The 115,343-nt window shown below is 60.3% G+C and carries 93 protein-coding genes, 1 tRNA gene, 1 pseudogene and 2 riboswitches (2 of these 97 cut by a window edge); of the genes and pseudogenes, 46 read left to right on the top strand and 49 right to left on the bottom strand.

Annotation, left to right across the window (positions count from 1 at the left end; all coding sequences use genetic code 11):
- Together ACM6IQ_RS21705 and ACM6IQ_RS21700 are read right to left on the bottom strand one after the other, a co-directional pair.
- Positions 1 to 196, bottom strand: partial view of a (2Fe-2S)-binding protein gene (locus ACM6IQ_RS21705; RefSeq protein ID WP_017339248.1) — the beginning only. It extends 269 nt beyond the left edge of the window; only the first 196 of its 465 coding nucleotides appear in the window; it begins with the start codon at positions 194 to 196; the stop codon falls past the left edge of the window.
- Positions 193 to 1,467: a c-type cytochrome gene (locus ACM6IQ_RS21700; protein ID WP_414879804.1), complete on the bottom strand. Its 1,275-nt coding sequence runs from the start codon at positions 1,465 to 1,467 to the stop codon at positions 193 to 195. Before ACM6IQ_RS21700 ends, ACM6IQ_RS21705 begins: the two co-directional genes overlap by 4 nt.
- Positions 1,468 to 1,707: 240 nt before the next feature.
- On the opposite strand from ACM6IQ_RS21700, the gene ACM6IQ_RS21695 reads away from it, so the two are divergent.
- The 5 genes from ACM6IQ_RS21695 to ACM6IQ_RS21675 all read left to right on the top strand — a co-directional run bounded on the left by ACM6IQ_RS21695 (position 1,708) and on the right by ACM6IQ_RS21675 (position 6,731).
- Positions 1,708 to 2,625 carry a LysR family transcriptional regulator gene (locus tag ACM6IQ_RS21695; protein WP_414879803.1) on the top strand — a complete coding sequence of 306 codons (918 nt, stop codon included), beginning with the start codon at positions 1,708 to 1,710 and terminating at the stop codon, positions 2,623 to 2,625.
- Positions 2,626 to 2,737: 112 nt separating this feature from the next.
- Positions 2,738 to 3,382 (top strand): DsbA family oxidoreductase, encoded by a 645-nt coding sequence (locus ACM6IQ_RS21690; RefSeq protein ID WP_414879802.1) that lies wholly within the window; start codon positions 2,738 to 2,740, stop codon positions 3,380 to 3,382.
- Between the two features lie 39 nt (positions 3,383 to 3,421).
- Positions 3,422 to 4,534, top strand: coding sequence for an alkene reductase (locus ACM6IQ_RS21685; RefSeq protein ID WP_414879801.1), 1,113 nt, complete (start codon positions 3,422 to 3,424; stop codon positions 4,532 to 4,534).
- Positions 4,535 to 4,572: 38 nt separating this feature from the next.
- Entirely contained in the window at positions 4,573 to 5,709 is a 1,137-nt protein-coding gene (locus tag ACM6IQ_RS21680; protein ID WP_414879800.1) for an FAD binding domain-containing protein, read from the top strand.
- Positions 5,710 to 5,831: 122 nt separating this feature from the next.
- On the top strand, positions 5,832 to 6,731 hold the full coding sequence (locus tag ACM6IQ_RS21675) for a LysR family transcriptional regulator (protein ID WP_017339242.1): 900 nt from the start codon (positions 5,832 to 5,834) through the stop codon (positions 6,729 to 6,731).
- A 30-nt stretch (positions 6,732 to 6,761) separates the two neighbouring features.
- Here the strand turns inward: ACM6IQ_RS21675 and ACM6IQ_RS21670 are convergent, their stop codons facing one another.
- Positions 6,762 to 8,189 (bottom strand): aldehyde dehydrogenase family protein, encoded by a 1,428-nt coding sequence (locus ACM6IQ_RS21670; protein ID WP_414879799.1) that lies wholly within the window; start codon positions 8,187 to 8,189, stop codon positions 6,762 to 6,764.
- 109 nt (positions 8,190 to 8,298) lie between these two features.
- Here ACM6IQ_RS21670 and ACM6IQ_RS21665 point away from each other — a divergent pair, with 109 nt between their 5' ends.
- Entirely contained in the window at positions 8,299 to 9,201 is a 903-nt protein-coding gene (locus ACM6IQ_RS21665) for a LysR family transcriptional regulator (protein ID WP_414879798.1), read from the top strand.
- A gap of 180 nt (positions 9,202 to 9,381) precedes the next feature.
- Here ACM6IQ_RS21665 and ACM6IQ_RS21660 read toward each other — a convergent pair.
- Positions 9,382 to 9,807: pseudogene (locus tag ACM6IQ_RS21660) on the bottom strand (ABC transporter substrate-binding protein); the annotation flags it as partial.
- 169 nt (positions 9,808 to 9,976) lie between these two features.
- On the opposite strand from ACM6IQ_RS21660, the gene ACM6IQ_RS21655 reads away from it, so the two are divergent.
- Complete coding sequence (locus ACM6IQ_RS21655) at positions 9,977 to 12,103, top strand: TonB-dependent siderophore receptor (RefSeq protein ID WP_414879797.1); 2,127 nt, start codon at positions 9,977 to 9,979, stop codon at positions 12,101 to 12,103.
- 272 nt (positions 12,104 to 12,375) lie between these two features.
- Here the strand turns inward: ACM6IQ_RS21655 and ACM6IQ_RS21650 are convergent.
- Positions 12,376 to 12,463, bottom strand: a tRNA-Ser gene (locus ACM6IQ_RS21650).
- Positions 12,464 to 12,586: 123 nt separating this feature from the next.
- Between ACM6IQ_RS21650 and ACM6IQ_RS21645 the strand changes: the two genes are divergently transcribed.
- Positions 12,587 to 13,258, top strand: coding sequence for a Bax inhibitor-1/YccA family protein (locus tag ACM6IQ_RS21645; protein WP_017339210.1), 672 nt, complete (start codon positions 12,587 to 12,589; stop codon positions 13,256 to 13,258).
- A 65-nt stretch (positions 13,259 to 13,323) separates the two neighbouring features.
- Here ACM6IQ_RS21645 and ACM6IQ_RS21640 read toward each other — a convergent pair whose 3' ends face one another.
- A complete protein-coding gene (locus ACM6IQ_RS21640) occupies positions 13,324 to 13,761 on the bottom strand; it encodes an Lrp/AsnC family transcriptional regulator (RefSeq protein ID WP_414879796.1) in 438 nt (145 codons plus the stop codon).
- 135 nt (positions 13,762 to 13,896) lie between these two features.
- Here ACM6IQ_RS21640 and ACM6IQ_RS21635 point away from each other — a divergent pair, with 135 nt between their 5' ends.
- Positions 13,897 to 14,787, top strand: coding sequence for a DMT family transporter (locus ACM6IQ_RS21635; protein WP_414879795.1), 891 nt, complete (start codon positions 13,897 to 13,899; stop codon positions 14,785 to 14,787).
- A gap of 3 nt (positions 14,788 to 14,790) precedes the next feature.
- Here the strand turns inward: ACM6IQ_RS21635 and ACM6IQ_RS21630 are convergent, their stop codons facing one another.
- The 4 genes from ACM6IQ_RS21630 to ACM6IQ_RS21615 all read right to left on the bottom strand — a co-directional run bounded on the left by ACM6IQ_RS21630 (position 14,791) and on the right by ACM6IQ_RS21615 (position 21,018).
- Positions 14,791 to 16,026, bottom strand: coding sequence for a hypothetical protein (locus tag ACM6IQ_RS21630; RefSeq protein ID WP_414879794.1), 1,236 nt, complete (start codon positions 16,024 to 16,026; stop codon positions 14,791 to 14,793).
- A gap of 91 nt (positions 16,027 to 16,117) precedes the next feature.
- Complete coding sequence (locus ACM6IQ_RS21625; RefSeq protein ID WP_414879793.1) at positions 16,118 to 18,121, bottom strand: hypothetical protein; 2,004 nt, start codon at positions 18,119 to 18,121, stop codon at positions 16,118 to 16,120.
- A gap of 183 nt (positions 18,122 to 18,304) precedes the next feature.
- A complete protein-coding gene (locus tag ACM6IQ_RS21620; RefSeq protein WP_031318975.1) occupies positions 18,305 to 19,348 on the bottom strand; it encodes an FUSC family protein in 1,044 nt (347 codons plus the stop codon).
- A gap of 44 nt (positions 19,349 to 19,392) precedes the next feature.
- Positions 19,393 to 21,018 (bottom strand): NADP-dependent glyceraldehyde-3-phosphate dehydrogenase, encoded by a 1,626-nt coding sequence (locus ACM6IQ_RS21615; RefSeq protein WP_017339205.1) that lies wholly within the window; start codon positions 21,016 to 21,018, stop codon positions 19,393 to 19,395.
- Positions 21,019 to 21,204: 186 nt separating this feature from the next.
- On the opposite strand from ACM6IQ_RS21615, the gene ACM6IQ_RS21610 reads away from it, so the two are divergent.
- From ACM6IQ_RS21610 to ACM6IQ_RS21585, 6 genes are all read left to right on the top strand, one after another.
- Positions 21,205 to 22,092, top strand: coding sequence for a Dyp-type peroxidase (locus ACM6IQ_RS21610; RefSeq protein WP_414879792.1), 888 nt, complete (start codon positions 21,205 to 21,207; stop codon positions 22,090 to 22,092).
- A 16-nt stretch (positions 22,093 to 22,108) separates the two neighbouring features.
- The gene (locus tag ACM6IQ_RS21605; RefSeq protein WP_414879791.1) at positions 22,109 to 23,077 is read left to right on the top strand and encodes a Gfo/Idh/MocA family protein; all 969 of its coding nucleotides are present in this window, start codon (positions 22,109 to 22,111) and stop codon (positions 23,075 to 23,077) included.
- Between the two features lie 77 nt (positions 23,078 to 23,154).
- Entirely contained in the window at positions 23,155 to 23,772 is a 618-nt protein-coding gene (gene lexA / locus ACM6IQ_RS21600; RefSeq protein ID WP_414879790.1) for a transcriptional repressor LexA, read from the top strand.
- On the top strand, positions 23,772 to 24,389 hold the full coding sequence (imuA, locus tag ACM6IQ_RS21595; protein ID WP_414879789.1) for a translesion DNA synthesis-associated protein ImuA: 618 nt from the start codon (positions 23,772 to 23,774) through the stop codon (positions 24,387 to 24,389). The genes lexA and imuA overlap by 1 nt, the downstream gene beginning before the upstream one ends.
- Before the next feature lie 7 nt (positions 24,390 to 24,396).
- On the top strand, positions 24,397 to 25,812 hold the full coding sequence (locus tag ACM6IQ_RS21590) for a Y-family DNA polymerase (protein ID WP_414879788.1): 1,416 nt from the start codon (positions 24,397 to 24,399) through the stop codon (positions 25,810 to 25,812).
- Positions 25,788 to 28,886: an error-prone DNA polymerase gene (locus ACM6IQ_RS21585; protein ID WP_414879787.1), complete on the top strand. Its 3,099-nt coding sequence runs from the start codon at positions 25,788 to 25,790 to the stop codon at positions 28,884 to 28,886. Before ACM6IQ_RS21590 ends, ACM6IQ_RS21585 begins: the two co-directional genes overlap by 25 nt.
- Positions 28,887 to 29,111: 225 nt before the next feature.
- Here the strand turns inward: ACM6IQ_RS21585 and ACM6IQ_RS21580 are convergent, their stop codons facing one another.
- The 7 genes from ACM6IQ_RS21580 to ACM6IQ_RS21550 form a co-directional block, all read right to left on the bottom strand.
- A complete protein-coding gene (locus tag ACM6IQ_RS21580; RefSeq protein ID WP_414879786.1) occupies positions 29,112 to 29,774 on the bottom strand; it encodes a flavin reductase family protein in 663 nt (220 codons plus the stop codon).
- Between the two features lie 12 nt (positions 29,775 to 29,786).
- On the bottom strand, positions 29,787 to 31,274 hold the full coding sequence (locus ACM6IQ_RS21575; RefSeq protein WP_414879785.1) for an amidohydrolase family protein: 1,488 nt from the start codon (positions 31,272 to 31,274) through the stop codon (positions 29,787 to 29,789).
- Positions 31,271 to 32,467, bottom strand: coding sequence for an amidohydrolase family protein (locus tag ACM6IQ_RS21570; protein ID WP_414879784.1), 1,197 nt, complete (start codon positions 32,465 to 32,467; stop codon positions 31,271 to 31,273). Before ACM6IQ_RS21570 ends, ACM6IQ_RS21575 begins: the two co-directional genes overlap by 4 nt.
- A 132-nt stretch (positions 32,468 to 32,599) precedes the next feature.
- A complete protein-coding gene (locus ACM6IQ_RS21565; RefSeq protein ID WP_414879783.1) occupies positions 32,600 to 33,652 on the bottom strand; it encodes an extracellular solute-binding protein in 1,053 nt (350 codons plus the stop codon).
- Between the two features lie 17 nt (positions 33,653 to 33,669).
- Entirely contained in the window at positions 33,670 to 34,458 is a 789-nt protein-coding gene (locus tag ACM6IQ_RS21560) for an ABC transporter permease (RefSeq protein ID WP_017339194.1), read from the bottom strand.
- Positions 34,455 to 35,372, bottom strand: coding sequence for an ABC transporter permease (locus tag ACM6IQ_RS21555; RefSeq protein ID WP_017339193.1), 918 nt, complete (start codon positions 35,370 to 35,372; stop codon positions 34,455 to 34,457). Before ACM6IQ_RS21555 ends, ACM6IQ_RS21560 begins: the two co-directional genes overlap by 4 nt.
- A gap of 1 nt (position 35,373) precedes the next feature.
- The gene (locus tag ACM6IQ_RS21550; protein ID WP_414879782.1) at positions 35,374 to 36,459 is read right to left on the bottom strand and encodes an ABC transporter ATP-binding protein; all 1,086 of its coding nucleotides are present in this window, start codon (positions 36,457 to 36,459) and stop codon (positions 35,374 to 35,376) included.
- 141 nt (positions 36,460 to 36,600) lie between these two features.
- Between ACM6IQ_RS21550 and ACM6IQ_RS21545 the strand changes: the two genes are divergently transcribed.
- The 3 genes from ACM6IQ_RS21545 to uvrA all read left to right on the top strand — a co-directional run bounded on the left by ACM6IQ_RS21545 (position 36,601) and on the right by uvrA (position 42,326).
- Positions 36,601 to 37,290: a GntR family transcriptional regulator gene (locus ACM6IQ_RS21545; protein ID WP_010460977.1), complete on the top strand. Its 690-nt coding sequence runs from the start codon at positions 36,601 to 36,603 to the stop codon at positions 37,288 to 37,290.
- A gap of 142 nt (positions 37,291 to 37,432) precedes the next feature.
- Positions 37,433 to 39,544 carry an ATP-binding protein gene (locus ACM6IQ_RS21540; protein ID WP_414879781.1) on the top strand — a complete coding sequence of 704 codons (2,112 nt, stop codon included), beginning with the start codon at positions 37,433 to 37,435 and terminating at the stop codon, positions 39,542 to 39,544.
- 145 nt (positions 39,545 to 39,689) lie between these two features.
- Positions 39,690 to 42,326 (top strand): excinuclease ABC subunit UvrA, encoded by a 2,637-nt coding sequence (gene uvrA / locus ACM6IQ_RS21535; RefSeq protein ID WP_414879780.1) that lies wholly within the window; start codon positions 39,690 to 39,692, stop codon positions 42,324 to 42,326.
- An 81-nt stretch (positions 42,327 to 42,407) separates the two neighbouring features.
- Here the strand turns inward: uvrA and ACM6IQ_RS21530 are convergent, their stop codons facing one another.
- From ACM6IQ_RS21530 to ACM6IQ_RS21505, 6 genes are read right to left on the bottom strand one after another with little or no spacing between them, the layout of a single operon-like run.
- The gene (locus ACM6IQ_RS21530) at positions 42,408 to 44,351 is read right to left on the bottom strand and encodes a response regulator (RefSeq protein WP_414879779.1); all 1,944 of its coding nucleotides are present in this window, start codon (positions 44,349 to 44,351) and stop codon (positions 42,408 to 42,410) included.
- Positions 44,341 to 45,216 carry a sensor histidine kinase gene (locus ACM6IQ_RS21525; protein ID WP_414879778.1) on the bottom strand — a complete coding sequence of 292 codons (876 nt, stop codon included), beginning with the start codon at positions 45,214 to 45,216 and terminating at the stop codon, positions 44,341 to 44,343. The genes ACM6IQ_RS21530 and ACM6IQ_RS21525 overlap by 11 nt, the downstream gene beginning before the upstream one ends.
- On the bottom strand, positions 45,209 to 46,219 hold the full coding sequence (locus ACM6IQ_RS21520) for an ATP-binding protein (protein WP_414879868.1): 1,011 nt from the start codon (positions 46,217 to 46,219) through the stop codon (positions 45,209 to 45,211). The genes ACM6IQ_RS21525 and ACM6IQ_RS21520 overlap by 8 nt, the downstream gene beginning before the upstream one ends.
- On the bottom strand, positions 46,216 to 46,620 hold the full coding sequence (locus ACM6IQ_RS21515; protein WP_253428672.1) for an anti-sigma regulatory factor: 405 nt from the start codon (positions 46,618 to 46,620) through the stop codon (positions 46,216 to 46,218). Before ACM6IQ_RS21515 ends, ACM6IQ_RS21520 begins: the two co-directional genes overlap by 4 nt.
- Positions 46,617 to 46,979 (bottom strand): STAS domain-containing protein, encoded by a 363-nt coding sequence (locus tag ACM6IQ_RS21510; protein WP_253428671.1) that lies wholly within the window; start codon positions 46,977 to 46,979, stop codon positions 46,617 to 46,619. Before ACM6IQ_RS21510 ends, ACM6IQ_RS21515 begins: the two co-directional genes overlap by 4 nt.
- Positions 46,980 to 46,983: 4 nt before the next feature.
- Positions 46,984 to 47,835, bottom strand: coding sequence for an STAS domain-containing protein (locus tag ACM6IQ_RS21505; RefSeq protein ID WP_414879777.1), 852 nt, complete (start codon positions 47,833 to 47,835; stop codon positions 46,984 to 46,986).
- Positions 47,836 to 48,036: 201 nt separating this feature from the next.
- Between ACM6IQ_RS21505 and ACM6IQ_RS21500 the strand changes: the two genes are divergently transcribed.
- Positions 48,037 to 48,225 carry a hypothetical protein gene (locus ACM6IQ_RS21500; RefSeq protein WP_017339189.1) on the top strand — a complete coding sequence of 63 codons (189 nt, stop codon included), beginning with the start codon at positions 48,037 to 48,039 and terminating at the stop codon, positions 48,223 to 48,225.
- 69 nt (positions 48,226 to 48,294) lie between these two features.
- Here the strand turns inward: ACM6IQ_RS21500 and ACM6IQ_RS21495 are convergent, their stop codons facing one another.
- Complete coding sequence (locus tag ACM6IQ_RS21495) at positions 48,295 to 48,816, bottom strand: DUF4142 domain-containing protein (protein WP_414879776.1); 522 nt, start codon at positions 48,814 to 48,816, stop codon at positions 48,295 to 48,297.
- Between the two features lie 216 nt (positions 48,817 to 49,032).
- On the opposite strand from ACM6IQ_RS21495, the gene ACM6IQ_RS21490 reads away from it, so the two are divergent.
- Positions 49,033 to 49,275: a DUF465 domain-containing protein gene (locus ACM6IQ_RS21490; RefSeq protein WP_017339187.1), complete on the top strand. Its 243-nt coding sequence runs from the start codon at positions 49,033 to 49,035 to the stop codon at positions 49,273 to 49,275.
- Positions 49,276 to 49,384: 109 nt separating this feature from the next.
- On the top strand, positions 49,385 to 49,627 hold the full coding sequence (locus tag ACM6IQ_RS21485) for a hypothetical protein (protein ID WP_414879775.1): 243 nt from the start codon (positions 49,385 to 49,387) through the stop codon (positions 49,625 to 49,627).
- A 50-nt stretch (positions 49,628 to 49,677) separates the two neighbouring features.
- On the opposite strand, the gene ACM6IQ_RS21480 is transcribed toward ACM6IQ_RS21485, so the two are convergent.
- The 6 genes from ACM6IQ_RS21480 to ACM6IQ_RS21455 form a co-directional block, all read right to left on the bottom strand.
- Positions 49,678 to 50,766, bottom strand: coding sequence for an SMP-30/gluconolactonase/LRE family protein (locus ACM6IQ_RS21480; protein WP_017339185.1), 1,089 nt, complete (start codon positions 50,764 to 50,766; stop codon positions 49,678 to 49,680).
- Positions 50,763 to 51,908, bottom strand: coding sequence for a sterol desaturase/SRPBCC family protein (locus ACM6IQ_RS21475; RefSeq protein ID WP_052909696.1), 1,146 nt, complete (start codon positions 51,906 to 51,908; stop codon positions 50,763 to 50,765). The genes ACM6IQ_RS21480 and ACM6IQ_RS21475 overlap by 4 nt, the downstream gene beginning before the upstream one ends.
- 106 nt (positions 51,909 to 52,014) lie before the next feature.
- The gene (locus tag ACM6IQ_RS21470) at positions 52,015 to 52,878 is read right to left on the bottom strand and encodes a LysR family transcriptional regulator (RefSeq protein ID WP_017339183.1); all 864 of its coding nucleotides are present in this window, start codon (positions 52,876 to 52,878) and stop codon (positions 52,015 to 52,017) included.
- Positions 52,879 to 53,048: 170 nt separating this feature from the next.
- Positions 53,049 to 54,896 (bottom strand): amidohydrolase, encoded by a 1,848-nt coding sequence (locus ACM6IQ_RS21465; RefSeq protein WP_414879867.1) that lies wholly within the window; start codon positions 54,894 to 54,896, stop codon positions 53,049 to 53,051.
- 293 nt (positions 54,897 to 55,189) lie between these two features.
- The gene (locus ACM6IQ_RS21460) at positions 55,190 to 55,504 is read right to left on the bottom strand and encodes an SCP2 sterol-binding domain-containing protein (protein ID WP_414879774.1); all 315 of its coding nucleotides are present in this window, start codon (positions 55,502 to 55,504) and stop codon (positions 55,190 to 55,192) included.
- A gap of 64 nt (positions 55,505 to 55,568) precedes the next feature.
- Positions 55,569 to 56,279 carry a histidine phosphatase family protein gene (locus ACM6IQ_RS21455; protein ID WP_017339180.1) on the bottom strand — a complete coding sequence of 237 codons (711 nt, stop codon included), beginning with the start codon at positions 56,277 to 56,279 and terminating at the stop codon, positions 55,569 to 55,571.
- 202 nt (positions 56,280 to 56,481) lie between these two features.
- On the opposite strand from ACM6IQ_RS21455, the gene sohB reads away from it, so the two are divergent.
- From sohB to ACM6IQ_RS21440, 3 genes are all read left to right on the top strand, one after another.
- Positions 56,482 to 57,504 (top strand): protease SohB, encoded by a 1,023-nt coding sequence (gene sohB, locus ACM6IQ_RS21450; protein WP_017339179.1) that lies wholly within the window; start codon positions 56,482 to 56,484, stop codon positions 57,502 to 57,504.
- 133 nt (positions 57,505 to 57,637) lie between these two features.
- A complete protein-coding gene (locus ACM6IQ_RS21445; protein WP_414879773.1) occupies positions 57,638 to 58,027 on the top strand; it encodes a hypothetical protein in 390 nt (129 codons plus the stop codon).
- Positions 58,024 to 61,839, top strand: coding sequence for a dermonecrotic toxin domain-containing protein (locus ACM6IQ_RS21440; RefSeq protein ID WP_414879772.1), 3,816 nt, complete (start codon positions 58,024 to 58,026; stop codon positions 61,837 to 61,839). Before ACM6IQ_RS21445 ends, ACM6IQ_RS21440 begins: the two co-directional genes overlap by 4 nt.
- 54 nt (positions 61,840 to 61,893) lie before the next feature.
- On the opposite strand, the gene ACM6IQ_RS21435 is transcribed toward ACM6IQ_RS21440, so the two are convergent.
- Both ACM6IQ_RS21435 and ACM6IQ_RS21430 read right to left on the bottom strand, forming a co-directional pair.
- Positions 61,894 to 62,388, bottom strand: coding sequence for a DUF934 domain-containing protein (locus tag ACM6IQ_RS21435; protein ID WP_017339176.1), 495 nt, complete (start codon positions 62,386 to 62,388; stop codon positions 61,894 to 61,896).
- Positions 62,372 to 64,030 carry a nitrite/sulfite reductase gene (locus tag ACM6IQ_RS21430; protein ID WP_414879771.1) on the bottom strand — a complete coding sequence of 553 codons (1,659 nt, stop codon included), beginning with the start codon at positions 64,028 to 64,030 and terminating at the stop codon, positions 62,372 to 62,374. Before ACM6IQ_RS21430 ends, ACM6IQ_RS21435 begins: the two co-directional genes overlap by 17 nt.
- Positions 64,031 to 64,554: 524 nt before the next feature.
- Here ACM6IQ_RS21430 and ACM6IQ_RS21425 point away from each other — a divergent pair.
- Complete coding sequence (locus ACM6IQ_RS21425) at positions 64,555 to 65,628, top strand: ABC transporter substrate-binding protein (RefSeq protein ID WP_414879770.1); 1,074 nt, start codon at positions 64,555 to 64,557, stop codon at positions 65,626 to 65,628.
- On the opposite strand, the gene ACM6IQ_RS21420 is transcribed toward ACM6IQ_RS21425, so the two are convergent.
- Positions 65,625 to 65,843, bottom strand: coding sequence for a DUF2970 domain-containing protein (locus ACM6IQ_RS21420; protein WP_017339173.1), 219 nt, complete (start codon positions 65,841 to 65,843; stop codon positions 65,625 to 65,627). The two genes, ACM6IQ_RS21425 and ACM6IQ_RS21420, sit on opposite strands and share 4 nt — an antisense overlap.
- 114 nt (positions 65,844 to 65,957) lie before the next feature.
- A complete protein-coding gene (metH, locus tag ACM6IQ_RS21415; protein WP_414879769.1) occupies positions 65,958 to 69,668 on the bottom strand; it encodes a methionine synthase in 3,711 nt (1,236 codons plus the stop codon).
- Positions 69,669 to 69,824: 156 nt separating this feature from the next.
- Between metH and ACM6IQ_RS21410 the strand changes: the two genes are divergently transcribed.
- The 3 genes from ACM6IQ_RS21410 (at position 69,825) to nfuA (ending at position 73,893) form a co-directional block, all read left to right on the top strand.
- Positions 69,825 to 72,122 carry a fatty acid cis/trans isomerase gene (locus tag ACM6IQ_RS21410; protein ID WP_414879768.1) on the top strand — a complete coding sequence of 766 codons (2,298 nt, stop codon included), beginning with the start codon at positions 69,825 to 69,827 and terminating at the stop codon, positions 72,120 to 72,122.
- Between the two features lie 94 nt (positions 72,123 to 72,216).
- Positions 72,217 to 73,251: an acyltransferase family protein gene (locus ACM6IQ_RS21405; protein ID WP_414879767.1), complete on the top strand. Its 1,035-nt coding sequence runs from the start codon at positions 72,217 to 72,219 to the stop codon at positions 73,249 to 73,251.
- 57 nt (positions 73,252 to 73,308) lie between these two features.
- The gene (nfuA, locus tag ACM6IQ_RS21400; RefSeq protein ID WP_017339169.1) at positions 73,309 to 73,893 is read left to right on the top strand and encodes a Fe-S biogenesis protein NfuA; all 585 of its coding nucleotides are present in this window, start codon (positions 73,309 to 73,311) and stop codon (positions 73,891 to 73,893) included.
- Between the two features lie 201 nt (positions 73,894 to 74,094).
- On the opposite strand, the gene cobM is transcribed toward nfuA, so the two are convergent.
- The 4 genes from cobM to ACM6IQ_RS21380 form a co-directional block, all read right to left on the bottom strand.
- The gene (gene cobM, locus ACM6IQ_RS21395) at positions 74,095 to 74,841 is read right to left on the bottom strand and encodes a precorrin-4 C(11)-methyltransferase (RefSeq protein WP_017339168.1); all 747 of its coding nucleotides are present in this window, start codon (positions 74,839 to 74,841) and stop codon (positions 74,095 to 74,097) included.
- A gap of 83 nt (positions 74,842 to 74,924) precedes the next feature.
- Positions 74,925 to 75,338: a cobalamin biosynthesis protein gene (locus ACM6IQ_RS21390; protein WP_017339167.1), complete on the bottom strand. Its 414-nt coding sequence runs from the start codon at positions 75,336 to 75,338 to the stop codon at positions 74,925 to 74,927.
- Complete coding sequence (locus ACM6IQ_RS21385; RefSeq protein ID WP_017339166.1) at positions 75,335 to 76,039, bottom strand: CbtA family protein; 705 nt, start codon at positions 76,037 to 76,039, stop codon at positions 75,335 to 75,337. The genes ACM6IQ_RS21390 and ACM6IQ_RS21385 overlap by 4 nt, the downstream gene beginning before the upstream one ends.
- A gap of 11 nt (positions 76,040 to 76,050) precedes the next feature.
- Complete coding sequence (locus ACM6IQ_RS21380; protein ID WP_414879766.1) at positions 76,051 to 76,254, bottom strand: CbtB domain-containing protein; 204 nt, start codon at positions 76,252 to 76,254, stop codon at positions 76,051 to 76,053.
- Between the two features lie 119 nt (positions 76,255 to 76,373).
- Positions 76,374 to 76,602, bottom strand: a riboswitch (cobalamin riboswitch).
- 241 nt (positions 76,603 to 76,843) lie between these two features.
- Positions 76,844 to 77,057, top strand: a riboswitch (cobalamin riboswitch).
- 101 nt (positions 77,058 to 77,158) lie between these two features.
- Between ACM6IQ_RS21380 and cobW the strand changes: the two genes are divergently transcribed.
- From cobW to ACM6IQ_RS21355, 5 genes are all read left to right on the top strand, one after another.
- Entirely contained in the window at positions 77,159 to 78,220 is a 1,062-nt protein-coding gene (cobW, locus tag ACM6IQ_RS21375; protein WP_414879765.1) for a cobalamin biosynthesis protein CobW, read from the top strand.
- Positions 78,221 to 78,223: 3 nt separating this feature from the next.
- Positions 78,224 to 82,117 carry a cobaltochelatase subunit CobN gene (cobN, locus tag ACM6IQ_RS21370; protein ID WP_414879764.1) on the top strand — a complete coding sequence of 1,298 codons (3,894 nt, stop codon included), beginning with the start codon at positions 78,224 to 78,226 and terminating at the stop codon, positions 82,115 to 82,117.
- A gap of 180 nt (positions 82,118 to 82,297) precedes the next feature.
- The gene (locus tag ACM6IQ_RS21365; RefSeq protein ID WP_017339162.1) at positions 82,298 to 83,299 is read left to right on the top strand and encodes an ATP-binding protein; all 1,002 of its coding nucleotides are present in this window, start codon (positions 82,298 to 82,300) and stop codon (positions 83,297 to 83,299) included.
- Complete coding sequence (locus ACM6IQ_RS21360; RefSeq protein ID WP_017339161.1) at positions 83,224 to 83,964, top strand: vWA domain-containing protein; 741 nt, start codon at positions 83,224 to 83,226, stop codon at positions 83,962 to 83,964. Before ACM6IQ_RS21365 ends, ACM6IQ_RS21360 begins: the two co-directional genes overlap by 76 nt.
- Positions 83,965 to 84,116: 152 nt before the next feature.
- Positions 84,117 to 85,763, top strand: a complete 1,647-nt coding sequence (locus tag ACM6IQ_RS21355; RefSeq protein ID WP_017339160.1) for a phospholipase D-like domain-containing protein — start codon at positions 84,117 to 84,119, stop codon at positions 85,761 to 85,763.
- 81 nt (positions 85,764 to 85,844) lie between these two features.
- On the opposite strand, the gene ACM6IQ_RS21350 is transcribed toward ACM6IQ_RS21355, so the two are convergent.
- Positions 85,845 to 87,068, bottom strand: coding sequence for an NADH:flavin oxidoreductase/NADH oxidase family protein (locus ACM6IQ_RS21350; protein ID WP_414879763.1), 1,224 nt, complete (start codon positions 87,066 to 87,068; stop codon positions 85,845 to 85,847).
- A gap of 77 nt (positions 87,069 to 87,145) precedes the next feature.
- On the opposite strand from ACM6IQ_RS21350, the gene ACM6IQ_RS21345 reads away from it, so the two are divergent.
- On the top strand, positions 87,146 to 87,556 hold the full coding sequence (locus ACM6IQ_RS21345) for a MerR family transcriptional regulator (RefSeq protein WP_414879762.1): 411 nt from the start codon (positions 87,146 to 87,148) through the stop codon (positions 87,554 to 87,556).
- Here the strand turns inward: ACM6IQ_RS21345 and ACM6IQ_RS21340 are convergent.
- Positions 87,540 to 89,081, bottom strand: a complete 1,542-nt coding sequence (locus tag ACM6IQ_RS21340; RefSeq protein ID WP_414879761.1) for an MFS transporter — start codon at positions 89,079 to 89,081, stop codon at positions 87,540 to 87,542. The two genes, ACM6IQ_RS21345 and ACM6IQ_RS21340, sit on opposite strands and share 17 nt — an antisense overlap.
- Before the next feature lie 165 nt (positions 89,082 to 89,246).
- Here ACM6IQ_RS21340 and ACM6IQ_RS21335 point away from each other — a divergent pair, with 165 nt between their 5' ends.
- Both ACM6IQ_RS21335 and ACM6IQ_RS21330 read left to right on the top strand, forming a co-directional pair.
- Complete coding sequence (locus ACM6IQ_RS21335; RefSeq protein WP_017339156.1) at positions 89,247 to 90,113, top strand: LysR family transcriptional regulator; 867 nt, start codon at positions 89,247 to 89,249, stop codon at positions 90,111 to 90,113.
- A gap of 315 nt (positions 90,114 to 90,428) precedes the next feature.
- Positions 90,429 to 91,988, top strand: a complete 1,560-nt coding sequence (locus ACM6IQ_RS21330) for a TerC family protein (RefSeq protein ID WP_414879760.1) — start codon at positions 90,429 to 90,431, stop codon at positions 91,986 to 91,988.
- A gap of 43 nt (positions 91,989 to 92,031) precedes the next feature.
- Here ACM6IQ_RS21330 and ACM6IQ_RS21325 read toward each other — a convergent pair whose 3' ends face one another.
- From ACM6IQ_RS21325 to wecB, 4 genes are read right to left on the bottom strand one after another with little or no spacing between them, the layout of a single operon-like run.
- Positions 92,032 to 92,904: a DUF4434 family protein gene (locus ACM6IQ_RS21325; protein WP_414879759.1), complete on the bottom strand. Its 873-nt coding sequence runs from the start codon at positions 92,902 to 92,904 to the stop codon at positions 92,032 to 92,034.
- Positions 92,904 to 96,071 carry an NfrA family protein gene (locus ACM6IQ_RS21320; RefSeq protein WP_414879758.1) on the bottom strand — a complete coding sequence of 1,056 codons (3,168 nt, stop codon included), beginning with the start codon at positions 96,069 to 96,071 and terminating at the stop codon, positions 92,904 to 92,906. The genes ACM6IQ_RS21325 and ACM6IQ_RS21320 overlap by 1 nt, the downstream gene beginning before the upstream one ends.
- Complete coding sequence (gene nrfB / locus ACM6IQ_RS21315) at positions 96,068 to 98,242, bottom strand: cyclic di-3',5'-guanylate-activated glycosyltransferase NrfB (protein ID WP_414879757.1); 2,175 nt, start codon at positions 98,240 to 98,242, stop codon at positions 96,068 to 96,070. Before nrfB ends, ACM6IQ_RS21320 begins: the two co-directional genes overlap by 4 nt.
- Positions 98,239 to 99,393 carry a non-hydrolyzing UDP-N-acetylglucosamine 2-epimerase gene (wecB, locus tag ACM6IQ_RS21310; protein WP_414879756.1) on the bottom strand — a complete coding sequence of 385 codons (1,155 nt, stop codon included), beginning with the start codon at positions 99,391 to 99,393 and terminating at the stop codon, positions 98,239 to 98,241. The genes nrfB and wecB overlap by 4 nt, the downstream gene beginning before the upstream one ends.
- 621 nt (positions 99,394 to 100,014) lie before the next feature.
- Between wecB and ACM6IQ_RS21305 the strand changes: the two genes are divergently transcribed.
- The 9 genes from ACM6IQ_RS21305 (at position 100,015) to ACM6IQ_RS21265 (ending at position 107,752) form a co-directional block, all read left to right on the top strand.
- On the top strand, positions 100,015 to 100,809 hold the full coding sequence (locus ACM6IQ_RS21305; protein ID WP_414879755.1) for a hypothetical protein: 795 nt from the start codon (positions 100,015 to 100,017) through the stop codon (positions 100,807 to 100,809).
- 277 nt (positions 100,810 to 101,086) lie between these two features.
- Positions 101,087 to 101,935, top strand: a complete 849-nt coding sequence (locus ACM6IQ_RS21300; RefSeq protein ID WP_017339154.1) for a transporter substrate-binding domain-containing protein — start codon at positions 101,087 to 101,089, stop codon at positions 101,933 to 101,935.
- A 52-nt stretch (positions 101,936 to 101,987) separates the two neighbouring features.
- On the top strand, positions 101,988 to 102,650 hold the full coding sequence (locus tag ACM6IQ_RS21295) for an amino acid ABC transporter permease (protein ID WP_017339153.1): 663 nt from the start codon (positions 101,988 to 101,990) through the stop codon (positions 102,648 to 102,650).
- Positions 102,651 to 102,658: 8 nt separating this feature from the next.
- Positions 102,659 to 103,321 carry an amino acid ABC transporter permease gene (locus tag ACM6IQ_RS21290; RefSeq protein WP_017339152.1) on the top strand — a complete coding sequence of 221 codons (663 nt, stop codon included), beginning with the start codon at positions 102,659 to 102,661 and terminating at the stop codon, positions 103,319 to 103,321.
- Positions 103,318 to 104,115 carry an amino acid ABC transporter ATP-binding protein gene (locus tag ACM6IQ_RS21285; protein ID WP_017339151.1) on the top strand — a complete coding sequence of 266 codons (798 nt, stop codon included), beginning with the start codon at positions 103,318 to 103,320 and terminating at the stop codon, positions 104,113 to 104,115. The genes ACM6IQ_RS21290 and ACM6IQ_RS21285 overlap by 4 nt, the downstream gene beginning before the upstream one ends.
- A 26-nt stretch (positions 104,116 to 104,141) precedes the next feature.
- The gene (locus ACM6IQ_RS21280) at positions 104,142 to 104,531 is read left to right on the top strand and encodes a RidA family protein (RefSeq protein WP_414879754.1); all 390 of its coding nucleotides are present in this window, start codon (positions 104,142 to 104,144) and stop codon (positions 104,529 to 104,531) included.
- Positions 104,532 to 104,665: 134 nt separating this feature from the next.
- Positions 104,666 to 105,430 (top strand): IclR family transcriptional regulator, encoded by a 765-nt coding sequence (locus ACM6IQ_RS21275; RefSeq protein ID WP_017339149.1) that lies wholly within the window; start codon positions 104,666 to 104,668, stop codon positions 105,428 to 105,430.
- 39 nt (positions 105,431 to 105,469) lie between these two features.
- On the top strand, positions 105,470 to 106,687 hold the full coding sequence (locus ACM6IQ_RS21270) for an amino acid deaminase (protein WP_414879753.1): 1,218 nt from the start codon (positions 105,470 to 105,472) through the stop codon (positions 106,685 to 106,687).
- Positions 106,688 to 106,816: 129 nt separating this feature from the next.
- Positions 106,817 to 107,752 (top strand): sugar kinase, encoded by a 936-nt coding sequence (locus ACM6IQ_RS21265; protein WP_414879752.1) that lies wholly within the window; start codon positions 106,817 to 106,819, stop codon positions 107,750 to 107,752.
- 163 nt (positions 107,753 to 107,915) lie between these two features.
- On the opposite strand, the gene ACM6IQ_RS21260 is transcribed toward ACM6IQ_RS21265, so the two are convergent.
- Together ACM6IQ_RS21260 and ACM6IQ_RS21255 are read right to left on the bottom strand one after the other, a co-directional pair.
- The gene (locus tag ACM6IQ_RS21260) at positions 107,916 to 108,191 is read right to left on the bottom strand and encodes a peptidylprolyl isomerase (RefSeq protein ID WP_007898282.1); all 276 of its coding nucleotides are present in this window, start codon (positions 108,189 to 108,191) and stop codon (positions 107,916 to 107,918) included.
- 100 nt (positions 108,192 to 108,291) lie between these two features.
- Complete coding sequence (locus ACM6IQ_RS21255; RefSeq protein ID WP_414879751.1) at positions 108,292 to 110,826, bottom strand: PAS domain-containing protein; 2,535 nt, start codon at positions 110,824 to 110,826, stop codon at positions 108,292 to 108,294.
- 118 nt (positions 110,827 to 110,944) lie between these two features.
- Here ACM6IQ_RS21255 and ACM6IQ_RS21250 point away from each other — a divergent pair, with 118 nt between their 5' ends.
- Positions 110,945 to 112,054 (top strand): PilT/PilU family type 4a pilus ATPase, encoded by a 1,110-nt coding sequence (locus ACM6IQ_RS21250; RefSeq protein ID WP_414879866.1) that lies wholly within the window; start codon positions 110,945 to 110,947, stop codon positions 112,052 to 112,054.
- Positions 112,055 to 112,082: 28 nt separating this feature from the next.
- On the opposite strand, the gene ACM6IQ_RS21245 is transcribed toward ACM6IQ_RS21250, so the two are convergent.
- The 3 genes from ACM6IQ_RS21245 to ACM6IQ_RS21235 form a co-directional block, all read right to left on the bottom strand.
- Positions 112,083 to 114,038 (bottom strand): acetoacetate--CoA ligase, encoded by a 1,956-nt coding sequence (locus ACM6IQ_RS21245; RefSeq protein WP_414879750.1) that lies wholly within the window; start codon positions 114,036 to 114,038, stop codon positions 112,083 to 112,085.
- Between the two features lie 162 nt (positions 114,039 to 114,200).
- Positions 114,201 to 114,974, bottom strand: a complete 774-nt coding sequence (locus tag ACM6IQ_RS21240) for a 3-hydroxybutyrate dehydrogenase (RefSeq protein WP_414879749.1) — start codon at positions 114,972 to 114,974, stop codon at positions 114,201 to 114,203.
- A gap of 7 nt (positions 114,975 to 114,981) precedes the next feature.
- Positions 114,982 to 115,343 carry the 3' end of a GntP family permease gene (locus ACM6IQ_RS21235; RefSeq protein WP_414879748.1) on the bottom strand. 1,030 nt of this gene lie beyond the right edge of the window, so the window shows 362 of its 1,392 coding nt (coding positions 1,031–1,392); the start codon falls outside the window, past its right edge — the gene reads right to left on this strand; its stop codon occupies positions 114,982 to 114,984.

Genomic DNA, 115,343 nt, shown 5'->3' with positions numbered 1-115,343 from the left:
CCAGCGCACCGCACGGTGTCAGGCATGAAAAAACCGGTTTGTCGTTCACCAAGACCGTGCATGCGCCGCATTGACCCAAGCCGCAGCCGTATTTAGCGCCATTGAGCCCCACCTGGTTGCGCAAGGCATACAGCAGCGGCATGTCTTCCGGGATGTCCAGTTCATGAGTCTTGCCGTTGATGTCGAGTGTGATCACGGTTGCTGCTCCTGTGCCCGAATGCTCTTGATAGTGTTCTCCAAGTCCTTCCAGGGCCTGGTCGCGCAGCTCTCGTTGCGCAGATACCGGGCAATTGCAGCCACGTCGGCATCGTCCAGGCTATGGGCGAAGGCCGGCATGTAGTGGCTCGCAGCGGCGGTGGACATCGGAATGCCTTGCAGGATGGTCTGGATCAAATTGCGTGGCGATTCGGCCGTCACTGCCGAAGTGCTGGCCAGAGCAGGTCTTGATTCAATGACACGCATCGGTGCGGCACTGCCGTGGCAGCTTGCACAGGCACCTTCGAACAACGAGGCGCCGGCAAGTGCGACGGCATCGGGCTTGGGCTCAGAGATGCAAGGCGGCAATGGCGCCTCCGAAGAGGTCTTTTTCAGGTCGAGAATGTACTGCGCAATGGCATGGGCATCTTCTGCTGGCATCTGCGCGATGCTCAGGCTGACCGGTAACATCGGGCCTGCCGCTGCGCCATGTCCTTCGGCGACCTTGCCCGTCAGGTAGGCGACCAACTGGTCTTCATTCCAGGGATGTTCCGCCGTGGCCATTCCGCGCAGGGCAGGGGCCGTCCAGCCATCAACGACACCACCGTTGAACAGCTCGCTGCTTTTCTCCCCGCCAATCAGATTCAGCGGCGAATGGCAGGACGAGCAGTGCCCGGCGCCTTCGACCAGATAGCGTCCACGGTTCCAGAGCGCTGAGCGGTCTGGCAGTGGTTGCAGCGGCTCACCATGCAGGAACAACAGGTTCCAGAAAGACACCAGCGGACGGAAGTTCATGGGGAAAATCATGTGGTTTTCAGGGGCGGTGTATTTCACCGGATCCACGCTCATCAGGAAGGCGTAGGCATCCGCGATATCGGCGTCGCTCATCTTTCGGTAATGCACATAGGGAAAGGCCGGATAGAGAAAATGGCCGTCGCGCGCGATGCCTTCGCGCATGGCCCGCTCAAAGGCGTCCAGCGACCACTCGCCGATACCGGTTTCCCGGTCCGGGGTGATGTTGGTGGTGAAGAGTGTTCCGAAGGGCGTTATCAGCGGCAAACCGCCCGCCATGTAAGCACCCCCTGGTCGCGTGTGGCAGACCGCGCAGTCTCCCGCTTCGACAACGCGTCGGCCCCTGTCCACGGATTCGCGGCCTGCACTCTGATGCTGACTGGCGACGGGAATTTCCGGCCTCCACATCATCCAGAAGGCGAACCCTGTCCCCACGATGCTGATTGCCAGAATGGCACCGATGATCGTCTTGCGCTTCATCGCCTTACCTCGCCTGAGTTAACGACAGATTTTTCAATCCGCCGCTTGCGATTGGCCTACGGCGACTTCTGAAGGGTGAGCTTAGAGAGGGCGGTTGTGATGGAGTACCCCACCAAGGCGCAACGCTACATTGCGCCAGGCGCAACGACGGCAGAATTAACAACAGTTAACTCGCGCAGTCCCAGTCGATGTCCAAAGATAGGTCCTCAAGGAGCGTACCGATGACATTGAAGGAGGTTCATGGACAAGCTGCTCGCGCTGAAAATGTTCGTCCAGTCGGTCGACTCCAAGGGCTTTTCGTCTGCCGCCAGACAACTCAATCTGGCCACCTCTTCAGTGACCCGCATGATCGACAGGCTTGAGGATGACCTCGGTGCCGTGCTGCTTAATCGTACTACCCGGCAAGTCACGTTGACTGATGTCGGTGGTGCTTATTACCTGAAAACCCGGGATATCCTGAACGCCATGGCGGACGCTGACGAGTCGGTGTCGGATCGGGGAGAAGTCCCGGCAGGCGAGTTGCGTATTTCAGTGCCCGTGGCGTTTGGACACCGCCTCATCGCCCCCCACATCTGCACGCTTTTAGAGCGTTTCCCTATGCTCATCCTGGACATGACACTGTCCGACGATATCGTCGATTTGCTCGCCGAACGCATCGATCTATCGATCCGGTTGGGGTCGCCAGCGGCAATGGAAGCGGTGGTCAGTCGCCGCATCGGCAGCTTTCGACGCCGGGTCGTTGCCAGCGCGGAGTACCTGAATGCGCGAGGATTTCCCGACCAGCCCATGGGCCTTATGCAACACGACTGCATGTGCTTCAGCTATGGCACGTCGCAACAGGTCTGGACATTTGCCGATAAGGGTCAAGAGACCCGTGTCCCCGTCGATGGGCAATTCAAGAGCAACAATGCCGAGATCTTGCGTGAAGTCGTGCTGGCCGGCAGCGGGGTGGCGCTGTTGCCGGATTGGCTGGTCGACAATGACATTGACAGCGGTCGCCTGACCGCCTTGTTTGACGCATTTGTCGTCAATCCGAACAGTTCGAGTTCGGCGATCTCCGCTCTGTACCTGCCCAATCATCGCGGATCGAAACGTATCAATACGTTCATTGATTTCCTGACCGAATTTCTCGGTTCAGACAGCCTTCCCGTGGGGTGATTTCCCCACCTTTGCGTTTTGCGAAACGCTGCGTTGTGCAGCCGATGGATTCTCTGACGGGGTCCGGGCACCTACCTTGGGGGTGTGAAAACATTCAACCATGGAGACCCTCATGAGTGTGCACCCATCCACTATTCACGTGACTTACGACTTCATCTGCCCTTGGTGCTGGATCGGTGAAGAGCATCTGGAACGCGCACTGGCCGCTTCGAATTTTTCAACGGATCGCCAGGTTGTTTTCCTGCCTTATCAGTTGAACCCGGACATGCCTGTTCAGGGCATGGATCGTAAAACCTATCGCTCTGGCAAATTCGGTAGCTGGGCGCGTAGCCAGGCCATGGATGCTCAGGTTACCCACGCTGGCAGGGCTGTCGGTCTTGAATTCGATTATGAGCAAATCGAAAAAACCCCCAATACCCTGGCGGGCCATCGCCTGGTATGGCGAGAACAACAGGCGGGCCGAGACGCTTCTTTGCTGGTCAAAGCCATTTTCAAGGCGTACTTCGGCGAAGGGCGGGACATCGGCGACCTCAATGTGCTCGCGGACATCGCTGCCGAAGCAGGGCTGGACCGCGAAGCAGTTGTCGACTTTCTCAACACCGATGAAGGCACTGCTGAAGTGTTGAAACTTGAAGCCATGACCAGGGCATCCGGTGTGCGCTCGGTTCCGAGTATTCAGATCGCAGGCGACAGGATCAGTGGCGCTCAGCCCATCGAAGTAATGATCCAGATACTGAGACGAAACCGGGCGGCTTGAGCCGTTTTTTTTCAATCCATAGCCATTCAGGAATTCATCATGACCCATCACTTGTTCAGCCCCATCAAACTCGGCCAACTCTCCCTCGATCACCGCGTCGCCATGGCGCCGCTGACGCGCTCCCGGGCGGGCCAGCCTGGCAACGTACCGACCTCGATGAACGTCGAGTACTACCGTCAGCGGGCCAGCGCGGCGTTGATCATTACCGAGGCTACCCAGATTTCGCAGCAGGGCCAGGGGTACGCCTGGACGCCCGGCATTCATAGCGCCGAGCAGATTCAGGGCTGGAAAGCGGTCAGCGAAGCCGTGCATGCAGAAGGCGGTCGCATTTTCCTGCAGCTCTGGCATGTAGGGAGGGTGTCACACCCGGTGTTTCAACCCAACGGCGGCTTGCCTGTGGCACCGACCGCGCAGCCGGTGCCGGGCAAGACGTTCATCCTGAATGAAAAGGGCGAGGGGGTTTGGGGTGATGTACCGATTCCCCAGGAACTTGATATTCCGGGCATCGAAGCGATCGTTGCCGATTACCGCAAGGCGGCTCGCAATGCGCTTCTGGCCGGTATGGACGGTGTGGAAATCCATGCAGGTAACGGCTACTTGCTCGATCAATTCATCAACAGCGCCAGCAATCAGCGCAGTGATCGCTACGGTGGAAGCATCGAAAACCGTGCGCGGCTTTTGCTTGAAGTGGTGGAGGCCGTGACCGAAGAAGTCGGTGCCGAACGCGTCGCCGTTCGCCTGACACCGATGGGGCGCTTCATGGGGATGGACGATGACACCCCGGAACAGACCTTCGGCTACATTGCCTCCCGACTCAACCACTGGAATCTCGCCTACCTGCACCTGGTGGAACCGATGATGGTCGGCACCGTGCTCGACGAAAGTAACGATCCACGCTGGGACGCCATCATCAAACAGCTACGCACTGACTTCCACGGCGTACTGATGCTGGCGGGTGGTTACACCGGCGAAACGGCCGAACAGGCCATCGCACAGGGGCGTGCCGACCTGATCGCTTTTGGTCGCCCGTTCATTGCCAACCCCGACTTGCCGGCGCGCCTGCGTGGCCGTAACGAACTCAACCTGGCGGACGGCAGCAGTTTTTTTGGCGGCGACGCCAAGGGCTACATCGACTATCCGGTGTTGGCATAACGCAACGTGGGAATCACCAGGCTACGAGGAGAAAGGTAATGAAGAGTGCAGACGTTCCGAAGGCCCTGGTCATTGGTGGTTCCCTGGGAGGGCTGTTCGCCGCCATGGCGTTGCGTGCGATTGGCTGGCACGTCGATATTTTCGAGCGTTCCCCCGCGGCGATGGACAGCCGTGGCGGAGGCATTGTCCTGCAAGCGGATGTCTTGCAGCATTTTCGCTATTCGGACATCAAACATACCCATGCGCTCGGGGTCCGGTCCCATGATCGCCTGTATCTGGATCGGGCCGGCACCGTCGTGCACAAGGAGTCGATGCCGCAAACCCAGACGTCCTGGAACACGCTGTACAACGCATTGTTCTCTGCGTTCCCTGCCGAGCACTATCACCGGGGTAAAACGCTGGTTGATCTGGTTCAAAACGAGCAACGTGTGACCGCGATGTTTGAAGATGGCAGCAGTGCCGAGGGCGACGTGTTGATCGGCGCCGATGGGGCAGGGTCGACCGTGCGAAGTCTGGTGTTGCCGGAGGCTGGGTATACCTATTCAGGCTATGTGGTCTGGCGTGGATTAGTCGATGAAGACGGACTTCCAGACTTCGCCAAGGCACAAATCTACGAGGACTTTGTGTTTCAGCAGGACCCCGAATCGTTGATGCTGGAATACATGGTGCCGGGCCTGAACGGCTCGGTTGATCCCGGCGAGCGACGGTTCAACTGGCTCTGGTATTTGAAGGCTGCGCAGGGCGCAGAATTAGACGCTGTGCTCACCGATAACAAGGGCCATCGGCGTAGCCACTCCATTCCTCCGGGCGCCTTGGCAACGGAGCAGGAGGCTTACATCAGGAAAATGGGTGAGCAGCAGGCGAATCCGGCGTTTCGTGAACTGATTCGCCAGACCAAGGATATTTTCGTGCAGGCGATCCTTGATCTCAACGTCCCTCGAATGGTGTTTGGCCGCGTGCTGTTGACGGGTGACGCTGCTTTTGTGCCGCGCCCTCACACGGCCGGAAGCACGGCCAAGGCGGCCCGCAATGCACTGGCCCTGGCTCAAGCGATCGACGACATAGGCGACATCGACAGAGCCCTTCTGGCCTGGCAGCAACTGCAACTGGCAGAAGGCAAACGCATGGGGGACTGGGGTGTGAGCATGGGCAACCGGATCATGGGCATCAGCTGACCCGGATTGGGCATTGAGCATTTCGCTGCAGTGAGTCCCGGGGTTGAGCACAGCCATGCAAGACACCCCGGGCCGGGTCATGCATAGTCATCACTATTACTTTTCGATCCTGGACTTCGCTTATGGACAAGTTGCTGGCGCTGAAAATGTTTGTCGAAACGGTCCGCTGTGGTGGTTACTCGGCAGCCGCGCGCAAGCTCGGCATCTCCACTTCGTCAGTGACGCGGCAGGTCGCGGGGCTGGAAAGTGAGTTGGGCGCCAGCCTGCTCAACCGCACCACGCGCAACACGAGTGTCACGGTGGCGGGGCAGAGCTATTTCGACAAGGCAGTGGCGATCCTCGAAGCCATCGATGAAGCCGACGCCGTCGTTGCCGACCGTGGCAGCGAAGCCCAAGGGCGTTTACGGGCCAGCGTTCCAGTGGAATTCGGCCGGCGTATCATCGCTCCCCATTTGAGCCGGCTGCTCGATCGCCATCCGGGCCTGGAGATCAGCCTCTCGCTGAGTGACGAGGTCAGTGACCTGCTCAGCGAGCAGATCGATGTGTCGGTGCGTCTCGGTTCATCGGTCGTCAGTGATGACATCGTCAGCAAGAAGGTGGGTGATTTCCAGCGTTGGGTGGTGGCGAGTCCCGACTACCTGATGCGCACCGGACTGCCCCATCACCCTCGTGATTTGCTGGAGCATCAATGCTTGCGGTTTGATTACCGCATGGGTCACCACAATTGGACATTCCAGGGCGATGAAGAAATCATCCGCTTGAATGTGCAGGGAAGACTGCAAAGCAACAATGCCGACATCCTGCGGGAGGCCGCCTTGGCGGGTGGCGGGGTGACGCTGTTGGCCGATTGGCTGGTGCGTGACGATGTTGGCGCCGGTCGGCTGACTCGCGTGCTGGAGCAGTATGAAGTCAACCCAGGGAGTGCGAGCACCTGCATCAACGCGCTGTATCTGCCCAACCATCGCGGCTCCAGTCGCATCAATGTGTTCATTGAATTTCTGCAGGAAATACTCGCCCCCTGATCACGTTGTCATTGGCGTCAAATCAGCGATTTATGGGGCGGTAAACGTGACCAATGTCTTGGGCTCCAGATACGCGCTCATCCCCCACCGGCCCATTTCCCGCCCAAGGCCTGAATGCTTGAAACCACCGAAGGGGGCACGCGGTTCGTGGGCCAGGGTGTTGATGAGCACACGTCCCGAATCGATCTGAAGGGCGATATTCACACAGCGTTCGTGGCTCTTTCCCAGCACCAGGGCGCTCAGCCCATAGTCCGTATCGTTAGCAATGCTGATCGCATCGGCGTCATCCTCGTAGGGGATGATCGTTAGCACGGGGCCGAAGATTTCCTCACGAGCGATGCGCATCCGGTTGTTGGCATCAGTGAAGATCGTCGGCTTCACGAACCATCCGGCGTGCAAGCCTTCCGGGCGACCTTCGCCACCCGCCAGCAACCGCGCGCCTTCTTCCTGGCCGCTACGGATGTAGCGCTGCACCCGTTCCCATTGTTTCTGGCTCACCATTGGGCCAATGTCGGTGTCGGCGTTGCGTGGATCACCCGACTGGATCTGTGAGACGCACGCCTTCGCAACCCTCTCGAACTCTGCCAACCGTCGGCGCGGCACAAGGATGCGAGTGCCCGCGATGCAAGCCTGGCCGCTGTTGAGAAATCCGGCTTGCAGCACCATTGGCATGACCGCCTGGAAATCCGCATCGTCAAGCACCACGGTGGGCGACTTGCCGCCCAGTTCGAGCGTCACGCGCTTCATGGTGTCGGCGCCGGTTCTTACCAGATGCTGACCGACAGCGGACGAACCCGTGAACGAGAGCTTGGCGACGTCGGGATGCCGGGCGATTTCCTCGCCAACCACATCGCCCCGCCCGTTGACGATATTGAATACACCCGGTGGCAGCCCCGCTTCGTGCAACGCCCTGATCACGACCTGAGTCTGCAACGCGCTCATCTCGCTGGGCTTGATGACGGTGGTGCAGCCTGCCGCCAGCGCGGTGGCCAGCTTGTTGCAGATGAAGCCCGCATTGCTGTTCCAGGGCGTGATCAGACCCGTAACGCCCACGGGCGTCAGAATGACCTTGGCCATGCCGACCTGTTCTTCGAAATCGAACGCCTTCAGTGCATCGATCGCTTGCGCAATCACATCCATCGGGTAAGTCGCCATCCAGCGCCCGCGAACCGCAGGCGCGCCGTATTCCACGAGGATGGCTTCCAGCAGTTCTTCCTCCCTTGCCGCCATGGCCCGGTGCATGCGTTCCAGTGCCGCAATGCGCTCCTCCCGACGGGTGCGAGACCAGGCCGGAAATGCGGCCTTGGCGGCTGCGATCGCACGTTGTGCGTCCAGTGCATCGCCCAACCGAACCTGACCGATGACTTGCTCGGTGCTCGGGTTATGGAGGTCGAACCATTCCTGACCGTGCGGTATGACGAACTCGCCGTTGATGTAGATGTGTTCAATGCGCTGCATGGCGATTCCTCGTTCAAATGAGCCTTTGTGCAGCGAAGTCTATGAGGGGCTTATTGTTCCGATAAGCTATCCTTTTGCTTATGTAGCATCCGTATTTTCAGGACAATCCATGCACAGAACAGGAATGACCGAGCTGGAAGTGGTTCTGGCCGTTGCGCGCCGCAGCAGTTTTCGAGGCGCGGCACAGGAATTGGGCATGTCCACCACCGCCGTGAGCAGCGCAGTGGCCGGCCTGGAAGCGCGCCTGAAAGTGCGCCTGTTCAATCGCTCCACGCGCAGCGTTGCCCTCACCGACATCGGGCGACGCTATGTGGAGCGCATTGCCCCTGCATTGGCGCAGATCAAAAGTGCCGGCGAAGAGGCCAGCGTCGGCCCCGACGAACCCAGCGGCACACTGCGCATCAATGCACCGTATGGCGCGGCCTACCTGCTGCTGGATCCGCTGCTCAAGCAGTACGCTCAGCGCTATCCCGAGGTGCGCATCGACATCGTCAGTGAGTCAAGCATGGTCGACATCGTCGCCGGGGGCTTCGACGCCGGGATTCGCCTGGCAGAGTCCGTACCGCAAGACATGATTGCTGTGGCGCTGTCAGGTGACATGCGAATGCTCGTGGTGGCTGCGCCTGAGTATCTTGAACACCATGGCGTGCCCGAGCATCCCCGAGACCTACTCACCCACCACAGCATCGGCATGCGCATGGCCCACGGAGGTCTCTACCATTGGGAGCTGGAGCGCGACGGCCAGAAGTTGCAGATGGAGCTGCCGGTGCGCCTTGTGTTCAATGAGTTGCTGGCCATCAAACAGGCCGTGTTGTTGGGCCTTGGCATCGGTTTCATTTCCGAGGGGTTCATCCGGGAAGAACTTGCAAGCGGGGCCCTGGTGCCGGTGCTGATGCCGTGGTGCCCGTCGTTTGGCGGGTTGAGGCTCTACTACTCGGGCCATCGCTTCGTGCCGGCGCGATTGCGCGCACTGATTGATCTGGTGCACGAGTTGCGGCCCAATCCGGTTTGATTCGGGCGACGAGTGCACACTCGAATCCTGAGGATCGCTTCGCGCCAGGTGCTCTTGGCACGAGCCGTATGCGGTAGTTGCTCACGTCTGGATCTGTGCGGTGGGGGCAGATAACGGCCATCCCTACCGCGCGCAAACTCGTGTATGGCGGTCAGTGATCGGATCGAAGACGTCAAAGAGCGCGTCCCCTTTGTTTACCCGTGCCCCCAATGGTTTCAGGAGCGAGACAACCTCTGCGTCGGGGCCTACCAATGCGAAGCCCTGGCCTGCGTCGGTTTTGATAAAGCTTTCATCGATATTGACGATGTCGGCAAGGGTGGCATCCAGGCGTCCGGACGCCAGGTCCTGGAACGCTTCACCTTGGGAGCCTTGGCGCACGACTTCAATACCCGCTGCGGCAAATTTGTCACTGGCATAGCGATCGTAGGTAAAAGCGCGCTGAACGCCTACCCGCTTGCTTTTGAGGTCAACCAGTGGATTGTTAATGACGGTGCCGGCCTTCATCGCCAGTTTGCCGGGGGTGTGATAGTACTTTTTGCTGAAATCGACTGATTTAAGCTGGTCGGGCGTGATCGACATGGAGGAGAGGATCGCGTCGATCTTTTGTTTCAACCTGGTCCTTCCCTTGTCTCAAGGAAGTGATGACTTTATCGATGCTGTTCTCTGTATGTTAATGGGAATAAGTTTTATTTGCGAATGGTTTTGTATAGCATGCGCGGGAGTTTTTGGCGGTTTCACTCCCTGTATTGGCCTATTCGTAAAGGTTTCTCTCTCCATGCGTCGAACCCTGTTTTCCATTTGTGTATTGCAAGCGTTGTCGTCTTCCTCATGGGCTGAACAAACGGATGTAGCTCCCTCAACGCTTGAGCTGGACGCAACCGATGTTATCGGTACCGCGAATTACGAAAGGGCGGACGGCCCGGTGCAGGGTTATCGGGCGACGCGCTCGGCCAGCGCCACGCGTACCGACACGTCGATCCATGAAACCCCGCAATCGATCAGTGTGGTCTCGAAGGATGCAGTCGAGGATCTGGGCGCCACCCGTTTGCAGGACGCTCTGGACTACGCCGGGGGCGTGGGGCGGGCGAACAATTTCGGTGGGCAGGGCCTGACCACGTTTACCGTTCGTGGCTTCACCACCGGCGAGTTTTACCGCAACGGTTTTCCGATCAACCGCGGCTACCCGAACATGCCGGATGCCAACACCATCGAGCGACTCGAAGTGCTGCGCGGCCCGGCCACCATGCTCTACGGTCGGGGTGATCCTGGCGGCACCTTCAATGTGGTTTCCAAACAGCCGTTGCCCGAGCGCACCGTCACCCTGGGCAGTCAACTCAACGATCAGGGCATGAAGCGCGGCACGCTGGACGCTTCCGGCCCGCTCGACGAAGAGGGGCGCCTGGCCTATCGACTGAACGTAGTGGGCGAGGGCGGCGACACCTTCCGCGATCACGTCGAAAACGAGCGCTACGGTATCACTCCTGTGCTGACGTGGCAGGCAACCGACGCGACCAAGCTCATTTTCGAAGGTGATTTCATGCGTAACAACGCGCCTCTGGATCGAGGCGTTACCCGCTACGCCAAACAGATTGGCACCGCCTCCCGCGACAGCTTTTTCGGCGAAAAAGACGCTGGCAAACTGCACAACGACAACAACATGGCGCAACTGCGTTTCGAACACATGCTCAACGACGACTGGACGCTGGGGGGCGGTTTCCAGTGGCTCGATGGTTCGCTCAAGGGCAACGCGGTCGAGGCCAACGGCATTGCCGCTGACGGCCGCACGTTAGGGCGCAACTTCAACTATCGCAAGCTGGAGTGGACCGACAAGGACACCCAACTCAATCTGACCGGCCATTTCGATACCGCTGGTTTGCAGCACACGTTGCTCACCGGTATCGAGTATGAGGATTATGACTACAAGTCGATCATTCAACGCTCCAGCGGAGCTATCGGTGCCTACCCGATCGACATCTTCGATCCGGTGTATGGCCAGCCACGTCCGGCACTCACCCGCACGCCGACTCACGACAAGGAAAACCTCAAGACGTATGCCGCGTTCGTGCAGGATCAAGTGGCATTGACCGACAAATTGAAGGTGCTGGCCGGGGCGCGTTTCGAACGCTTCGAACATGACTACGAAACCTACGTGCCCGGCGGCAAGAGTTGGCAGGCCAGTGACAACGCGGTGACCCCGCGCATCGGCGTGACCTACGACCTGACCGAGACATTGGCGGTCTATGCCGACACTGCGCGCTCTTTCAAACCCAACACCGGCGCAAGCCGCGAGGGCGGCGGGTTTGCGCCGGAGAAGGGCAAGTCTTACGAAATGGGTATCAAGTGGGAAGCACTGGATCAGCAGTTGAGTGTCGATGCGGCGATCTATCAGATCGAGAAACGCAACGTTTTGACCACCGACCCTGTTGATTCGACCTTCAGCGTTGCGGCTGGCGAGGTGCGCAGCCGTGGTTTCGACGTCAACGTTGCCGGCAACCTCACGCCCGAATGGCGCATGATCGGCGGCTACGCCTATGTCGATGCCGAAGTGACCAAAGATAACGTGCTGCGCTCTGGCACGCGCTTGCTGAACATCCCGAAAAACAGCTTCAGTCTGCTCAATATGTATGAGTTCCAGGACGGCACCCTCAAGGGGCTGGGCTTGGGTACCGGGCTCAAGTACGTCGACGAGCGCGCCGGGCAAACCGCCAACACCGCGTTTTCGATGAGCAGCTATACCGTTGTCGATTTGCTCAGCTTCTACAAGATCAATGACAAGGTGCGGCTCAATCTTGACGTGAAAAACCTGTTCGATCGTGACTATGAAGAAGGCGCATTCGGTAACGTCTATGCCTATCCGGGGGCACCGCGAACAGTACAAGTTGGCATTTCCTACACCTTGTAGCGTGCAGTGCTGGTGCACGCCGAGCCTTCCGCGATAACGCGGGAGGTGAGGCAACGTGCGCCAGCGCTAGAGTTCGTTCCGCCCGCATAGACGACAATTGCAGGTTAAGGCGTTTTAGGCCGTGCGCAAATTTGGAGTTGGATTCAATGGCCGCTTGAGCAAGGTTGCGCAAACTGACGAAAAGATGCGAATGATCCAGAGTGGGAGGAGCAAAATTCCCAAATGCCAGAAACGACAAAGCCCTGAATAATCAGGGCTTTGTCGTATAAAGATGGCGGAGGCGATGGGATTCGAACTCATGGACCTGTTACAGTCGACGGTTTTCAAGACCGTTGCCTTAAACCACTCGGCCACACCTCCGTTTGCGTTGCGGGCGCCATAATACCTGAATGAAACACACTGTCAAACTCTCTGCATGGCTTGTTACAGAGCGTCTGTTATGATCTTTGCGACTGAACGTTTCAAACCAACAGGAGTGTCGCCATGCGCGAACAGGATTACGCAGTTAATAACAGCGTGCAGGCTGAGCAGCTAGAGGTTAGCCGCGTCCTGCGCAACACTTACGGCTTACTCGCACTCACCCTCGCATTCAGCGGCGTGATGGCGTTTGTCGCCCAGCAGATGCGCGTCGGCTACCCGAATATCTTCGTGGTGCTGATCGGTTTCTACGGCCTTTTCTTCCTTACCAACAAACTCCGTGATTCGGCGTGGGGCCTGGTGTCGGCGTTTGCCCTGACCGGTTTCATGGGTTTCCTGCTAGGCCCGATCCTCAACCGTTACCTGGGTATGCAGGGCGGCGCGGAAGTGGTGAGCTCGGCGTTCGCGATGACGGCGCTGGTGTTCGGCGGTCTGTCGGCTTACGTGCTGATCACTCGCAAGGACATGAGCTTCCTCGGTGGTTTCATCACCGCCGGTTTCTTCGTGTTGCTGGGTGCAACGCTGGCGAGCCTGTTCTTCCAGATCAGCGGGCTGCAACTGGCGATCAGCGCAGGTTTCGTGCTGTTCTCGTCGGTCTGCATTCTGTTCCAGACCAGCGCCATCATTCATGGCGGCGAGCGTAACTACATCATGGCGACCATCAGCCTGTATGTATCGATCTACAACCTGTTCATCAGCTTGTTGCAGATCTTCGGCATCATGAGCCGCGACGATTAATCGCAAGGCGTGAAATAAAAAACCCGCGAAAGCGGGTTTTTTTTGTCTGCGATTTGAGGAAAGGCTCACGCCATCGGCGGCAACCGTCGCTTGACCGGGGTCTTCTTGACGATCGCGGTGTTGGTTTCGGCGTGGGTATTGAGGCGGTCGAGCAGGGTGTCCAGCTGCTCCATCGAGCGCACATGCAGGCGGGCGATGAAGCAGTCGTCGCCGGTCACCTTGTCGCACTCAGTGAATTCGGGGATGGCCTGGATCTGCCTCTCCACCTCCTGCAACTGGCCCGGCAGCGGGCGGATACGCACGATGGCCTGGAGTTGATAGCCAAAGAATTTGGGATCAATCTCGACGGTGTAACCCTTGAGCACGCCGCGTTCTTCGAGGCGGCGCAAACGCTCGGCGACGCTGGGCGAGGACAGGCCGCTGAGGTTCGCCAGGGCCTTGAGCGAACGCCGCGAGTCTTCCATCAACGCCGTGATCAGCACTTGGTCGATATCATCAGTCATGGCGCAACCTCTGTAAGGCAATTAATCGATACCGCCTTGATAAAAAAGGCAGACACCGAGTTTAGCCTGCTTTTTGCGCTGGAGAAGCCCCCCAGCGGATTGGCATACTTTGGGCTCAAACACAGGAGTCTGATGATGGACAAAACAATTCGTCACGGGTCATTCGAAATGACCGCCGCCATGCTGATTTCCGGGACCATCGGCTGGTTTGTGCTGGTGTCCGGGCAGCCGGTGCTGGACGTGGTGTTCTGGCGTTGTGTGTTCGGCGCCGGCACGTTATTGCTGATCTGCGCGGCATTCGGCTTCCTGCGCCCCGGCATTCTTACCCGCACCACCTTCCTGCTGGCCGTGCTCAGCGGCGTGGCAATTGTCGGTAACTGGGTGCTTTTGTTCGCCTCTTACTCCCGCGCCTCGATTGCCATCGGCACAGCGGTCTATAACGTTCAGCCATTCATGCTGGTCGGATTGGCCGCGCTGTTCCTCAACGAAAAAATCACCCTGCAAAAACTGTTCTGGCTGGGCATTTCGTTTTTGGGGATGCTGGCGATTGTCAGTGCGCATGGTGAACAGGGCGAGGGCGGCAATGATTACCTGATGGGCATCGCGCTGGCGCTGGGCGCTGCTTTCCTTTATGCGATTGCCGCGTTGATCATCAAACGCCTGACCGGCACACCACCGCACCTGATTGCGCTGATTCAGGTCAGCACCGGCGTGTTGTTGCTCGCACCGTTCGCGCATTTTTCCGCGTTGCCCCAAGCACCGAGTGCCTGGGCCAGCCTGGTGACACTCGGCATTGTTCACACCGGCGTGATGTATGTGTTGCTGTACGGCGCAATCCAGAAGTTGCCGACGGCACTGACCGGCGCGTTGTCGTTCATCTACCCGATTGCGGCGATTTTCGTCGACTGGTTTGCCTTCGGCCATCGCCTGGAAACGCTGCAGTGGATCGGTGTCGCCGCCATTTTGCTGGCCGCTGCGGGTATGCAGCAAGGCTGGAGCCTGAAGTTGCGACGCGTGGCCGCATAGTCATCAGTGTCGAGTGAGCACATCCGCGAAAATACGGTTGATGGTATCCATGCTCTCAGCCGTTACGCGGTAACTTTCATAGTAAGCGCGGGCCCCTAGTCTTTCAAAAACTTCGGACTTTCCACTGTTGGCAATGAATATGCCACTGGCTTCCAACCACCCAGGCGTATTCTGAATACTCTCTGGAGTCATGTTCCATTGTATTGAACAATCTTTTTTGAAAATAAGAAAAGCATCAACTCTTTCGCCCTCCAGCTTTCTGAAAAGCGGCGTAGTGCTGATGTGTTGACTATCCAGGAGTTCTTGGCAAAGGTGTTGTAATTTTTTGCTGGCGTCTATCCAGTCAGGCTCACTAAGATCAAATGTGCTCCACACGGATGGTAGATACCAGTCCATGATCTTCGCCTCTGAAATGTCACTACTTCGCGGCGTATGTGCAAATATGGGAAGGATGACGTCATCGGGAATGTACTGAAAATGCGCTGTTGTTCTATCGGAACTGCTCTCCAGCGAGTTCTGTACTATGAAATCACCTGGGCTACCCCTCTGAGCTAAATAACTAACCATCTCGGTGAAGTAGTGTGCATTATTTTGTAATTTGCCATCATCCCGTAAATGGGACTCATGTAAGTAAGTGGATGCGTTGTACTGTTGTAGTTGTAGAATAGGCTCTTTATTGAAGAATACTTCGCTGTCGTCCCTTGATTTGCACTGCAACAAGTTGAGTCTGTGTGCGTCTTCATTGTTACGATGAACCCTGAAATCAGGCGTGATTATTTTTTGATTAATGAAGTATGGATTGGTCGGTTCCTGTTCAATAAAAGGCGACCCATTTAACGTAATGGATGACGGCTTCGGCTCTACTGAGTATGTATAAAAACGGGAAATCGTAATCTGGTCTGAATGCAGTTTGGTCTGGCGTTCCGTCTTTTGAGTGTCATCAATTCCCAAGCTATCCAGCAGCTGCTGTCTGGGCGCTTGAAGTACTTTCTCTGCGAAAGCCAGTGCCGTTGTTTTACCGAGCAGTTCGATCATGTAAGGTGAAAAAAGATCTGTTTCACTGACCTGAGCGGAGGGGTGGGTCATTTTTTCAATTCCACCACCAGTCCCGCGCACGTCTGCAATATTAATAAACGAACCTTTGTCTTTGCTGTTAGTCAATTGAGCGGTATTCGGCTCTTTGTCTGCAGTGATGGGGTTGAATGTGCAGACCGAAACTTTAGAGTTGCAGTTTATCATCGGGGATCTCTCGGTATGCAATTTCAGCTACTTAATACCACCATGGCTGATTGCTTTTGATGCTTATATTGATAGCGGTGGCGGACTGGTCTTAGCGTGGGATACTGTCATTGAGAAGGCGGTGGGTAACAAAGTGCTGCAATATTTTACATTGCGCATCTTTTACCCTGTTCATTTGGTCAGCGTTCATTTTGATATTGTTTGCGAGCAGTGACTGAGCCGCTTTGTCGAGGTCGTCAATCATGTAATAAATAAAAAGAGAAAGTGTCTGGTGCGTTTCAGGGAGTGACGCTCTTGATGGCAGTTGGTTTGTGTATTCTTTTGCTAGTTCTGCTCGACTTTCAAATAATTGCAAGAGCTGTTTGTCGTGTGGGCGTTCCTTAAGTATTGCAGAGTGATCCCTGTAAAGCTCATGGATGTTTTTCGCAATGTCGATGATTTCATCCATTCGAAGCAGGTAGCTTGGGTGGATATTAAACTGCACCTGCTCCAGATCTCGACGCAAAGGCGCGCAGAAGCCTTCGTTGGTTCTCTCTCGAATCTGGGTACGGGCTGGAAAAGCTCTGTTTTCCGAACAGTCGGGTTTTAACTCGGCATTCTGGTCGAAGTTCATTAGCATCGGGACCATTTGGAAGATGGTTTTTTTCAGGTCGTCGCTGCCTCCTGTCAGGCGAGGAATTTGTTCAATGACTTCTGGGAGATTGTCGTAAGTGTCCATTTGCTTTTTGAATACAGCTTCGTTTACCACGACCGTGCCAGCAGGGCTGAATTTTGCAACTGTTATACTTTCTATGGACTTGATTCGGTTTGCTTTGATGAGTTCATGCAGTTGATTGTTAACAGCCTGCTTTTCAAGAGTTATGTATTCGATGAATTTTTCAGGGTCGCTGTTCTTAAAACCACCCAATACGAAAGTTTGCAAGGGCGTAAGCGTCGTGGCATGGTCTAATTCTTGTGAGGAAAGAAAAGGTTGGCAACGGCCAATACCATGAAATGTCATTAATTCGGCACTTCTGTGCTCGCCTTGATCCAGCCCCTCTTTATTACTGGCTGAACGATGATGCGCGATCATTTCGGTCCGGATTCCGGTCTCGATTGGAGTGTTATTATGTGGATTCTTGATGACTACATAACGTGCGTCCGAAACATGGCTGATTTCATTTTCCAGTATTTCCATTGTTGGAAATTTTGTCGCTGCTTCAGTGTCGGTAAAACGAATGAATTGGCTGGTGTTGTAAGGGAAGGCTGCGAGGCATTGCTCTTGGTTCGCTTTTAACGTGTCTGTTATACGAGTAGTGATCAGCTTGAACTCGGCAGCATAGTTACTGTTGTCGAAGTGAAACATCCATTCCCTATATTTGCCATCGTCTTTGCTGGCGGGATTGTCCATGAAACGAAAATTTGCAACAGCAGGTATGTCGCCGAGTTGGTACGCCGCTTTAAAAATCTGTAACGGTGTCAATTTTGCATTGAGGCAACGGATGTCAGTAATTTTGGATTTTATGTTCTGGGCAGAGAAGTCAACTTTTGAGTAATCCTCTTTTATGATGGCATGTTCTTCCATTACTTCATCATAGAGTGTCTTGAAGTCTCCGTAAGTTTGTAAATCAATTTCGCATGCCGATAGCCCGAATATCTCCCATTCGCTCAGGATCGATTTGAATGCCTCTTGCAGGTCTTCGTCTATTAATGATAGGAGATTGCAGCGGAGAATGTTGGTTTGTTCCGCATTAGATACCTGCTTGTAGTCCGTTTTTTCTGCATGGCTCAAACCCTCGATAGGGCGAAAGCGATTCGGAATTGTGCTGGTGGTACTGAACTGCCCCAGAATCGTGGTAGCGATATCAGGTTCTTTTAAAAAATGTGCAGGCTGGCAGTCAGTTATTTTGTTGATGAAGGCTGTGGTTCGATTTTTTAGCTCGGATGCGAAAGCTGGATCAAGGATTACTATCGACTCTGTTACATTGGAAGCTTGAAGTAATTGGCCGGCTATTTTTTCATGTTCGGGCTGATTGTTTTCGTGTTTGGCGTTTGCATTCGCCAACGTAAATGAAGAGGAGGGGGCGTGAGGGCGGAATATGCTATTGCTTGGCAAACTAATTCCTTTTAGTTGAATAATTTAAACCTTCCATAAGCATCAGTTATTCTAATGGTGGGGATTGTTCTGACTATCAAAAAAAGCTTATTGCGTGCAGCGAGGTGTAGTTAATGGCGTCGTCGAACCTTTCTCCGCGACAGCCTGCATTTCGTCAGGCCATCACGACGCTCTACAACACCTTCAAATATTCCAGCGCGGCGCAGTCTTGGCCAGACGCTGGCGCATCTCGCCAATGTTGCTGGCCAGTTGCCGGATCAACAACCGGTAGCCGTCCAGCGGGTTATAGACCGGTTCGTCAAGGCTTGAATCCGCCGGCAGTTCGGCGGGTCGACTGAGCCGTTGCGACGCGCCGGACTTCAACGCCCGCGCCATCCCCACCAGTTGCACCCGAATCAGCCGATGTTCCGCTTTCAGCGCCGATTGCAGATTCGCCATTGCGGCGGGGTCATTGGTATCCGGTCGAGTGTTACTGAGGATTTCCAGAGTGCTGACGCACATCCGCAAATGTCGCTGAATCGCATCGAGCTCGGTCATGGATATCTTCACTTCCTTGGAGACCGACGGCATCAGCGAACGCAGTTGCACCATCACCGCATTCAATCGATTCATCAACTTCACGTGCTCGTCATCGGTGACGGGCTGGCCATTGATGATCCGCCCGTAAACCGTCGCGCAATCGCGCAGGGCATCGGCCAGGTTGTAACGCCAGGAATAAACCGCGTACAGCGGCAGGGCGAAGGAAAATGCCAGCGCCAGGGCAATGCCGATCAGGATATCCACCCCGCGCCACAGCCCGTCGGTCACCGGGTTATCGCCATGCCCTGCGACGATAAACACGGTGATCGCCGACAGCAGCGCCGTGTAGCCCCCCTTGCCAATGGCGTGGTACGAGAAGAATCCGCAGACCACCGACATCGCAAAATAGGTCAGCCACGGCATCCCGAGCCAGACCTGTTGCGCCACCAACACAAGGCCGACGCCTGCGCCGATCAAGGTGCCGATGGCGCGCTCGGCGGCTTTTTTGCCGATGTTGCCGTGGTGCTGCAAACCGCCGATCACCACCAGCATCGTCACCGACGCCCACTCTCCGTGGGGCAGGTGGATGCCGGTGGTCAGCAGGATCGTCGCCAGCAACCCCAGCGATACGCGCACTGCGTGAATCAGCCTGGCGTGGCGATAGCGCCGGTACGGGTCCAGTAACGGACGCAGTACCCGGCGCAACAGGGGTGGCAGTCTTTGGGTTCTGAAGGTGCTCAGGCTCGTTGTCCTTAGAAGATGTAATCGGTGGTCAGGAAACTCGAACTGCGGCCGCTGATGATCTCGCTGATCAAGTCTTTGTTGGACTCCTGAAACTTGGTCGCGACCAGCGTGCGAATCGAAAACACCCGCAGCGCATCATGTACCGACAACGTCCCTTCGGCGGAATTCTTGCGGCCGTTGAATGGGTAGGTGTCCGGGCCGCGCTGGCACTGGGCGTTGAGGTTGATCCGCCCGACCTGGTTGGCGAAGGTGTCCACCAGCCGGCCGACCGCCACCGGGTTGGTGCCGAAGATACTCAGTTGCTGGCCGAAGTCCGACTCCAGGACGTAATCGATGACCGTATCCAGATGCCGGTAAGGCACGATCGGCACCACCGGGCCGAACTGTTCTTCCTGATAGACACGCATCTGCGGCGTCACCGGGAACAACACTGCCGGATAGAAGAAGGAGGCGCGGGCTTCACTGCCATTGGGGTTGACCACGCGAGCGCCTTTGCTCACGGCATCCGCAACCAGCGCGTGCAGATAGTCGACCTTGCCCGACTCCGGCAGCGGCGTCAGGGCCACGCCGCTTTCCCACGGCATGCCCGGTTTGAGGCTCGCGAGTTTGGCATTGAATTTGTCGATGAACGCTTCGACCACGTCTTCGTGGACGAAGAGGATTTTCAGCGCGGTGCAACGCTGGCCATTGAAGGACAAGGACCCGGTGACTGCTTCGTTCACCGCGTTGTCCAGATCCACCTCGGGCAAGACGATGCCGGGGTTCTTCGCATCCAGGCCCAGCGCAGCACGCAAACGATGCGGTTTCGGGTGGAGTTTTTTCAGGTCGCTGGCCGCTTTGTTGGTACCGATAAACGCAAAGATGTCGATCTTGCCGCTGGCCATCAGCGCACTGACCGTTTCGCGGCCGCTGCCGTAGATCACGTTGATCACCCCGGCGGGGAAGCTGTCGCGGAACGCCTCCAGCAGCGGGCGAATCAGCAGCACGCCAAGCTTGGCCGGCTTGAACACCACGGTGTTGCCCATGATCAGCGCCGGAATCAGCGTGGTGAAGGTTTCGTTCAGCGGATAGTTGTAAGGCCCCATGCACAGCGCCACGCCCAGCGGAACGCGGCGGATCTGGCCGAGTGTGTCCTGTTCCAGTTCGAAACGGCTGGAGCGGCGGTCGAGTTCCTTGAGGGCGTTGATGGTGTCGACGATGTAGTCGCAGGTGCGGTCGAACTCTTTTTCCGAATCCTTGAGGTTCTTGCCGATCTCCCACATCAACAACTTGACCACCGCGTCGCGCTGTTCGCGCATACGACCGAGGAAGGTTTCGACGTGCTGGATGCGTTCGGCCACGCGCATGGTCGGCCACAGGCCCTGGCCCCGGTCATAGGCGCGGACGGCGGCGTCGAGGGCGGTCAGTGCGGTGTCGGCATCGAGCAGCGGTGTGCTGCCGAGGATGACCTGTTCGTCGCCATTTTCACCGGTCAGGTATACCGGGCTGCGGACTTGGGCGAGGGGGCCTGACCAGGTTTTCAGTTCGCCGTCGACCAGGTATTCACGTTGCTCGGTCTGGCCGTCGAGGCGGTATTTTTCGGGGATGTCGCTGGAGTCGGGAAACAGGTTGCCGAGGATGTGTGCTGTGGTCATGTCGCTACTCCATGTGATGTAAGCCATGCGCTGGCGGCTTGCAGTTCAGAATTCACTTCAAGGGTTATACGCCTTATTGACCCGACTTTTTAAGTCCGGATTTCACGAACCAGCGATCTTTTGACCTGAGAACACACAACGGCGAACGCTGCGGGTAAACTTCGCGCTCTTTCTTAAGGAGTTCATATGAGTTACTACCAGCCGGGCATTCTCGCCACCCCAGTACCGCCTCAAGCCCGTCATATGTTCTTCGCGCTGGAATCCGTCGATGCACTGCTGGCCGCGCTCGACAAGCTGGCACAGCTGGTGGACGGGAAATCGGCAGTGGTCGGTTTCGGTGAATCCCTGGTCAAGGCGCTGCACGGGCAGATCGGAGGGCTGCGGCCGTTTCCGGCGCTGACCGGCGTCGGCGTCGACAATCCGTCGACCCAACACGCGTTGTGGTGCTGGTTGCATGGCGTCGACCGTGGCGAATTGCTCAATCGCAGCAATGCCATCGAAGCCGCGCTGGCGCCTGCCCTGCGTCTGGTGCAGATGAACGAAACCTTCCGCCACATGACCGGCCACGACCTGACCGGTTACGAAGACGGCACCGAAAACCCGCACGATGAAGCCGCCGTGGCTGCTGCGCTGGTCGGTGAAGGCGCTGACGGTCTGGTCGGTGGCAGCTTCGCCGCGATCCAGCAATGGCAGCATGACCTCAAAGGCTTCCACGCCATGCCGTCCGATGAGAAGGACAACATCATGGGCCGTCGCTTGAGCGACAACGAAGAAATCGATGACGCGCCGATCTCCGCCCACGTCAAACGCACCGCCCAGGAAAGCTTCGCCCCCGAAGCGTTCGTGGTGCGCCGTTCGATGCCGTGGATCGAAGGGGATCGTGCCGGCCTGATGTTCCTGGCGTTCGGTTTTTCCCTCGATGCCTTCGAAGCGCAACTGCGGCGCATGAGCGGTCTGGAAGACGGCATCACCGACGGTTTGTACCGCATCAGCCGGCCGATTACCGGCGGTTACTACTGGTGCCCGCCGCTCAAGGACGGTCATCTGGACCTGCGCGCACTGCGCATCGGGTAACGATCAAGGAGTGAATATGAACGTGGTGCGCTGGGGCATGATCGGGTGTGGCAGCGTCGCCGAACGCAAGAGTGGGCCGGCCTTCTACAAGGCACCCGGCTCGGCGTTGGTGGCGGTGATGGGGCGGCGACTGGACGCGGTGAGCGATTATGCCGCGCGCCACGGCATCGCCCGGGTCTACACCGACGCTGAAGCGCTGATCAACGATCCCGAGGTGGACGCGGTGTACATCGCCACGCCACCCGACAGTCACCACGCCTATGCCCTGATGGTGGCTGTTGCCGGCAAACATTGCTGCGTCGAGAAACCGATGTCGCTGAATGCCGGGCAGAGCCGTGAAATGCAGAAGGTGTTCGCCGAGGCCGGGCTGCATCTTTTCGTGTCCTACTACCGACGTTCGCTGCCGCGCTTCCAGCAAGTGCGGCAATGGCTGGAGGAGGGGCGGATCGGTGAGGTCCGGCACTTGACCTGGACGCTCACCAAGGCGCCATCGCCTGCTGATCTCGGCGGCGCGGACAACTGGCGCACCAACCCGACGATAGCCGGTGGCGGCTACTTCGCCGACCTCGCCAGTCATGGCTTCGATCTGTTCCAGTACCTGCTCGGCGACATCGTCGAAGTCGCCGGGTTTACCGCGCGGCAGGCTGGATTGTATGCCGCTGAAGACGCCGTCAGCGCCAGTTGGCGGTTTGCGTCGGGGGCGATGGGCATGGGTTGCTGGAACTTTGTCGCGGACCGTCGTGAGGATCGGGTCGAGGTGATTGGCAGCAAGGGGCGGATCAGCTTTTCGGTCTTTGATGAGCACCCGGTGGTACTCGAAGCCGAGGAATCCCTCCGCCTGGACATCGACAATCATCAGCACATCCAGTGGCATCACGTGCTGGGCATGAATGCGCACATTCGTGGCGAAGCGCAGCATCCCGCGGTAGCCGAACAGGCTCTGAAAACCGACTGGGTGATGGACCAGATTCTAACGCGCGGCTAAAAAACCCAAAGATCGCAGCCTCGTTTCACTCGATAGCTCCTACAGGCCCTTGCCAGGAAAAAGCCAAAAGAGTACAAATGTACTCCATGACGACTTTAACTCCCCGCCGTACCGCCATCCTGACCTTTATCCGTGATCGAATCGCGGAGCACGGCCAGTCCCCGAGCCTCGCTGAAATCAGCGAGGCCTTTGGTTTCGCCTCTCGCAGCGTGGCGCGCAAGCATGTGCTGGCGCTGACCGAAGCCGGTTTCATCGAGGTCAACCCGCATCAGGCCCGGGGCATTCGCTTGCTCGGGCAAGCGGCGCGGCCCGAGTTGCTGGACATTCCGGTTCTCGGCCGGGTGGCGGCGGGTGCGCCGATCGGTACCGATGCCGAGGTGCACAGTCGGTTGTTGCTTGATCCATCGATTTTTTCGCGGGTGCCGGACTACATGCTGCGGGTCAAGGGCGACTCGATGATCGAGGACGGTATTCTCGACGGCGATCTGGTGGGCGTGCACCGCAATCCCGAGGCCTTTAACGGTCAGATCGTCGTGGCACGGCTCGATGGCGAAGTGACCATCAAGCGTTTCGAGCGGGTCGGCGATTCTGTTCGCCTGTTGCCCCGCAACCCGGCCTACAAGCCGATCATCGTTCATCCCGATCAGGACCTCGCCATCGAAGGGGTGTTCTGCGGTCTGGTGAGGCAAGGGTGATGGGGGCCGTCGTCGCGCTGGACACGTTGTTCAATGGCGGCCAGGTCTGGAAAGGCCGGCCTGCGCCCCCGAGCGTCAGCCCGCAACCCACCGGGCATGCGGCGCTGGATGCGGCGTTGCCCACGGGTGGCTGGCCGGAAGCGGCGCTGACCGAAATCCTCCTGGCCGGGCAGGGCGTTGGCGAATTGCAACTGGTGTGGCCGGCGCTGGCACGGTTGTCGGCGGCGGGCGAGCGCATCGTGCTGGTGGCGCCGCCGTACGTGCCGTATCCGCAAGCGTGGGAGAACGCCGGGGTCGATCTGCGCCAGTTGTCGATCATCCAGGCCAGCGAGCGCGATGCGCTGTGGGCGGCGGAACAATGCCTGCGTTCGGGCAGTTGCGGCGTGGTGCTGTGCTGGCCGCACAAGGCTGATGACCGGGCGTTGCGGCGCTTGCAGGTGGCGGCGGAAACCGGTTCCACCCTGGCATTCGCCTACCGCTCGCTCAATGAAGCCATCAACCCTTCACCTGCGGCCCTGCGCATCGCCATCGATGCCAGGCCTGCGCAATTGCGCGTGCTCAAGTGCCGGGGCGGGCTGGCCCGTTCGGCGCCGATTGCCTTCCCCGTGGGGCATTGAGGTTGCCATGCGCTGGGTGTGCATTCTTTTTCCGCAATTGGCGCTGGACGCGGTACTGCGTCAGCGCGCCGACCCCGATGAGCCACTGGCGCTGCTGACCGGCCCGGCGCAACGTCGGGTGTTGCAGGCGGTCAACGTTTCGGCGCGGGCGCTGGGCTTGCGACCCGGTCAGTCGATGACCGCCGCCCAGGCGTTGAGCAAAGGCTTTGTCACGGCGGAATACGACGCTGCCGAGATCGAACACTGGCAGCAGTTTCTCGCCGCGTGGGCCTACCGCTTCAGTTCCCAGGTCAGCGTGCATTATCCGCGAGCGGTGGTGTTTGAAATCGAGTCCAGCCTGGGGCTGTTCGGGGACTGGCCGCAACTCGAAGCACGATTGCGCGCCGAACTCGGCGAGCTGGGGTTTCGGCACCGGATCGTTGCGGCCCCCAACCCGGTGGCGGCGCGGATTCTGGCCAATGCCTATGACAGTCTGGTGGTGCCCGACGACCAGGCCTTGCAGCATCATCTGGGGCAATTGCCCGTCGACCGGATCGGGCTGGAGACCAGCGTCGCCACGGCATTGTCGCGCATGGGGTTGCGCACCTTGAGCCAGGTGCAGGCGTTGCCCCGGCACAGTCTGGCCCGGCGTTTCGAGTCTCAGGTGCTCAAACACCTCGATGCCCTGTCTGGCACGCGGCGACTGGCCCTGGCGTTCTACCTGCCACCGGACCGTTTCGATGTGCGCATCGAACTCAATTTTGACGTGCAGTCCCATCAGGCGCTGCTGTTTCCGTTGCGCCGGTTGACCGGCGATCTGTCGGCGTTCCTGTGCGGTCGCGACAGCGGCGTGCAACGTTTCGACCTGCACCTGGAACACGCCGGGTTACCTGACAGCGTGATCAAGGTCGGTCTGCTCAGCGCCGAGCGCGATCCGGCAATGCTCTTCGAATTGGCCCGAGGGCGCCTGGAACAGGTTCAGGTCGAGGCGCCGGTGCGCGGTTTTCGCCTGCGCGCCGAAGACTTGCCGGCCTTCGTTCCCCAGTATCAGGAACTGTTCGACGATCGTCCGCAGCAGTCCTTGCCCTGGGAGCAACTGCGCGAACGCTTGCGCGCGCGGTTGGGGGATGACGCGGTGCAGGGCTTGCGGTTCCAGGCCGATCACCGGCCGGAGTGTGCGTGGCAGGCCAGTGCCGACAGCCAGCGTTGCGGGGGGATGTCGGGCGTGCAGCGTCCGGGTTGGTTGTTGAATGAACCACAGGCGGTGCACGAGGGTTCGACGCGTATCCTCATGGGCCCGGAGCGTATTGAGTCCGGTTGGTGGGACGGCGGCGACGTGCGCCGCGATTACTACCTGATCGAAACCCGTTCCGGCCAGCAGGGCTGGGCCTATCGCGCAGTCGGTGAGGACGGCCCGTTGTGGTTGCAGGGCTGGTTCGCATGAGCATCGGCTATGCCGAGTTGCACTGCCTGTCGAACTTCAGTTTCCAGCGCGGTGCTTCCAGCGCCCTTGAACTCTTTCAGCGGGCAAAAAAACAGGGCTATCAGGCGCTGGCGATCACCGATGAATGTACCCTGGCGGGCATTGTCCGCGCCTGGCAAGCGGCCAGATCCGTGGAACTGCCGCTGATCATCGGCAGCGAAGTGCGTATCGAGAACGGTCCGAAACTGGTGCTGCTGGTGGAGAACCTCGAGGGCTACCAGAACCTGTGCCGGCTGATAACCCGAGCGCGGCGGCGCACGCAGAAAGGTCAGTACCAGGTGCTGCGGGAGGATTTCAGCGAGCCATTGCCGGGACTGCTGGTGTTGTGGGTGCCGGATGCGGTCGATGATTTTCAAAGCGGCCATTGGCTGAAACAGACGTTCGCCGAGCGCCTGTGGCTGGCGGTCCAGCTGCATCGCGGCCAGGACGATAGCCGACGGCTGAACGAGCTGTTGATGCTGGCGCGGGAACTGCGCATCCCGGCAGTGGCCAGCGGCGATGTGCACATGCACTCCCGTGGCCGACGCGCCTTGCAGGACACCATGACCGCCATCCGTTATCACGTGCCGGTGGCCGAAGCCGGGTTGCGCCTGCACCCCAATGGCGAGCGGCATCTGCGCAGCCTCGATGCCTTGCAGTCGATCTACCCGCAAGCGTTGCTCGATGAAACGGTGACCATTGCCCGACGTTGCACCTTTGATCTTGGCCAGTTGCGTTATCAGTATCCGCGCGAACTGGTGCCGGAAGGTCACAGCGCCGCGTCCTGGCTGCGCGAGTTGACCGAATGCGGCATTCGCGAGCGCTGGCCCGAAGGCGCGAGCGAGAAGGTGCGCGGGCTGATCGACAAGGAGCTGGGGCTGATCGCCGAGCTGGGTTACGAAAGCTATTTCCTGACTGTGCAGGACATTGTCGCCTTCGCCCGACGCGAGAAAATTCTCTGTCAGGGGCGAGGTTCTGCGGCCAACTCGGCGGTGTGTTTCGCCCTGGGCATCACCGAGATCGACCCGGAGCGCATGAACATGCTGTTTGAGCGCTTTCTCTCGAAGGAGCGCAACGAGCCGCCGGATATTGATGTGGATTTCGAGCACGAACGCCGCGAAGAAGTCTTGCAGTACGTGTTCCAGCGTTATGGCCGGACCCGTGCGGCGCTGACCGCGGTGGTCAGCACCTATCACGCGGCCGGCGCGGTACGCGATGTGGCCAAGGCGTTGGGTTTGCCGCCGGACCAGATCAATGCCCTGGCCGATTGCTGCGGCCACTGGAGTGATGAAACGCCACCCGTGGAGCGCCTGCTTGAAGGGGGCTTCGACCCCGACAGCCCGGTGCTGCGCCGGGTGTTGGGCTTGACGCAACAGCTGATCGGTTTCCCCCGGCACCTGTCCCAGCACCCCGGCGGCTTCGTCATTTCCGAGCAGCCGCTGGACAGCCTCGTGCCGGTGGAAAACGCGGCGATGGCCGAGCGCACTATCATCCAGTGGGACAAGGATGATCTTGATGCGGTCGGGCTGCTCAAAGTGGATATTCTGGCCTTGGGCATGCTCAGCGCGATTCGTCGTTGTTTCGACCTGCTGCGCCGTCATCGCAACCTGGACTTGAGCCTGGCGACGGTGCCCTCCGAAGACCCGCAAACCTACGACATGATCAGCCGTGCCGACACCATCGGCGTGTTCCAGATCGAATCCCGGGCACAAATGTCGATGCTGCCCAGGCTCAAGCCCCGCAAGTTTTATGACCTGGTGATCGAGGTGGCGATCGTTCGCCCGGGACCTATTCAGGGCGGGATGGTGCATCCGTACCTGCGGCGGCGAAACAAGGAAGAGCTCGAAAGCTACCCCTCCGAAGAGTTGAGGGAAGTGTTGAAACGTACTCTCGGTGTGCCGTTGTTTCAGGAGCAGGTCATGCAGATTGCAATTGTCGCCGCCAGCTACAGTCCCGGCGAAGCGGATCAGTTGCGCCGCTCCATGGCGGCCTGGAAACGTCACGGTGGTCTCGAACCGCACAAGGATCGCCTTGCTGCAGGCATGAAGAAAAAAGGCTACACGCCAGAATTCGCCGCGCAGATTTTCGAGCAGATCAAAGGTTTTGGCAGCTATGGATTTCCCGAGTCCCACGCCGCCAGTTTTGCCTTGCTGACCTATGCCAGTTGCTGGTTGAAATGCCACGAACCGGCAGCCTTCGCCTGCGCGCTGATCAACAGCTGGCCCATGGGTTTCTATAGCCCGGACCAGATTCTGCAGGACGCTCGCCGGCATCATTTGCAGATTCGCCCGGTGGACGTGCGCGCCAGCGACTGGGATTGCAGCCTCGAACCGATTATCGGCGCGCAGCCGGCGATTCGCATGGGGCTGCGGATGATCAAGGGTTTTCGCGAAGACGAGGCGCGGCGAATCGAAATCGCGAGGTCGAAGGGGGCGTTTATCGACATCGCCGACCTTGGCGAACGGGCGCGGCTCGATGCCCGTGCGCAGGAGCAACTGGCCGATGCCGGCGCGTTGCGAGGGCTGGCCGGTGATCGGCATCGGGCGCGCTGGGAGGTGGCGGGGGTGCAGAAACAATTGGGTTTGTTCGCCGGTTTGCCGAGCCAGGAAGAGGACGCGGTGGTGTTGCCCAAACCCACGGTCGGCGAAGACCTGCTGGCGGATTACAACAGCCTCGGCACCACCCTCGGCCCGCATCCGTTGGCCCTGTTGCGCGGCGAATTGAAAGCCCGGCGTTGCCGCAGTTCGAGGGAGCTGCTGGAGGTCGAGCATGGCCGACCGGTCAGCGTCGCCGGGCTGGTGACCGGTCGCCAGCGTCCGGGCACCGCCAGTGGCGTGACCTTCGTCACCCTTGAAGACGAGTTCGGCAACGTCAACGTGGTGGTCTGGCGTGACCTGGCTGATCGGCAACGGCAGGTGTTGGTCGGATCGCAGTTGCTCAAGGTCGATGGGCGCTGGGAGAAGGAAGGCGAGGTGCGGCATTTGATTGCCGGGCGTTTGAGTGATTTGAGCCCGCTACTCGACGGCATCCATGTGCGCAGCCGGGATTTCCACTGACCTGTGGCGAGGGGGAGCTTTTGTGTGAGGGGATTTTGTGGCAAGTGAGCTTTTTTGTGGCGAGGGGATTTATCCCCGTTCGGCTGCGCAGCAGACGTAAACCCGGTGAGCGCGGTTAATCTGAAACTATTGCGGTAGCTGGTTTTAGGGCTGCTTCGCAGCCCAACGGGGATAAATCCCCTCGCCACAAAAGCTCCGTCGCCACAGGTTTTGTGTGGCGGCTGCTTACTTGGAAACAGGCCAAAACCGCTCGCCACCCCCCGGTGCATCCGTCCACGCCTGCAACGAGCGGGTCGGCAAGTCGAAATAATCCCGGGTACGCGCATACCCATGCCCACCCATCCGCCCGATCGCATCGAGTCCCAGTTGATCGATGTACAGGGTTTTCGGGTCAATCAGTTCGTCTCGCACATGGGCCATCAGCACTTCGCCGAAGATGATCTCCCGAGACTGCCCGATGGACAGCGCCATCATTCGTCGGCACTCCAGTGCCACGGGCGCCTCGCCGATGCGAGGGCATTTCACGGTGGTTCCGGGAATGGCCGTGAGGCCGGCGGCGGTCAGTTCGTCGAAGCCGGGGGCAAAGGGCACGGCGCAGACGTTCATGGCTTCCACCAGCGCATCGCTGACGATGTTGACGGTGAATTCCTGATTGAGCTGGATATTGCGGGTGGTGTCCTTGGGGCTCTGGTCGCCGTAGTTTTCCACGCCCAGTGCGAGGATCGGCGGGTCGGCCGACAGCGCATTGAAGAAACTGAACGGTGCGGCGTTGATTCGTCCTTCGCCATCAATCGTGGTGACCAGGGCGATAGGGCGAGGCACCACGCTGCCGATCAGAATCTTGTATTTGTCCCGCGCACTCAGGGTGCTGAAGTCGAAGCTTTGCATGGGCAGAAATCTCTAGAGAAGGGGATCCATTGCGCTCAGCGGCGCGTGTGCGCTGTAGTCGTCGGCGAACGGGATGGCCGGTTTGAACAGGGTTTTCCAGTCCGGTTGGCCAAACGCCCGATCGCTGTGGCTGCGCATCAGTGTTTCGAATTGTCGTTGGGCCTGGCGTTGCAGGTCGGGGTAGTCGACGCCTTGAACCTGACCGTCCTGCATCACGCAGCGGCCATCAATGAAGCTGGCGATGCAGTCGTCACCGCGCCCGGCCAGCACCAGGTTTTTCAGCGGATCGAACAGCGGCCCCAAATGCAGGCCGCGAAGACTGAACACCGTGATGTCGGCCTTGCACCCCGGCGCCAGTCGGCCGAGATCATCACGCCCCAGCGCCTTGGCCCCGCCGAGGGTGGCGGCGTTGTACATATCCAGCGTGCTGGTCAGCGAACCACCGCCCTCCATCAAACGAGCGATGTTCAACCCCTGACGCATGTTCTCCAGCACATCCGCCGGCCAGGTGTCAGTGCCCAGCGCAAAGTTGATGCCCTTGGCCCGATAGCGCCCGAACGAGTTCAGTGCCTCGCCGTCCCGGGCAAACACCACCGGGCAATGCACCAGGCTCGCGCCGCCATGCACCACCCGTTGCAGGTCTTCATCACCGTGGGTGTAGATGCCGTGGGGCAGCAGGCTGCGCGGCGTCAGCAGACCCAACTGCTCCAGCCACGCCAGCGGCGAAACACCGCGCAACTGCTCAACCATCGCCACTTCGCCAAGGCCCTGACAGCAATGCAAACGCATCGGCGCTTTCAGCTCATGGCTCAGCGCGGCGGTGCGATGCAGCAGCGCCGGGGTGCAGGTCTGGACGCGATCCGGCAGCAGCGCGCCACGAATCAGACCATCATGTGAACTGTCAAAATCCTCGAAAAACCGCACCGCCGCGTCGAGCCCGGCCATGCCCCGTGCTTCATCCCAGTGATGCCCAAGGCTTCCATCGGCGCGCCAGTAACTCATGCCGCTCATGTAGCAGGGGCCAAGGTAAGTCCGCAGTCCAAGCTCGGCTGCCACACCGGCCACCGCAGCAAATTCGTCGTAGGTCTCGGCCCACTCGCGGTAGTACATCGAGGTGATCGGCATGGCGGTGGTGATGCCATTCCGGATCAACTGCGTGAAGGCGTAGCGGTACTTGAAGACTTCTTCATCCGCGGTGTAACTCTCCCGTGGACCGGCGGCCAGATAGTCTTCGGACCACATCCGGCCCATGTCGCGCTCATCGCCGTTGTCCAGCGTCAGCACCGTGGAATCGAGGTCGCCGAGTGCATCCAGGTCGATGAAACCGGGGCCGATCAGCGCGTTGCCGTAATCGATCCACTGATCCACCGGCCCCGGGTAATCACGCCCGACAAACACAATCCGCGAGCCTTCGAACACCACTTCGCCGTCGCGCCACAGCACATGCTGCGTGCCGTCGAAACCGACCACGCAGCTGCTTTTCAGGCCAATGCGCTTCACAAACGGCTTTCCAGCAGTCGGCCGCCGGAGGCAATCAGCTCGCCGCGCCGGTAAACCTGGCGCACGGGCCGCGAAACCACCGCTTCACCCAGCGTCTGCACCGGCATCAGCAGGAAGTCCGCCGGTTGACCGGTCTCCACGCCAAAATCTTCACAGCCCAGCGCCAGCGCGCCATTCACGGTCGCCGCTGCAAACGCCGCCGCGAGTTCCTCGTCCTTGTTCAGGTCGAAACGAAACGCCAGCAGCATCGCCCGTTCCAGCATGTCGCCGTTGCCCATGGGTGACCAGGCGTCACGAATACCGTCCGAACCCAGGCACACATTCACCCCGGCCTCGCGCAATGCCAGGAACGGTGGCACCGCGCAATCGGCGGGTGCCGAACTCATCAACGAAATCCCCAGCGCCGCCAGTCGTTCGGCCACCGGTTTGACCTGGCTCCACGGCAGCATTCCGAGGCAATACGCATGGCTGATCATTACCCGTCCATGACGCCCGTAATGCTCGGTGTAATCGGCGATCAGCGCGATTTGCCAAAGCCCCAGTTCACCTTTGTCGTGCAGGTGAATGTCGACACCACGGTCGAATTCGCTGGCCAGTTTGAACACGAAATCGAGCTGGGCGACGGGGTCGTTGTCGATGCCGCAGGGGTCGAGGCCACCGACGTTTTCCACGCCCAGGGCCATGGCTTCGCGCATCAGTCCGGCGGTGCCGGGACGGCTGATCAGACCGGTTTGCGGGAACACCACCAGTTGCAGGTCAATCAGGTCGCGGTAGCGTTCGCGCAGTTGTTGCATGGCTTCGACATGGCGCAAACCGAAGTCCGGGTCGATGTCGACGTGGCAACGCATGATCAGGGAGCCGCGAGCGATGCAGTTTTCCAGCAGGGCGCCGGCGCGTTCGGCGATGGGACTCTTCACGTCACGCAGCACGCGGCGCTCGTTGGTGATGTAATCCTTGAGCGTCGGCCCGGCGCTGTTCGGGCGCCAGGGTTGGCCCCAGAGGGTTTTGTCGAGGTGGACGTGGCTTTCCACCAGGGCCGGGGTGAGCAGTTGGTTCTGGCCGTCGATGTCGGTGGCGGTCAGGGCCGCGGACGATGCCGGGCGGCGCTGTTTGAACAGGCCGTTTTCGATCAGCAGGTCTTCGGCGGTGGAGCCGTAGGGGCGCACGTTGCGCAGCCAGCGGGGGTGGGTCATTTCAAACCTCTGATTCTGTGTTGTGTGTCAGGGCCTCATCGCTGGCAGGCCAGCTCCCACATTGGATCTGCGGCGTTCACAAAACGCCTGTGGGAGCTGGCCTGCCAGCGATGGCCGCAACTCGGTGTTAAGTCAGCCCTTGAGCTTCGACCAGATCCGGTCCTGCAGCGCCCGCGCCTTGTTGCTGCACTCTTTCTCGGGGCGCAGGCGCGAGGCGAACTCGTCGGGCATGTTGATCGCATCCATGACCCGCCATTTGGCGTCGATCAGCTTGTCGCTCTGAATGCCGTTGTCATAGGCGATGGCGTTGGACACGGCGGCGGCGTTTTCCGGTTTCATCATCCAGTCGATGAAGATCTTCGCGTTGCCGGGGTGCGGGGCGCTTTTGGGCACGGCGAAGTTGTCCTGGAACATCGCCAGGCCTTCCTTCGGATACACGTATTTGATCGTGCTCTTCTGCAAGGTGGCGCGGGCGGTGGAGCCGTTCCAGTTCTGCATCATGATCACTTCGCCGGAGGCCATGCGGTCGACGGTGTTGTCCGAGCTGTACATCTTCAGGAACGGCTTCTGCTTTTGCAGCAGCTCCAGAATGCGCTTGGCGTCCTGCGGGTTTTCGCTGCACTCGTCGACGTTCAGGTAGTGGCTGGCGGCATTGATCACGCTGCTGGACGTATCGAGGGCGGCGAGTTGCCCCTGCAGTTCCTTGCGCGGTTCGAAGAACTCTTTCCACGAGTCGTCGAGTTTGCCGCCGGGCACGCGTGCGCTGTCATAGGAAAACCCGGTGGTTCCCCACAGATACGGCGCCGAGAACTTGCGGCCAGGGTCGAAGCTCGGGTCGCGAAACGCTGGTTTGACGTACTTGAAATTGGGCAGGGTCGACGCGTCGATTTCCAGCAGCAGGTCCTGATTGATCAGGGTGCGCATGATCGACTGCGACGGCACGATCACGTCATACGCCGCGCCGCCGGCCTGCAACTTGGCGAGCAGGGTTTCGTTGCTGTCGTAGCCGTCCATGGTGACCTTGATGCCGGTCTCCTTTTCGAACTTGGCCAGCAAGTCCACGGGGTAGTAATCGGTCCAGTTGTAGAAGAACAGTTCCTTGGGCTCGGCGGCCTGAACGCTGAACGCAGTGAAGCAACTGAGGGCCAGACCGGCGACGCCGTAACGCATGCTTTTTGTTTTCATAAAAGAACGCTCCAGGATTATTGGTTTTTGCCGCGCTGTCCCAGCCAGAAGGCCAGCACCACCAGCACGATGGAAATCACCAGCATCAGGGTCGAGATCGCGTTGATCTCCGGCGTCACGCCGGCCTTGATCGCCGAGAAGATGTACACCGGTAACGTCGTCGAACCGGGACCGGCCACAAAGAAAGTCATGATGAAATCGTCGAGGCTGACCACGAACGCCAGTACCGAACCGGACAACACCGCCGGCCACAACAACGGCAACGTCACCCGGCGGAACACCTGCCATGGGTTGGCGTACAAATCGTTCGCCGCTTCCAGCAGGCTTTTGTCCAGGTCATTCAACCGCGCGCGGATCGGCAGGTAAGCGAAGGGAATGCAGAAGCCGATGTGCGCGATGATCACCGTCAGCAAACCGAGCTTGATCCCCAGCGCCATGAACAGCAGCAACGTGGCCACGGCGGTGACGATCTCCGGCAGGATCAGCGGCAGGTTGATCCCGCCCTCGACCATTTTCTGCCCGTAGAACGGCCGGTATGTCGCCAGCGCCGCGAGCAGCGCAATGGCCGTGGCACAAACCGTGGCGATGCTGGCGACGATGATCGAGTTCAGCGCCGCGGTCTGGATCGACGGGTTGGCCAGAATTCGCCCGTACCAGGCGAATGAAAACTCGGTCCATACCGTCGCCGAGCGATTGGCGTTGAAGCTATAAGCAATCAACACCAGGATCGGCACGTACAGATACGCCAGGATCAGCAGGCTGACTTCGCGGGTCAGCGGCAGTTTTTTCAGGTGCAGGGCGATCATGCGGTGGCTCCCCGACGAAGCGTTTTGGCGGCGCTGCGGCTATAAAGGGCGTACAGCACCAGGGACAGCAGCAGAATCCCCAGCAACAGGAACGACAGCGAACTGCCCAGCGGCCAGTTGCGGGCGGTGCCGAACTGTTGCTGGATCAGGTTGCCGATCATCAGCGTCTTGCCGCCGCCGAGAATCGCCGGGGTGATGAAGGCGCCGAGGCTCGGCACGAACACCAGCAACGCACCGGCAATCACGCCGGGCATCGACAGCGGCAGGATGATCCGCTTCAGTGCGTGCCAGCGATTGGCGCCGAGGTCGTAGGCGGCTTCCACCAGACGCCAGTCGAGTTTTTCCAGGGTCGAGTAGATCGGCAGAATCATGAACGGCAGGAAGCTGTAAACCAGCCCGACGCTGACGGCGAAGTCGTTGTAGAGCAGGGTGATGCCGCCCGCCTGCGGGAACAGCGCGTTGAGGCTCTGGGCAACCCAGCCGTGTTCGCGCAGGATGATCAGCCACGCGTAGTTGCGGATCAGCAGGTTGGTCCAGAACGGAATGGTGATCAGCAGGACCATGAGGTTGCGCCGGCGCGGGGTCAGGCTCGACATCCACAATGCCACCGGAAAGCCGAACAGGAAGCACAGCAACGTCGTGCCGCCGGCCTGGAACACCGAGCGCAACAACGCCTGGGCGTAGACCCAGTTCGGTTCCAGTTCACCGTCGAAACCTTCCTGGAAAAACAGCTGCACGTAGCTTTGCAATTGCCAGTCGGCCTGCCAGTCGACACCGCCATACACGTTGCGCGGCAGCAGGCTGATGTAGCCCATGATGCCCAGTGGGATGGCGATCAGCGCGAGCAAGGTCAACACCACCGGGCTGAGCAACAGCGCGCGGTTGAGAGCGGGAGAAGTGCTGCTGACGCTCATCTCAGGCCTCCATCAACAGGCAGGCGTGGGGTGGGAGGTTGACCGCGATGCGATCACCGACCACCCGGCCGCGGTTCAGGCCTTCGTTGTTTTCGCGCAGCATGACCTTGATGTCGTTGTTCAAGCGGCATTGGTAGAGGGTCGCGGTGCCGACATACAACACCGCTTCGATCACGCCGCGCAGGTGATGCGGTTGTTCCGGTTCAACCAGTTGCGAACGCTCCGGGCGGAACGCCAGTTGCACGTTGCTGCCGTCGAAGCCCTGGTCCGGGCAGGGGATTTCCACCGGCATGCCGCTGGGCACGAAGAGTTTTTCGTTCTGCAGGCCGCGCTTGAGGTGGCCGGGCAGGAAATTGATGTCGCCGATAAACTGAGCGACGAACTGATGCTGCGGCCGTTCGTAGATATCGTTGGGCGTGCCGATCTGCAGGATCTTGCCGGCGGACATCACGGCAATGCGATCGGACAAGGTCAGGGCTTCTTCCTGATCGTGGGTGACGAAAATGAAGGTGATCCCGGCTTCCTTCTGCACGCGCTTGAGCTCGACCTGCATCTCTTTACGCAGCTTGAGGTCCAGCGCCGACAGGGGTTCATCCAGCAACAGCACTTTGGGCTTCGGCGCCAACGCCCGGGCCAGGGCCACGCGTTGTTGCTGACCGCCGGACAATTCGGCGGGTTTGCGCCTGGCCAGGTGTTGCATCTGCACCAGCGCCAGCATCTCATCGACGCGCTGAGGAATAACCTTGTGATCCAGGCCCTGCATCTCGAGGCCGAAGGCGATATTCTGCGCGACAGTCATATGCGGAAACAGTGCGTAACTCTGGAAGACGGTGTTGACCCGGCGCTTGAACGGCGGCAAATCATTGACCGGCTCGCCCGCGAGACGAATGTCGCCCTCGCTGACGTGTTCGAAACCGGCGATGGTGCGCAGCAAGGTGGTTTTGCCGCAGCCGGAAGGACCGAGCAGGGTGAAGAATTCGTTGTCGGCAATGTCGACTGAAACGTTGTCGAGGGCGGGAGCCAGCCCCGGATCGTCGGAATACCGCTTGGAAACGTTACGCACTTCGATGGCGATTGGTTGACCCATAATGGTGCAATCCTCTAATTATTGTATGCAATATCTGGATGCAATCTACAAATAACCGGATTAATCTGCTCGTGCAACCCCCTTTTTCAAAGGCTGCTCATTCGCCTGGGGCCGGTTGTTTAGCGCTAAGGGAGTGTTCGAATGACCGACAAAAAACTCGAGACCACGGTTGACCGCGTCTACCAAGGGGTTTACGAGGCGATCAGCAAACGTTCGTTGCGTCCCGGCATGAAGCTCGGCGAGGCGTCGCTGGCCGAACTTTTCAATGTCAGCCGCACGTCGGTTCGTGCCGCGCTCAAGCAACTGGAAGCGGACGGCCTGGTCACCACCGAGCCCAACAAAGGTGCGTCGGTGTCGCTGCCCAGCGACGAAGAGATTCGTTCGTTGTTCGAAACGCGGCGCTTGATAGAGATCGGCATCGTCAGCGAACTCTGTCGCCGGCGTGATACCGCGGTGACCCAGGACCTGCGTGATCACCTGCTGCTGGAGGATGAAGCACACCGCAGTGGCGACCACGAACGGCTGATTCATCTACTCGGCGAATTCCACATCAAACTCGCGCGAAGCCTGAACAACCCGGTGTTGCTGGACTGGTTCCAGAAGCTGATTTCCCGCGCCTCGCTGTACGCCGCCGCGCTGGATGACGACAGCCACGAGGCCTGTCGCGACGATGAGCACCTGCGCCTGATCGAGTACATCGAGGCCGGCAACCAGAGCGCTGCGATCGAACTGACCTGCATGCATTTGAATGGCATCGAGAAGGCGATCCTCGACGTCGCCGCCACCTTGAAAACTGGCTACCATCCGCTCAAGCACCTGATCGAGGTGTAGCCACCCATCTTGAATCTGACGCTCCCACAGGGATCTGTAGCTGCCACGGATTACCGCAAGAATCAGCTAATCTCTATGAAACCATTGGCAGCCGCGATGCTCGAAACAAACGGGCGCCAATCACAGGACTCAGAATCAGTCGATGCAGTTTCTAGACGATAGCCACGGGTGTGCCGGATGGGACGGCGAAATGGCCGGACGCATCCGCGCGTTCGACTGGAGCGTGACCGAGCTGGGGAGTATCGACACCTGGCCCGCCAGTCTGTGCAGCTCGGTGCAACTGCTACTCGCCTCGCCACTGCCGATGGTGATGCTGTGGGGCCGCCCCGGCTACATGATCTATAACGATGCGTACTCGTCGTTCGCCGGTGGCCGACATCCTTATCTGTTGGGCGCTCCGGTGGAATTGGGCTGGCCGGAAGTCGCCGAGTTCAACCGGCATGTGGTCGATACCTGCCTGGCCGGCGGGACCTTGTCCTATCACAACAAAGAGCTGGTGCTGTTGCGCGACGGCGTCCCCGAAGACGTCTGGCTGGATCTCTATTACAGCCCGGTGGCCAATGACGAGGGAGCGCCGGCCGGTGTCATGGCGATGGTGGTCGACACCACTGACCATGTGATTTCCGAGCGCCGCCGCCAGGAAGCCGAAGATGCCTACCGCGCCGACAATGAGCGAGTGCGCCTGGCGTTGAATGCCGGTGCCTTGCTCGGCTCGTTCGTCTGGGACATCAAGGGCAATCTGCTCTCCGGCGATGAACGCTTTGCCCGGACCTTTTCCTATCCGGCCGGGCACAACCTTGGCGACTTGCCAACGGACTTTGCTGAAGCGCGGATTCACCCCGACGACCGCAGCTGGGTCAACGAGCAGGTCAATAAATCCGTGACCACCGGCGAGCCCTTCAATGCCGAATATCGTGTAGTGCGCCCCGACGGCAGTTATCTGTGGGTGCAAGCCAGTGGTTGCTGCGAGTTCGATGAGCAAGGCGAACCATTCCGCTTTCCCGGGGTGTTGATCGACATCCACGAACGCAAGACCGCCGAAGAATCCCTGCTCAAGTTCACCCGAAACCTGGAGCAGCGCATCGCCGATGAAGTCGGAGCGCGGATGGCGGCAGAAGAGCAGCTGCGCCAGTCACAGAAACTCGAAGCTATCGGCGGACTTACGGGGGGCGTGGCCCATGACTTCAATAACCTGCTGCAGGTGATCGCCGGCAACCTGCACTTGCTGGCACGGCATGAGCCGGACAATGCCAACGTGCAGCGCCGGGTCAGCGCATCGATTGCGGCGGTGGAGCGTGGCTCGAAGCTGTCCTCGCAATTGCTCGCGTTCGCCCGCCGACAGCCGCTGTCGCCAGCGGTGTGCGACCCACGGCAAATCTTCGAAGGCCTTGGCGAGCTGTTACAACGGGCGTTGGGCGAAACCATCCAGATAGATGTGCGCCTGCCCCGAGCGTCCTGGTACATCAACGTCGATCGCAATCAACTGGAAAACGCGATTCTCAATCTGGCCATCAATGCCCGCGACGCCATGCAGGGTGAAGGGACCATCGAACTGAGCGCCGAGAACGTCGCACTCGACCGCCAGTTCTGCGCAGGCAAGGGGATTTCGGCGGGCGATTATGTCCGTGTCGCCGTGGCCGATACGGGCGTCGGCATGTCGCTGCAAGTGCTCGCGCAAGCATTCGAACCGTTTTTCACCACCAAGGCCGATGGCCAGGGCACGGGGTTGGGGCTGAGCATGGTGTTCGGTTTCGTCAAACAGAGTGGCGGGCACATCGAGATGTCCAGCGTCGAGGGGCAGGGCACTCGGGTGCAGCTGTATTTCCCGCGAAGCCTGCGGCCTCTGCTCAGTGATACGGTGCACCATGACACCCCGCAACGCGGCGGCCACGAAACCATCCTGGTGGTCGAGGACAATGAAGCGGTGCGCAGCTCGGCAGTGGAGTTGTTGCGTGAAGAAGGTTATCAAGTCCTGACGGCTGCCAACGGCGATGCCGCCATGCAGATGTTGCTGGACGGCCTGGCGGTGGAGCTGATCTTCACCGATGTGGTCATGCCCGGGCTGATCAAAAGTTCGGATCTGGCGGCCTGGGCCAAAGTGCAGACGCCACCGGTGGCCGTGCTGTTCACGTCCGGCCACACCCGTGACATTATTTCGCGCAATCACCAACTCAGCCCCGACACGTATTTGCTGAGCAAACCCTATAGCCCCGAGGCATTGACCCGGATGGTCCGCACGGTCCTCAATGGCTAACCCCGGAACCTGCAGGCGCTGCCGAAGGCTGCGATCTTTCGATCTTAGACGTCGCGCCAAAGAAAAATAAAAAGATCGCAGCCTTCGGCAGCTTCTACATTCTGAATCGCGTCCATCCGCTCGCAAACAACATTCAAGGCACCCCATGACCTCCAAGCGCACCTCCAATCCTCCTTCCGGCATGGTCAGAGTGCGCGGCGCCCGTGAACACAACCTCAAGAACGTTGACGTCGATATCCCGCGTGATGCGCTGGTGGTGTTCACCGGCGTATCCGGCTCCGGGAAGTCGTCCCTGGCCTTCTCGACCCTGTACGCCGAAGCGCAGCGGCGCTATTTCGAGTCCGTGGCGCCGTATGCGCGGCGCCTGATCGATCAGGTCGGTGTGCCGGACGTCGACTCCATCGAAGGCCTGCCTCCCGCGGTCGCCTTGCAACAACAGCGGGGCACGCCGAGCACGCGGTCTTCGGTAGGCAGCGTGACCACGTTGTCGAGCCTGATCCGCATGCTGTACTCCCGCGCCGGCAGTTATCCGCCGGGGCAGCCGATGCTGTACGCCGAAGACTTTTCGCCCAACACACCCCAAGGCGCTTGCCCGGAATGTCATGGTTTGGGGCGGGTGTATGAAGTCACCGAAGCCCTGATGGTCCCGGACCCGAGCCTGACCATTCGCCAGCGCGCGGTCGCTTCCTGGCCCACGGCGTGGCAGGGGCAGAACCTGCGGGACATCCTCGTGACCATGGGCTACGACGTCGACAAACCCTGGCGCGACCTGCCGAAAAAGCAGCGCGACTGGATTCTCTTCACCGAAGAAACCCCGACCGTTCCCGTGTATGCCGGGCTCACACCCGAAGAAACCCGAGTCGCCCTCAAGCGCAACATGGAGCCGAGTTACCAGGGCACCTTCACCGGTGCCCGGCGCTACATCCTGCACACCTTCAGTCATTCGCAAAGTGCGCTGATGAAGAAGCGTGTCTCGCAATTCATGCTCGGCAGCCCGTGCCCGGTGTGCGACGGCAAACGGCTCAAACGCGAGGCGTTGTCGGTGACGTTCGCCGGTTACGACATCGGCGAGTTGTCGCAAATGCCGTTGCTGCAAGTGGCCGAAGTGTTGAAGCCGGTGGCGGCGCACAGTTACCTCGAACAGGCCGATGAGGCGGGCGAGGTCTTGACCCACGACCAGACCCGCGAAGCCCGTGAGCAGCGAGTGGCCCACGGCGCCAGTGGCCACGCCAACGCGCCGGATGTGCGCCACACGCCCAACCTGTCGGTGGAAAAACGCCTGGCCGCGCAGCGTATCGCTCAGGATCTGCTGGAGCGGGTCAGCACGCTGACCGATCTGGGGCTCGGTTACCTGGCGCTGGAGCGCAGCACGCCGACGCTGTCGTCCGGTGAGTTGCAACGCTTGCGCCTGGCGACACAACTGGGCTCGCAGCTGTTCGGGGTGATTTACGTGCTGGATGAACCGTCGGCCGGTTTGCACCCGGCGGATGGCGAAGCGCTGTTCGAAGCCTTGCAGCGCCTGAAAGCCGCGGGCAATACCTTGTTTGTAGTCGAGCATGACCTGGAAACCATGCGCCGCGCCGACTGGCTGATCGATGTGGGCCCGGCGGCGGGCGAGCATGGCGGTCGTATCCTGTACAGCGGGCCGCCGCAGGGGCTGGTCGACGTGACGAACTCGCAGACGCGCGCGTACCTGTTCGCCGATCAGGTCCGTCAGCCGCAAACCAGCCGCAAGCCGACCGATTGGCTACGGCTGGAAGGCATCACCCGCAACAACCTGAGTAATCTCAGCGTCGAGTTTCCGCTGGGCTGCTTCACTTCGGTGACCGGCGTTTCGGGGTCCGGTAAATCAAGCCTGGTCAGCCAGGCGCTGCTGGAACTGGTGGGCGCACATCTCGGGCGTGGCGCGAGTGACAGCGAACCCGAGGAACTGAGCCTGGAAGACGATGCACCGCAAGTCAGTGGCGGCCAGGTCAGCGCAGGGCTGGAATCGATCAAGCGTCTGGTGCAAGTCGATCAGAAACCCATCGGCCGCACGCCGCGCTCCAACCTGGCGACCTACACCGGGCTGTTCGACAATGTACGCAAGCTGTACGCCGCGACAGCCGAGGCGCAGGCCAAAGGCTATGACGCCGGCCAGTTCTCCTTCAACGTCGCCAAGGGCCGCTGCCCGACCTGCGAAGGCGAGGGTTTTGTCAGCGTTGAGTTGCTGTTCATGCCCAGCGTCTACGCGCCATGTCCGACTTGCCACGGTGCACGCTACAACCCCGAAACGCTGGCGATTACCTGGCAGGGGTTGAACATTGCCCAGGTGTTGCAGTTGACGGTGGACGAAGCGGTCGAGGTGTTTGTTGAGCAACCGGGCATCCGTCGCTCGCTGGAAGTGCTGCGGGATATCGGTCTGGGTTATCTGCGTCTCGGGCAGCCGGCGACCGAGTTGTCCGGCGGCGAGGCCCAACGGATCAAACTGGCTACCGAACTGCAACGCAACCAGCGCGGCGCAACCCTGTATGTGCTTGATGAGCCCACCACCGGGTTGCATCCGCGGGACGTCGATCGCTTGCTCGAACAACTGAATACGCTGGTGACGGCGGGGCACACGGTGATTGTCGTCGAACATGAAATGCGCGTGGTGGCGCAGAGTGACTGGGTGATCGACATCGGGCCGGGGGCAGGGGATCAGGGTGGCAGGATTGTCGTGGCAGGGACGCCGCAGAAAGTCGCCAAGAACAAAAAAAGCCGGACGGCGCCGTTTTTGGCTCGGTTGCTTGGGGGGGATTGAGAGATGGGGTGCCTTTGCCGGCCTCATCGCGGGCAATCGGATCGCCGCCCGCCGCTCCAACTTGCCCGCGATGGCGGTCTATCAGGCGCAGTCGAGGGTGCGACGAACCTTGTCCAGCAATTCGCTGATCTGGAACGGTTTGATCAGCATGTCCATGCCATCGCCGAGGAACACCTGGCGATTGAGGGCGTTTTCCGCGTAGCCGGTCATGAACAGGATCGGCAACCCTTCGCGCCAGCCACGGGCGACGTCCGCCAGTTCCCGGCCGTTCATGCGCGGCAGGCCCACGTCCGTCAGCATCAGATTGATGGAAGGGTCGTTTTGCAGGCGTTCCAGTGCACCTTCGATATCGCCGACCTGTGTGCAGCGATAACCGGCATCCACCAGCACTTCGGTCACGAACATGCGCACCGCCGGCATGTCTTCGACAATCAACACATGCTCACCCGAGCCTTGCGGGTCCACGACTGAAGGTTCTTCTTCAACGGTGCCCGGATCAGCCGAGGCAGGCAGCATGATGGTGACTTCGGTGCCGCGTCGCGCCACGCTGCGGATGTGCGCGTCGCCCCCGGATTGCCGGGCGAAACCATAAATACTCGACAGCCCCAGCCCGGTGCCTTGGCCCAGTGGCTTGGTGGTGAAAAACGGGTCGAACACCTTATCGATTACGCTGTGTTCGATGCCGGTCCCGTCGTCGCGCACCGACAGCGCGACATACGCCCCGTCCGCCAGTTTCAGGTCCCCGTGGGAGTACGCCGCGTAGGTGCTGACCCAGATATTGCCGCCTTGGGGCAGCGCATCGCGGGCGTTGATCACCAGATTCAGCACCGCACTTTCCAGTTGAATCGGATCGACCAGCGCAATCGCGGCTTTGGAGGTCAGTTCGAGTTTCAGCGCGATGTGTTCGCCGATGGTGCGCATCAGCAATTCTTCCAGCGAACGGATGTGTTCGTTGATGTCCACCGGCCGTGTATCGAGCGGTTGCTGGCGGGCAAAGGCCAGCAGGCGATGAGTCAGCGAAGCGGCACTGGTGGCCGAGTTCAGCGCCGCTTCGGTGTAAAACCGGACCTTGTCGGTGCGCCCGTCGGCGACGCGTTTCTGGATCAGCTCCAGGCTGGTGATGATGCCGGTCAGCAAGTTATTGAAGTCATGGGCGATGCCACCGGTGAGCTTGCCCAGCGCATCCATCTTCTGCACTTGCAGCAACTGTGCTTCGGTACGCACCCGTTCGGCGATTTCATGTTCCAGCTGCGACGTCGCATCATCCAGCCGGGCCAGATGCGAACGTTCGCGGTGGCGATGTTCGGTGACGTCCTCGACGAACACCAGGCTCAGCTCCGGCGTGCGATAGGGCGAGATCTGCCACTCGGTTTCCCGCAGCTCACCTTCGAAGCGCATGTTCAGCGTGCCTTTCCAGCGCTCGCCAGCGGCCAGGCGCAAGCGCAGCTCGTCGAGGATAAGCTCCTGCTGGTCGGCGAAGCACTCACGCAGGGCGTCCGGGTTGCGATTGTCCTGGATCAGCCGGGCGAACGCATGATTGCATTCGTGCACCTTGAACTGTGCGTCCAGCACGGCGATGGGCGCCGAGACGTTGACGAAAATGTCGCGAAAACGTGCTTCGCTTTCACGCAGGGCGTTTTCCGTATCACGGACCCGCAGCAGCGTGCGCAAGGTCGCGAGCAACACGTCCGGGTCTATGGGGTGGATCAGGTAGGCGTCGGCACCGGCGTCCAGACCGGTAATGATATCCCCGGTCTGGATGGACGCGGCGGACACGTGGATCACCGGGAGCAGTGCGGTGGCGGCTTCGGAGCGTAGTTTGCGCACGATGTCGAAACCGCTCATGTCCGGCAGGTTGACGTCGAGGATCAGCGCGTCGATGAACTCGCTGTCGATCAGGGCGAGCCCGTCGCCACCCGTACCCGCTTCGAGCACGACATAGCCATGTCGCTCCAGACGTCGACGCAGGGCGTAGCGCGTGGCAACGTTGTCATCGACGATCAGCAGTCGGATATCACGTTTCATCGGCGGGCTCCATGGCGATGGCCAGCGGGATGATGACAAAGAAGGTCGAACCGACCCCCGGTGTACTCTCGACCCCGACCTCACCACCCAGCAGTGCAGCGAAGCGCTTGCACAAGGACAGACCCAGGCCAGTCCCGCGCAAGCGTTTTTGCAAGGGTGAGTCGACCTGGGAGAAGTCCTCGAACAATGCGCCATGCAGCTCCGCAGCGATACCTATTCCGGTATCCGTCACCGCGAAGCGTACCTGGTCGCTGCCCTCCAGCTGCGCCGAGACGCGGATTTCGCCGCGTGTGGTGAACTTCAACGAGTTGGAAATGAAGTTGCGCAGAATCTGCGCGAGCTTCTTGTCGTCGGTATAAAGCCTTGGCAGTCCAACGGGTTCTTCGAAAATCAGGTCCACGGCGCTGGCATCGACAATCGGGCGGAACATGCCGCGCAGCGCGGCGAACAGGTCGAACATGTCGAACCAGGCCGGCGATATGGTGATGCGCCCGGCTTCGATTTTCGCCAGGTCCAGCAGGTCGTCGACCATGTCGCTAAGCTCGCGTGCGGCGTTACTGACGAACGCCACCTGCTTGTGCTGTTCCACGCTCAACGGTCCGTCGAGTTCATCGGTCAACAGGCTGGCAATGCTCAGGATCGAGCCCAGCGGCGTGCGGAACTCATGGCTCATGTACGACAGGAATCGGCTTTTCAGGTCAGAGGCCTGGCGCAACTGTTCAGCCTGGGTGTCGAGTTCGGCGTACAGCGCCAGAACCCCCTGATTGGTCTCGTCCAACTCTTCGCGCAGGGCATTGGCTTCGCCCTGCAATTGCGCGATCAGCGCGGCCTGTTCGTCGATCTGACTCAGGGGTGTCTCAGCCATGGGCTGTCTCCAGAGCAATGACCAATACCGTGACATCGTCCCGTCCACGGCAGAAATCGCGGTGCAGAATGGCCGCGATCACAGCGGGATGGCGGTGCACCAGGCCGGGGTAATCCTGCAGGTTCCAGCGGGACTGCAGACCGTCGCTGTACATGATCAGCAAATGTCCGTTCACGTGGGCATAGTCAAAGGGTTGCGCTTTGCGGTATTGCCCACCGACGATGCCGGGGTGGGAGGCCATACCGCGGGATTTGTCCGGGGCGATCAGGCAGGCGCCGATGTTGCCGATACCGACGAATCTCAGCGCGTTGGCCTCGCCATCGAACTGAGCGATGGCCAACGCGCCGCCACGGGTGCCGGTCATGGCGCTATGGATGTCTTCAAGCAGCAGCAGCGGCGAAGCGAACGGCGACTGGGCGAAGGCTTTTTCGCCGGCGCGGGCGGCACGTTCGGCTTCCTCGCCATGCCCCAGACCGTCGATCACCAGCGCACTGATGCGCGGGCCGTCGAAGGCCAGGTGCCAGACGTCACCGCAGGCCGGATCGCCGTGCAGCGAATGTTGGCTGACGCCCATGCGTCGGTCCGGCGCCTTGTCGCTGCGCGAGTAAAACCGCGTCAACAGCACGGCCCCGCGCGCATCGGCAAATGCGTCGAACACATCGGCCTGGCGCGACACCGCGCCAAGGCCGATGCCCTGGGTACCGTGGGTGGAAAATCCGTCGGCCAGGCACGCCTGCAAATCAAAGCCCTTGGCGCGGTCGATGGCGAGCATTTCGATCCCTGCACCTGACATTCGTGGCACCACCCTCAGGTGTAGCTCGCCTCGGGTGGCGTGCTTGAGAATGTTGCTGGCAAGCTCCGTGGCCACCAGCGCCACTCGTCCGGCATCCGTGGCGTCAAAGCCGTTTTTTTCCGCGAGTTGCTGAGCGCTGCGGCGTGCGTGACCGATCTGGCTGCTGTCTTCGATGATTAATACCTGCGTCATCGAACCGCCGATATTCATGTCCATCGGGTGATCGTTATGCGAGTGCCTTTGCCGGGCGCGGTGTCGAGTTCGAACTCTTCCACCAGCCGCTTGGCACCGGTCAGGCCCAGGCCCAGGCCGCTGCCGGAGGTCCAGCCATCAGTCATTGCCAGCTTGATGTCGGGGATGCCCGGCCCTTCGTCGCGAAAGACCAGGCGCAAACCGGTGCGCGCGTTTTCGTCGAGGATTTGCCAGTCCATGTCACCGCCACCACCATACACCATGGTGTTGCGCGCCAGCTCGCTGACGGCGGTCACCAGTTTGGTCAGGTCGATCAGGCGCATGCCGCATTCGGTGGCCAGCTTGCGCGCCAACTGTCGGGCCAGCACGACGTCTTGTTCAATGTTGATCGGATGAGTGCCGCTGCTGCGCACGGTCATTGCTCGCGTACCCGATCCTGAAGCAGTTTCATTCCGCGCTCGACATTCAACGCGGTGCAGACGCCAGGCAATGTAAGGCCGAGCTCCACCAGGGTGATGGCCACGGCAGGTTGCATGCCGACCAGTACGGTCTGGGCATCCATGATTTTCGATAGCCCGGAAATGGTGCCGATCATCCGGCCGATGAACGAGTCGACCATGTCCAGCGCAGAAATATCGATCAACACGCCCCGGGCGGATGTCCGGCTGATGCGTTCGGACAAATCATCCTGAAGCGTCAGGGCCAACTGGTCGTGCATGTCGACCTGGATGGTCACCAGCAGGAAGTTGCCCATCTGCAAAATCGGAATACGCTCCATCGGCTCAATCTGCCTTGCTGACGGTGATGCCCAGTCGGGTCAGGGCCAGTTTCAGCGCATCTGCCAGGTTGGCTTTGGTGACCACGCCTTGCAGGTCCAGCCCCAGGTGCACGATGGTCTGGGCGATCTGTGGGCGCACGCCGCTGATGATGCAATCGGCACCCATCAGGCGAATGGCGGTCACGGTTTTGAGCAAGTGCTGGGCGACCAGGGTGTCGACGGTCGGTACGCCAGTGATGTCGATAATGGCGATTTCCGACCCGGTGTCGACGATGCGCTGTAACAGCGATTCCATCACAACCTGGGTGCGTTGCGAGTCGAGGGTGCCGATCATCGGCAGCGCCAGTACGCCGTCCCAGAGCTTGACCACCGGGGTCGACAATTCAAGCAGTTCTTCTTGCTGGCGCTTGATCACTGCTTCGCGGGATTTCTGGAACGTGCGGATGGTGTGCATGCCCAGCGCGTCGAGCAGTTCGGAGACTTCCCAGAGCTGTTCGGCCAACAGGGCCGGATTGTCCTGGTAATGATTTTGCAACAGTGCAAACAGAGGGCCTTTTAGCGCAAAGATGAAACTGGCGGTCTGCTGCGAGTCCTGGCCGAGCAGGGCGCGGCTATGGGAGAGCTTTTCCAGAAACTGGCGAATCTCGTCCCAGCCAGGCGCTGCTACATTCTGGCTGTTGCCGTTTTCAAGGCCAGCGACGATCAACTGCAGAAATTCCGAAGTCTCCTGCTTCAGATCCTGTTCTTTGATATTGCGTGTGGCACCACTGGTCTCAAGGCTGTTAGCCCAATCGGCAAGCAGTTGGGCCTGATTTGTTTTCATCGCATTGAGTGTGGTGGTTTGCAGTGCTGCCATGTGCCTTGACTCCCTGGAAGTGTGCGCCGATTCCTCAAAAAACGACCGGTGCAAGTCAGTGACATTTCTCGTATGAAATAGTTGTCTTCCCCCGCTGGATATTTTCATCCCGTTCACCGATGGAACGATGCCTGACGTAAAGCTTCGAATTTACAAGGCCGGTGTTTCAGCCGCGCATTGCCAGTGATGAACGAGGTGCATATGACCGATCAACGTGAGCTTGAGGAAAACGCTACAACCGCCGAACCGGAAAGTGCCGATAAAGCGGTTGACCAGAAGAATCGCCACACCGACAACGACAATGAGTTCAGCCCGGGCTTCAAGCCGCATCCGGATCGCCCGAAACCTGGCGAGGAGACGGACGCCGACATCGATACCGACGGCGGCTAGTACCGGCTACTGGCGCAAAAAAAGACCGCCTCCATGGATCATGGAGGCGGTCTTTTTATTTGGGGCGCGTTATTTGCTCGGATGGGCAGCTTGCAGTTTTTTCGCCCCATCCAGGTGCTTTTCCAGGCCCGGCAACATTTTCTGTGCGAAAGCTTTCAGTTCCGTGGCGCCTTTGACTTTGTCGTCGGTCACGGTGTTGGCTTCTTTCTTGAACAGTTCGATGGTGTCTTCGTGCGCCTTGACCTGATTGTTGGCGTACGCGGCGTCGAACGATTCGTCACGCATATCAAGAATCTTTTCCTTGGCCTGCTTCACCAGTGTCGTGGTGTCAGGCACCTCGATGTCGTGTTTCTTCGCGATGGTCGCCAGTTCATCGTTCGCCTTGGAATGATCGGTGATCATCATGTTGGCGAATTCCTTGACGTCGGCCGAGGCGCTTTTTTCCAGGGCGAGCCGGCTGGTTTCGATCTCGGCGATACCGCCGGCGGCGGCCTTGTCGACGAAATCGTTTGAAGTGGCCGCGAACGCCGCGCCCATGCTGGTGCTCAAGGCTACGGCCAAAGTGAGGTGGCGCAGGTTGAATCCGTCCATTGGTTTTCTCCACACAGGTTTTCATGGGCGATCAGGTGATCGTTAATCTGTGGAGGCCGACGGGCGGGAAAAGGTTTAATCGGCCTTACAAAAGGACGACGAACGGACACCGCTGGTCTGATAGGCGGTCGACAGAACGCGCCAACCGAGGCCATTCTGATAGTTGGTGAGCGCAATCGATCGCGTTTGCCACCGATCAACAAACGGAGGTGTTCCATGCCGGTGCCACACGACCTTTATGCGGATTTGAAACTGTCAAAGGAAGATGTCCAGCAAAAACGCACCAAGGATCCGTTACTGGATTCACTGATCAACAAGTATTCGCAGGCGGACGCCGAGGTGGTAAAGGCTGAAACCGCCCAATCGGATGCGCCCAGTGATGAGGCTCTGAAGAAGCTCAAGGAGAAGCGCTTGCAGTTCAAGGACAAGATCGTCCAACAACTTCAGGCACCGTCCTGACGTGTCGCTTCAGCCACCGACGACCGGTGGCTGAAAAATTGGAACGGTGATAAATCCCGGCACCTCGAATGATCAGAGTCCGACTTTACGGCTCCATGCGAGGTGCCCAATGAATGACCCAAAATTCCCGAGCGAAGAGCAGGGCGGCTACGACCCCATCCCCACCCGTCCCGAGCCCTTGAGCCCCGGGCGCACCACCGTCAACCCTGAAGATGAACCGGGTATCGACGAACTGCCGAACAACGAAGGCGCCATCCCCATGGATCAGGACGACGGCACCGACCTCGACCCGGAACGCGTGCGTGAAGAAACCGATAATGCGGTGCGCGATGGCGAGATGGATCCGCGTTGATTTGACCTGACACCTGTCCTGTGGGAGCGGGCAAACCCGCTCCCACAGGTTTACTGCAAGGCCTTGCTCAACGGCAACCGCACCATATGTCTGGCCTTCAACGACCCGAAATACAACCACTCCCCATACTCACGCACCGTGGTGATCGGCGAGTAGTTGTCGCGGCTGCCGTCCTGCAGATTGGCAATCACCTTGCCCTCGACATCCAGCCCCAAGGCAAACCCGCGTTTCTCTACCGGTTTGGGCAGGACGGTCATCGCCCGCACGATCATCTTGCGCACGAAGGGATATGCTGCAGTGGCGTCGAGCAGTGCGTTGCGCGGGGCATACAGTGCCACCCAGAAACGGTCCCTGCCATTGAATGCGAGGTTGTCCGGCAGGCCTGGCAGGTTGTCGATAAACAGATCGTGGGTGCCGGCCTTCGGACCGCTGAGCCAGTATCGACTGATGCGATAGGCGCCGGTTTCGTTGACCAGCACAAATGCCTCGTCCGGTCCCAGGGTCACGCCGTTGGCAAACTCCAGTTTGTCCAGCAGGACTGCCGTTTTGCCGGTCTGGAAGTCATAGCGCAGCAAGCGACCATCGCCGCCGTGCTCGATGATCGCCTCGCCGTCGTGGCCGTATCCGAAGCGGCTGGAAGCATCACTGAAATAGGCGTAGTGCCCGGACTTGTCGATGACCACGTCGTCGGTGAACCCGAAGTCCACGCCATTCGCTGCGGTGGACAGGGCGATCAACCGCCCCTGGGCATCCAGCGACAGCAAGCCCTTGATCCCGTCAGCGATGACCAGCAAACCATTGGGGTGACGGGCCAGGCCCAACGGCCGGCCGCCGGTGTCGGCCAGCACTTTGGTGACCTTGCCGTCGAGGCTGGTGCGAATCAGCCGACCGTCATGCAGGCCGGTAATGAGCACGTTGTCCTCCAGCAGCAAGGCTTCCGGCCCATCGATATCCTCGGCGCCCACACGCTCCACGCCTTTGAGACGTTGATTGTCGGCGTACGGCCCACTGGTGAGAGACGGCGCCGGTGGCGGCGTCCAGGCCACGGGTTGCACTTTGGTCGGCATCAGCAGCAGGAACGCTGCAATGACCACGATCACCAGCAACACGACACGGCGAAACGCGACGGTTCGACTCACACCGTGACTCCTGCCGGGGCCAGGTGCTTGCGGGCCATTTCGCGCAAGGCCAGCATCGAGGCGGCCGATTCATGATCGATGCGCCGCTTCAGCAATAGACGGTTGGCGATGCGCATTCCAAGGCCGCTGAACTGGTATTCCAGAGTGCGGACAAAACGGGTGCCGTCGCCCTCGGCCTCGCATTCGTAAGTCACTACCAACGACAAGCCATGATCGCCCTGGGCGCGAGCGCTCCAGCGACGACCGGGCAAATACTCGTTCACCGCCCAGCTCAAATGGCCCTCGCGCCCGCCGGCCCGGATGTCTTCTTCGAAGCGTGACCCTGCATGCAGCGGCCCGCCCTGGCCCTTGACCTTGAGCGACGACGGGTGCCACTCCGGCCAACGGGTCACGGTGCTGGCGTAGGCGAGTACGTCAATCGGGTTGCCGGCGATAGTGATCTGATGCTGCATACGGGTCATGGGCGTTCTCGTCGGGTGCAGGTGCGTGGGTTCGGGCTCCCAATACAGGGTGCCGAACAGGTAGTCCGTCAGTGGAAAAACGATGTTGAAGTTGCGTTCCTGCATCAACTCCCGACGGTGATGCAGTTCGTGCAGGCGGCGCATCTGGCGGATCCATGGCCAGCGTGTCACCGGGTTTGAGGGCGGCAGGTGCTCGCAGGCGTGGAACACTTCATAGGTCAGGTAACCGAGGACCAGGCAGCCGCCGACCAGGCCGGCAACGTTGGCATCGAACTGCGCCAGCAGCCACCAGACGGGCAGGGTGATGACGAGCGTATGCACCACGATCAGCCAGGCTGGAAACAGGATCACCCGCCAGTCGCGGGCGCTGTCATACGTCATGTGTCCGGGAGCGAAGAAGCTGTGATGATCACCGGCATGGCGGGCATAGAACATCCGCGCGAAGCTTTTCTTGTGATGCCCGAGGTGACGATGCACGGCGTACACGCCGAAGTTGAAGAACAACAACGTCAGTGGCACGGCGAGCCATTCCAGCGGCAGCACCTGATGCACGGTGTTCCAGAATGCACCGATGGCCAGCAAGCCGAACAGCAGCACAAACCCGCCGTGCAGCCAGGGGTTGTAGCGTGGATGAATGTCCGCGCGATAGCGGCTGCGAAAAGCCTCGGTGGTCTGCCTCACTGCGTTCACCTGTGGTTATTGTTGTCCCAGCAGATTAGACGATCCCGCCGTTTCCGGCGGGCCAAAGCCAGGGGACACAAATGCCAAGTTCCGGTGTAAAGCGGACTCAGGTCAGCGGGTTCCAGCGTTGCGACCAGTCATCGTCGGTCTGGATGACTTCGCGCAGCAGGTCGAAGGCGTGTTGCAGGGTGGCCGAGTCACGGTCGCGGGAGTAAACCAGATAGGTCGGGTAGCTGAATTCCGGAGCTTTCGGCACTTGTTCCAGCACACCGCTTTCCAGGTAACTCTGCACCACTCGGGTACGAAAGTAGCCACTGCCGCCGTTTTCCAGAATGTATTGCAAGGCCAGGGGGCCGAGGTTGAAGCTCAGCGCCGCCTTGGCTTTCTCCGGTAACGCGGCATCATGCTGCCGACGGAAGTCCTGCCCCCAGTCGATGTACACGTAGGGATCAGACTTTCCGGCCAGACGAACCAGAATCAGTTTTTCTTCCAGTATCTGCTCGACTTGCAGGCGCGGCCAATATTCGGGCTGATAGACCAGCGCCGCGTCCAGCACCCCCAGTTCCAGTTGACGCAGCAGATTTTCGCCGTCGCGGATCTCCATGCGCAGCGCGTGCCCGGGGATCTTCTCCCGCAGTTCGGCGGCCCAACTGAGCATCAACGGGTTGCACAGACTGACTTCGCCGCCGATGTGCAGTACGTCGTGGTATCCCTCAGGTAACGGCAAGTCCCGGCGCGCGGCTTCCCAGGTTTCGACCAGCTGATTGGCGTAGACCACAAAGGCTTCGCCGTTCGGAGTCAGACGAGCACCGGCGCGGTTACGCACGAACAGCGTGCTGCCCAGCTGGTTTTCGAGTTTCTGTACACGTGCGGTGATCGCAGTCTGGGTGACGTGGAGTTTTTCCGCTGCGGCGGCGAGGCTGCCGTGGCGGACGATTTCCAGGAAGGTACGGGCGAGATCGATGTCCATGGGGAGGCCGGTGCGGGAGATTCGGGCATTGTAAACGGATACACGCGGACTCGTTTGGTGCGCGTTTGTTGGGTTTGTTGAGGGGGTACATATCCGTTACCGCAGCAACGGATATGTACACCGCCGGTGAATTCCCACGAACCGGGAGAAGCGCTCTTCAGCCGTCCAGCTCAAAACGCAAAACACGAACAGCCAAACGCTCCCCAGAATCCCTGAAAGTCACTGACCGGTGCCGAAGACAATCGCGCCCGTTCATGGCTGTGAGCATGCACTGCACAAGCCCCGACGCATTGATGAACCTGTGCCGTCATCGGTGCCAGCGGTCTCCAATGCCCCGGCACATTAACCACCGGTGACCATTCCGGCACCACCGGCACGGGCGGCGGTCCGAGTTTCTCGAACTCGGCGGTGCCGTAGACAATCTTGCCGTCGACAATCGTCAGCACCGACTCGATCCATTTGACCGCTTCATCCTCAATATGGAAATAGTCCGCCGACAGCGCAATCAAGTCCGCCAGTTGCCCGACCTTGATCTGGCCCTTCTTGCCTTGCTCGGAAGAAAACCAGGCACTGCCGTGGGTGAACAATTCCAGTGCGGTGTCGCGACTCAAACCTTGCGGATACAGCTCCAGACCACCGACGGTGCGGCCACTGACCAGCCAATACATTGAGGTCCAGGGGTTGTAGCTCGACACCCGCGTGGCATCGGTGCCGGCGCCGACAGGAACGCCCTCGGCGAGCATCCGCGCGATCGGTGGCGTGTGCTCGGCGGCCTTGGCGCCGTAGCGGTCGACAAAGTACTCGCCCTGGAAGGCCATGCGGTCCTGGATCGCAATCCCGCCGCCCAAGGCTTTGACCCGCTCGATGTTCTGTGGCGTGATGGTTTCGGCATGATCGAAAAACCATGGCAAACCGTCGAACGGAATATCGCGATTGACCTTCTCGAAGACATCGAGCATGCGGCTGATGGATTCGTTATAGGTGGCGTGCAGACGGAACGGCCAGCGTTGCTCGACGAGGTGGCGAGCCACTGGCTCCAGTTCCTGTTCCATGGTTTGCGGCAGGTCCGGACGGGGTTCGAGAAAGTCTTCGAAATCCGCCGCCGAAAACACCAGCATTTCCCCGGCACCGTTGTGCCGCAGGAAATCGTCGCCCTGGCCATAGTGGGAAGTGCTGGTCCAGTTCTTGAAGTCGGTCAGTTCTTCCTTGGGTTTCTGGGTGAACAGGTTGTAGGCGATGCGCACCGTCAGCTGTTGGTCCTTGGCCAGTTGCTGAATGACCTGATAGTCGTCCGGGTAATTCTGATAACCGCCGCCGGCGTCGATGGCGCTGGTGACACCGAGGCGATTGAGTTCGCGCATGAATTGCCGAGTCGAGTTGACCTGATACTCCAGCGGCAGTTTCGGTCCCTTGGCCAGCGTCGAGTAAAGAATCATCGCATTGGGGCGGGCGATCAGCATGCCGGTCGGATCGCCATTGGCGTCGCGCTGGATTTCACCGCCTGGCGGGTTCGGCGTATCGCGGGTGTAGCCGACCACTTTCAAGGCGGCGCGGTTGAGCAGGGCGCGATCGTAGAGGTGCAGCACGAACACCGGTGTGTCTGGTGCGGCCTTGTTCAGTTCATCAATCGTGGGCAGGCGTTTTTCGGCGAACTGGAACTCGTTCCAGCCACCGACGACCCGCACCCATTGCGGCGTGGGTGTACGGTCGGCCTGATCCTTGAGCATGCGCAAGGCATCGACCAGCGACGGCACGCCTTCCCAACGCAATTCGAGGTTGTAGTTCAAACCGCCACGGATCAGGTGCAGGTGCGAGTCGTTGAGACCGGGAATCACCGTGCGACCGTGGAGGTCGATGATTTGCGTGCCCGGTCCTTGCAGCGCCATGGCCTGCGCGTCGCTACCGACCACCACGAAGCGTCCGTCCTTGATGGCGACGGCACTGGCCTGGGGTTTCTTGCGATCGACGGTGTGCAGGCGTCCGTTGTACAGAATGAGGTCGGCCGGGGTATCTGGCATGGTTTTACTCCCTGCGAACAGCGGGCTGATCCAGGCACCGACGGCACCTGCCGAAAGGCCTTGCAATACACGTCGGCGGTTGAAACCTTCGTGGTCCTCAGGTGGGGGCATGGCAGTGTTCTCCGCAAAAATGATCGGATTGAACAGCCGATGTCTGACGCATGCGGCCAGAAGGAATATAGACCGCAAATCTGCAGAGGGCGTTTTTCCAAAGGTGAAAAACGACGAATCCCGCCACAAGGGGCGGGATTCGTTTGCAACCAGAGAGGCTCCCGAACGCGGGAACCGCCGTCTTAGCTTGGGAACAGCTCGGACAGTTTCATGGCCAGCATCATGTCGCCTTCAGCGCGCAGCTTGCCGCCCATGAACGCCTGCATGCCGTCGGTCGAACCGTCAACGATGCCTTCCAGGGTTTCGCCGTCCATCACCAGAGTGACCTGGGCGTCCGGGTTTTCGCCTTCTTTCAGCTCGCAGGTGCTGTCCTTGACGATCAGCGAGAAGTTTTGGGTGTCGTCGATGCGGAAACCGAAGACAAGGTCCAGACCGGCAGCAGCGGCTGGGTTGAACTTGGCTTTCATTGCTTGTACGGCATCAGCTACGGAGGTCATGGTTCGATCCTTTCTTGGGTAATAAGAGCTGGGTGATTACAGCCAGGGTCACAATAGTCCGGACTCAGCGAAACGTGATGAGTTCCGGGGCTTTCAACAGCTGCAGGTGCGCATGACTGTTGAAAGAAGCCAGTGCTACCTCGCGACCACGGAATTTCAGTTGGTTGAGCGAGGTGTTGACGATTTGCCAGTTAAGTTCAAAGGCCTGCTTCGCCGGCATTTGCGTAATGAGGTGGAGCAGGGCGGTGATGGTGCCGCCGGAGGTGAACACGGCGATTTTCTGTGTATTGTCGGCGCTTTCGAGTATCCGGTGCAGGCCGGCCTGCACCCGCTCGACAAAACCCAGCCAGCTTTCAAGGCCCGGGGTGTCATACGTGCCGGCGAGCCAGCGCTCGATGATCAGAGCGAAAATACGCTGGAATTCGGCACGGTTTTGCGCAGCGTTGCGCAGGATTTCCAGCGCTTCGGGTTCGTCGTCGAGCATGGCCGGCAGCAGCGCACGGATCACCGCATCGGCATCGAATTCATTGAAGGCAGAATCGGTTTCCACGATCGGTGCCGGCAAGCCTGCGGCAGCGAACTGTTCCAGCGCACTGCTGGCAGTATGCTGCTGGCGGCGCAGGTCGCCCGAGAGGCAGCGATCAAAGCGGATACCCAGCCCGGCGAGATGCTGGCCGAGGACTTCTGCCTGGCGAACACCGGTCGGCGACAGGACGTCATAGTCGTCTGCACCAAAGGAGGCCTGGCCATGTCGAATCAAATAGATACTGCCCACGTCCGCGTCATCCCGGTACGTTGAAGGTTTGGCGAGGTTATGAGGATGAGGGTGAGCTGTCAATGAAAAAACATACGCTTGTTTGAAATGCCCGTTACAGCCTGTTGCCAGAGGTTTCACGGCTGGCCGGCGGGCCGGCGCATGGGTATGCTGATGCTATCCCGCGCGCGTTAATGCAGCGCTTTGTATTGAAGGAGTCCCTGTGGAGTTTCTGTCCGAATATGCCAGTTTCCTGGCTAAAACCGTGACACTGGTGATCGCCATTCTGGTGGTCCTGGCCAGTTTCGCGTCGTTGCGCAGTAAAGGTCGACGCAAGTCGGCCGGCCAGTTGCAAGTCAGCAAACTCAATGATTTCTACAAAGGGCTGCGCGAGCGCCTGGAGCAGACCTTGCTCGACAAGGAGCAGCTCAAGGCCTTGCGCAAGGTCGAAGCGAAAACCGAGAAAAAACAAAAGAAGAAGCCAGAGGCAAAATCCCGGGTGTTCGTGCTGGATTTCGATGGCGACATCAAGGCCTCGGCTACCGAGAGCCTGCGCCATGAAATCACCGCGCTGTTGACCCTGGCCACGCCAAAGGATGAAGTCGTGCTGCGTCTGGAGAGCGGTGGCGGCATGGTCCACAGCTACGGCCTGGCGTCTTCGCAACTGGCGCGCATTCGTGATGCCGGCGTGCCACTGACCGTGTGCATCGACAAGGTTGCGGCCAGCGGCGGCTACATGATGGCGTGCATCGGCGAGAAGATCATCAGCGCCCCGTTCGCCATCCTCGGCTCGATCGGGGTGGTGGCGCAGTTGCCAAACGTCAATCGCCTGCTGAGAAAGCATGACATCGACTTTGAGGTCCTCACCGCCGGCGAATACAAGCGGACCCTGACCGTATTTGGCGAAAACACCGAAAAGGGCCGTGAGAAATTTCAGGAAGACCTGGACGTCACCCATCAGCTGTTCAAGAACTTCGTGTCCCGCTATCGCCCGCAACTGGCCATCGACGAAGTGGCCACCGGCGAAATCTGGCTCGGCGTTGCCGCGCTCGACAAGCAGCTGGTTGACGAACTCAAGACCAGCGATGAGTACCTTGCCGAACGGGCGAAAAAATCCGAGCTTTATCACCTGCACTATGCCGAACGCAAAAGCCTGCAGGAACGCATCGGCATGGCGGCCAGCGGTTCGGTCGATCGCGTATTGCTGAACTGGTGGAGCCGGTTGACGCAGCAACGTTTCTGGTAACACATGCTAATAATGGTCTCTTTCATTGTCTCGCGGTGAAAGGGGCCGTTTTTTTTGTGGCGGTATATATGTAGCACTTTTTAAGAAAGTCGCTCGATAGGCTAGCGTTCCTAGTTAATTTCGAGTGGTCACAATGTCATCTCTGCCCGCGAACCCGAACATTCCTGTATTAACTCCAGATCAACAGGGTGTTTTTTTTGATTTGATTAAAAACAATGCCCCTGGCTGGCTGTTGACTGCTTCAAGTCAGCTGCGACGTGAACTCTATGAAAGTCTGATCACCAATCCTTCAAGGAGTGAACTCGGCGACATTCTGAAGGGGTACCAGGTCTCGAAGGCCGTCAAGGTGGAGGGGCAGGCTGAACTCTCGCGCGCGGTGGCCACGGAACGCCTGAATGCCATTTTTGACAACTTCAAAAATGAGCGTCGGGCATTGCTCAGGCAACTCACTGGCGCGGCATTGACACGCCATCCCGCAGCGCCTGTCCCGAGTTCCAGCGCCCATTCGGGGGCGTCCCGATGAACGATTTCACTCACGATCCTGTCGACGGCCAGACGCCGTCGGCAATGCCAGGATGGCGTGCCGAATTGAAAGCCGGTATCGATCTCGCCTTGCCACAATCCCCGGGCCAGTTTGGCGAACGCTTGATCAAGGAAAAGTGGGGGGCGGGCATCGATCCGCAGACGGCCTTGCTGGTCACGCTCGATTACAACTACAAGGGGCATCCTGCAGAAAACGGTATCGAGCAGGGGCGGGTGGCGAGCTCCCGGTCGCTGCTGCAAACGTTGCTGTCCAACGACCAGACTGTGGGGGACGGCCGTTTCGCCGAAACCGCGTTCGGCTTGTACACGCCACCGGATATCGGACCCGCCGTACGCATCGTGGAAAATGCCGATGAGTTTGCCGATCACGGCAGCGGCAATCACCAGACGTATGAAGGTGTTTATCGCCGAACCGCACCGCAAGTCTACGGGCCGCCGACACAGATCAATCTCAGGCCAGCCGATTTCAAGAAGTGGGTCTGGGAACTGGAATTGAAGGGCTTGTACGAAGCGTATCTCGGTCAAGCCTGGCCGGCCGATGACGTCATTCTCGCGCCCAAACCTTATGCGTTGAGAACGTCGGTCAAAGCGGCGTTCGTCATGGCGGCCTGGTTGCAACTTCACGAACAGCGCCTGTCGCCAAAAGGCCTGAAGCTTGCGATGCAAGCGGCAGGTTTGCCGCCGGATCAGCCTTGGGAAACGCTGACCATCGAGCAACTGCAAGCACCGACTCTCGCTCCTTCAGCCGTCAGGGCCGGGCGGTTGAAGCTCTACCGTTACACCGCGACAGATATCTGGGCCTTCCGTGACACCGCCAGTGCCAGAGTGCTGTTGTTCATCCCCGGCAATTCTTCCCCGCTGCACGAATTCGCCGACGCGACTCAACTGCACCAATGGATTGCCGCACAAGGCCGGGTGAATGAAACGAAACAGGCTTTGGCCGCCCACTTTGCCGAGGATGATCGCGAGGACGGTACGTTTCATGCCGGTGTCCTGACGGCGCTGGATGGCATGGCGTTGTATCCGGGGAAACACTGGCTGACGAACAATGCCGGCTTTTTCAACAACGACGGCTACTGGGATCCGGACGAGTACATCGGCTACGACGATCCTGCATCCGCCACCGATGCGTTTGCCCACTGCGTGCTGACGATGAAGCAGGCCGCCCGGGCCACTGTCCAAAGCATCCGTGACGATGCCCAGGTCAATCGTGGCAATCTAAGCGCAGTCGTTGAACCGCTTGTGCAATGGGTCAACCGGTTCGGGCCACTGGCGTTGTTCGTTCCGGGAGGCGAGGGGATACTGGCGCTGGCCGGACTTATTGACGCGGGCTACGGCATTGATCAGGTGGCCAATGGCACAACTTCACGCGATCGCTCAGAGGGCGTGACGCGCACTGTTTTTGGCTTGCTCAATGCGTTGCCGGTAGGCGCGGAGGTGGCGCTGAAAGGTGAAACGGCCATCGTCGATTCAGCAGCGGAAGAACTCAGGCCTGAGTCGGAAGTGGCCGTTGCCCCGACGCCCGATCCGGTGAGCGTGACGCCAGCGAGCCGCGTCGAGCTCATTCGCGCCATCGGCCCCTCGGTGGCGTCTTTCAGTGATGAAGTGTTGGCACAGATCGGCAAGGTCAGCGCGATTGACGACGATATGCTGCGGTTGATGCAGGCTGGCCGCTCGCCGACGCCCTTGCTGGCGGACACCATCAGTCGCTTCAGGATCGATCACGATCTCGGCCCGGTCGGGGAGGCTGCGCAATTCAGTCAGCGTTACGAAGCACTCCAGCGTTCGGAGCACGAATGGGTCCGTCTGTTCCAGCAGCAATACCCGGACCTGCCAACAGCCGCGATCGAGCAAATGCTTGACCGCTACGGCGTGGACATCCAACAGACCCCCGACGTGGCCGAGGCCAGGCAGCTTTTCGCACGCCTGGACGGCAAGGCACGGGAATACCAACAACATGTGCGGCTCAATCGCGCCTATGAAGGCTTTTATCTGCGGGCGGTTGCGAATGCCGACACGGACACGCTGGCCTTGCACTCCCTGAAAAAACTGCCCGGCTGGCCGCAAGATTTGCGAATCGAGGTCCTCGACGGTTCGTCCACCGGCCGGGTTCTTGACCGTTGCGGGCCCCTTGATGCCACCCATTACCGAAGCGTCATCAAGGCAGGCAACGGTTACCTGCGGCAGGGTCGGCCAACGGATTTCTATGACGCGATCCTCGGCGTACTGTCGGACGAGGAACGCTCGGTGTTGCATCTCACATCACGGAATCCGGCCAGCGAGTTGCGGCTAAGCCTCAGCGATTGTGCATTGTCCCGAGCTGAAACCCTGCTCGGTTTGCAAAGGCTCGATTCAGGGCTGACCTTCGAACGCCAGGGGTTGCGCGGTGGAGGCTACCCGTCGACGCCTCAGGGTGAAGCCATGGCATTGCAAGCCACCCGATTACAGATCAAGGATATTTACCCGGACTTCACCGATGCTGAGGTGGATCAGGTCATACAGCGCGAAGGCATCTCGGTGCAGGCGTATATCGATCGGCTGAATCTGCAGTTCCAACAACTCAACACCGAGTTGAATGGCTGGGTCGAGCAAACGGTGCAAGACATTGCCGACATGGACGTTCCCATGCTGGCCATGGGCGATGAAGAGGCGGCGGGTATGAACCCTGCCCAAATTGCCGTGCACAATGCCCACTTCCTGCAAATGGCCTTGCACGAGGAACAGACAGTCAGGACGGAGCTCGCCGTGGAACTTGCCGCTATTTGGCAAAAGCGCGCGCCGAACCGCCGTGTCAGGCTCGATCTCGCCTTCGAGGACTATCACCGACTGCCCACCCTGAGCGTGCGGCTTGATGATGTGGTCGAATTGTCGATGCAAGGCTTCCATCTGACCGAGGAGGACAGTCTGAACGGCTTTCTCGAGAGCTTCCCGAATCTCGAGGTGTTGAATCTGGAAAACGTCGACTTGCGTCATTTCCTGGTGGACGGCCAGGAAGGGAATGCCTTGCCGCCTGCTCTGTGCCAGTTGAGAAACCTGTCCTCACTCAATCTGCGCGCCACCCAGCTGGTATTCAGTGAACGCGCCGCTTCACAACTGACTGAGCTGACAAGCTTGCAAAGCCTCGACCTCAGCGACAACCCGTTGGGTGTACCGCCGATGGTGCTGGGCTTGAACAATCTGCGCCAACTCAACCTGCGCAATACCCGCATCAGCCATTGCCCGGTCGGGATCATGGATGAGCCATACCTGACGTCCCTGGATTTGCGCGATAACCAGATCACGCGCATCCCCCAAGCGGTGCTGAACCAGGCGATCGCCAGGGATCGGGTGCTGCTGTGGAACAACCCGTTGAGCGATGAAGACACCTTGCAGCGGCTGGTCGCGCATCGAGAACAAACGGGGATCAACCTGTGGTTGAGTGCACAGGGTCCTGACTATGCGAATCCGTTGGCCTGGTTGAACGGGATTGAACCAGGGCTGCGCGAGGCCAGGATGCAGGTCTGGCTGCAACTGGCGCTCAAGCCGGGTGGTGGGCGGTTTCTAGGGACCATGAACACGTTGACCCTCACCCCGGATTTTCGGGTCAATTACCTGGATCTTCAGGCACGGGTATGGCGGCTGTTGAGTGAAGCGGATGCTTCGGATGAATTGTGGGGCCGATTGACCCTGAATCCACTGATGCCGGCGGGCGCGTTCGATAACCCGTTTGCGGTGTTCACCACACTGGAAAACCGTGCGCAGATTTACCGGGACTGGGTGGCTTTGGGGCGACCGATTCCGATCGAGCGATAGCAGATGGGTGGAGCCGATAAAGCCCTGATCCCATTGGACCAGGGCTTTATGTGGTCAGCGGCGACGGAACAGCGGCAGCGGTTCGTCGGTGGCGGCCTGATAGGTCACCGAGAAGTCCTTGAGACCTTCCAGGGCTTCGTACGGATCTTTGTCGGCACGAATCGCAAAGGCGTCAAAACCACAGCGATGCATGTAAAACAGCTGGTCGCGCAACACATCGCCAATCGCCCGCAGTTCGCCTTTGAAACCGTAACGGTCACGCAGCAGGCGGGCGTTGGAGTAGTTGCGGCCATCAGTGAAGGCCGGGAAGTTCAAGGCGATGACCTGGAAGTTCGCGACGTCTTCACCGATCTCTTCGGCTTCTTCATCGGCATCCAGCCATACACCCAGGCCGCCATCGCGGGCCTTGAGCATGCGGCTGTGCTCGCGCCACAGTTGCAACGGGACGATCAGGTCGTCGCAGTTGCTGATCTCGTCGATGTTGAAGTCCTTTGGCAACAGGTGCCAGGTTTCGTCGACGACTTCGTTGTTCTTAATGATTCGCTGCATAGACGCGTTCCTTGAAGAGGTCGATGCCAATACGCTGGTAGGTGTCGATGAAACGCTCGTCTTCGGTACGTTGTTCGATGTACACGTCGATCAGCTTTTCGATCACGTCAGGCATGGCTTCCTGGGCAAAGGACGGGCCGAGGATCTTGCCCAGGCTCGCATCGCGGCTGGCGCTGCCGCCGAGGGATACCTGGTAGAACTCTTCGCCTTTCTTGTCCACCCCGAGGATGCCGATGTGGCCGACGTGGTGGTGACCACAGGCGTTCATGCAGCCGGAGATGTTCAGGTCGAGTTCGCCGATGTCGAACAGATAATCCAGGTCGTCGAAACGGCGCTGGATCGATTCGGCGATCGGGATCGATTTGGCGTTGGCCAGCGAGCAGAAATCGCCGCCAGGGCAGCAGATGATGTCGGTCAGCAACCCGATGTTCGGCGTGGCGAAACCTTGCTCGCGCAATTCGCCCCACATGGCGAACAACTGGCTCTGTTCAACGTCGGCCAGAATGATGTTCTGCTCGTGGGAGGTGCGCAGTTGACCGAAACTGTAACGATCGGCCAGGTCGGACACGGCGTCGAGCTGCTTGTCGGTGATATCGCCCGGCGCAACGCCGGTCGGCTTCAGGGACAGGGTCACGGCCACATAACCCGGCTTCTTGTGCGCCAGGGTATTGCGGGTACGCCAGCGAGCGAAGCCCGGGTGTTGCTTGTCGAGTTCGGCGAGTTCGGCGGTCTGGTTGTCCAGTGCCTTGTAGTCCGGGTCGACGAAGTGTTTGGCGACGCGATGCACTTCGGCTTCGGTCAGCGTGGTCTGGCCACCGCGAAGGTGTTCCATTTCGGCATCGACTTTCTGTGCGAAGACTTCAGGCGTCAGGGCCTTGACCAGAATCTTGATCCGCGCCTTGTACTTGTTGTCGCGACGGCCATAGCGGTTGTACACACGCAGGATGGCGTCGAGGTAGCTCAACAGGTCTTGCCACGGCAGGAATTCATTGATGAACGCGCCAACCACCGGGGTGCGGCCCAGGCCACCGCCGACCAGCACACGGAAGCCCAGTTCGCCCGCGGCGTTGTGTACCGGCTCAAGGCCGATGTCATGGACTTCGATGGCGGCACGGTCGGAAGTCGAACCGTTGATCGCGATCTTGAATTTACGCGGCAGGTAAGCGAATTCCGGGTGGAATGTCGTCCATTGGCGAACGATCTCGCACCATGGGCGCGGGTCGATCAGCTCATCGGCAGCGACGCCGGCGAACTGGTCGGTGGTGACGTTGCGCAGGCAGTTGCCGCTGGTCTGGATCGCGTGCATCTGCACGGTGGCCAGCTCAGCCAGGATGTCCGGGATGTCTTCCAGCGCCGGCCAGTTGAACTGCACGTTCTGGCGGGTACTGATGTGGGCATAGCCCTTGTCGTAGTCGCGGGCAATCTTCGCCATCATTCGCGTCTGGCGCGAAGTCAGCTGGCCGTAAGGCACCGCCACCCGCAACATCGGGGCGAAACGCTGGATATAAAGCCCGTTTTGCAAGCGCAGAGGGCGGAATTCTTCTTCGCTCAGCTCGCCTGCCAGATAGCGTCGGGTCTGATCACGGAACTGCTTGACGCGGTCCTCGATGATCCGCTGATCGTACTCGTCGTATACGTACATATAAGTCCTGTTCTCAGGCTTGGGCCGGTCGGATCCAGTGGCGATTTTCGCTTGCTGACATCTCCGATACTGCCTCGGCAATTCTGCGCGCACGGCCGCGCACTCCCTACGGAGCCGGGGCAAGATACCAGTTTGGAGTTATGCGCAAAAGTGATGTTTGAGTATATGCAAAGAACCAAAACGACTAACGATAACCGTTATTGATAAACCCGTATTTGTGGTGTGGGCAATCCTCGTCTTTACTGTGGTCGAGTCTTTATGCAATCACCGATAAAACCGACAAGAGGCGATGCAATGAGCAACCCTACCAAAGCTTCAAAGCCTGACAGTACGGTCGATGCGTGGGCCATTCTGTTTCTGATCATTCTGGTCGTAGGCACCGCGGTATTCTGGGTCAGCCATCAATAACCGACCCCGTCCGGGCCCGACGCTGACGATTGTCGGACAAAAACCGGAATAAACGCCGTTTTACGGAGGTTCGCTGGCTATAATGCGCAGCGAATTTCCGGGGGCTCGGACGATCAATGCTGAAGTTTTTCTGCACCTTCCTGCTGATGCTGGGCGCGGCTTGCGGCCCTGCTGCGCGTGCGGAATCGGTGTTGTTCCTGAATCCGGGAAAGGTGGATGAAGCCTTCTGGGTCAGTTATTCGCAATTCATGCAGGCAGCCGCCACGGATCTGGGTATTGATCTGCGCATTCTCTACTCCCGGCGCATGCCGGAGCTCGCGCTGGCGCAAGCCCGTCAAGCGTTGCAAGGCCCCGATCGTCCTGACTATCTGGTGTTCGTCAACGAACAGTACGTTGCCCCGCAAATCCTGCGCCTGGCTCAGGGCAGCGGGGTGAAGCTGTTTATGGTCAACGCGTCGCTGACGGCCAATCAACTGAGTCTGTTGGGTGAGCGTCCTGATCGGCTGGGCAGCCTGGTGCCCAACGACGAGGAGGGCGGCTACCTGATGCTCAAGGAGCTGATCCGCCAGCATCCGCCCGTGGCGCCCGGTGAGGTGATCGAGTTGCTGGCGTTCTCCGGCCTGAAGATCACGCCATCGGCGCAGCTGCGCGAGCAAGGCATGATGCGCGCGTTGGCCGAGCATCCCGAGGTGCGTTTGCGGCAACTGGTGTACAGCGGCTGGACTCGGGACCGTGCGTATGAACAGGCGAAATTGCTGTTTCGGCGCTATCCGAAGGTGTCGCTGGTGTGGTCCGCCAATGACGAAATGGCGTTTGGCGCCATGCAGGCGTATTCAGAGACCGGCGGCGTACCCGGAAAGGGCGCGTTGTTCAGCGCAGTCAACACCTCTACCGCCGCGTTGAAAGCGAAAGTGGATGGACGATTGAGCGTCCTGTTGGGCGGTCATTTCACCCTGGGTGGCTGGGCTCTGGTGGAATTGCATGACCTCGATCGGGGCGTGGACATCAGCCAGTACGGCGGCCGTGATCGCCAGATTCCATTGCTGCAACTGGTCGACAGGGCAACCGCCAGGCGAATGCTGGCCATGGGCGACTCGCCGGATTACGGCGTGGACTTCCGTCGCCTGTCGGCCAAGGGACGGCCGACGTCCTATCGCTATCCGTTCAGCCTGCAAACCCTGATGCGCTAAACCCCTGCCAGCAACAGCACCAGCTGCACGATGCCGTAGAGCGCCAAGGCGAACACCGTCGTGAACAGAATCCCCAGAATCACAAAATGACTGGGCTTGCCGTGGGTGAAATCCCGGGCCCGGTTCTTCCCGCTCTGCACCCCGAACGCCGCCGCCATGACACTGTGCAGCATCTGCCAGAGCGTGGGCGGCTTGTTGTCGACTGGATCGTCCATAAACCCCTCGTCACGAATGTGTGAAGAGTAAGCATAGACAATCCGCGGCCAGCACAAAGCAAATGTGGAAGCGGTCTCTCGACCGGCCACGGAATTGTGGCCGGGAGACTGATCCTAGTTGTCGTAACCGAGGTTCGGCGCCAACCAACGTTCGGTCACGCTCAACTCCTGGCCTTTGCGCGAGGTGTAGCTCTGCACCTGATCCTTGTCGACCTTGCCCACGGCGAAGTATTGCGCCTGCGGGTGAGCGAAGTACCAGCCGCTGACCGCCGCCGCCGGGAACATTGCGTAGTGCTCGGTGAGGAACACGCCGCTGCGCCCGGCCTGCATCTCGCTGGCTTCAGGGTCGAGCAAGGCGAACAGGGTGCTTTTCTCGGTGTGATCCGGGCAGGCCGGATAGCCGGGAGCAGGGCGGATGCCGGTGTATTGCTCTTTGATCAGTGCCTCGTTGTCGAGCGTCTCGTCCTTGGCGTAACCCCAATAATCCTTGCGGACCTGTTGGTGCAACCACTCGGCGCACGCCTCGGCCAAGCGGTCGGCCAAGGCCTTGACCATGATCGAGTTGTAATCGTCACCCGCGTCCTGATAAGCCTTGGCCACTTCTTCGGCGCCGATGCCGGCGGTGGTGATGAAGCCACCCACGTAGTCGGTGATTTCACTGTCCTTCGGCGCCACGAAGTCGGCCAGGGAGAAGTTCGGCTTGCCGTCGGTCTTGATGATCTGCTGACGCAGGTGATGCAGTTTGGCCAAGGGCTTGCCGTCATCGCCGTAGACTTCGATGTCGTCGTCACGCACCTGGTTGGCTGGCCAGAAACCGAACACCGCACGGGCGCTGATCAGTTTCTCGTCGATCAGCTTGGCGAGCATTTCCTGGGCATCGGCGTACAGCGCCGTAGCGGCTTCACCGACCACTTCGTCCTGGAGGATGCGCGGGAACTTGCCGGCCAGGTCCCAGGAGATGAAGAACGGCGTCCAGTCGATGTATTCGGCCAGGACTTTCAGGTCGATGTTGTCCAGCACTTTGGAACCGGTGAATGTCGGTTTGACCGGCGCATAGGTGCTCCAGTCGAACTGCGGCTTCTTGGCGATGGCGGCCGCATAGCTCAGGCGTTCGGTACGGGCACTGCGGTTGGCGGTGCGCTCGCGAACGTCGATGTATTCCAGGCGGGTCTTCTCGACGAACGCCGGTTTCAATTCCTTGGACAGCAACTGCGTCGCTACACCGACGGCGCGGGAGGCGTCGGTGACGTAAATCACCGCGTCGTTGCTGTACTTCGGCTCGATCTTCACCGCCGTGTGTGCCTTGGAGGTGGTCGCGCCGCCGATCATCAGCGGCAGGTGGAAGTCCTGGCGCTGCATCTCGCGGGCCACATGGACCATTTCATCCAGCGAAGGCGTGATCAGACCGGACAGGCCGATGATGTCGCATTTCTGCTCCTTGGCCACTTGCAGGATCTTCTCCGCCGGCACCATCACGCCGAGGTCGACGATGTCGTAGCCGTTACAGCCCAGCACCACGCCAACGATGTTCTTGCCGATGTCATGCACGTCGCCTTTCACCGTGGCCATGAGGATCTTGCCCTTGGCTTCCGGCTTGTCGCCTTTTTCCAGTTCAATGAACGGGATCAAGTGGGCCACGGCTTGCTTCATCACGCGGGCGGATTTCACCACCTGCGGCAGGAACATTTTGCCGGCGCCGAACAGGTCACCGACGATATTCATGCCGGACATCAGCGGGCCTTCGATCACCTCGATCGGGCGCGCGAACGACTGGCGCGATTCTTCGGTGTCTTCGACGATGTGCGTGGTGATGCCCTTGACCAGTGCGTGCTCCAGACGCTTGTTGACGTCCCAGCCGCGCCACTCTTCGGTCTCGGCTTCCTTGACGCTGCCGTCGCCCTTGTACTTGTCGGCGATGGCGAGGAGGGCGTCGGTGCCTTCCGGGGTGCGGTTGAGGATCACGTCTTCGACGGCGTCGCGCAGTTCCACCGGGATCTGGTCGTAGATCTCCAGCTGACCGGCGTTGACGATGCCCATGGTCAGGCCGTTGCGGATCGCATACAGCAGGAACACCGAGTGGATCGCCTCACGCACCGGGTTGTTGCCACGGAACGAGAACGACACGTTGGACACGCCACCCGAGGTCAGCGCATACGGCAGTTCGTCGCGGATGTAGGCACAGGCGTTAATGAAGTCCACGGCGTAGTTGTTGTGTTCTTCGATACCGGTGGCCACGGCGAAGATGTTCGGGTCGAAGATGATGTCTTCCGGCGGGAAGCCGACTTCGTTGACCAGAATGTCGTAGGAGCGTTTGCAGATCTCTTTCTTGCGTGCTTCGGTGTCGGCCTGGCCGGCTTCGTCGAAGGCCATTACGACCACGGCGGCGCCGTAGCGCTTGCACAGTCTGGCGTGATGAATGAACTGCTCGACGCCTTCCTTCATGCTGATCGAGTTGACGATGCCCTTGCCCTGGATGCACTTCAGGCCGGCTTCGATCACTTCCCACTTCGAGGAGTCGATCATGATCGGCACGCGGGAGATGTCCGGTTCACCGGCAATCAGATTGAGGAAGGTCACCATGGCCTTCTTCGAATCGAGCATCCCTTCGTCCATGTTGATGTCGATGATCTGCGCGCCGGCTTCAACCTGCTGCAGGGCGACTTCCAGGGCTTCGGTGTAGTTGTCTTCACGGATCAGTCGGGCGAACTTGGCCGAACCGGTGATGTTGGTGCGCTCACCAACGTTGACGAACAACGAGCTGCGATCGATGGTGAACGGCTCCAGGCCCGAGAGGCGGCAGGCCTTCGGAATGTCCGGGATTTCACGCGGTGCATAACCGGCGACGGCTTTGGCGATGGCTTCGATGTGGCCCGGCGTGGTGCCGCAGCAGCCGCCGACGATGTTGAGGAAGCCGCTTTGGGCGAATTCTTCGATGACCTTGGCCGTTTGCGACGGCAGTTCGTCGTACTCGCCGAATTCGTTCGGCAGGCCGGCGTTCGGGTGCGCGGAGACGTGGGTGCCGGCCTTGTTCGACAGCTCTTCGAGGTACGGGCGCAGTTCGCTGGCGCCGAGTGCGCAGTTCAGGCCGACGGAAATCGGTTTGGCGTGGGCCACGGAGTTCCAGAAGGCTTCGGTGGTCTGGCCCGACAGGGTGCGGCCGGAAGCGTCGGTGATGGTGCCGGAGATCATGATCGGCAGTTCGACGCCCAACGCTTCGAACACCCCTTGCACGGCGAAGATCGCGGCTTTGGCGTTCAGGGTGTCGAAGATGGTTTCGATCAGGATCAGGTCGGCGCCGCCTTCGATCAGGCCTTTGGTGGCCTCGGTGTAGTTCTCCACCAGTTCATCGAAGGTCACGTTGCGGTAACCGGGGTTGTTCACGTCCGGCGACAGCGAGCAGGTGCGGCTGGTCGGGCCGAGCACGCCAGCGACGAAGCGCGGCTTGTCCGGGTTCTCGAGGGTTTTCGCATCGGCGATCTTGCGCGCCAGGCGAGCGCCTTCTACGTTCAGTTCGTAGGCCAGTTCTTCCATGCCGTAATCGGCCATGGAAATCCGGGTGGCGTTGAAGGTGTTGGTTTCCAGAATGTCCGCGCCGGCATCCAGGTAGGCTTTCTCGATACCACCGATCACGTCCGGGCGCGTCAGCACCAACAGGTCGTTGTTGCCTTTGACATCGCTCGGCCAGTCGGCAAAGCGTTTGCCACGGTAATCCTGCTCCTCGAGCTTGTAGCTCTGGATCATCGTGCCCATACCGCCATCGAGAATCAGGATGCGCTCTTTAAGGGCGTGCTTGAGAGCTTGAAGGCGAATACTGCGATCGGACATTTGGACTACTCGGAAAGGCCATGACGAAGGGCCGGAATCATAGCAAACCTGTGCGCTTTTAGAGCATGTTCGGTTTTTGCATGAATATCGTTCATGTTGGTGTAGGCGCTGTCTCGGTAGAATCGCGGCGTTTTTTCGAGGATCGGGAACAGAGACATGTCGTATCGCGTCGTCATCAGCAGTGTATTGCTGGTTTTAAGCTGTGGCGCCATGGCGCAGGATCCGGCAATTTCTGCTGCCATTTCCTACAGTCGCGACATCCAACCGATCTTCACCGAAAAGTGCGTGGCCTGCCATGCCTGCAATGACGCCCCCTGTCAGCTCAATCTGGGCAGTGGCGAAGGTGCTGCGCGCGGCGCGTCGAAAGTCTCGGTCTACGACGGCGAACGCAGCCAGGCTGCCGCACCGACCCGGTTGTTTTATGACGCGTTCGGTCAACACGCCTGGCAGCAAAAAGGCTTCTACCCGGTGCTCGACGCCCAGGGCAGCCAGGCCGCATTGATGGCGCGCATGCTGGAACTGGGTCACAAGACGCCTCTGACGCCCAACGCCAAATTGCCGGAAGACATCGTCCTGGGTCTGAACCGGGAAAACATATGCGCGATGCCGGCCGAATTCGGCGGTTACGTCAGCGCTCATCCGAAGGAAGGCATGCCGCTGGCGGTCACTGGCTTGACCGATCAGCAGTACCAGACCCTGCAACGCTGGCTGGCCTCGGGCGCGCCGATCGATGAGCAGGGCTTGGTGCCGTCGACGAAAGAAGCCTTGCAGGTGGTGCAATGGGAAAACCTGCTCAACTCGCCGGGCGCCCGCCAGAGCCTGGTGGGGCGCTGGTTGTTCGAACACTGGTTCCTCGCCCACCTTTACTTCAAGGACGGCGAGCCGGGGCATTTCTTTCAGTGGGTACGTTCGCGCACGCCGACCGGCCAGCCGATTGACCTGATCAACACGCGCCGCCCGAATGACGATCCGGGCACGCAGGTGTATTACCGCTTGCGGTCGGTGCAGGGCGTGATCGTGCAGAAGACCCACATCACTTATCCGCTGAGCGCGGCGAAGATGGCGCGGATCAAAAGCCTGTTCTACAGCGGCAACTGGCAGGTCTACGCCTTGCCGGGTTACGGGCCGGAGCGCCGGGCCAACCCGTTCACCACGTTCGAAGCGATACCGGCGCAGGCGCGTTATCAGTTCATGCTCGATAACGCCGAGTACTTCGTGCGCACGTTTATCCGCGGGCCTGTGTGCCGCGGCCAGATTGCCACCGATGTGATTCGCGATAACTTCTGGGCGCTGTTCCAGGCGCCGGAACACGATCTCTACATCACTGACCCGAACTACCGCGGGCAAGCCACGCCATTGCTGGCGATGCCGGGCCAGAACGACGACGTCGGCAGTGTCCTGAGCCTGTGGCATGACTACCGCGACAAGCGCAACGAGTACGAGGCGCTGCGTCGCGACAGCTACGCCGATGCGCCGGCGCCGAGCTGGTCGACCTTGTGGGCTGGCAACGACAACGCGCTGCTGACCATCTTCCGTCATTTCGACAGCGCATCGGTGAACAAGGGCCTGATCGGTGACGTGCCGCAAACCATGTGGTTGTTCGATTTTCCACTGTTGGAGCGCACGTATTATCAGTTGGCGGTCAACTTCGACGTGTTCGGCAACGTCTCCCATCAAGCACAGACCCGCCTGTATTTCGACCTGATCCGCAACGGCGCCGAGCAGAATTTCCTGCGCCTGATGCCCGCCGATTCCCGGGACGACTTTCTCGACGACTGGTACCAGAGCGGCGGCAAATTCAAGATGTGGCTGGACTATGAAGCCATCGACAACGACAAGCCGACGGCGCTGAAACTCGACGAGAAAGACCCGAAGCGCGACTTTGCGATGCAGTTGCTGGCTCGCTATGGCGAGCTCAACGCCCATCCCGATCCGATCAACCGCTGCGACGGCGCGTATTGCTCGCGACCGAACATTGACCCGGCGTTACAGAGCGCCGAGCAGGCCTTGAGTCGCCTGGTGTCGCGTCCGGCAGCAGGCCTGAAGGTCATCGATCAACTGCCGGAAGCAACGATGTTGCGTATCGAGTCCAGGAGCGGCAAGCGCGAGGTCTACAGCCTGTTGCGCAACCGCGCGCACAGCAATGTGGCGTTCCTGTTGGGGGAATCGCTGCGGTATCAACCGGGGCTCGACACGCTCACCATTTTCCCCGGCGTACTCAGCAGTTACCCGAACTTCATGTTCAATATTCCGGCCGAGCAAGTGCCAGCTTTTGTAGAGGCGATGGAAAACGCCAAAGACGCCAATCGTTTCGAGAAAATCGTCGAGCGCTGGGGAATTCGCCGCAGCCATCCGCAGTTCTGGTTTTACTTCCATGACCTGAGCCAATACGTCCACGAAACCGACCCGGTGGAAGAGGGCGTGCTGGACATGAACCGCTACGAGAATCTTTGATCGACTTTTGACAGATGCCTGATGTCCCAATCTGAAGGCGCCGTAGAAACCCTGTGGGAGCGGTGGATGGCGGGACGGAACGGGAGGGCGGTCAATGTTGATTTCAGTACAGGCACTGCGCGCGCTCGCGGCCTGGACGGTGGTTTGTCACCATTTCATGCAGATTTTCTTCGACTTCAAGGCCCGTGGTCCGATCGGTCAGATGTTCATCGACAAGGGCGCGGTGGGCGTCGATGTCTTCTTCGTTATCAGTGGCCTGGTGATATTCCTCTCCACCGAGGGCAAGTCGCTGCCGCCGGGGCGGTTCCTGCTGTATCGGCTATTTCGCATCGTGCCGGCGTATTGGCTGTACACGGTGCTGATGGCGCTGGTGGTGGTATTCGCACGACCGGTGCTACCGGATCAGACGGTCGACTGGTCGCATTTCCTTCTGTCGTTGCTGTTCATTCCTACAGAAAACCCCGGCGGTTACGGGATATATCCGACGCTCAATGTCGGCTGGACCCTTAACTACGAAATGCTCTTCTACCTGCTGTTTGCCTGGGCGTTGCTGTTCCGTTTGCAGGCGCGGTTGCTGATCGTCGCGGCGCTGCTGTTTGCGGTGTGTCAGGCGTGGACTGGCTATGGCTGGATCAGCGAGTTTTACCGCTCGGACATCGTTTATGAGTTTCTGCTGGGGATTGCCATCGGCATGATCTACCGCCGTGGCTGGATCAAGCCCGCGCTATGGCTGCCATTGCTGGGGATTGGCGCTGCGCTGCTGGCGATTTATTACCTGGCGCCGCAGCCGCGGTTTTTTGCCTGGGGCCTGCCGAGCGCATTGCTGGTGATGGCGTGCATGGCGCTGGAGCGTTTTTTCGCGAACAGTCGGGTGTTCAAACTGCTCGGCGATTGTTCCTACTCGGTGTACCTGATGCACGTGTTGGTGCTGTCTGCCGGAGGATTTGTCGCACAGCGTTATGGCGTAAACCCCTACGTGATGTTCGCCGTTTGCGTCGCGACCATTGGCCTGGCGTCGTGGGCAAGTTACGAATGGGTGGAAAAAAGCAGCTATCGGTGGCTTAAAGCGAGGATTGACGGCGAAACGTCTGATCGGGGCGAACTGGCGCTTTCCCGACAAAAATACTAGGACTTTGTACGGCGCGATGATTGGCGTAAACTGCGCCCAAGCCTGCGAGGAGTTTCCATGACCGCTATTACCATCACCGACGCCGCCCACGATTACCTGGCTGATCTGCTCTCCAAGCAGAACACCCCGGGCATCGGCATCCGCGTCTTTATCACACAGCCTGGCACCCAGTACGCCGAGACCTGCATTGCCTACTGCAAGCCGGGCGAAGAAAAACCCGAAGACACTGCGCTGGGGCTGAAAAGCTTCACCGCTTATATCGACTCGTTCAGCGAAGCTTTCCTGGACGATGCGGTTGTCGACTACGCCACCGACCGCATGGGCGGCCAGCTGACCATCAAGGCGCCAAATGCCAAAGTCCCGATGGTCAATGCCGACAGCCCGGTCAACGAGCGCATCAACTACTACCTGCAAACCGAGATCAACCCGGGGCTCGCCAGCCACGGCGGTCAGGTCAGCCTGATCGATGTGGTCGACGACGGCATCGCCGTGTTGAAGTTCGGCGGCGGTTGTCAGGGCTGCGGCCAGGCAGACGTCACCCTTCGCGAAGGCATCGAGCGCACCTTGCTCGAGCGCGTTCCCGAGCTCAAGGGTGTGCGTGACGTGACCGACCATACGCAGAAAGAAAACGCCTACTACTAAGGTGTCCGCTGCAAACATAAAAAACGGCGCCCCGTGAGCGCCGTTTTTTATGGGTGATCGGTTACCTGTGGCGAGGGGATTTATCCCCGTTCGGTGGCGAAGCCGCCGCCAAACCAGCTTGCGGGGTGTGTCTGAAAGGATGATGGGGTCGCTTCGCGTCCCAACGGGGATAAATCCCCTCGCCACAGGGTTTGGTTTGGCTCAAGGTCTATAGAGATGCGCATGTCCGGCCCGGTAGAGCGATGACTCACTGAAGTGATCGCTACCCAACACCCGGCCCACCAGAATCAGCGCTGTACGCCGAAACCCCTTCGCCTCAACCTTCCCGGCAATGTCCGCAATCGTCCCCACCACCCAGTCCTGGTCCGGCCAGGTCGCCCGGTGAATTACCGCAATCGGACAGTCCGCGCCGTAATGCGGCAGCAATTCAACCAGGATTTTCTCCAGATGATTGACCCCAAGATGGATCGCCATGGTCGCCCCATGTTGCGCCAGACTGCCGAGCTCTTCACCCGCGGGCATCGCCGTCTTGTCGGCGTAGCGAGTCAGAATCACGCTCTGTGACACGTCCGGCAACGTTAGCTCCGCACCCAAAAGCGCTGCACAGGCCGCCGTGGCAGTGACACCAGGAATGATTTCAAACGGAATATCGAGCTCACGCAGGTAGCGAATCTGTTCGCCGATCGCGCCATAAAGGCTTGGGTCGCCAGAATGCACCCGCGCCACATCCTGGCCATTGGCATGGGCAGTCTTGATCAGTTCAATGATCTGTTCCAGATGCAGTTCGGCGCTGTTGACCACCTGTTCGGCATTATGGCCTTCCAGTACGGCGGCAGGTACCAGGGAGCCGGCGTAGATGATCACCGGGCAACTGCGGATCAGCCTCTGGCCTTTGACGGTGATCAGTTCCGGGTCGCCGGGACCTGCGCCAATGAAGTAGACGGTCATCGTCGTTTCCTGTCAGAAAAAGGGCCTGGGCAAGGCTTCAGATGAAGATTGCTCATGATCGAAGGCGGGGATTATCGAGGATTTTACGCGGCGCACGCCAATGCCAGGGTGGCCTGGGCGTATTTTTGTCGCGAGATCAGCAGTTTTGCCGGTGCCTGAGCCAGTTGTTCAGCGAGGGCGAGGGCGGCGCTTTCGGCTACGCCATAGCAGCCAGTGCGCTCAAAAGCGATGTCCGAGCGGTGGCTGAGTTGTGGTTGATAACCGGCCAGTTGCTCACTGCTGAAATACATCAAGGGCAGCGCGAGTTGTGCGGCGAGCTCGATCAGGCCAGGTTCGTCGCGCTTCAGGTCGATGCTGGCCAGGGCCTTGATCTGGTGAAGTCCGATTTGATGCGCCTGTAACGCCTGATCGAGTAACGCCCGCAGCGTGCTGACAGGGCAGCCGCGCTGGCAGCCCAGGCCGACCACTAAAGTCGGCGCTGTGCTGGTCTGCGTCATGCGTGGTATTGGCCATCGCTTTTGCGGCGGAACAACCAGGCACTGATCAGGCCCAGGGCCAGCCAGAACGCCACGTTGGTCAGCTGCGAAGCGATTTTGAACTGGGCTTCCAGGGCTTCCGGCGCGAGCATCGAGTGCACTTCCGGTTGCGGGGCGCCAATGACGTGGGGAACGGCGAGAATCGCCACGCCCAGTACCTTCATCAGCCAGTGACGGCTGAACACGATCAGCGCGATGCCGACGGCGGTCGACGCTGCCGTGCCGATCCACCAGATTTGCCGTTGTGCCAGGTCCGCCGCGGCAGTGCCCGGCAGTTCCGGTGGCAGGCCGAGTGTCGGCGCCAGTACAAACGTCGCGTAACCGGCCAGGCCCCAGAGCAGGCCCTGGGAGGTTTTGGTCGGCGCACGCAAGGTGTAGAGGCCGGCGAGCATCAGGGCGAAACCTACGGCTACCACCAGGTTGCCGCCGGTCGTCGACAGCACGCGCTGCCAGCCGTCTTCCGGTTCCCAGGCTTCGGCATCGTGGGCGTGAGCGGCGGTGCCAGCGGCGTGCTCATGAACTTCAACAGCGGCCGGCTCGGATTGTTCGTAAGTCTCGGCCTGCAAAATCAGCGGTGCGACCCAGAAGCTTTGCAGCAGGGTCAGCAACAGGGCGGCCAGCAGCCCGGTGAAGCCTGCGGTTTGCGCGATACGCTTGATCATGTCGACAGGTCTCAATGGCACGGGAAGGCGGAGCTGTGACGGGTATCGTGCGCGGCATTGTGCACGGCTTCGATGTGCGAGAAACCGGCGAAATACACGAGGCACGCGCCAAGGATCGATGCGCATACGGCAGCGGTCAGGCGTTGGGTCAGGGTCGTGGTGGTGCTGGCGGTGCTCTTATCGCTGTTGCTGCCGGTGCTGCTGATGATCGACATGGCGCTTCCCTCTGGTCTGTCAGCGGGTGAATAGAGCGCATGGAAGACCCCTGCGAATCGGGCTCGCAGAGGTTCAAACAGCGCCCGCCCACCGCGGGTTTGTTATTCAGTGAACGTAATCGTCACTTTGTGTTGCGGGCCGGTCTCCGGGCTCGCGAGGGGCTTTGGCATCAGCCGAAACCTGCAAGCGTCACCTTCCCATGCCGAACTGCTGGCACAGTGGATCTGACGCTTCGCTCGCTTACCGTTGCGGGGGCAGCACCGGACTGACATGGCTTTGAGTAAAGCACATGATTCACCGGTTTCCCGTTTCACCCTGTGAAGGGCACCCGTAACAAGGCGTGTAGGAGAGCATGGGCGGGGGTTGGGCGTCAATTGGCAAGGGTTCTCAACTCGGGGGCAAGGGCAAGGAGTGTTACCTGTGGCGAGGGGATTTATCCCCGTTCGGCGGCGAAGCCGTCGCAAAACCTGCTTGCGGGGTATGCCTGAAGGAATGCAGGGGGCCGCTTCGCAGCCCAACGGGGATAAATCCCCTCGCCACAGGGGATTGCAATCAACTGACGGACATTGACCCGCCCACACACCATGCGTAGCCTTGCGCTTTCGAGGTTCTTCGGCGTTTGCCGAAGCTAAGAAGGGAACGCGGTCGATGCCGCGGCTGCCCCCGCAACTGTGAACGGTGATGTTCGCTGCCACGCCACTGCACGCTCCAGCCCTGGAGCCCGCGGGAAGGCGCAGCCAACGCCAGTCTAGCGACAGGCACACCGTCAGCCAGGAGACCTGCCTCGACACGAATTCTCACTACAACCGGGCGGGGTGATCCGGTGGCGAAATCTTCCGCGCGCCTGCCTGTGCAGCCGCGGTCGTCGTCCCGTATGCCCGCCACCTTGCCAAAGGGCATCCGATGAAAACACTGGCCAAACTCCCCGTCACCATCGTTACCGGCTTCCTCGGCTCGGGCAAAACCACTTTGCTGCGGCACATGCTCGACAACGCTCAGGGCCGCCGCATCGCGGTGATCGTCAACGAGTTCGGCGAACTGGGCATCGACGGCGAAATCCTCAAGCAATGCTCGATCGGTTGCACCGAAGAAGAAGCCAACGGCCGGGTCTATGAGCTGGCCAACGGCTGCCTGTGCTGCACCGTCCAGGAAGAATTCTTCCCGGTGATGCGCGAACTGGTTGCCCGTCGCGGCGACCTCGACCACATCCTGATCGAAACCTCCGGCCTGGCCCTGCCAAAGCCTTTGGTGCAAGCCTTCCAGTGGCCGGAAATCCGCAGCGCCTGCACGGTTGACGCGGTGATCACCGTCGTTGATAGCCCGGCCGTTGCCGCCGGCACGTTCGCGGCCTTCCCGGACCAGGTCGACGCCCAGCGTAAACTCGACCCGAACCTGGACCACGAATCGCCCCTGCACGAGTTGTTCGCCGACCAACTGGCCAGCGCCGACCTGGTGATTCTCAACAAGGCCGACCTGATCAGCCCCGAAGACCTGGCTCGCGTGCGCCTTGAAGTCGCCGAAGAACTGCCGCCCGCGGTGAAAGTCATCGAAGCCAGCAGCGGTCGCCTGCCACTGGACGTGCTGATCGGCCTCGGCGCCGGTTCCGAAGAGCACATCGACGGCCGTCACAGCCATCATGATCACCACCATGAAGGCGAAGATGATCACGATCACGACGCGTTCGACTCCATTTCCATCGAGCTGCCACAAGCCGACGAAAGCCTGCTGATGGACGCGCTGACCCAACTCGTGGTCAAGCACGGCATCCTGCGGGTCAAGGGTTTCGCCGCCATCCCGAACAAACCGATGCGTCTGCTGATCCAGGGCGTGGGCACGCGTTTCGACAAGCACTTCGACCGTCAGTGGGGCGCCGACGAAGCGCGCACCACGCGTCTGGTGTTGATCGGTCAGGAGCTGGACGCCGGGCAACTCGAAGCGCAATTGCGCGCTGCGCTCAGCGTTTAACCCATGCACCTGCTCAGGACCCAGCCCGGCGGTTTCGTGTCGCACGACAACATTGCCGACCTTGGACAAACCCCCGCCGAGCTGGTGATCCTGTGCAGCGGCGATTCCAGCCTGGCGTTGCTCGCCGAAGCGGCGCAGCAGTTGCCGGACGATTACCCGAGTGTGCGTCTGGCCAACCCGATGCAGGTGCAGAACCACGCCTCGGTCGACTTGTATGTCGATGAAGTACTGCGCCACGCCAAGGTGATTCTGATTTCGTTGCACGGCGGCATTGCCTATTGGCGTTACGGCGTCGAGCGTCTGGTCGAGCTTTCGCAACGCGGCGTGCAGCTGATTCTGGTGCCCGGCGATGATCGTCCGGACCCGGAACTCAGCGACCTGAGCACGGTGAAACCTGAGGACCGTGATCGACTCTGGCATTACCTGCGCCAGGGCGGCATGGCCAACGCCCTCGATCTGTTTCGCTGCCTGGCCAATCGCTGGCTGGACCGCGACTATGCGTGGGCCGAGCCACAAACCCTGCCGCGTACGGCGATCTACCACCCGCAAAAAAGCCCCGCCGCATTGAGTGATTGGCAGGCCGACTGGCAGGCCGGGCAACCGGTGGCAGCGGTGCTGTTTTACCGCTCGCATTTGCAGGCGGCGAACACTGCGTTCATTGATATTTTCTGCCAGCGTTTGCAAGCGGCGGGGTTAAATCCCTTGCCGATTGCCGTGGCCAGTTTGAAGGAGCCCGGCTGCCTGACGGTGGTCGAGGACTGGCTGGATGAAGTCGAAGCAGGGGTGATTCTCAACACCACCGGTTTCGCCCAGTCCAGCCCCGAAGCCCCGCACTTGCGACCGTTTCGCCGCAACATCCCGGTGATCCAGGCGATCTGCGCCCAGGACAACGAACCCGGTTGGCGGGCCAGCGAACAGGGCCTCGGCCCGCGGGATCTGGCGATGCACATCGCGCTGCCGGAACTGGACGGACGGATCATCAGCCGCCCGATCAGCTTCAAGGACCTGGCGTGGCGCAGCGAGCGCAGTCAGTCCGATGTGGTGTGCTACCGGCCACAACCGGAGCGCATGGATTTTGTCGCCGAACTGGCGCGGCGCTGGATCGATCTGGCGCGGGTGCCGAACAGCGAAAAACGCATCGCCCTGATCCTCGCCAATTACCCGACCCGTGACGGGCGCATTGGCAATGGCGTCGGCCTCGATACACCTGCTGCCGCATTGAATATCCTCCGTGCGTTGCACGCACAAGGTTATCCGCTGCCTGTTGAATTGCCGGACAGCGGCACCGCGTTGATCCAGCAATTGCTTGGCGGTGTCAGCAACGATCTCGATACCCTCGACCAGCGTCCGTGTCATCAAAGCCTGGCGCTGGGCGACTACAACTCGATGTTCGACGCCTTGCCCGAGGCCAATCGCCAGGCCGTGCTGGAACGCTGGGGCACGCCCGAAAGCGATCCGATGTTCCGCGGCGGACGGATGATGATCGCCGGGCTGCGTTTAGGCCTGACCTTCATCGGCATTCAACCGGCGCGCGGTTATCAGGTCGATCCGAGCGCGGTCTATCACGACCCGGACCTGGTGCCGCCCCACGGCTACCTGGCGTTCTATTTCTGGTTGCGCAACACCTATGGCGCTCACGGCGTGATCCACGTCGGCAAGCACGGCAACCTCGAATGGCTGCCGGGCAAAGGCGTGGGGCTGTCGGAGAACTGCTGGCCGGACGCGTTGCTCGGGCCGCTGCCGAACATCTACCCGTTTATCGTCAACGATCCGGGCGAGGGCGCCCAGGCCAAGCGTCGCACACAAGCGGTGATCATCGATCACCTGATGCCACCGCTGACCCGTGCCGAGACCTACGGCCCGCTGCGCAACCTTGAGTTGCTGGCCGACGAATATTACGAAGCGCAATTGCTGGATCCGCGTCGCGCCCGGGAATTGCAGCGCGACATCCTGCAACTGGTGCGCGACACGCACATCGACCGCGAGCTGCAGCTGGACGAGAAGCTCGACAGCGATGCTGACGCGGCAATCTGGTTGCCGCGCCTCGACACCTACCTGTGCGATTTGAAGGAGTCGCAGATCCGTGACGGCCTGCACATCTTTGGCGAGTCGCCTTCCGGGCGTTTGCGCATTGATACGTTGTTGGCGTTGTTGCGCATTCCTCGTGGCGATGGCCGCGGGGCGCAATCAAGTCTGTTGCGGGCGTTGGCCAAGGCTTTCGAGTTGGGTTTCGATCCGCTGGATTGTGCGTTGGCGGAGCCGTGGGCCGGGCCTCGGCCGGATGCCTTGTCAGCGATCAGCGATGAACTTTGGCGTACGGCAGGCGATACCCGAGAACGCCTGGAACTGTTCGCCGCGCAACTGATCGAGCACACCCTGAATACCGACCCCGAACCCCGCGAGAACGAGCCTCTGTGGCGAGGGAGCTTGCTCCCGTTGGTTCGCGAAGCGGACCCAAAAAATGAGACTGCTGCGCAGTCCAGCGGGAGCAAGCTTCCTCGCCACACAAGCCCGTTCACCAAGAAGGCGGGTTGGGATGAGGTCAACGCCATCCTCGACAACCTGCACGAAGTGGTCGCACCTCGACTCGACGCCTGCGGCCCGGCTGAAATGCGCGGTCTGCTTGACGCCCTCGGCGGTCGTTTTGTTCCGGCCGGCCCTAGCGGCGCGCCGAGTCGCGGTCGCCTGGATGTGCTGCCGACCGGGCGCAATTTCTATTCGGTGGACGTGCGCAACCTGCCGACCACCACCGCGTGGCGCATCGGTTTCCAGTCGGCGAACCTGATTCTTGAGCGGCACTTGCAGGATCATGGTGATCACCTGCGTCAGCTCGGCCTGTCGGTCTGGGGCACTGCGACCATGCGCACCGGCGGCGATGACATCGCCCAAGCCATGGCGCTGATGGGCGTGCGCCCGGTCTGGGCGACGGGCAGTCAGCGCGTCGATGATTTCGAGATTCTGCCGCTGAGCTTGCTGGACCGTCCGCGGGTCGACGTGACCTTGCGTGTGTCCGGTTTCTTCCGTGATGCGTTTGCCAATCTGATCCGTCTGTTCGACGCCGCTGTGCAAGCGGTCGCCGCGCTGGATGAGCCGGAGGATCTTAATCCATTGGCTGCCAAGGTCCGCGCCGAGCGTGAAACGCTGCTGCAATCAGGGCTCGATGAGGAGGCGGCCAGGCGTCAGGCCGGTTGGCGCATCTTCGGCGCGAAACCCGGTGCCTACGGCGCGGGTGTGCAAGGCGCCATCGACGGTCGGTTGTGGCAAAGCCGCGATGACTTGGCAGAGGTGTACCTGAACTGGGGCGGTTATGCTTACGGCGGTTCCGACGAAGGCACTGCCGCCCGCGACCAGTTCGCTCAACGCCTGAGCCAGGTTCAGGCGGTGCTGCAAAACCAGGACAACCGTGAGCATGACTTGCTCGATTCCAACGACTATTACCAGTTCCAGGGCGGCATGCTCGCCGCCGTGGAAAGCCTGAGCGGCGAAGCGGCGGCCAGTTACCATGGCGATCACAGCCAGCCGGACTTGCCGAAGATTCGCACGTTGAAGGAAGAACTGAATCGGGTGATCCGCTCGCGGGCGGCCAACCCGAAGTGGATCGACGGCGTGAAGCGTCACGGCTACAAAGGCGCGTTTGAATTGGCGGCGACGGTCGATAACCTGTTTGCCTTCGACGCGACGACGCAGCTGATTGACGATCACCAGTACGCGTTGCTGGCCGATGCTTATTTGCTGGACCCGGCGACGCGGGATTTTGTCCGTGAGCATAATCCGCATGCCTTGCGTGACATGACCGAACGCATGCTGGAAGCACAGCAGCGCGGGATGTGGAAAGAGCCGGGCACATACCGCGAGGCGCTGGAGAATGTGTTGCTGGACATAGAAGAAGACACTTGATGCAAACCGTGAACCCTGTGGCGAGGGAGCTTGCTCCCGGCGGGCTGCGCAGCAGTCCCAACACCTGAAAGCACAGTCTGTCAGGCACAGCGCATTCTCAGGTTTTACGACTGCTTTGCAGCCGAGCGGGAGCAAGCGCCCTCGCCACAAAACATAGCCGACCATGACCGAGTATTGAAGATGACCGACACCCCGCATTTCCCGCTCTCCGCCGTGGTCGGCGCCGACGACTTGAAACTTGCCCTGTACCTCACCGCCATCGACCCGAAAATCGGCGGCGTGCTGATCGAAGGTCCGCGTGGCATGGCTAAATCCACCCTGGCCCGCGGTCTCGCGGACCTGCTCGCCAGCGGCCAATTCGTCACCTTGCCGCTCGGTGCCACGGAAGAACGCCTGGTCGGCACCCTCGACCTCGACGCAGCCCTGAGCGAAGGTCGCGCACAGTTCTCTCCCGGCGTGTTGGCCAAGGCTGACGGCGGAGTGCTGTACGTCGATGAAGTCAATCTGCTGCCCGATCACCTTGTGGACCTGCTGCTTGACGTCGCCGCCAGCGGCACCAACCTGATCGAGCGCGATGGCATTTCCCATCGGCATTCAGCGAAGTTCGTGCTGATTGGCACGATGAACCCGGAAGAGGGTGAGCTGCGGCCGCAATTGCTCGACCGCTTTGGCTTGAACGTGGCGCTCGGTGGCCATACCGCACCGGCCCAACGGGGCCAGATCATCCGCCGGCGTCTGGATTTCGACAGCGATCCGCAACGGTTCTGCGCCGAATGGGAGAGCCAGCAGCAGTCGCTGCGTGAACGTTGTGAGCGCGCGCGCCGCACGCTGGCGAGCATCCCCCTCGACGATGAAGCGCTGGCACAGATTACCGAGCGTTGTTTCGCCGCCGGTGTCGATGGCCTGCGCGCCGATCTGGTCTGGCTGCGCGCCGCCCGCGCCCATTCGGCGTGGCGGGGGGCGAGCGCCATTGCCGAAGACGATATCGACGCGGTGGCCGAATTTGCCTTGCGTCACCGTCGTCGCGAACAATCGCAGCCACCAGCGCCGCAGCAGGCCCAGCAACCCTCACCACAACATTCCAGCCCGAGTGAAGGCCAGGGCCAGTGGGGCGAAATGCCTGCCCAGGCGCTGCCGATCGGTGCCCGACGCGACGTGCCGAGCTGGCCAAAAAAGCCCTAGGCATTCGCCCTCGATCTGATGCGGGGGCGAATGCCAGACCCCGCGCCGGACCGCTGGCCAACGGCAAACAGGGCAAGCGTCAGGCTGCGCACAGCGGCTCGATCAACTGGCCCGGCACCTTGCTCAATGGCCGCCCTCGACAACGCCAGGATGTGCTGTTTCATGTGCGCACCCGTTCGCCCCACGAGTTGTGGCTGGTGATCGTCGACGCCTCGGCCTCGACACGCCGCCACCAGGCATTGAGCGATGCCAAGGGTTTGCTGGCACAACTGTTCGACGACGCTTACCGCCAGCGCGCGCGACTGGCGTTGTTGACGGCCAGCGGTCATGCACCCACGTGGCAAGTGCAGGGGTTAAGAGCTTCCAGCGGTTTACACGGTTGGCTCGATGGCCTCGGCGCGGGCGGTGGCACGCCGTTGCTGGCGGCGCTCGGCGAGGCGGGGCGATGGCTCGCGGCACGGCAAAAACGCTTTCCGGCGGAACAGCAGCGGTGGTTGCTGGTGACGGATGGGCGGTTGAAGGATTGGTCGGGGTTGCCGGCGCTAGAGTGCCCAGGGCTTTTGATCGACATTGAGCGCGGGCCGATTCGGTTGGGGCGGGCGCAGCAGTTGGCGGCAGAGTTGCAGGCAGATTATCGGCATATCGACGATTTGCTTTCAGGCTGAGTATTGTGTTGCCGCCACAGGGGATCGGTGAACACCGCAGATCTCTGTGGGAGCGAGCCTGCTCGCGATAGGGTCGCCTCGGTATCGGATAATCCCGACCAATGCGCAGCGCTGTCCTATGCTCTGAACGCCGCCATTCACAGGAGTGAAGCATGCGTGTTCTCGCCACAAACAGTCAGGACGATTTTCGCGTCAAGGCCTACGCCGGCACCAACGGCGTGCTGCTGGCCATGGACCTGGCCGAATCCCGTCGCACAGGCTTGCTGGGTTTTGCCATCGAAAAACAGCAGGGCAGCAAGCCCTGGTTGTTCCTGTTCAACAGCCTGACGTTTCCCGGCAAGACTCATACGTTCCCGCAGTTTCACGCCACCCCGAGCGACCTCGCGCCGTTGCAGAAATTTCGCTGGGCCGATTACGCGGTCAATCCGGGCATGACGATCCATTACCGGATTCACCTGGCGTACGGCAGCGCTGACGCACCGCAGCTGGGCGAGTTCCTGGAAGTGACCGTCACGTCCGACAATGGCCTGCCGCAGCATCAAAGTGTCATCTTCAACCGCGCGGTGGCCGCCAGTCAGGCGTTCCAGCGCAAGTTTCCCGACCTTGACGCGCTGATCAGTGCCAACAAAAACCTGCCCATCGAGGCCTGGCCCGATGCCCCTCGGCAATGGCTGGAAAATGGTCTGCTCGGGCGCTTGCTGGGATTCATCGAGCGGGCGGTGGATGATCGGTGGGCGCTGGACATCGCCATTTACGAGTACGAGTTGCAGGTGATCGTCGATGCCGTCAACGCGGCGTTCGAGCGAGGCGTGCGGGTTCGTGTTCTGTATCACGCGCAACCCGACGATGACGACACCGCCATCAACGAAGCCAGCCTGGAAAAAATCCCGGCGGCCAACAAGCGCGGGCGAATCACCCACAACATCTTCCACAACAAATTCATGGTGCTGAGCCGGGTCGATGCAGCCGGGCAGCTTCAGCCCGAAGCGGTGCTCTGTGGCAGCACCAATTTCACACCCAATGGCGTTTATCGCCAGGCGAACGTGGTGCATGTGCTGGACGATGCCAGCGTCAGCGCCAGTTATCTGCGGACCTTCGAGCAGGTCTGGGCGACACCGGCCGACGTCGGCGCCACCCGGCAATGGATCACGCAACACAACCCGATGGGCCCACAGCAGCCGTTGTTCGCCGGCTTCTCCCCACGCTCGGGTCAAGGCGATTTGCGTGAGTTCGTCGAGATCATCACCGCCGCGAAAAAGGACGTGTTGTTCGTCACTGCGTTCGCCTTGCCCGACGACATCCTCAACGCCTTGCTCGGCCAGCCCCACGACGACATTTTGCGTTACGGCCTGCAAAACACCGCCAGCCGCATTACCGGTTTCCACGCCGACCGCAGCGCCGAGTTCGCCGCTACCGCGCTGCTCAACACCGGGCTGGAAGGCTGGCTTCGCGAGAACATGAAAGGCCAGAAGGGTAACCTGCTGGTGCACACCAAAGCCGTGGTCACCGACTTCACCAGCGACGCGCCGACGATCATCAGCGGCAGCCACAACCTCAGTGCTGCGGCCAGCAATGGCAACGACGAAAACTACCTGATCGTTCGTGGCGATACCGACCTGGCTGATCGTTACGGTTTGGAGTTGCTGCGGTTCTACGAGCATTACCGCTTTCGCTATTTCGCCAGGAAGCTTGCGCTGAAGCAGGTCCATCCGCTGACGGCGGATGACAGCTGGACCCATGACTATTACGTCGCAGGGGATTTGCGGCAGCTCTCGCGACTGCGTTTCTCCGGCCGATAGGGTCGACGCGATCTCCCGGCGTCAGCGAGACCAGGCAGTCCCTATCAACTCGATCACTTCATCCTTTGAACCCACCTTCGATTATTTGCCCATCGCCTGCCGGTACTGACGCGTGCGGCGGCCGATGTACAAGCGGTCGAGGATCAGCGCCCAGACCGCCGACACTGCGGGCCGCGGCGTGCGTCCGCGGCTCAATCGATGGAGCTGGAATTTCACCACGGCCATGCTCGCCAGCGCGGCCAACGGCTTGCGTTTCCAGCGGATCGGCGGCAGTTGCGGATGGCTGTCCTGGCCTTCGCGCCAGTGTTTGACCAACTGCGGTTCGAGGGCCAGCGCCGTGCCGATGCCGGCCATGGCGATGCCGCTGTCGAGCACCTGTTCGACGATCGCCAGGCGTCGAATGCCGCCCGTCACCATCACTGGCATGCGCGCCACGCTGGCCAGTTCGCCGGCCATCTCCAGAAAGTACGCTTCCCGCGCCAGGGTCCGGCCATCGCGCGCCTCGCCTTGCATGGCCGGGGCTTCGTAGCTGCCGCCCGACAACTCCAACAAATCGATCTGCAAATCGTTGAGCCACTGAATCACTTGTCGAGCGTCTTCGGCATCGAATCCGCCGCGCTGGAAGTCGGCGGAGTTGAGCTTCACCGCGACACAAAACTGCGGCGACACGGATTGGCGAACGGCGCGGACAACGTCCAGCAGCAGACGCGCGCGATTTTTCAGGGAGCCGCCCCAACAGTCAGTTCGACGGTTAGTCAGCGGCGACAGGAACTGACTGAGCAGGTAACCGTGTGCCGCATGAATCTGCACGCCAGTGAACCCGGCTTTTTCAGCAAGTGCAGCGCTGGTGGCGAAGCGTGTGATCACCTCGGCGATATCGTCTTCGGCCATCGGTTTGGGTTCGGCAAACATCCTGGAAAATGAACCAAGATCCAGCGCTACCGCCGAGGGCGCCCACGCTTGCTGGCCGAGGTTGGCCATGGTCTGGCGCCCCGGATGGTTGAGCTGCATCCAGAAGTGCGCACCACCGGAACGGCCAATCGTTGCCCATTGGCGAAAGCGTTCCATGTCGCGATCATCTTCCAGCACCACGCCACCGGGGCCGGTCATCGCACGACGATCGATCATCACGTTACCGGTCAGCAACAATCCGGCTTCGCCCCCGGCCCAGGCCTGATACAACCGAAACAGCGCATCGGACGGCGCCTGTCCGGTATCGGCAAGGTTCTCTTCCATTGCCGCTTTGGCAATGCGATTGCCGATGGTCTGGCCGTTGGGCAAATTCAACGCTTGGAAGGGCGACATGCTTGACTCCTCATCAGTGAAGAGCAGAGGCTAAGCTTAAAGTTAACTTTAATGTCAAGCAGGCAAATGAGGCTGAGATGAAGATTGGTGAATTGGCGCAGTTAAGCGGGTTTAACCCGTCGCGCATTCGGTTTTACGAAGCCCAGGGCCTGATCCAGAAAGTGGAACGCCGGGCGAACGGCTACCGGCATTATCCCGAGCAGGTCTTGCAAACGCTGTATCTCATCCAGTGCGCGCAGCAGGCCGGGTTCAGTCTGGAAGAGTTGAAACAGTTGATGCCGGACACCGCGACCGGGGAATTCAAGCACGACGAACTGATGGCGGGTCTCCAGCGCAAAGTCGAGCAGATTGAAGAAATGCAGCTGCACCTGGCGCAGAGCAAGGCAAAGCTGTTGGCGGTGATCGACGATATTCAGGCGAAACCCGACGGCATGGGCTGCGACGCCAATGCCGTACGGGTGCTGGCTTCATTCAAGCATTCGCGTTAATGGCGGCGGCCGATGGCGCGGGGATCGGATTGCGCATCAGCGTGCCCACCACCAGCGCTCCCAGCAATGCCAGTAAGCCGGCGATCAACAGCAAGAGACTGAAGCCGCCGACGAACGCCTGCCGGGCCAGCGGTTCGACGAGGCTGCGCGCGGTTTCCGGCAGCAGGCCCAGCGCCGCCGTCATGTCGCCGGCCACCACCCGCGAGGCGATGCCCTGGGTCTGGTCGAGCCATTGCGTCCCCTGTGCCGACAGACTGGCGCGCAGCAATTGCTCGGTATGACTGGACAGTAACGCTCCGTACACGCCGATAGCCAGCACGATTGCGCTGAAGCGCATGGTGGTGCTCATGCCCGACGCCATGCCGGTGCGCTCCCGCGGCACGCAGGCCATGATGTTTTTCTGTGTATCGCCATTGAGCAGCCCGGCACCGGCGCCCGTCACGGCAATGGCCAGGGCGAAGGGCAGGTATCCGCCGCTGCTGACCGCCCAGGCGCTCAGCAGGTTGCCACTGCCGACCAGGGTCAGACCGGTGGCCATCAACGTCGCCGGGGCAAAACGGCTGGCCAGGCGCACGCCGATACGCGGGCAAACCAGCATGGTCAGTGCAAACGGCAACATCCCCAGCCCTGAAGCGATGGCCGAGAAACCCAGGCCGTTCTGCAGATAAAACGGCAGCAACGTCATCATCACCTGGGCGCAGCCGGCATAGGCAAACATGCCCAGCAGCGCACCGATGAAGCGTGGGTGCTTGAACAATTGCAGGTCAACCATCGGCCGCTGCTGCATCCGCTCGATCACGACGAACAATCCCAACAACAGCGCGCCGCCGATCATTCGGGTGTAGGTGGTCGGGTTGTTCCAACCGATCCGGTTGGCTTCGATCAGGCCCCAGATCAGGCACAGCAGACTGGCACTGAACGCCAGGCTGCCCCAGGGATCGAGGCGTGCGGATTGGGGATCGCGAGATTCCGGCACCGCGCGCCAGACCATCAGCATCAGGAACAGGCCCACTGGCAAATTGAGGTAGAAAATCCAGCGCCAGCCGATGTATTCGGTAATCAGCCCGCCAATGGTCGGCGCAGCGGTCATTGCCACGCCCATGCACGCGCCCCAGAACGCCCAGGCTTTCGCCCGCTCAACCTCATCGTGAAAGGTGTGGCCGATGGAGGCGAGCGCCGAGGTCAGCAACAACGCCGCACCGACGCCTTTGATTGCCCGGGCGATGTCGAGGAACAACGCCGTGGGTGCCGCGCCGCAACCGATGGACGCGAGAATGAACAAGCCCAGGCCACAGAGCAGGGTTTTCTGCCGACCGAAGCGGTCGGCGATGCTGCCTGCCGGTAACAGCAGGGCGGCGAAAGCGAGCATGTAGGCGCTGACCACCCATTCGATGTCGGCAAAGTTCGCACCCAGGTCCCGGGCAATGGTGGGCAGGGTGACGGCGACGATGTTGGTGTCGAGGACGATCAGCGAGCAGACGCCGGAAGCCGTCAACAACGTCAGACGCGGACTGACGCGGCTCATGATGTGATTGCCTTTTGGGCAAGGCCATTGATCGCGGAAGCGCTAAGGGGTTTGACGTACATGGCATGGGCTCTCTACTGTGATTGCACCACGAGCTTATCGCGACCGTTTGCTGTCATTGTTAGCCGGAAAATGGGACTTCATTACCTTTGAGCTAATGCACCGATGGATATACGGCATTTCCGCTATTTTCTGGCCGTTGCCCGGCAAGGCAACTTCACGCGCGCCGCCGAACAGCTCGGTATCGCACCGCCGACCCTGACTCGGCAGATCCAGGACATGGAGAACGAACTCGGCACGCGCCTGTTCGTGCGCCAGACACGGGAAGTCAGCCTGACCGAAGCCGGCGCTGCGCTGGTGATCGAAGCTGAAGCGACGGTGCGGCAATTCGAATACGCCCAGCAAAATGCCCAGCGCGCCGGACGCGGGGATATAGGCCATATCGAACTGGGTTACGTGGCCTCGGCGGTGTACTCGGGATTGCTGCAAAAGCAGGTGCAGGCTTTCAGTCGCGAGTGTCCGGACGTCAGCCTGAATGTGCGCGAAAGCCCCATGGTGTCGTTGCCGACGATGGTGCTCGAAGGGCGATTCGATATCGGTTATGTCCGCTCACCCATGACCTTGCCCGAGGGCCTGGACGCCATCCGCCTCGACGCGGAAGGCTTTGTGCTGGCGCTGTCGAGCGAATCCTGGTTGTGCCGTTTGACCGAGATCGGCCCGGAGCATCTGCAGGCCGAGACGTTCATCCTGCCGGAACAGATCAGCGGCACCTTGCAAGTCGCTGCCGAGGGCGGGTTTGCACCGAAACTGGGCGCGCAACCCGGCGGGCTGGTGGCAGTGCTGGCGCTGGTGTCGCTGGGGCAGGGCGTGGCGGTGGTGCCGGAGTCGGTGGTCGGGCATGTCGGTTTGCCTGGCGTGCTGTACCGGTCGATCAAAGGGTGTGAGGCGAGCTCGTGGTTGTCGTTGATTCATCGACGGTTCGAGAAATCAGCGGCGGTGGTGCGGTACATCGAGCGGGTGAAAAACCGCTGAAAGCAACAGCTTCGCGAGCAATCTGTCGGACATTGGAAATCCAGAGGTGTACAGATTTTGTAATGATTTCCGGCTGTAGGAAAAGTCGCTTTCACATGTACGCTCGAATGCCTTTTTCCTTTCAGGATTTGCATGAACACCCTTTTGGAGCCTCCCGGTTATCCTTCTTCTTCGCGCCACCGTGCGCGTTTGACACGCGTGAAACACCCGGTCTTTCGATTTCAGAACACCCTTGCCATTGCAACTCCACGGCCTCTGCGCCGCGCTTTGCCGTGTCCGGCATTCTGAATTCACTGAAGAGATCGAGACGTTTTTATGGAATGGATAGCTGATCCCACCGCGTGGCTGGGCCTGCTGACGTTGATCGTGCTGGAGCTGGTGCTCGGCATCGACAACCTGGTGTTTATCGCGATCCTCGCGGACAAACTGCCCCCCGAGCAACGCGACCGTGCGCGAATCATCGGTTTGTCACTGGCGCTGCTGATGCGCCTGGGCCTGCTGGCAAGTATTTCCTGGCTGGTGACCCTGACCCAGCCGCTGTTCGAAGTGTTCGACAAGAGCTTCTCCGGTCGTGACCTGATCATGTTGTTCGGTGGTGTGTTCCTGTTGTTCAAAGCGACCATGGAATTGCACGAGCGACTCGAAGGTCATGTTGGCGAACGCTCATCCAGTACGGCTTACGCGCAGTTCTGGCCGATCGTCGCGCAGATCGTGGTGCTCGACGCGGTGTTCTCCCTCGACGCGGTGATTACCGCGGTGGGCATGGTCGATGAACTGGCGGTAATGATGATCGCGGTGATCATCTCCATTGGCCTCATGATCGTCGCCAGCAAGCCGCTGACGCGTTTCGTCAACGCACACCCGACGGTCATCATGCTGTGTCTGGGCTTCCTGATGATGATCGGTTTCGCGCTGACCGCTGAGGGCCTGGGCTTCCACATTCCGAAGGGCTACTTGTACGCGGCCATTGGTTTCTCGATCCTGATCGAAATTTTCAACCAGATCGCCCGGGCCCGGCGCAAGAAGTCCATGCAGGGCCTGCGACCCATGCGTGAGCGTACGGCCCACGCTGTGCTGCGTTTGTTGGGCGGTCGCAAGTTGGCGGCGGAAGAGGTGGGTGAGGAGATCTCCGATCTGCTGGACAACGGCGAAGCACCGAGCGAGGAGCTGTTCGATCGCCGCGAGCGCGTGATGATCAGCGGTGTCTTGCAACTGGCCGAGCGTCCGATCCGCACGCTGATGACCGTGCGCGCCGATGTCGATCACATCGACCTGTCCGACGACGCGGAAGCCATCCGTGCACGGCTGATGCATTCGTCCTACTCGCGCCTGCCGCTGATTCGCGATGGTGCGGTGGATGAGCCGCTGGGCTTCGTGCACAAGAAGGAATTGCTCAAGGAATACCTGTCCGGCAACGAGCCAAACCTCGAGCACCTGGCGCGCAAGACCCTCAATTTGCTCGACAGCTATTCGATCCTCAACGCTCTGGAACAGATGCGCAAAGCCTCGACTCACATTGCCTTTGTGGTCAATGAATTCGGTGACTTCGTCGGCGTGCTGACCATGACCGACATTCTCGAATCGATTGCCGGTGAGTTGCCCGATGCCAGCGAAATCGAAGGTCCGGATGTGGTCGAGGAGAAAGGCGGATTCGTGGTCAGCGGCGCGCTGAACCTGGCGCGTGTGCGTCAGCGGACCGGGTTTGCTGCCGAACCTACCGACGACTATCAGACCCTCGCCGGACTGGTGGTGAGCTTGCTGGATCGTCTGCCGTTGATCGGCGACCACCATGAGTGGGAAGGCTGGCGGATGACCGTCATGGCGGTTGAAGAGCGGCGGGTGACACGGGTGTTTCTGGTGCGGATCGGCGAGTGATTTTTCACCGTTTTCGATGGCTGACTGTCAGGCGACCTGGATCTTATTGACGAAAACTGACCTGGTTCTTGCGCTGGTTGTCCAGAATCACTTTGCCCCACGGCCGGTAACGCAGGGAAAACACCGCCGTCGGATGGCAACCCGCTGAGGCCGTTTCCGGAGTGGCCGGTTCCGCGAGAAACGGCTGCCCCTCGGCGCTGACCTGCCGGAACGCTTCGCGCACGATGCCGATCGGGCAGGGCAGCGCACTGGCATAGCCGTTGCGCACCAGCGGCGGCAAACGACCGGTGCCGGCGCCGTCCTGCCACCAGATCTGCACACCGATGTCCGCGAGTCCGCCCAGCCACTGTCCGTACACGCGCGGTGCGAGCTTGCCCACATTAAAGGTGCTGACGTGTAACGGTGCGTCCAGTTTTCCGGCGAAATCCTTGAGCTGGCGTTGCAGGGACTGCCGACGATCCACGGCCAGGAAGTGAAAATCGTCGAGCTCCATCGGCAAGTACCAACCGCTGACCGGCAGCTTCCAGTCCTGACGCAGCCGTTGTTGCTGAACCAGCGACTGCCCGAGTTGCGCCTGCCAATAAGCTGCGAGCCCGGCGCTGTCCAGCTCATTGATGCGCTGGTAATAGGCAGGGTCCATGCGCAGGCCCAGCACCAGCTTCAGGCCCTGGGCGTGGGCCTGTTGCAAACTGCGGGCGAGCCAGCCATTGGTGCCGCCGAAGTCCGAATCACCGTACGCCGTCCATTGCACGATGACGGTTTGCACGCCATGTTTGACGGTGTCTTGCCAGATACGCTGCCATTGCGCCTGACTGACACTGGCGTCGACGTTCAGTGGTTGATAGAAAATCCGTTCATCGGCGCGAGCCATTGTGCTGCTCAGTAACAGACAGAAAACCAGGAAAAGTCGCGTCATCAGAAATTCAACTCCACGCCCAGCAGCACACCGTTGCCGCCTTCATACAGATTGCCGCTCAGGGATTGCTGATACTCGGTGCGCACCGTCAGGTGTGTACGGTAAGCGTTGTAGATGTCGTCGTCGAACCACCATTGCCAACGCAGGCCGATACCCGTGCGCAAGTCCTGGCGCCAGTCGTTGCCCGGGTCCTGCGTGGCGAACTCCAGGAAGCCGTACGGCATGAGAGTTTGCGCGCCGTTGAACGGCAGCTTCCAGGTGTGACCTTGCTGGAACCGCGACAGCCATTGGTGATCACCCGCCTTGGTCCACCACGCGGCGTCGAGGTAGAGGAAGCGTTCTTCCCAGTCGTTTTCATCGACGCGCCAGTCGTTGCGGAATCGTCCCTGATCGAGGAACGACGCGGTGGTACGCAGCAAGTAGTCGGTGCTGGTGTGGCCGTCCTGGCGGTGATCGTTGAACTGGTCGGCCAGTTTTTCGGGGATGAGCAATTGGCCCAGGCTCAGACGCTGATTGTCGTTGTCATTGAACGTGCTTTGCTTGTAGATCTCGCCGTAGAAGTTGATGTTCGCGGTGCCCCACGGCTTGTAGCGCAGACCCACGCCGGTGCCGAGGGATTCGCCGTAGCTCGATCGGCCCTGCCCACCGAGCAATACGCGGCCGTAGAGTGACAACGCGCTCCCGGCGCGACTCGGTTCTTCACCGAGCGCATGGTCCCAGATCGCCACTTGCACGTTTTGCGACATGGCGCGCCGTGACGAGTCGCGAAGGGTGCCATTGGGGCGGAAGCTATCGTTGGTCGAGACCCCGGCCGGCGACCAGGTGCTGGCCAGTGTGCGGCTGTCGCGGCGGGACAGGGTTTCGTGAGCGCGACGCTGGCGATAGCGACGCGCTTCCATGCTACCGTCCTCATCGTCGGCGGCGACCGGGTGCTGTTCCAGGTCAATGACCCGACGCAATTCCTTGCGCGCTGCCGCGCTGTCTTCGGCTTCGTCATAACGCAGCGCCAGGGTTTCACCGAGGCGATAGTCTTCCGGGAAATCCCGGGTAGCGCTTTGCAGGTACGGGATGGCGCGGGCGCGCTGTTCTTTCGTGTCCGCCCCGGCGAGACGCATGCCGTAATCGGCATGAAAACGCCGGTTGTCCGGCTCGCGACGCACCGCTTCGGCGAGCCACGCGGTACTTTGTTGCAGCTCGCCGGCCTTTTGCGCGGTCACCGACGCCGCATAGAAATGCCCGGCATCCGGTGCCTGTTGCAAGGCTGAGCGTTGACGCTGCAGCGCCCCTGCAAGATCGCCGCGCGCGTCGGCAACCGCTGCACCGAGGGCCCATTCATTGGCGCCACGAGTGCGACTGCGTTGCCAGTAACGTTCTGCGGCTTGCGGGTCGCCAGCGGTGAGGGCGCTGCGACTGGCCGTCAGCCTGGCGTTGTCGCTCAGTTCGGCATCCGCAAAGCTGCGCCAGATGGCCAGGGCACCTGCGGAATCTCCGGCCGCCTCCAATGCATAAGCCAGCGGCAGACGGCTGCCACGGTCGCCGAGTTTTTCGGCGCTTTGATAGTAGACGACGGCTTCACCCGGTCGATCCGGCATGGCGCAGCGGCCCAGGGCGCGATAGTCGCCTGCGACTTGCGGGTGATCGCCGATGGCTTGTTGCACCGCATCGCACTGACCCTTTTCCGCCAGTTGCGCCAGCAGTTGGCCGCGAGTCACGGGATCGACGCGCTGGAGCAGCGACACCATGCGTTGCTGTTGCGCCGGGGTTGGTGTCGAGGACGCGTAGAACCCCGCCAGCCGTTGCAGCATGGCGACGGGCAACTTGCCGCCGTGACGATCGTAAGCGCTTTCAAGCAACCGTTGCGCGTGTTCGCGTTGGCCAGCGTTGAGCGCCAGATACGTTGCCTGATTAAGTGAGCCGAGGTCGCCGGTCTGCTGGTAATGCCGCTCCCAAAGCGTTGCCGCTTCGGTGTTGCGCCCCAACGCCTGAACCAGTTCAGCCCGGCGTTTCACCACTTCAGCGGTCTGTGGCTGGCCGGCGAGCCAGGCCAGGACTTTGTCGGTCTGGCCCTGGTCCTGCCAGATATCCAGCAGTTGCGCCTGCCGACGGCTATCCCAGGGTTCGGGCAGACGCGTGCTTTGCAGCAGTTCGCTGGCTTGCAGGCGCTGGGCCAGGATCAGCCAGGTTTGCGGGTCGTCGTTCGGCTGGCAATCACGCAATTGCGTGCGTGCGGCTTCCGGATCGCGACCGGACAGCCATTCGACCGTTTCCAGGCACGGACGCTGCAATTCGCCACTCAAACGTTGCACGGTCGGCACATCGCCAGTCTGTCGCGCCAGTTCCCACAGACGCTGGCGTTGCGCCGGGTCCGCCAGGTCGCTGGCGGGCAATGATTGAATCCAGCGTTGAGCCTGTTGCACCTGACCCATGGCGATTGCCCGGTCGATCATCGCGAGGCGGGTCTGGCGCTCGGCTTCGGGCGTCGGTGCCTGTTGCAGCAATTGCTGCAACGGCTGTTCGTCGAGACGCTGCACATAGGCATTGGCCAGTCGCTGCCAACCTTCTGCGTCCAGTTGCTTGCTGGCGGCCAGCGGCGCGAGTTGCTCGATGGTGCCGTTCCAGTCGCGCAGTTGCTCGGACCAATTGGCGCGAGCCTCGCGCAGGATGTTGTCGTCCCCCTTGGGCGCCAATTGCGCGAGCCACTCGTAGGCCCGGCCTGCGCCACCAAACCTGGCCAGGCTCAGGCTGTAGGCCTGCCACAGGCGTACACGCTGATTGAGGTTGCTGGTCGTCAGCCATTGTTCCACCTGCTCGTTGCCCGGAGGATCCTGTTCTATCCAGGTCAGGCGCAGGTTGAGGAGGGCGTCGTTGTTGTCCGGATTGTCCGGCAGCGCCTGCACGGCATCCTTGTATCGCCGCTGCCTGGCCAGCGCTTCTACCAGCAGTGCCCGGGCTTCATCGTTGTTTGGCACTTTGGTCAGCAGGTGGCGCATCAGCCGCTCGACTTCGGCCCAGTTACCTTTTTTCGCTTCGCGGTAACTGCGATCCATGTAGGGAAAACTGCGGAACTGTTCGAACTCGGTCAGCGGTTCAGCCTGCACCCACGCGGCGGAGCTCAGGCTCAGCAACAGGCTGCCGACGAGGAGGGTATGGCGATTGACAGGCTTCATGCGACCTCCCGGACAATGCGGTAGGCGGCCTGCTGTTCGCTGGCCTGGTCGGCCAGGGCCTGCTCGAGGATTTCCTGAGTAATCATGCCGCGCGAGATCAGGTGTTCACCCAAAGACATGTGCTCGGCATCGAAGTCGATCAAGGCCTGATTGAACAGGCTCGGCGGGACCATGCCGCGCACTTGCAGCAGATTGCCCAACAGTACCTGGTGATGACTGACGCGTTCGAGCAAGGCTTCATCGTCCTGATGACGTTCAAGCACTTCGAGCATGTGGTGGACTTCCTCGTTCTGACGGCGGCTGGCGTACCAGTAGCGGATGCCCAGCGTGACCCGGCCCTGGGGCGCGAGGCGGCAGCGCACCGGACGTTTCAGTTGACGGCTGATGGCGCCGAGGGAGACCTGGCTCACCTGCCCTTCGGAGGCGAGCACCAGTGTACTGCCGTCCTCAGCCACCGGGAGTACGCCGTAGTGGGAGGCAATCTTGCGCGGCACGGCGTCGATCAAGTGTTTGTCGAGCTTGAACGGGTTTAACGGTGCCCATTCAAGGTCCAGTTGTTCGGCGAGGGTTTCCACCAGCTGCGTGCTGTTGATGTGTTCGCGCAACAGCAGTTCGTGGCCCAGTCGGCGCCGTATCGGGTTGGTGATCGCCGCTTCCAGTTGTTCTTCCGTGAGCAGGCCTTTTTCCACCAGGCGATGACCCAGCGGCGTGCGCTGGGCCTTGGTCAGGGCCGGGAATTCATGGGTGGTCTTGTCCCACGCCACGCGGCGCGAATCGCCCATTTCCATGACCTGGCGCAGCGCCCGCACGTTGGCGAAGAAGTTGATGAAGTTGCTCCATATCATGCGCGGTGCCGACAACAGGCCTTCGACCAGTCCGTAGTAACGCGTGACGAACCAGCCACGCTGGAACAGCCGATTGATCAGCATCAAACCGTTGAGCCACAGGAGCGTCGCGAGCAGTGGGCTGTTGGACAGGATCGATGGATAGCGCCAGGCGGTCGGGGCGATCACCGTCATCAGCCACATCGCCAGCAGCACGATGCACAGCAGGTTGACCAGGAAACTCAGCAAGTAGGCGATCATGCCCCGACGGTCACGCCACAGGAAATAGTTGAGCACCCCCGTGGGGCTCCAGCCGAGGTTCTTGGTGCCCTGAAAGACGATACCGACGATCCAGCGGGATTTCTGGCGGATGGCATGCTGAAAATCCCGGGGGAAGTGTTCGCGAACGCAGATCACCTGGGAAAACACCCGGTCCATGCCAAACGCCCAAGGCTGGTCAAGCGCCAGTTTCGGGTCGGTCACCGAGTAACGGGCGAAGATGCACTTCATGCCTTTTTGCTTGAGGCGAAAACCGATGTCGTAGTCTTCGGTCAGGCTCTGCACGTCGAATGCAATCCCGTCGCCGTCTTCCAGCAGGGCCGTGATGGCTTTACGGCTGAAGCAGGTACCGACGCCGGCGCTGGGCACCTGGCCGGTCATGGCTTCGCGGACGATAACGTCCTTGCCATGGTTTTCAGCGAACTCGTCGACGTAGTGCCCGGCGGTGAAGCCTCGCCACTCCGGCGCATAGGGATAGACCGGAATCTGGATCAGGTCCTTGGCCGGCAGCAGGTAGTTGAAGAGGCGCAATTCCATTGGCGAAATCACATCTTCGGCATCGTGCAGAATGAACCCGGCGAACTGGATTTTCGCCTCGTTTTCAAAGCGCAGGATCGCGTCGATGACGTTGTTCAGGCAGTCGGCCTTGCTGGTGGGGCCGGGGCGGGCGCAGACCACTTTGTGCACGTTGGGATAGTGCCGACAGACCGCATCGACGTCGGACTGAGTCTCGGCATCGTTGGGATAGGTACCGACGAAAATCTGATAGTTCTCGTAATCGAGAGTCGACGCCGCAAGACGCGCCATCTCACCCACCACGCCCACTTCATTCCATGCAGGAACCATGATCGCCAGTGGTTTTTCGGCAATGGCGTACAGGCGCTCTTCGTCCGCGCGCTTGAATTTTTCATAGATTCGCCAGCGCCGAACCAGCTTGCGGCCCCAGTACACGAGGTCGATGAACAGGTCATCGAGCCCGAGGAGGAACATCAACAGCGCCAGGGCGATCGCGAGGTATTTGAGACCGAACAGGACGTAGGCAAAAAAATCGACTAAATCGAAACTCATTGTGCGTTGACCGCTTCCGAGCGTTCGCTCAACCACTGGCACAGTCGGGTGGCGATGCGTTCGCTGGCGTGGCCGTCGCCGTAGGGGCTGTGGACACGACTCATGCGTTCGAAGTGAGCTTCGTCGTCCAGCAGCAGGCAGCTTTGCTTGACGATGCGGTCGGTGTCGGTGCCCACCAGCAACACGGTCCCGCCTTCAAGCACGGAAGGTCGTTCGGTGACATCGCGCAGCACCAGTACCGGTTTGCCAATGGCAGGAGCTTCTTCCTGGACACCGCCGGAATCAGTGAGAATGAAATGCGCGCGACCCATCAGCCAGACGAAATGCTGATAATCCTGCGGCGCCACCAGGTAAATGTTCGGCTTGTCCGAGAGCACGCCATACACCGCTTTTTGCACTTGCGGATTGAGGTGCACCGGGTAGACAAATTGCACATCGGGGTAGCGCAGCGCGAGGTCGGCGAGGGCCAGGCAGATGTTGCGGAAACCGTCGCCGAAATTCTCCCGGCGGTGGCCAGTGATCAACACCATGCGTCGATTGTCGTCGAGCACCGCCAGAGGCGAGCCGGCGGCCGGATGCCAGTTGATCTGCTGTTGATGCGTGCGCATCCACAGCAGCGCATCGATCACCGTATTGCCGGTGACTTCAATAGTGGCCTTGGACACGCCTTCACGCAGCAGGTTGTTTTCACCCTTGGTGGTCGGGGTGAAATGCAGGTCGGCGAGGACGCAGGTCAGGCGTCGGTTGGCTTCTTCCGGCCAGGGTGCACGCAGGTTGCCGGTGCGCAGACCCGCTTCGACATGACCGATCGGCAGCTGGCGATTGAAGGCGGCGAGGGCGGCGATGAAGCTGGTGGTGGTATCACCGTGAACCAGCACGATGTCGGGCTTCACCCGCTCGTAAGCCTGGTCGAGGTTGATCAGCAGTTGCTGTGACAGCCCATTGAGGGTCTGACCCTGAGTCATCACCTGCAGGTCCTGGTCGATCGTCAGCTCGAAGGAGTCCAGCACTTGCCTGAGCATCTCCCGGTGTTGTCCGGTGGAGCAGATGTTCAATTCGACCCCGGGCCATTGACGCAACACTCTGGCGAGTGGCGCCATCTTGATGGCCTCCGGCCGAGTACCGAAAACCATCATGACGTTAAAAGACATTCGCCCTCCTGCGGGTGTAGCAAAGGCTCTGGCTTGAGGCCATCTGCGCTTTTTCGCTGACTGAACAATGAATGAAAACAGCCGGATCGGAGTGTGTCCGAATCGGCTTCAAGCTTGGCTGACGTCGCTGAAATGCGACTGATACTCCGCCGAAAGTGGCTCTTGGATCGCACTGTAAACCCAGTAGCGAGGATGGAGTGACCAAAGAGGGCATGAGAAAAAAGCGAGGCTAGCACCGTCCTTCAGGACGGGCAATCCGCTTGGCGTGACCCCGTTGTCGACACCTTCCCAGGCATTTTTACAGGCGATGAGTTTTGAGCAGGTTCGGGCGATTCGCTCAAGCGCCTTCAGGGCAATTGGGGGAGGGCTGAGAGGTCTGTTCAACGCTGAGAGGAAACAGTGGAGTACAACGAGAGATAGTCTTGTACTCCGACGGTTTCTAGCGATGAAACTCAAGTATTCGTGAGTAATTGCCAGGGCATCCACTGTCAGAGTTGACAGTAGACAATGTTTTTGGAGTGGTGCTTGATTGCATTCAGTTGATTGTTGGGGCTGAGACCGTACCGACAGCGTTTCAACCGTTTTGATGAACTCATCTCTGGTTATGGAAGGGCTATCGACATGTTCTCTACAGCAGTGGACAGCGGATTTATCGACACACAATCGCTTGACTCTCCAGCTTTGCTCACGGCACCGACGGTATGGTTCGCGGACCACGAGGTTGTTCGGGTATTTTTCCCGGTGCTGGCTGACTACCGACCCGGGCAAGTGACTACCCAACTATCTGACCCTACCCTGAAGCCCGGCGATGAGGTGTACGTCACCTGGTTCAGCGATAACGGCCGATACGACGCCGAACCCCATTCTGTTGTCGCGTCCGGGCCACAACAAATCCAGATTCCCGATGACATGGTACGGATGCACTCGGGCGCCACGGTTTACGTCAGCTATGTCGTGAGCCATACGGACGCCACGAAATCGTGCTCCAAAATGTTCTCCTTCGTGGTCACCAGCGGGGAGCTGGATCTTGATCGGTTACCGGATGTCGAGATTGTCGAGGCGCGAGACGGCGTATTGAAACTCTCGGACGTTCCGCCCGATGGCGCCACATTTCGTATTCCACCCATTCGCGGGTTGCATCGGGGAATGTTCCTCGGACTCAGGATTTATTCCACGACCGGTGGTATCCCTTGCGGTCCCGACGTACCGCCACCTTGTGGACCCGGTATCGAGTATCGATTCGAATGGAAGCAGATCCGCACAACTGCGGATGCCTTGCTGAGCTTTCGACTGGAACCGGACTTTCTGAGGACGCTCGTGGGCAAGGAGTCTCGCGCGGGTTATGCAATCGAACTGCTCGACTACCTGCATTACAACAAAGGAGGGTCGAGTGGTTTGTTCTCTGTTAAGGAATAGTGCGCATTCGCGGAGTAAGCGGTTTCAGTGACAACTTTGGCTCACTTGCCCTCAATGGGTGCTCAATTACCCACCGACTGTGGTCAACGGTAGCGCCCATGTCTTGCGGAATCCGGTAACACGTGTTGCCGGTATTTTCGCATCCTGTTGATTCGACTCGAATTTCAGTTTCCCTGTGATTTTCCGGCAGACCTATGGCACACTTTCTGCTGTCTATTCCGTTGTTACATACCTAGTTCCGGTATAGCGGAATAAACATCATCCTGGAGTGCTTGCCATGCATCGCCGACCTTCCTTGTTTAAAGCGTGTGTTTTTCTCTTTGCGGCTTCGGCTGCTGCCGTGGGCGTTGCCCAGGCGGCGGACAGCAAGCTCGACAGTGTGCTGGCCCGCGGGAAACTGATCGTGGGTACGGGCAGTACCAACGCGCCGTGGCATTTCCAGGGAGCGGATGGCAAGTTGCAGGGTTTTGATATCGATATCGGGCGGATGGTCGCCAAAGGGTTGTTCAACGACCCGAGCAAGGTCGAGTTTGTGGTGCAGTCATCCGATGCGCGGATTCCCAACCTGTTGACCGACAAGGTCGACATGAGCTGCCAGTTCATCACCGTGACCGCCAGCCGTGCGCAACAGGTCGCCTTCACGTTGCCGTACTACCGCGAAGGTGTCGGCCTGCTGTTGCCGGCGAACAGCAAGTACAAGGAAATCGAAGACCTCAAGGCGGCCAATGACAGCGTGACCGTAGCAGTGCTGCAGAACGTGTACGCCGAAGAGCTGGTGCATCAGGCGCTGCCCAAAGCCAAGGTCGATCAGTACGACAGCGTGGACCTGATGTATCAGGCGGTGAACTCCGGCCGTGCCGACGCCGCCGCCACCGATCAGTCGTCGGTGAAATACCTGATGGTGCAGAACCCCGGCCGCTATCGCAGCCCGTCCTACGCCTGGAGCCCGCAAACCTACGCCTGTGCCGTAAAGCGTGGCGATCAGGACTGGCTGAACTTCGTCAACACCACCCTGCATGAAGCCATGACCGGCGTTGAGTTCCCGACTTACGCGGCGTCCTTCAAACAGTGGTTCGGTGTCGATCTGCCTACTCCAGCCATCGGTTTCCCTGTCGAATTCAAATGATCCCGTGAGAGCGGGGCGGTGATGAATCGCCCCGTTCAAGGTACTGCTGACCATGAACTATCAGTTGAACTTTGCCGCCGTGTGGCGCGATTTCGACACCTTGCTGGCGGGGCTCGGTCTGGGCCTTGAGCTGGCGCTGGTGTCGATCGCCATCGGCTGCGTGATCGGCCTGCTGATGGCGTTTGCCTTGCTGTCAAAGCATCGCGCGTTGCGGGTGCTGGCATCGGTGTATGTGACGGTGATCCGCAATACGCCGATTCTGGTGTTGATTCTGTTGATTTACTTCGCCTTGCCGAGTCTCGGCATTCGTCTGGACAAGATCCCGTCGTTCATCATCACCCTGTCGCTGTACGCCGGGGCTTACCTGACCGAAGTGTTCCGTGGCGGCTTGTTGAGCATTCCCAAGGGGCAGCGCGAAGCCGGGTTGGCGATCGGTCTGGGCGAGTGGCAGGTCAAGGCCTACGTCACCGTCCCGGTGATGCTGCGCAATGTGTTGCCGGCGCTGTCGAACAACTTCATTTCGCTGTTCAAGGACACCTCGCTGGCGGCGGCGATTGCCGTGCCGGAGCTGACCTATTACGCGCGCAAGATCAATGTCGAGAGCTACCGGGTGATTGAAACCTGGATGGTCACTACAGCGCTCTATGTTGCGGCCTGTTACCTCATTGCCATGATGCTGCGTTACCTCGAGCAGCGTCTGGCGATCCGCCGATAGGAGGCCCCATGTACGAATCACCCAGTTGGTTGCATGAATTGTGGGTTGCCCGCGAAGTGTTGTGGCAAGGCTTTCTCACCAGTGTGCAGGTGTCGGCCCTGGCGATTTTGCTGGGCACGATGGTCGGCATTGTCACGGGGCTGGTGCTGACCTACGGCAAGTTCTGGATGCGCGCACCGTTCCGTTTCTACGTGGACATCATTCGCGGCACGCCGGTGTTTGTGCTGGTGCTGGCCTGCTTCTACATGGCGCCGGCGCTGGGCTGGCAGATCAGCGCGTTTCAGGCCGGTGCCTTGGGGTTGACGCTGTTCTGCGGTTCCCACGTCGCCGAGATTGTGCGCGGTGCGCTGCAAGCGTTGCCGAGCGGACAGATGGAAGCGAGCAAGGCGATTGGCCTGACGTTTTTCCAATCCCTCGGCTATGTGCTGTTGCCCCAGGCGTTGCGGCAGATCCTGCCGACCTGGGTCAACTCGTCCACCGAGATCGTCAAGGCCTCGACGCTGTTGTCGGTGATCGGCGTCGCCGAGTTGCTGCTCAGCACCCAGCAGATTATCGCCCGGACGTTCATGACCCTCGAGTTTTACCTGTTCGCCGGATTTCTGTTTTTCGTCATCAACTACGCCATCGAATTACTCGGCCGGCACATTGAAAAGCGGGTGGCCTTGCCATGACTCAACCTCAAGTTTCGAACGCTCAAAACGGGCAGCCCCTGCTGGACATTCGCGGGCTGCACAAAAAGTATGGCCAGCTGGAAGTGCTCAAGGGCGTAGACCTGACCCTGCAGCGCGGCAACGTGGTCACGCTGATCGGTTCCAGCGGTTCGGGCAAGACCACGCTGCTGCGCTGCGTGAACATGCTCGAAGAGTTTCAGGGTGGGCAGATCGTGCTCGATGGCGAGTCCATCGGTTATGACGAGGTCAACGGCAAGCGCGTACGGCACCCGGAAAAAGTCATTGCCCGGCATCGCGCCATGACCGGCATGGCGTTCCAGCAATTCAATCTGTTCCCGCACCTGACAGCCTTGCAGAACGTCACCCTCGGTCTGCTCAAGGTCAAGAAACTGCACAAGGACGAGGCCGTGGCCCTGGCGGAAAAGTGGCTGGAGCGGGTCGGCCTGCTGGAGCGACGTGATCATTATCCCGGTCAGTTGTCTGGCGGTCAGCAACAGCGTGTGGCGATTGCCCGGGCGATCGCGATGAACCCGAGCCTGATGCTGTTCGACGAAGTCACCTCGGCCCTCGACCCGGAGCTGGTGGGCGAAGTGTTGAGCGTGATCAAGGGGCTCGCCGAAGACGGCATGACCATGCTGTTGGTAACCCACGAAATGCGTTTCGCCTTCGAGGTCTCGGACAAGATCGTTTTCATGAATCAGGGGCGGATCGAAGAGCAGGGGCCACCCAAGGAGCTGTTCGAACGCCCGCAATCGCCGCGTCTTGCCGAGTTTCTGAAAAACACTCGGTTCTAAACCCCTTTCAATCAGGAGAAACACACATGAGCATTACTCGTTACGGCACCGGCAGCACCGCCGCTGGCGGCCAGCCTCGTCCTTTCGCCCGTGCCGTTGAAGCCGATGGTTGGCTGCACGTGTCCGGGCAAGTGCCGGCGCTGGATGGCGAGATCATTGTGGGCGGCATCGTCGAGCAGACTCACCAGACTATGAAGAACCTGATCGCGATTCTGGAAGAGGCCGGTTATGGCCTGGAAGATGTGGTGCGTGCGGGCGTGTGGCTGGAGGATCCGCGGGATTTCACCAGTTTCAACAAGGTCTTCTCCGAGTACTTCAAACCCGAACACGCTCCGGCCCGTGCCTGTGTGCAGGCGAACATGATGGTGGATTGCAAAGTCGAGATCGACTGCATCGCGTACAAGAAAAAGGCCTGATTCTAGATGGCTCTTGTAGGAGCTGCCGAAGGCTGCGATCTTTTGCCGTTTTCTGGACATGCTGCAAGGGCAAGATCAAAAGATCGCAGCCTGCGACAGCTCCTACAGGTCGAATTTGTATGGGAACCACTGAAATGACCGAAGACACCATCAAGCGCCGGGCTCGCGGTCTGGACCGGGCGTTCGATATCCTCGATTTCCTCAAGGAAATCGGCCAGCCCCTGCGTCCGAATGAAATCGCCAGCGGCATCGGCAGCCCGAAATCCACGGTCTACGAACTGGTGGCCTCGCTGCTGGAACGGCGGATTCTCGAGCCTGTGGGCAAGGACGGTCACGTCTACCTCGGCCGTCAGCTGTATTTTCTCGGCCAGGCGCATTTGCGCCACTTCGACCTGACCCGCGAGGCCGACCACGCCTTGCAGGAGATCGTCAGCCAGACCCATGAAACCGCGCAGATGTGCCTGCTCAACGGGCGCAAGTACACGGTGGCATTGATGAAAGAGGGCGAGCGGCATTTCCGCATTTCCTCGGACATCGGCGAGAACGCCCCAATTCCGTGGACCGCATCCGGACGCCTGTTGCTGGCGCACCTGAGTGACGAGGAAATCATCGACCTGATCGATCACGACGACTTCATCCTGCCCAACGGCGAGCGCCTGCCGCTGGAGCAGTTTCTCGGTGAAATCCGTCAGGCCGGAATCGACGGGTTTTTCTCGTTCGACAGCGTCGCCGACACCTTTACCCATTGCTTCGCCGCCCCGGTCAAAGACCCGAACGGCGTGGCCATTGCTACCTTGTGCATCGTCGCCCCGCGGGCCGATGCCAAGACACATTACAACGACTATCGCCGGGTGTTGATCGACAACGCCAACCGCCTGGCCCGTCGCATTAACGAATAACAGCGGCTGCCTGCGGCCGCGAATGTGAGGAGTTCGACCATGTCTACTGCCCAAAATACTGCCGCCGTGGAAAAGGGTTTCGCCCAGACCGGTGCCCACCTGGTGCGCGACGTCAGCCTGCCAGCGCTGGTGCTGCATCGCGAGGCGCTGGAACACAACATTCGCTGGATGCAGGCGTTCGTCAGCAATAGCGGCGCCGAACTCGCGCCCCACGGCAAGACCAGCATGACCCCGGCACTGTTTCGCCGCCAACTGGACGCCGGCGCCTGGGGCATCACCCTGGCCAGCGCCACGCAAACCCGTGCGGCGTATGCCCATGGCGTCCGTCGGGTGCTGATGGCGAACCAACTGGTCGGTACGCCGAACATGGCGCTGATCGCTGATTTGCTGGCGGACCCGACGTTCGATTTCCATTGCATGGTCGATCACCCGGACAACGTCGCGGACCTCGGCGCGTATTTCGCTTCGCGCGGCGTACGCCTCAACGTGATGATCGAGTACGGCGTGGTCGGCGGTCGTTGTGGCTGCCGTACGGAAGAGGAAGTGCTCGCGCTGGCCAAAGCCATCAACGCCCAACCTGCATTGGCGTTGACCGGCATTGAAGGCTATGAAGGCGTGATCCATGGTGATCATGCCGTCTCCGGCATCCGTGAGTTTGCGGCGTCGTTGGTGCGTCTGGCGGTGCAGTTGCAGGACAGTGGCGCGTTCGCCATTGCCAAGCCGATCATCACCGCGTCGGGTTCAGCCTGGTACGACCTGATTGCCGAATCCTTCGAAGCGCAAAACGCCGCCGGCCGTTTCCTCAGCGTATTGCGCCCCGGCAGCTACGTGGCGCACGACCATGGCATCTATAAAGAAGCGCAATGCTGCGTGCTCGACCGCCGCAGCGATTTGCACGAAGGCCTGCGTCCGGCGCTGGAAGTCTGGGCTCACGTGCAGTCGTTGCCGGAGCCGGGTTTTGCGGTGATCGCTCTGGGCAAGCGCGATGTGGCCTACGACGCCGGTCTGCCGGTGCCGTTGCTGCGTTACAAGGCCGGCGCGGTGCCGGCGAAGGGCGACGATGTCAGCGCCTGCAAGGTGACGGCGGTAATGGACCAGCATGCGTTCATGACGGTGGCACCAGGTGTTGAGTTGCGGGTGGGCGATATCATTTCGTTCGGGACTTCGCACCCGTGCCTGACGTTCGACAAGTGGCGGACCGGGTGTCTGGTGGATGAGCAGTTGAATGTCATCGAAACCATGGAAACCTGTTTCTAAGGTTCGGAACCGAGGAGCGGCTATCGCGAGCAGGCTCGTTCCCATAATGGAATGCGTTCCCCCTGTGGAGCGAGCCTGCTCGCGATAGGGCCATCCCAGACAACATAGAAACACCAGAGATTCGAAAACATGAACACCATCAACACCCTCGGCCCCAACGCCCCGCGTATCGCCCTGATCGGCGAATGCATGATTGAGCTGCAGCAACGTGTCGACGGCAGTCTGCAACAGAGCTTCGGCGGCGATACCTTGAACACCGCGGTCTACCTGTCCCGCGAACTGGGCGATGGCGGTGCGGTGGATTACGTCACTGCCCTGGGCGATGACAGTTTCAGCGACGCCATGTGCCAGAGCTGGGCCGACGAAAACATCGGTCTGGGCAGAGTCCAGCGCTTGCCCGGCCGCTTGCCCGGGCTGTATTGCATCCAGACCGACGCCGCCGGCGAGCGCCGTTTTCTCTATTGGCGCAACGAAGCCGCGGTCCGTGACTGCTTCACCACCCCGGCGGCGGCCCCCATTCTCGCGGCGTTGCCGGACTACGACGTGCTGTATTTCAGCGGCATCACCCTGGCGGTGCTTGGCGTGCAAGGTCGGGCGAAACTGCTGGAAACCCTGATCGAAGCCCGGCAGCGCGATGCGCGCATTGTGTTCGATAACAATTACCGGCCACGTTTGTGGGCGTCGATCGAGGAGGCTCGGGCGGCTTATCGCAGCGTGTTGCCGTATGTCGACCTCGCGTTGCTGACGGTGGATGACGAGCAGGCGCTGTTCCATTTTTCCAGTTGCGAGGCGGTGTTTGCCGCTTACGCGCAAATGGGCACGCCGGAAGTGGTGCTCAAGCGCGGCGCCGAGGCGTGTCTGATTCGTTGTGACGGCGAGTCGTTCGAGGTGCCGGCGCACAAGGTTGAACGCGTGGTCGATACCACGGCGGCGGGGGATTCGTTCAGTGCGGCGTACCTTGCCAGTCGGCTCAAGGGCGGCAGCCCGGTAGAAGCGGCCGAGGCCGGGCATCGGTTGGCGAGTCGAGTGATTCAGGTGCCGGGGGCGTTGATCCCCAAAGACTGACACGAATGATGTGTGGCGAGAGAGCTTGCTCTCGTTGGGCTGCGAAGCAGCCCCAATACCTGAAAGCACCTACTGTCAGGCACACCGCATTCTCAGGTTTTACGACTGCTTCGCAGCCGAGCGGGAGCAAGCTCCCTCGTCGCAGGAGGTCTCGGCCAACCGATCAATCCCGGTAAAACACCTGTACCAGGTGATACCCGAACTTGCTCTTGATCGGTCCGTGCACCACCCGCAGCGGTTTCTTGAAGATCACCGCGTCAATCACACCCACCATCTGCCCCGGCCGCACTTCACCCAGATCACCGCCGCGCTTGCCGGACGGGCAGGTGGAGTATTTCTTGGCCAGCACATCGAAGGCTTCGCCCTTGGCGATGCGTTGTTTGAGCTGCTCGGCTTCTTCCGAGGTTTTCACCAGAATATGGCGGGCTTGAGCTTTCATTGGGGCAGATACCTTGCAACGGTGGTGGCTATGCGGGTGCCAGCGTGGGGCGCGCGATTATGCCCTAACTCGCTGAAAAGATCGCAGCCTGCGGCAGCTCCTACGGTTGGCCGATCATCGTGCGAATCTTGTTGGCCAGCAGATCAATGGAAAACGGTTTGGCCACCATGTCCATGCCTTCCTCGAGGAAACCCTGGCGTTCGGCGGCTTTCTCCGCGTAGCCGGTCATGAACAGCACCTTGAGTTCCGGCCGGTGCTGGCGCGCGATTTCTGCCAGTTGCCGACCGTTCATGCCCGGCAGCCCGACATCGGTCACGAGTAGATCCACGCGCACGTCGGACTCCAGCAAGGGCAGGGCGGACTTCGCGTCCTCGGCTTCATGGGCGTGATAACCCAGCTCATTCAGCAAGTCGAGGACCAGCATGCGCACGGCTGGATCATCCTCCACCAACATCACGGTTTCACCGGCAATCGCCGCTGGCGCCTCGCCGCTGAAGGGCATTAGCGTGTTCTCCGGTTCCGGGAAATACAGCAGCGGCAGGTAAAGGCGAACGCAGGTGCCCTGGCCTGGAACGCTGTGGAGTTTGACGTGGCCGCCAGACTGCTGGGCAAAACCATAAATCATCGACAAACCAAGCCCTGTGCCCTGGCCGATGGGTTTGGTGGTGAAGAAAGGATCGAACGCCTTGGCCAGCACCGACGGGGTCATGCCGGTGCCGTTGTCGCTGACGGCAATCATCACGTAATCCCCGGGCTTGACTGTTTCCAGGGTGGTGATATCGCTGCTGTCGAGGTAAACATTGGCCGTTTCAATCAGCAACTCGCCGCCATCGGGCATGGCGTCGCGGGCGTTGATCACCAGGTTGAGCAACGCGTTTTCCAGTTGGCTGACGTCGGTGCTGACCGGCCAGGCTTCATCGGCCAGTCGCAGCTTCAGCGCGATGTGATCGCCTTTGGTGCGGCTGAGCAGGTCTTCCAGGGAATGAATCAGCGCGTTGGCATTCAGCGTCTTGCGATCCAGCGACTGGCGTCTGGAGAATGCCAGCAGGCGATGGGTCAGGGCGGCCGCGCGGTTGGCTGACGACACGGCCGCCTCGGTGAAACGGCCGATCTCGGCGGCGCGACCGTCAGCGATGTAGCGCTGCATCAGGTCGAGGCTGCCGATAATCCCGGTGAGCATGTTGTTGAAGTCATGGGCAATGCCGCCAGTGAGCTGACCGACCGCTTCCATTTTCTGAGCATGGCGCAAGGCGTCTTCAGCACGTTCGCGCTCGAACATCTCGTTTTGCAGGCGCTGGTTCGCTTCGGCCAATTGCTGGGTGCGGGCGGCAACGCGTTCTTCAAGGGTTTCGTTGAGATTGCGCAAGGCTTCTTCGGTCTGTTTGCGTTCGGTTTCATCGATCACGAAAATGTAGAAACCGTTCACCGCGCCATCCGGCCCGTGGCGGGGCAGGTAGTTCATCAAGGCCTGACGGGTGCTGCCATCACGATGCGGCGTGCTGATGCTGAAGCAACAGGTTCTGCCTGCCAGTGCTTCGGCGATGTATTCGGCGCGCAAGGCGTAGGCTTCGTCACCCAGCACCTCACGAATGGTCCGACCGTAGAGCTCCTGGGGCGTCAGGCCGTACCAATCCAGATACGCGGCGTTGTTCAGGCGAAAGCGTTCCTCGCTGTCGACGTAACTGATCAGGATCGGTATGGCGTGGATGATCAGTTGCAGCTCGGTCTGGCTCTGGCGCAAGGCCTGTTCGGTGTGTTTGCGTTCGGTCAGGTCCAGGGCAGCGCCGAGGAAACGGATGGGCCGGCCATGGTGATCCCTGTAGCAGCGGCCCCGGGCAAACACCCAGCGCAGCTGACCGTCGGGTTGCAGCAGGCGATACTCCTCGGCGTATTCGGTGCCGTGGGTGATGCAATGCTTGATGCTGCGGGTGACCATCGCACGGTCTTCCGGATGCACTGCTCCCAGGTAGTCGCTGATTGGCAATTGGCTGGCGAGTAGCGGATCGATACCGTGCAACTGGGCAAAGTGGGCATCGGCAATGAAGCGGTCTTCGCTGATGTCCCAGTCCCAGGTGCCGACGGCGTCGGTGGCGGCCAGCGCCAATTGCAGGCGTTCCTCGGTTTCGCGCTGAGCCTTCAGGCTGGCGGCCGAGCGTTGTTCAAGTTCGAGGGCAATGCGTCGGCGTTCGTTGGTTTCGATGGCAGTGACCAGAATCCCGGCGACCTCGGCGCTTTCATCGCGGATCGGACTGTAGGTCAAATCCAGCCAGAAGTCGGACTCGTCATTGTCACGTTGCAGGGTAAAGCGCTGTTCGCTGTAGGTTCGCACCTGGCCCTGTAGGACGGCGCTGTAAATCGGGTCGGTAAAGTCTTTGAGTTCTGGCCAGATCTGGTGTGTCGGTTGTCCGAAAGCGTGCGGATGCTTGCTGCCGGCCAACAGGGCGAAGCCGTCGTTGTAGATCTGCGTGAGTTCCGGCCCCCACAGCAACAGCATCGGCATCGGTGAGTGAATCACGATGTCCACTGCCGTACGCAGGCTCTGCGGCCAGGCACTGGCGCTGCCGAGCGGGGTGCGCGACCAGTCCAGTCTGGCAATCAGGGCCTGGGCATCGCTGCCGGTGGGTGTTGCGTTCATCAAAGTGTTCCTGCACGTCAGTCAGTTTGGCGGCGTACTATCCTAGAGCGTTAGTCGCGGTATGACCCGTTTTTGGGGTCATTTCTGTTCATTCAATGCTTCGCGGGTGTTTTTTGCCATGGAAATCGATGGGCTTTTGAAGATTCTGGCCAGCCAGGAGGGTTCCGATCTGTACCTGTCCACCGGCGCGCCACCCTGCGCACGGTTTGATGGTGTGCTTAAACCCTTGACCGACCAGCCATTCAAACCGGGGGAAATCACGGCGATTGCCATGTCCATCATGGACGCCGAGCAGCGGCTGGAGTTCGATCGGGAACTGGAGATGAACCTGGCGATCTCTTTGCCGGGTGTCGGGCGTTTTCGGGTCAACATTTTCAAGCAGCGCAACGACATGTCGATTGTGGTGCGTAATGTCAAACTCGACATTCCACGTTTCGAAGACCTCCGGTTGCCAGCGGTCCTGCTGGAAACGGTCATGCTCAAACAGGGGCTGATGCTGTTCGTCGGCGCCACCGACTCAGGCAAGTCTACCTCACTGGCGGCGTTGATCGATTATCGCAACCGCCACAGCAGCGGCCATATCATCACCATCGAAGACCCGGTCGAATACATTCATCGGCACAAGAAGTCGATCATCAATCAGCGCGAGGTCGGCGTGGATACCCGCAGTTTTCATGCGGCGTTGAAGAATACCCTGCGCCAGGCACCGGATGTGGTGCTGATCGGCGAGATCCGCGACCGCGAAACCATGGAGCATGCGTTGGCGTTTGCCGACACCGGGCACCTGGTGATTTCCACCTTGCATGCCCACAATGCCCATCAGGCGCTGGACCGTATCATCAACTTCTTCCCGGAGGAGCGGCGGACGCAACTGCTGCATGACCTGGGCAACAATCTCAAAGCGTTCGTTTCCCAACGGCTTGTGCGTACCCGTGATGGGCAACGGAGGGCAGCGGTGGAAGTGATGCTCGGTTCGCCGACCATTGGTGACTTGATCCGCCGTAACGAATTCGATGAGCTCAAGGGGATCATGGAGAAGTCCGTCGAGCAGGGCATGCAGACGTTCGATAGCGCGCTGTTCGCGTTGGTTGAAGAGGGTGCGATCGATGAGGAGGAGGCGCTGAAGCACGCGGACTCGATGAACAATTTGCGCCTGCGACTGAAGCTGCATGCGGAAACATCCCCGGGCCCCCAAGCACCACCCGGCGAATGGGGACTGATGGACTGACACCGGCAGCTCCCGCCAGAGACGTTGTTCAGTCCTTGAGCTCGGGGCGGTCGCGGAACTGATCCAGGGCCTCTGGATTGGCCAGCGCATCGGTGTTTTTCACCGGCTGGCCATGCACCACATTCCGCACCGCCAGCTCGACCACTTTGCCGCTGATGGTGCGTGGAATGTCCGTTACCGCGACGATTTTCGCCGGCACATGCCGTGGCGTGGTGTTGGCGCGAATGACCTGGCGAATCTGCTGTTGCAGGGGCTCGTCGAGTTCGACGCCATCGCGCAAACGCACGAACAGCACCACCCGCACGTCATCCTGCCACTGCTGGCCGATGGCCACGCTGTCGATCACCTGCGGGACTTTCTCTACCTGACGGTAGATTTCCGCTGTGCCGATGCGCACGCCGCCGGGGTTGAGTACGGCGTCCGAGCGGCCGTGAATCATCATTGCGCCGTGAGTCAATTGTTCGGCGTAATCGCCCTGGGCCCAGACGCCCGGAAACTGGCTGAAGTAGGACGCGCGGAGCTTTTCGCCGGTCGGGTCGTTCCACAGGCCGATGGGCATCGCCGGAAAGTGCCGGGTGCAGACCAGCTCACCTTTTTCACCCATTACGGGAGCGCCGGCGTCATTCCAGACCTCGACGGCCATGCCGAGGCTCTTGCCCTGGATTTCACCGCGACGCACCGGCAGCCACGGATTGCCGATCACGAAGCACGAAACGATGTCGGTGCCGCCGGACATCGACGCCAGGCACAGGTCAGCCTTGAAGTCGCGGTAAACATAGTCGTAACTCTGCGGCGATAGCGCAGAGCCGGTGCACAGCAGGGTTTTCAGGCTACCAAGATCATGACTTTGCCGAGGTTTCACCCCGGTGCTTTCCAGTGTCGCGAGGTATTTGGGGCTGGTGCCGAACACACTGATTCGCTCGTCGTCGATCAGGTCGATCAAACGCTCGGGGCCGGGATGAAACGGTGAGCCGTCGTACAGCACCACGGCGCTGTCCACGGCCAGGGCCGAGACCAGCCAGTTCCACATCATCCAGCCGCACGTCGTGTAGTAAAACAAACGGTCGCCGGGGCCGAGATCGCAATGCAGGCCGTGTTCCTTGACGTGTTGCAGCAGTACGCCGCCGGTGCTGTGAATGATGCATTTGGGCACGCCGGTGGTGCCGCTGGAATAGAGGATGTACAGCGGGTGTGCGAAGGGCACGGCGACAAAATCCGGCTCGCCACCGGGTTCGTAGAATTCATCCCAGAGTGCCACGTCGGCGTGGGTGCAGAAGTCTGCGGTACGTGCCTGTGGTCGAGCGTAAGGCACGACGATCAATTGTTGCAGCGACGGCAGGCGTTCGAGGATTTCGTTGACCTTGGTGCGCTGGTCGATGTCTTTGCCGGCATAACGGTAACCGGCGCAGGTGATCAGCACCTTCGGTTCGATCTGGCCGAAGCGGTCGATCACGCCTTGGGTGCCGAAGTCCGGTGAGGAACAGGACCAGATCGCCCCGAGACTGGTGGTCGCGAGCATGGCCACCAGGGTTTGCCAGGTATTGGGCATGCACGCGGCGACGCGATCGCTGAGGCCGACACCGGCGGCGATCAGACTGTTTTGAAAGCCGGCGACATGCTCGGCCAGTTCGGCCCAGGTCAGCTGTTCACGCTGGCCGTTTTCGGCGATGGCGATAACGGCCACGGCATCGTCGCGACGGCGCAGCAGGTGTTCGGCGAAATTCAGGGTGGCGCCTGGGAACCATTGGGCGCTGGGCATATGATCGCCTTCGATCAACACCGCGTCGGGTTGATCGTGGAAGCGGATATCAAAGAAATCGACGATGGCTTGCCAGAAGTCGACCCGCTGCTCGATGGACCATTGATGCAGATCGGCGTAGTCGGCGATGTCGAGGTGGTGACGTTGATTGATGAAGCGCCGGAAGGCCTCCATGCGGGTTTTGGCGACGCGCTTGGCGTCGGGTTGCCAGAGAATGTCGGACATGGTTTGCCTCTTCTTCTATGTGTGCACACAGTCTTCTGTGGCGAGGGAGCTTGCTCCCGCTGGGTGGCGAAGCCGCCGCAAAAATGGTCGGATCAGCCAATTTGCGACTGCTGCGCAGCCGAGCGGGAGCAAGCTCCCTCGCCACAGGGGGTTAGCGGTCCATCACTGCGCCAACCACCCACCATCAATATTCCACGCCGCGCCCCGCACCTGGCTACCGGCCTCGCTGCACAGGAACAACACCAGCTCACCCAGTTGCGGCGGCGTGACGAACTCCAGCGAAGGCTGTTTCTCGGCCAGCAAATCATGCTGCGCCTGCTGCGGATCAATCCCGGTCACGATGCGGTCATCGATCTGCTTCTGCACCAGCGGCGTCAACACCCAGCCTGGGCAAATCGCGTTGCAGGTGACATTGGTCGTGGCGGTTTCCAGGCCGACCACCTTGGTCAAGCCGATTACCCCGTGCTTGGCCGCGACGTAAGCGGCCTTGCCCACCGACCCGACCTGGCCATGCACCGAGGCGATATTGATGACCCGGCCCCAGCCTTTCTGGCGCATGCCCGGCAGGCTTAAACGGGTGCTGTGGAACACCGACGACAGGTTGATCGCAATGATCGAATCCCAGCGCTCCACGGGAAAGTCTTCCACTGGTGCCACATGCTGGATGCCGGCATTGTTCACCAGAATGTCCACGCCGCCGAACTCGCGCTCGGCGTAGGCGATCATGTCGGCAATCTGCGCCGGGTCGCTGACATCGGCGGGGTGATGGCCGACCTTGCCACCGAACTGTCCAACCTCGGCAATCACCTTGGAGGCATCGCCGAAACCGTTGAGGATCAGGTTGGCGCCGGCCTTGGCCAGGCTGAGGGCGATGCCCAGGCCGATGCCGCTGGTGGAGCCGGTGACCAGTGCAGTCTTGCCCGTAAGAGTCGTCATGAATACCTCACACAATGCCAGTGGCGTAGAAAGTACCGATCACCACAAAGACCGCCAGGGTCTTGATCAGCGTAATACAGAAAATGTCTTTGTAGGCTTCGCGGTGGGTCAGGCCCGTCACCGCCAGCAAGGTGATCACCGCGCCGTTGTGCGGCAGGGTGTCCATGCCGCCGCTCGCCATCGCGGCAACCCGGTGCATCACTTCCAGCGGAATGTTGGCCGCATGGGCGGCGGCGATGAAGTCATTGGCCATGGCTGCCAGCGCAATGCTCATGCCGCCCGACGCCGAACCGGTGATGCCGGCCAGCAGGGTTACGGTAACCGCCTCGTTGACCAGCGGGTTGGGAATGCTCTTGAGCCAGTCGGCCA

This window comes from Pseudomonas sp. IT-P100 (assembly GCF_949767185.1).
GTDB classification, from domain to species: Bacteria; Pseudomonadota; Gammaproteobacteria; order Pseudomonadales; family Pseudomonadaceae; genus Aquipseudomonas; species Aquipseudomonas fluorescens_B.
This window is presented reverse-complemented; position numbering and strand designations above follow the sequence as displayed.

Bases quoted from the DNA above. Each gene is read 5' to 3' on its own strand.
- ACM6IQ_RS21700 (WP_414879804.1), bottom strand. From the start codon at position 1,467: ATGAAGCGCAAGACGATCATCGGTGCCATTCTGGCAATCAGCATCGTG.
- ACM6IQ_RS21695 (WP_414879803.1), top strand. From the start codon at position 1,708: ATGGACAAGCTGCTCGCGCTGAAAATGTTCGTCCAGTCGGTCGACTCC.
- ACM6IQ_RS21690 (WP_414879802.1), top strand. From the start codon at position 2,738: ATGAGTGTGCACCCATCCACTATTCACGTGACTTACGACTTCATCTGC.
- ACM6IQ_RS21685 (WP_414879801.1), top strand. From the start codon at position 3,422: ATGACCCATCACTTGTTCAGCCCCATCAAACTCGGCCAACTCTCCCTC.
- ACM6IQ_RS21680 (WP_414879800.1), top strand. From the start codon at position 4,573: ATGAAGAGTGCAGACGTTCCGAAGGCCCTGGTCATTGGTGGTTCCCTG.
- ACM6IQ_RS21675 (WP_017339242.1), top strand. From the start codon at position 5,832: ATGGACAAGTTGCTGGCGCTGAAAATGTTTGTCGAAACGGTCCGCTGT.
- ACM6IQ_RS21670 (WP_414879799.1), bottom strand. From the start codon at position 8,189: ATGCAGCGCATTGAACACATCTACATCAACGGCGAGTTCGTCATACCG.
- ACM6IQ_RS21665 (WP_414879798.1), top strand. From the start codon at position 8,299: ATGCACAGAACAGGAATGACCGAGCTGGAAGTGGTTCTGGCCGTTGCG.
- ACM6IQ_RS21655 (WP_414879797.1), top strand. From the start codon at position 9,977: ATGCGTCGAACCCTGTTTTCCATTTGTGTATTGCAAGCGTTGTCGTCT.
- ACM6IQ_RS21645 (WP_017339210.1), top strand. From the start codon at position 12,587: ATGCGCGAACAGGATTACGCAGTTAATAACAGCGTGCAGGCTGAGCAG.
- ACM6IQ_RS21640 (WP_414879796.1), bottom strand. From the start codon at position 13,761: ATGACTGATGATATCGACCAAGTGCTGATCACGGCGTTGATGGAAGAC.
- ACM6IQ_RS21635 (WP_414879795.1), top strand. From the start codon at position 13,897: ATGGACAAAACAATTCGTCACGGGTCATTCGAAATGACCGCCGCCATG.
- ACM6IQ_RS21630 (WP_414879794.1), bottom strand. From the start codon at position 16,026: ATGATAAACTGCAACTCTAAAGTTTCGGTCTGCACATTCAACCCCATC.
- ACM6IQ_RS21615 (WP_017339205.1), bottom strand. From the start codon at position 21,018: ATGACCACAGCACACATCCTCGGCAACCTGTTTCCCGACTCCAGCGAC.
- ACM6IQ_RS21610 (WP_414879792.1), top strand. From the start codon at position 21,205: ATGAGTTACTACCAGCCGGGCATTCTCGCCACCCCAGTACCGCCTCAA.
- ACM6IQ_RS21605 (WP_414879791.1), top strand. From the start codon at position 22,109: ATGAACGTGGTGCGCTGGGGCATGATCGGGTGTGGCAGCGTCGCCGAA.
- lexA (WP_414879790.1), top strand. From the start codon at position 23,155: ATGTACTCCATGACGACTTTAACTCCCCGCCGTACCGCCATCCTGACC.
- imuA (WP_414879789.1), top strand. From the start codon at position 23,772: ATGGGGGCCGTCGTCGCGCTGGACACGTTGTTCAATGGCGGCCAGGTC.
- ACM6IQ_RS21590 (WP_414879788.1), top strand. From the start codon at position 24,397: ATGCGCTGGGTGTGCATTCTTTTTCCGCAATTGGCGCTGGACGCGGTA.
- ACM6IQ_RS21580 (WP_414879786.1), bottom strand. From the start codon at position 29,774: ATGCAAAGCTTCGACTTCAGCACCCTGAGTGCGCGGGACAAATACAAG.
- ACM6IQ_RS21570 (WP_414879784.1), bottom strand. From the start codon at position 32,467: ATGACCCACCCCCGCTGGCTGCGCAACGTGCGCCCCTACGGCTCCACC.
- ACM6IQ_RS21565 (WP_414879783.1), bottom strand. From the start codon at position 33,652: ATGAAAACAAAAAGCATGCGTTACGGCGTCGCCGGTCTGGCCCTCAGT.
- ACM6IQ_RS21560 (WP_017339194.1), bottom strand. From the start codon at position 34,458: ATGATCGCCCTGCACCTGAAAAAACTGCCGCTGACCCGCGAAGTCAGC.
- ACM6IQ_RS21555 (WP_017339193.1), bottom strand. From the start codon at position 35,372: ATGAGCGTCAGCAGCACTTCTCCCGCTCTCAACCGCGCGCTGTTGCTC.
- ACM6IQ_RS21550 (WP_414879782.1), bottom strand. From the start codon at position 36,459: ATGGGTCAACCAATCGCCATCGAAGTGCGTAACGTTTCCAAGCGGTAT.
- ACM6IQ_RS21545 (WP_010460977.1), top strand. From the start codon at position 36,601: ATGACCGACAAAAAACTCGAGACCACGGTTGACCGCGTCTACCAAGGG.
- ACM6IQ_RS21540 (WP_414879781.1), top strand. From the start codon at position 37,433: ATGCAGTTTCTAGACGATAGCCACGGGTGTGCCGGATGGGACGGCGAA.
- uvrA (WP_414879780.1), top strand. From the start codon at position 39,690: ATGACCTCCAAGCGCACCTCCAATCCTCCTTCCGGCATGGTCAGAGTG.
- ACM6IQ_RS21530 (WP_414879779.1), bottom strand. From the start codon at position 44,351: ATGAAACGTGATATCCGACTGCTGATCGTCGATGACAACGTTGCCACG.
- ACM6IQ_RS21525 (WP_414879778.1), bottom strand. From the start codon at position 45,216: ATGGCTGAGACACCCCTGAGTCAGATCGACGAACAGGCCGCGCTGATC.
- ACM6IQ_RS21520 (WP_414879868.1), bottom strand. From the start codon at position 46,219: ATGAATATCGGCGGTTCGATGACGCAGGTATTAATCATCGAAGACAGC.
- ACM6IQ_RS21515 (WP_253428672.1), bottom strand. From the start codon at position 46,620: ATGACCGTGCGCAGCAGCGGCACTCATCCGATCAACATTGAACAAGAC.
- ACM6IQ_RS21510 (WP_253428671.1), bottom strand. From the start codon at position 46,979: ATGGAGCGTATTCCGATTTTGCAGATGGGCAACTTCCTGCTGGTGACC.
- ACM6IQ_RS21505 (WP_414879777.1), bottom strand. From the start codon at position 47,835: ATGGCAGCACTGCAAACCACCACACTCAATGCGATGAAAACAAATCAG.
- ACM6IQ_RS21500 (WP_017339189.1), top strand. From the start codon at position 48,037: ATGACCGATCAACGTGAGCTTGAGGAAAACGCTACAACCGCCGAACCG.
- ACM6IQ_RS21495 (WP_414879776.1), bottom strand. From the start codon at position 48,816: ATGGACGGATTCAACCTGCGCCACCTCACTTTGGCCGTAGCCTTGAGC.
- ACM6IQ_RS21490 (WP_017339187.1), top strand. From the start codon at position 49,033: ATGCCGGTGCCACACGACCTTTATGCGGATTTGAAACTGTCAAAGGAA.
- ACM6IQ_RS21485 (WP_414879775.1), top strand. From the start codon at position 49,385: ATGAATGACCCAAAATTCCCGAGCGAAGAGCAGGGCGGCTACGACCCC.
- ACM6IQ_RS21470 (WP_017339183.1), bottom strand. From the start codon at position 52,878: ATGGACATCGATCTCGCCCGTACCTTCCTGGAAATCGTCCGCCACGGC.
- ACM6IQ_RS21465 (WP_414879867.1), bottom strand. From the start codon at position 54,896: ATGCCAGATACCCCGGCCGACCTCATTCTGTACAACGGACGCCTGCAC.
- ACM6IQ_RS21460 (WP_414879774.1), bottom strand. From the start codon at position 55,504: ATGACCTCCGTAGCTGATGCCGTACAAGCAATGAAAGCCAAGTTCAAC.
- ACM6IQ_RS21445 (WP_414879773.1), top strand. From the start codon at position 57,638: ATGTCATCTCTGCCCGCGAACCCGAACATTCCTGTATTAACTCCAGAT.
- ACM6IQ_RS21440 (WP_414879772.1), top strand. From the start codon at position 58,024: ATGAACGATTTCACTCACGATCCTGTCGACGGCCAGACGCCGTCGGCA.
- ACM6IQ_RS21435 (WP_017339176.1), bottom strand. From the start codon at position 62,388: ATGCAGCGAATCATTAAGAACAACGAAGTCGTCGACGAAACCTGGCAC.
- ACM6IQ_RS21430 (WP_414879771.1), bottom strand. From the start codon at position 64,030: ATGTACGTATACGACGAGTACGATCAGCGGATCATCGAGGACCGCGTC.
- ACM6IQ_RS21425 (WP_414879770.1), top strand. From the start codon at position 64,555: ATGCTGAAGTTTTTCTGCACCTTCCTGCTGATGCTGGGCGCGGCTTGC.
- ACM6IQ_RS21420 (WP_017339173.1), bottom strand. From the start codon at position 65,843: ATGGACGATCCAGTCGACAACAAGCCGCCCACGCTCTGGCAGATGCTG.
- metH (WP_414879769.1), bottom strand. From the start codon at position 69,668: ATGTCCGATCGCAGTATTCGCCTTCAAGCTCTCAAGCACGCCCTTAAA.
- ACM6IQ_RS21410 (WP_414879768.1), top strand. From the start codon at position 69,825: ATGTCGTATCGCGTCGTCATCAGCAGTGTATTGCTGGTTTTAAGCTGT.
- ACM6IQ_RS21405 (WP_414879767.1), top strand. From the start codon at position 72,217: ATGTTGATTTCAGTACAGGCACTGCGCGCGCTCGCGGCCTGGACGGTG.
- nfuA (WP_017339169.1), top strand. From the start codon at position 73,309: ATGACCGCTATTACCATCACCGACGCCGCCCACGATTACCTGGCTGAT.
- cobM (WP_017339168.1), bottom strand. From the start codon at position 74,841: ATGACCGTCTACTTCATTGGCGCAGGTCCCGGCGACCCGGAACTGATC.
- ACM6IQ_RS21390 (WP_017339167.1), bottom strand. From the start codon at position 75,338: ATGACGCAGACCAGCACAGCGCCGACTTTAGTGGTCGGCCTGGGCTGC.
- ACM6IQ_RS21385 (WP_017339166.1), bottom strand. From the start codon at position 76,039: ATGATCAAGCGTATCGCGCAAACCGCAGGCTTCACCGGGCTGCTGGCC.
- ACM6IQ_RS21380 (WP_414879766.1), bottom strand. From the start codon at position 76,254: ATGTCGATCATCAGCAGCACCGGCAGCAACAGCGATAAGAGCACCGCC.
- cobW (WP_414879765.1), top strand. From the start codon at position 77,159: ATGAAAACACTGGCCAAACTCCCCGTCACCATCGTTACCGGCTTCCTC.
- cobN (WP_414879764.1), top strand. From the start codon at position 78,224: ATGCACCTGCTCAGGACCCAGCCCGGCGGTTTCGTGTCGCACGACAAC.
- ACM6IQ_RS21365 (WP_017339162.1), top strand. From the start codon at position 82,298: ATGACCGACACCCCGCATTTCCCGCTCTCCGCCGTGGTCGGCGCCGAC.
- ACM6IQ_RS21355 (WP_017339160.1), top strand. From the start codon at position 84,117: ATGCGTGTTCTCGCCACAAACAGTCAGGACGATTTTCGCGTCAAGGCC.
- ACM6IQ_RS21350 (WP_414879763.1), bottom strand. From the start codon at position 87,068: ATGTCGCCCTTCCAAGCGTTGAATTTGCCCAACGGCCAGACCATCGGC.
- ACM6IQ_RS21345 (WP_414879762.1), top strand. From the start codon at position 87,146: ATGAAGATTGGTGAATTGGCGCAGTTAAGCGGGTTTAACCCGTCGCGC.
- ACM6IQ_RS21340 (WP_414879761.1), bottom strand. From the start codon at position 89,081: ATGAGCCGCGTCAGTCCGCGTCTGACGTTGTTGACGGCTTCCGGCGTC.
- ACM6IQ_RS21335 (WP_017339156.1), top strand. From the start codon at position 89,247: ATGGATATACGGCATTTCCGCTATTTTCTGGCCGTTGCCCGGCAAGGC.
- ACM6IQ_RS21330 (WP_414879760.1), top strand. From the start codon at position 90,429: ATGGAATGGATAGCTGATCCCACCGCGTGGCTGGGCCTGCTGACGTTG.
- ACM6IQ_RS21325 (WP_414879759.1), bottom strand. From the start codon at position 92,904: ATGACGCGACTTTTCCTGGTTTTCTGTCTGTTACTGAGCAGCACAATG.
- ACM6IQ_RS21320 (WP_414879758.1), bottom strand. From the start codon at position 96,071: ATGAAGCCTGTCAATCGCCATACCCTCCTCGTCGGCAGCCTGTTGCTG.
- nrfB (WP_414879757.1), bottom strand. From the start codon at position 98,242: ATGAGTTTCGATTTAGTCGATTTTTTTGCCTACGTCCTGTTCGGTCTC.
- wecB (WP_414879756.1), bottom strand. From the start codon at position 99,393: ATGTCTTTTAACGTCATGATGGTTTTCGGTACTCGGCCGGAGGCCATC.
- ACM6IQ_RS21305 (WP_414879755.1), top strand. From the start codon at position 100,015: ATGTTCTCTACAGCAGTGGACAGCGGATTTATCGACACACAATCGCTT.
- ACM6IQ_RS21300 (WP_017339154.1), top strand. From the start codon at position 101,087: ATGCATCGCCGACCTTCCTTGTTTAAAGCGTGTGTTTTTCTCTTTGCG.
- ACM6IQ_RS21295 (WP_017339153.1), top strand. From the start codon at position 101,988: ATGAACTATCAGTTGAACTTTGCCGCCGTGTGGCGCGATTTCGACACC.
- ACM6IQ_RS21290 (WP_017339152.1), top strand. From the start codon at position 102,659: ATGTACGAATCACCCAGTTGGTTGCATGAATTGTGGGTTGCCCGCGAA.
- ACM6IQ_RS21285 (WP_017339151.1), top strand. From the start codon at position 103,318: ATGACTCAACCTCAAGTTTCGAACGCTCAAAACGGGCAGCCCCTGCTG.
- ACM6IQ_RS21280 (WP_414879754.1), top strand. From the start codon at position 104,142: ATGAGCATTACTCGTTACGGCACCGGCAGCACCGCCGCTGGCGGCCAG.
- ACM6IQ_RS21275 (WP_017339149.1), top strand. From the start codon at position 104,666: ATGACCGAAGACACCATCAAGCGCCGGGCTCGCGGTCTGGACCGGGCG.
- ACM6IQ_RS21270 (WP_414879753.1), top strand. From the start codon at position 105,470: ATGTCTACTGCCCAAAATACTGCCGCCGTGGAAAAGGGTTTCGCCCAG.
- ACM6IQ_RS21265 (WP_414879752.1), top strand. From the start codon at position 106,817: ATGAACACCATCAACACCCTCGGCCCCAACGCCCCGCGTATCGCCCTG.
- ACM6IQ_RS21260 (WP_007898282.1), bottom strand. From the start codon at position 108,191: ATGAAAGCTCAAGCCCGCCATATTCTGGTGAAAACCTCGGAAGAAGCC.
- ACM6IQ_RS21255 (WP_414879751.1), bottom strand. From the start codon at position 110,826: ATGAACGCAACACCCACCGGCAGCGATGCCCAGGCCCTGATTGCCAGA.
- ACM6IQ_RS21250 (WP_414879866.1), top strand. From the start codon at position 110,945: ATGGAAATCGATGGGCTTTTGAAGATTCTGGCCAGCCAGGAGGGTTCC.
- ACM6IQ_RS21245 (WP_414879750.1), bottom strand. From the start codon at position 114,038: ATGTCCGACATTCTCTGGCAACCCGACGCCAAGCGCGTCGCCAAAACC.
- ACM6IQ_RS21240 (WP_414879749.1), bottom strand. From the start codon at position 114,974: ATGACGACTCTTACGGGCAAGACTGCACTGGTCACCGGCTCCACCAGC.